The 110890-nt window shown below is 60.0% G+C and carries 119 protein-coding genes and 1 tRNA gene (1 of these 120 cut by a window edge); 70 read left to right on the plus strand and 50 right to left on the minus strand.

Annotated features, from left to right (window positions below; translation table 11 throughout):
• Positions 1-177: 177 nt before the first annotated feature.
• A tRNA-Met gene (locus ACR0LW_RS14250) sits at positions 178-254 on the plus strand.
• Positions 255-607: 353 nt separating this feature from the next.
• On the opposite strand, the gene ACR0LW_RS14255 is transcribed toward ACR0LW_RS14250, so the two are convergent.
• The 12 genes from ACR0LW_RS14255 to ACR0LW_RS14310 form a co-directional block, all read right to left on the minus strand.
• Complete coding sequence (locus ACR0LW_RS14255) at positions 608-2098, minus strand: mannitol dehydrogenase family protein (protein ID WP_480883024.1); 1491 nt, start codon at positions 2096-2098, stop codon at positions 608-610.
• Positions 2098-2871: an L-iditol 2-dehydrogenase gene (locus tag ACR0LW_RS14260; RefSeq protein ID WP_480883025.1), complete on the minus strand. Its 774-nt coding sequence runs from the start codon at positions 2869-2871 to the stop codon at positions 2098-2100. Before ACR0LW_RS14260 ends, ACR0LW_RS14255 begins: the two co-directional genes overlap by 1 nt.
• Entirely contained in the window at positions 2868-3872 is a 1005-nt protein-coding gene (locus tag ACR0LW_RS14265; protein ID WP_480883026.1) for an ABC transporter ATP-binding protein, read from the minus strand. Before ACR0LW_RS14265 ends, ACR0LW_RS14260 begins: the two co-directional genes overlap by 4 nt.
• A 12-nt stretch (positions 3873-3884) precedes the next feature.
• A complete protein-coding gene (locus ACR0LW_RS14270) occupies positions 3885-4715 on the minus strand; it encodes a carbohydrate ABC transporter permease (RefSeq protein WP_170455969.1) in 831 nt (276 codons plus the stop codon).
• A 12-nt stretch (positions 4716-4727) separates the two neighbouring features.
• Complete coding sequence (locus ACR0LW_RS14275) at positions 4728-5594, minus strand: carbohydrate ABC transporter permease (RefSeq protein WP_170455967.1); 867 nt, start codon at positions 5592-5594, stop codon at positions 4728-4730.
• Positions 5595-5701: 107 nt separating this feature from the next.
• Complete coding sequence (locus tag ACR0LW_RS14280; RefSeq protein WP_480883027.1) at positions 5702-7006, minus strand: ABC transporter substrate-binding protein; 1305 nt, start codon at positions 7004-7006, stop codon at positions 5702-5704.
• Between the two features lie 95 nt (positions 7007-7101).
• The gene (locus ACR0LW_RS14285; protein ID WP_480883028.1) at positions 7102-8127 is read right to left on the minus strand and encodes a LacI family DNA-binding transcriptional regulator; all 1026 of its coding nucleotides are present in this window, start codon (positions 8125-8127) and stop codon (positions 7102-7104) included.
• Between the two features lie 97 nt (positions 8128-8224).
• Positions 8225-9235, minus strand: coding sequence for an Ldh family oxidoreductase (locus ACR0LW_RS14290; protein WP_480883029.1), 1011 nt, complete (start codon positions 9233-9235; stop codon positions 8225-8227).
• A gap of 12 nt (positions 9236-9247) precedes the next feature.
• Positions 9248-9811 carry a DUF3726 domain-containing protein gene (locus ACR0LW_RS14295; protein ID WP_480883030.1) on the minus strand — a complete coding sequence of 188 codons (564 nt, stop codon included), beginning with the start codon at positions 9809-9811 and terminating at the stop codon, positions 9248-9250.
• Positions 9808-11469, minus strand: coding sequence for a hypothetical protein (locus ACR0LW_RS14300; protein ID WP_480883031.1), 1662 nt, complete (start codon positions 11467-11469; stop codon positions 9808-9810). Before ACR0LW_RS14300 ends, ACR0LW_RS14295 begins: the two co-directional genes overlap by 4 nt.
• Positions 11462-12460 carry a membrane dipeptidase gene (locus tag ACR0LW_RS14305; RefSeq protein ID WP_480883032.1) on the minus strand — a complete coding sequence of 333 codons (999 nt, stop codon included), beginning with the start codon at positions 12458-12460 and terminating at the stop codon, positions 11462-11464. Before ACR0LW_RS14305 ends, ACR0LW_RS14300 begins: the two co-directional genes overlap by 8 nt.
• The gene (locus tag ACR0LW_RS14310; protein ID WP_480883033.1) at positions 12460-13902 is read right to left on the minus strand and encodes an aldehyde dehydrogenase family protein; all 1443 of its coding nucleotides are present in this window, start codon (positions 13900-13902) and stop codon (positions 12460-12462) included. Before ACR0LW_RS14310 ends, ACR0LW_RS14305 begins: the two co-directional genes overlap by 1 nt.
• 104 nt (positions 13903-14006) lie before the next feature.
• On the opposite strand from ACR0LW_RS14310, the gene ACR0LW_RS14315 reads away from it, so the two are divergent.
• The 11 genes from ACR0LW_RS14315 to amaB all read left to right on the plus strand — a co-directional run bounded on the left by ACR0LW_RS14315 (position 14007) and on the right by amaB (position 24338).
• Positions 14007-14882 carry a LysR family transcriptional regulator gene (locus ACR0LW_RS14315; RefSeq protein WP_480585824.1) on the plus strand — a complete coding sequence of 292 codons (876 nt, stop codon included), beginning with the start codon at positions 14007-14009 and terminating at the stop codon, positions 14880-14882.
• A 119-nt stretch (positions 14883-15001) separates the two neighbouring features.
• Entirely contained in the window at positions 15002-15517 is a 516-nt protein-coding gene (napF, locus tag ACR0LW_RS14320) for a ferredoxin-type protein NapF (protein WP_480883034.1), read from the plus strand.
• The gene (locus ACR0LW_RS14325) at positions 15514-15807 is read left to right on the plus strand and encodes a chaperone NapD (protein ID WP_170634588.1); all 294 of its coding nucleotides are present in this window, start codon (positions 15514-15516) and stop codon (positions 15805-15807) included. The genes napF and ACR0LW_RS14325 overlap by 4 nt, the downstream gene beginning before the upstream one ends.
• Entirely contained in the window at positions 15804-18296 is a 2493-nt protein-coding gene (napA, locus tag ACR0LW_RS14330) for a nitrate reductase catalytic subunit NapA (RefSeq protein WP_480883035.1), read from the plus strand. Before ACR0LW_RS14325 ends, napA begins: the two co-directional genes overlap by 4 nt.
• A 27-nt stretch (positions 18297-18323) precedes the next feature.
• The gene (gene napG, locus ACR0LW_RS14335; protein WP_480585829.1) at positions 18324-19145 is read left to right on the plus strand and encodes a ferredoxin-type protein NapG; all 822 of its coding nucleotides are present in this window, start codon (positions 18324-18326) and stop codon (positions 19143-19145) included.
• On the plus strand, positions 19142-20059 hold the full coding sequence (gene napH, locus ACR0LW_RS14340; protein WP_480585831.1) for a quinol dehydrogenase ferredoxin subunit NapH: 918 nt from the start codon (positions 19142-19144) through the stop codon (positions 20057-20059). The genes napG and napH overlap by 4 nt, the downstream gene beginning before the upstream one ends.
• Before the next feature lie 12 nt (positions 20060-20071).
• A complete protein-coding gene (locus ACR0LW_RS14345; RefSeq protein WP_170455936.1) occupies positions 20072-20509 on the plus strand; it encodes a nitrate reductase cytochrome c-type subunit in 438 nt (145 codons plus the stop codon).
• A gap of 32 nt (positions 20510-20541) precedes the next feature.
• Entirely contained in the window at positions 20542-21237 is a 696-nt protein-coding gene (locus ACR0LW_RS14350) for a NapC/NirT family cytochrome c (protein WP_480585835.1), read from the plus strand.
• Between the two features lie 13 nt (positions 21238-21250).
• Entirely contained in the window at positions 21251-21508 is a 258-nt protein-coding gene (locus ACR0LW_RS14355) for a hypothetical protein (RefSeq protein WP_480585838.1), read from the plus strand.
• Positions 21509-21716: 208 nt separating this feature from the next.
• Positions 21717-22823: a saccharopine dehydrogenase family protein gene (locus ACR0LW_RS14360; RefSeq protein WP_480781905.1), complete on the plus strand. Its 1107-nt coding sequence runs from the start codon at positions 21717-21719 to the stop codon at positions 22821-22823.
• A gap of 18 nt (positions 22824-22841) precedes the next feature.
• The gene (amaB, locus tag ACR0LW_RS14365) at positions 22842-24338 is read left to right on the plus strand and encodes an L-piperidine-6-carboxylate dehydrogenase (RefSeq protein ID WP_480883129.1); all 1497 of its coding nucleotides are present in this window, start codon (positions 22842-22844) and stop codon (positions 24336-24338) included.
• A gap of 36 nt (positions 24339-24374) precedes the next feature.
• Here amaB and ACR0LW_RS14370 read toward each other — a convergent pair whose 3' ends face one another.
• Complete coding sequence (locus ACR0LW_RS14370; protein WP_480883036.1) at positions 24375-25952, minus strand: DUF5928 domain-containing protein; 1578 nt, start codon at positions 25950-25952, stop codon at positions 24375-24377.
• Positions 25953-26093: 141 nt separating this feature from the next.
• Here ACR0LW_RS14370 and ACR0LW_RS14375 point away from each other — a divergent pair, with 141 nt between their 5' ends.
• Entirely contained in the window at positions 26094-26912 is an 819-nt protein-coding gene (locus ACR0LW_RS14375; RefSeq protein WP_480883037.1) for a sulfotransferase family protein, read from the plus strand.
• Between the two features lie 154 nt (positions 26913-27066).
• A complete protein-coding gene (locus tag ACR0LW_RS14380) occupies positions 27067-27471 on the plus strand; it encodes a hypothetical protein (protein ID WP_480883038.1) in 405 nt (134 codons plus the stop codon).
• Between the two features lie 121 nt (positions 27472-27592).
• Here the strand turns inward: ACR0LW_RS14380 and ilvD are convergent, their stop codons facing one another.
• The gene (gene ilvD / locus ACR0LW_RS14385) at positions 27593-29425 is read right to left on the minus strand and encodes a dihydroxy-acid dehydratase (RefSeq protein WP_480883039.1); all 1833 of its coding nucleotides are present in this window, start codon (positions 29423-29425) and stop codon (positions 27593-27595) included.
• A 107-nt stretch (positions 29426-29532) separates the two neighbouring features.
• Between ilvD and ACR0LW_RS14390 the strand changes: the two genes are divergently transcribed.
• From ACR0LW_RS14390 to ACR0LW_RS14405, 4 genes are all read left to right on the plus strand, one after another.
• On the plus strand, positions 29533-30096 hold the full coding sequence (locus tag ACR0LW_RS14390) for a helix-turn-helix domain-containing protein (RefSeq protein ID WP_480883040.1): 564 nt from the start codon (positions 29533-29535) through the stop codon (positions 30094-30096).
• 4 nt (positions 30097-30100) lie between these two features.
• The gene (locus tag ACR0LW_RS14395) at positions 30101-30373 is read left to right on the plus strand and encodes a CBU_0592 family membrane protein (protein ID WP_170524174.1); all 273 of its coding nucleotides are present in this window, start codon (positions 30101-30103) and stop codon (positions 30371-30373) included.
• A gap of 70 nt (positions 30374-30443) precedes the next feature.
• Positions 30444-31298, plus strand: a complete 855-nt coding sequence (gene sseA / locus ACR0LW_RS14400) for a 3-mercaptopyruvate sulfurtransferase (RefSeq protein WP_480883041.1) — start codon at positions 30444-30446, stop codon at positions 31296-31298.
• Positions 31298-32482 (plus strand): amino acid aminotransferase, encoded by a 1185-nt coding sequence (locus tag ACR0LW_RS14405; protein WP_480883042.1) that lies wholly within the window; start codon positions 31298-31300, stop codon positions 32480-32482. The genes sseA and ACR0LW_RS14405 overlap by 1 nt, the downstream gene beginning before the upstream one ends.
• 68 nt (positions 32483-32550) lie before the next feature.
• Here the strand turns inward: ACR0LW_RS14405 and ACR0LW_RS14410 are convergent, their stop codons facing one another.
• Entirely contained in the window at positions 32551-33861 is a 1311-nt protein-coding gene (locus ACR0LW_RS14410; RefSeq protein WP_480883043.1) for an ammonium transporter, read from the minus strand.
• Between the two features lie 34 nt (positions 33862-33895).
• Complete coding sequence (locus tag ACR0LW_RS14415; RefSeq protein ID WP_170434072.1) at positions 33896-34234, minus strand: P-II family nitrogen regulator; 339 nt, start codon at positions 34232-34234, stop codon at positions 33896-33898.
• A 259-nt stretch (positions 34235-34493) separates the two neighbouring features.
• Between ACR0LW_RS14415 and ACR0LW_RS14420 the strand changes: the two genes are divergently transcribed.
• On the plus strand, positions 34494-36680 hold the full coding sequence (locus tag ACR0LW_RS14420) for a PBP1A family penicillin-binding protein (RefSeq protein ID WP_170624790.1): 2187 nt from the start codon (positions 34494-34496) through the stop codon (positions 36678-36680).
• Positions 36681-36736: 56 nt separating this feature from the next.
• Here ACR0LW_RS14420 and leuB read toward each other — a convergent pair whose 3' ends face one another.
• Positions 36737-37840 carry a 3-isopropylmalate dehydrogenase gene (leuB, locus tag ACR0LW_RS14425; protein WP_170738013.1) on the minus strand — a complete coding sequence of 368 codons (1104 nt, stop codon included), beginning with the start codon at positions 37838-37840 and terminating at the stop codon, positions 36737-36739.
• A gap of 91 nt (positions 37841-37931) precedes the next feature.
• Here leuB and ACR0LW_RS14430 point away from each other — a divergent pair, with 91 nt between their 5' ends.
• Positions 37932-38459: a redoxin domain-containing protein gene (locus ACR0LW_RS14430; RefSeq protein ID WP_480883044.1), complete on the plus strand. Its 528-nt coding sequence runs from the start codon at positions 37932-37934 to the stop codon at positions 38457-38459.
• Here the strand turns inward: ACR0LW_RS14430 and ACR0LW_RS14435 are convergent.
• Positions 38456-39349, minus strand: coding sequence for a LysR family transcriptional regulator (locus tag ACR0LW_RS14435; protein WP_170738017.1), 894 nt, complete (start codon positions 39347-39349; stop codon positions 38456-38458). The genes ACR0LW_RS14430 and ACR0LW_RS14435 overlap by 4 nt on opposite strands.
• A gap of 342 nt (positions 39350-39691) precedes the next feature.
• Between ACR0LW_RS14435 and ACR0LW_RS14440 the strand changes: the two genes are divergently transcribed.
• Positions 39692-40336: a Rossmann-fold NAD(P)-binding domain-containing protein gene (locus ACR0LW_RS14440; RefSeq protein ID WP_480883045.1), complete on the plus strand. Its 645-nt coding sequence runs from the start codon at positions 39692-39694 to the stop codon at positions 40334-40336.
• Here the strand turns inward: ACR0LW_RS14440 and ACR0LW_RS14445 are convergent.
• The 6 genes from ACR0LW_RS14445 to ACR0LW_RS14470 form a co-directional block, all read right to left on the minus strand.
• On the minus strand, positions 40300-41328 hold the full coding sequence (locus tag ACR0LW_RS14445) for an endonuclease/exonuclease/phosphatase family protein (protein ID WP_480883046.1): 1029 nt from the start codon (positions 41326-41328) through the stop codon (positions 40300-40302). The genes ACR0LW_RS14440 and ACR0LW_RS14445 overlap by 37 nt on opposite strands.
• Positions 41325-42155, minus strand: coding sequence for a hypothetical protein (locus tag ACR0LW_RS14450; RefSeq protein ID WP_480585875.1), 831 nt, complete (start codon positions 42153-42155; stop codon positions 41325-41327). The genes ACR0LW_RS14445 and ACR0LW_RS14450 overlap by 4 nt, the downstream gene beginning before the upstream one ends.
• A 332-nt stretch (positions 42156-42487) precedes the next feature.
• The gene (gene leuD / locus ACR0LW_RS14455) at positions 42488-43093 is read right to left on the minus strand and encodes a 3-isopropylmalate dehydratase small subunit (protein WP_170455894.1); all 606 of its coding nucleotides are present in this window, start codon (positions 43091-43093) and stop codon (positions 42488-42490) included.
• A 43-nt stretch (positions 43094-43136) separates the two neighbouring features.
• Positions 43137-43679: a DUF308 domain-containing protein gene (locus ACR0LW_RS14460; RefSeq protein ID WP_170634544.1), complete on the minus strand. Its 543-nt coding sequence runs from the start codon at positions 43677-43679 to the stop codon at positions 43137-43139.
• Between the two features lie 37 nt (positions 43680-43716).
• Positions 43717-45120 carry a 3-isopropylmalate dehydratase large subunit gene (gene leuC, locus ACR0LW_RS14465; RefSeq protein ID WP_170634542.1) on the minus strand — a complete coding sequence of 468 codons (1404 nt, stop codon included), beginning with the start codon at positions 45118-45120 and terminating at the stop codon, positions 43717-43719.
• 52 nt (positions 45121-45172) lie between these two features.
• Complete coding sequence (locus tag ACR0LW_RS14470; protein ID WP_170455888.1) at positions 45173-45271, minus strand: isopropylmalate isomerase; 99 nt, start codon at positions 45269-45271, stop codon at positions 45173-45175.
• Between the two features lie 233 nt (positions 45272-45504).
• Between ACR0LW_RS14470 and rsfS the strand changes: the two genes are divergently transcribed.
• Genes rsfS through ACR0LW_RS14485 form a run of 3 tightly spaced genes read left to right on the plus strand, consistent with a single transcriptional unit; the run spans position 45505 to position 46866 of the window.
• Positions 45505-45864 carry a ribosome silencing factor gene (gene rsfS / locus ACR0LW_RS14475; protein WP_058276550.1) on the plus strand — a complete coding sequence of 120 codons (360 nt, stop codon included), beginning with the start codon at positions 45505-45507 and terminating at the stop codon, positions 45862-45864.
• 44 nt (positions 45865-45908) lie between these two features.
• Positions 45909-46379 (plus strand): 23S rRNA (pseudouridine(1915)-N(3))-methyltransferase RlmH, encoded by a 471-nt coding sequence (gene rlmH / locus ACR0LW_RS14480; RefSeq protein WP_480585878.1) that lies wholly within the window; start codon positions 45909-45911, stop codon positions 46377-46379.
• 1 nt (position 46380) lies between these two features.
• Entirely contained in the window at positions 46381-46866 is a 486-nt protein-coding gene (locus ACR0LW_RS14485) for a flavodoxin family protein (protein WP_480585881.1), read from the plus strand.
• A gap of 3 nt (positions 46867-46869) precedes the next feature.
• On the opposite strand, the gene ACR0LW_RS14490 is transcribed toward ACR0LW_RS14485, so the two are convergent.
• Positions 46870-47217 carry a hypothetical protein gene (locus ACR0LW_RS14490; protein ID WP_480585884.1) on the minus strand — a complete coding sequence of 116 codons (348 nt, stop codon included), beginning with the start codon at positions 47215-47217 and terminating at the stop codon, positions 46870-46872.
• A gap of 35 nt (positions 47218-47252) precedes the next feature.
• Positions 47253-47963, minus strand: coding sequence for a DUF599 domain-containing protein (locus ACR0LW_RS14495; protein WP_480883047.1), 711 nt, complete (start codon positions 47961-47963; stop codon positions 47253-47255).
• 82 nt (positions 47964-48045) lie between these two features.
• On the opposite strand from ACR0LW_RS14495, the gene ACR0LW_RS14500 reads away from it, so the two are divergent.
• The 7 genes from ACR0LW_RS14500 (at position 48046) to ACR0LW_RS14530 (ending at position 55041) form a co-directional block, all read left to right on the plus strand.
• Positions 48046-49485, plus strand: a complete 1440-nt coding sequence (locus ACR0LW_RS14500) for an FAD-linked oxidase C-terminal domain-containing protein (RefSeq protein ID WP_480883048.1) — start codon at positions 48046-48048, stop codon at positions 49483-49485.
• A gap of 65 nt (positions 49486-49550) precedes the next feature.
• Positions 49551-50651 (plus strand): FAD-binding protein, encoded by a 1101-nt coding sequence (locus tag ACR0LW_RS14505; RefSeq protein WP_480883049.1) that lies wholly within the window; start codon positions 49551-49553, stop codon positions 50649-50651.
• 4 nt (positions 50652-50655) lie between these two features.
• Positions 50656-51975: a glycolate oxidase subunit GlcF gene (glcF, locus tag ACR0LW_RS14510; protein ID WP_480883050.1), complete on the plus strand. Its 1320-nt coding sequence runs from the start codon at positions 50656-50658 to the stop codon at positions 51973-51975.
• 110 nt (positions 51976-52085) lie between these two features.
• Entirely contained in the window at positions 52086-52877 is a 792-nt protein-coding gene (locus tag ACR0LW_RS14515; RefSeq protein WP_480585895.1) for a trypsin-like serine peptidase, read from the plus strand.
• Entirely contained in the window at positions 52874-53689 is an 816-nt protein-coding gene (locus ACR0LW_RS14520) for a trypsin-like serine peptidase (protein ID WP_480883052.1), read from the plus strand. Before ACR0LW_RS14515 ends, ACR0LW_RS14520 begins: the two co-directional genes overlap by 4 nt.
• A 124-nt stretch (positions 53690-53813) precedes the next feature.
• Positions 53814-54281 (plus strand): Hsp20 family protein, encoded by a 468-nt coding sequence (locus tag ACR0LW_RS14525; RefSeq protein ID WP_480883053.1) that lies wholly within the window; start codon positions 53814-53816, stop codon positions 54279-54281.
• 292 nt (positions 54282-54573) lie between these two features.
• Complete coding sequence (locus ACR0LW_RS14530; RefSeq protein WP_480883054.1) at positions 54574-55041, plus strand: hypothetical protein; 468 nt, start codon at positions 54574-54576, stop codon at positions 55039-55041.
• A 192-nt stretch (positions 55042-55233) separates the two neighbouring features.
• On the opposite strand, the gene ACR0LW_RS14535 is transcribed toward ACR0LW_RS14530, so the two are convergent.
• Both ACR0LW_RS14535 and ACR0LW_RS14540 read right to left on the minus strand, forming a co-directional pair.
• Positions 55234-57417: an esterase-like activity of phytase family protein gene (locus ACR0LW_RS14535; RefSeq protein WP_480883055.1), complete on the minus strand. Its 2184-nt coding sequence runs from the start codon at positions 57415-57417 to the stop codon at positions 55234-55236.
• 133 nt (positions 57418-57550) lie between these two features.
• On the minus strand, positions 57551-59026 hold the full coding sequence (locus ACR0LW_RS14540; RefSeq protein ID WP_170524226.1) for an NAD-dependent succinate-semialdehyde dehydrogenase: 1476 nt from the start codon (positions 59024-59026) through the stop codon (positions 57551-57553).
• A gap of 283 nt (positions 59027-59309) precedes the next feature.
• Between ACR0LW_RS14540 and ACR0LW_RS14545 the strand changes: the two genes are divergently transcribed.
• The 9 genes from ACR0LW_RS14545 to ACR0LW_RS14585 are packed head-to-tail and all read left to right on the plus strand — an operon-like array spanning position 59310 to position 67298.
• Positions 59310-60389, plus strand: a complete 1080-nt coding sequence (locus ACR0LW_RS14545) for a hypothetical protein (protein WP_170738046.1) — start codon at positions 59310-59312, stop codon at positions 60387-60389.
• A 21-nt stretch (positions 60390-60410) separates the two neighbouring features.
• Positions 60411-60782 carry a hypothetical protein gene (locus tag ACR0LW_RS14550; RefSeq protein ID WP_480883056.1) on the plus strand — a complete coding sequence of 124 codons (372 nt, stop codon included), beginning with the start codon at positions 60411-60413 and terminating at the stop codon, positions 60780-60782.
• Positions 60779-61897: a hypothetical protein gene (locus ACR0LW_RS14555; protein WP_480883057.1), complete on the plus strand. Its 1119-nt coding sequence runs from the start codon at positions 60779-60781 to the stop codon at positions 61895-61897. Before ACR0LW_RS14550 ends, ACR0LW_RS14555 begins: the two co-directional genes overlap by 4 nt.
• Before the next feature lie 56 nt (positions 61898-61953).
• Positions 61954-63885 carry an AAA family ATPase gene (locus ACR0LW_RS14560; protein ID WP_480883058.1) on the plus strand — a complete coding sequence of 644 codons (1932 nt, stop codon included), beginning with the start codon at positions 61954-61956 and terminating at the stop codon, positions 63883-63885.
• A 59-nt stretch (positions 63886-63944) separates the two neighbouring features.
• Complete coding sequence (locus tag ACR0LW_RS14565) at positions 63945-64652, plus strand: DUF433 domain-containing protein (protein WP_170624771.1); 708 nt, start codon at positions 63945-63947, stop codon at positions 64650-64652.
• Positions 64640-65038, plus strand: coding sequence for a PIN-like domain-containing protein (locus ACR0LW_RS14570; RefSeq protein WP_480883059.1), 399 nt, complete (start codon positions 64640-64642; stop codon positions 65036-65038). The genes ACR0LW_RS14565 and ACR0LW_RS14570 overlap by 13 nt, the downstream gene beginning before the upstream one ends.
• Positions 65038-66375: a DUF6638 family protein gene (locus ACR0LW_RS14575; RefSeq protein ID WP_480883060.1), complete on the plus strand. Its 1338-nt coding sequence runs from the start codon at positions 65038-65040 to the stop codon at positions 66373-66375. The genes ACR0LW_RS14570 and ACR0LW_RS14575 overlap by 1 nt, the downstream gene beginning before the upstream one ends.
• Position 66376: 1 nt before the next feature.
• The gene (locus tag ACR0LW_RS14580; protein WP_480883061.1) at positions 66377-66643 is read left to right on the plus strand and encodes a hypothetical protein; all 267 of its coding nucleotides are present in this window, start codon (positions 66377-66379) and stop codon (positions 66641-66643) included.
• A 10-nt stretch (positions 66644-66653) separates the two neighbouring features.
• Complete coding sequence (locus ACR0LW_RS14585) at positions 66654-67298, plus strand: DUF1523 family protein (protein WP_170524247.1); 645 nt, start codon at positions 66654-66656, stop codon at positions 67296-67298.
• 6 nt (positions 67299-67304) lie between these two features.
• Here ACR0LW_RS14585 and ACR0LW_RS14590 read toward each other — a convergent pair whose 3' ends face one another.
• From ACR0LW_RS14590 to ACR0LW_RS14615, 6 genes are all read right to left on the minus strand, one after another.
• Positions 67305-68402 (minus strand): flagellar basal body P-ring protein FlgI, encoded by a 1098-nt coding sequence (locus ACR0LW_RS14590; RefSeq protein ID WP_170634505.1) that lies wholly within the window; start codon positions 68400-68402, stop codon positions 67305-67307.
• Complete coding sequence (locus tag ACR0LW_RS14595) at positions 68399-69406, minus strand: flagellin (protein ID WP_480883062.1); 1008 nt, start codon at positions 69404-69406, stop codon at positions 68399-68401. The genes ACR0LW_RS14590 and ACR0LW_RS14595 overlap by 4 nt, the downstream gene beginning before the upstream one ends.
• A 2-nt stretch (positions 69407-69408) precedes the next feature.
• Complete coding sequence (gene flgK / locus ACR0LW_RS14600) at positions 69409-70860, minus strand: flagellar hook-associated protein FlgK (protein ID WP_480883063.1); 1452 nt, start codon at positions 70858-70860, stop codon at positions 69409-69411.
• 33 nt (positions 70861-70893) lie between these two features.
• A complete protein-coding gene (locus ACR0LW_RS14605; protein ID WP_480883064.1) occupies positions 70894-72189 on the minus strand; it encodes a flagellar hook protein FlgE in 1296 nt (431 codons plus the stop codon).
• A gap of 90 nt (positions 72190-72279) precedes the next feature.
• On the minus strand, positions 72280-73119 hold the full coding sequence (locus tag ACR0LW_RS14610; RefSeq protein WP_480585929.1) for a flagellar motor protein MotB: 840 nt from the start codon (positions 73117-73119) through the stop codon (positions 72280-72282).
• Between the two features lie 86 nt (positions 73120-73205).
• Entirely contained in the window at positions 73206-74543 is a 1338-nt protein-coding gene (locus ACR0LW_RS14615; protein ID WP_480585932.1) for a FliI/YscN family ATPase, read from the minus strand.
• A gap of 87 nt (positions 74544-74630) precedes the next feature.
• On the opposite strand from ACR0LW_RS14615, the gene ACR0LW_RS14620 reads away from it, so the two are divergent.
• From ACR0LW_RS14620 to ACR0LW_RS14660, 9 genes are read left to right on the plus strand one after another with little or no spacing between them, the layout of a single operon-like run.
• The gene (locus tag ACR0LW_RS14620; RefSeq protein WP_480883065.1) at positions 74631-75017 is read left to right on the plus strand and encodes a FlgB family protein; all 387 of its coding nucleotides are present in this window, start codon (positions 74631-74633) and stop codon (positions 75015-75017) included.
• Between the two features lie 12 nt (positions 75018-75029).
• Positions 75030-75416: a flagellar basal body rod protein FlgC gene (gene flgC, locus ACR0LW_RS14625; protein ID WP_480883066.1), complete on the plus strand. Its 387-nt coding sequence runs from the start codon at positions 75030-75032 to the stop codon at positions 75414-75416.
• Positions 75417-75428: 12 nt separating this feature from the next.
• Positions 75429-75719 carry a flagellar hook-basal body complex protein FliE gene (gene fliE / locus ACR0LW_RS14630; protein WP_480883067.1) on the plus strand — a complete coding sequence of 97 codons (291 nt, stop codon included), beginning with the start codon at positions 75429-75431 and terminating at the stop codon, positions 75717-75719.
• A gap of 3 nt (positions 75720-75722) precedes the next feature.
• Positions 75723-75995 (plus strand): flagellar biosynthetic protein FliQ, encoded by a 273-nt coding sequence (locus ACR0LW_RS14635; protein WP_170455828.1) that lies wholly within the window; start codon positions 75723-75725, stop codon positions 75993-75995.
• Positions 75995-76705, plus strand: a complete 711-nt coding sequence (locus ACR0LW_RS14640) for a flagellar hook-basal body complex protein (RefSeq protein WP_480883068.1) — start codon at positions 75995-75997, stop codon at positions 76703-76705. Before ACR0LW_RS14635 ends, ACR0LW_RS14640 begins: the two co-directional genes overlap by 1 nt.
• Before the next feature lie 21 nt (positions 76706-76726).
• Positions 76727-77512, plus strand: coding sequence for a flagellar basal-body rod protein FlgG (flgG, locus tag ACR0LW_RS14645; RefSeq protein WP_170455824.1), 786 nt, complete (start codon positions 76727-76729; stop codon positions 77510-77512).
• A complete protein-coding gene (gene flgA / locus ACR0LW_RS14650; RefSeq protein ID WP_480883069.1) occupies positions 77512-77928 on the plus strand; it encodes a flagellar basal body P-ring formation chaperone FlgA in 417 nt (138 codons plus the stop codon). The genes flgG and flgA overlap by 1 nt, the downstream gene beginning before the upstream one ends.
• On the plus strand, positions 77928-78659 hold the full coding sequence (flgH, locus tag ACR0LW_RS14655; RefSeq protein ID WP_480883070.1) for a flagellar basal body L-ring protein FlgH: 732 nt from the start codon (positions 77928-77930) through the stop codon (positions 78657-78659). The genes flgA and flgH overlap by 1 nt, the downstream gene beginning before the upstream one ends.
• A gap of 9 nt (positions 78660-78668) precedes the next feature.
• Positions 78669-79175 (plus strand): flagellar basal body-associated protein FliL, encoded by a 507-nt coding sequence (locus ACR0LW_RS14660; RefSeq protein ID WP_480585948.1) that lies wholly within the window; start codon positions 78669-78671, stop codon positions 79173-79175.
• A 39-nt stretch (positions 79176-79214) separates the two neighbouring features.
• On the opposite strand, the gene ACR0LW_RS14665 is transcribed toward ACR0LW_RS14660, so the two are convergent.
• The 7 genes from ACR0LW_RS14665 to ACR0LW_RS14695 all read right to left on the minus strand — a co-directional run bounded on the left by ACR0LW_RS14665 (position 79215) and on the right by ACR0LW_RS14695 (position 86025).
• The gene (locus ACR0LW_RS14665) at positions 79215-79604 is read right to left on the minus strand and encodes a hypothetical protein (protein WP_480883071.1); all 390 of its coding nucleotides are present in this window, start codon (positions 79602-79604) and stop codon (positions 79215-79217) included.
• The gene (flhB, locus tag ACR0LW_RS14670; RefSeq protein ID WP_480883073.1) at positions 79601-80689 is read right to left on the minus strand and encodes a flagellar type III secretion system protein FlhB; all 1089 of its coding nucleotides are present in this window, start codon (positions 80687-80689) and stop codon (positions 79601-79603) included. The genes ACR0LW_RS14665 and flhB overlap by 4 nt, the downstream gene beginning before the upstream one ends.
• Positions 80686-81459 carry a flagellar biosynthetic protein FliR gene (locus ACR0LW_RS14675; RefSeq protein WP_480883074.1) on the minus strand — a complete coding sequence of 258 codons (774 nt, stop codon included), beginning with the start codon at positions 81457-81459 and terminating at the stop codon, positions 80686-80688. The genes flhB and ACR0LW_RS14675 overlap by 4 nt, the downstream gene beginning before the upstream one ends.
• Positions 81456-83543 (minus strand): flagellar biosynthesis protein FlhA, encoded by a 2088-nt coding sequence (gene flhA, locus ACR0LW_RS14680; RefSeq protein ID WP_170624757.1) that lies wholly within the window; start codon positions 83541-83543, stop codon positions 81456-81458. The genes ACR0LW_RS14675 and flhA overlap by 4 nt, the downstream gene beginning before the upstream one ends.
• Before the next feature lie 9 nt (positions 83544-83552).
• On the minus strand, positions 83553-84251 hold the full coding sequence (locus ACR0LW_RS14685; RefSeq protein WP_480883076.1) for a transglycosylase SLT domain-containing protein: 699 nt from the start codon (positions 84249-84251) through the stop codon (positions 83553-83555).
• A 73-nt stretch (positions 84252-84324) separates the two neighbouring features.
• Complete coding sequence (locus ACR0LW_RS14690; RefSeq protein ID WP_170455808.1) at positions 84325-84753, minus strand: Lrp/AsnC family transcriptional regulator; 429 nt, start codon at positions 84751-84753, stop codon at positions 84325-84327.
• 51 nt (positions 84754-84804) lie between these two features.
• On the minus strand, positions 84805-86025 hold the full coding sequence (locus tag ACR0LW_RS14695; protein WP_480883077.1) for an MFS transporter: 1221 nt from the start codon (positions 86023-86025) through the stop codon (positions 84805-84807).
• Positions 86026-86205: 180 nt separating this feature from the next.
• Here ACR0LW_RS14695 and ACR0LW_RS14700 point away from each other — a divergent pair, with 180 nt between their 5' ends.
• The 7 genes from ACR0LW_RS14700 to ACR0LW_RS14730 all read left to right on the plus strand — a co-directional run bounded on the left by ACR0LW_RS14700 (position 86206) and on the right by ACR0LW_RS14730 (position 90984).
• The gene (locus ACR0LW_RS14700) at positions 86206-86820 is read left to right on the plus strand and encodes a ribonuclease D (protein WP_480883078.1); all 615 of its coding nucleotides are present in this window, start codon (positions 86206-86208) and stop codon (positions 86818-86820) included.
• A complete protein-coding gene (locus ACR0LW_RS14705; RefSeq protein ID WP_170455802.1) occupies positions 86817-87779 on the plus strand; it encodes a KpsF/GutQ family sugar-phosphate isomerase in 963 nt (320 codons plus the stop codon). The genes ACR0LW_RS14700 and ACR0LW_RS14705 overlap by 4 nt, the downstream gene beginning before the upstream one ends.
• A gap of 13 nt (positions 87780-87792) precedes the next feature.
• The gene (locus tag ACR0LW_RS14710) at positions 87793-88392 is read left to right on the plus strand and encodes an LptA/OstA family protein (protein WP_170524304.1); all 600 of its coding nucleotides are present in this window, start codon (positions 87793-87795) and stop codon (positions 88390-88392) included.
• 3 nt (positions 88393-88395) lie between these two features.
• Positions 88396-88887, plus strand: coding sequence for an LptA/OstA family protein (locus ACR0LW_RS14715; protein WP_480883079.1), 492 nt, complete (start codon positions 88396-88398; stop codon positions 88885-88887).
• Positions 88887-89645, plus strand: coding sequence for an LPS export ABC transporter ATP-binding protein (gene lptB / locus ACR0LW_RS14720; protein WP_480627189.1), 759 nt, complete (start codon positions 88887-88889; stop codon positions 89643-89645). Before ACR0LW_RS14715 ends, lptB begins: the two co-directional genes overlap by 1 nt.
• Before the next feature lie 252 nt (positions 89646-89897).
• Positions 89898-90461, plus strand: a complete 564-nt coding sequence (hpf, locus tag ACR0LW_RS14725) for a ribosome hibernation-promoting factor, HPF/YfiA family (protein WP_170455794.1) — start codon at positions 89898-89900, stop codon at positions 90459-90461.
• 58 nt (positions 90462-90519) lie between these two features.
• A complete protein-coding gene (locus tag ACR0LW_RS14730; protein ID WP_170455792.1) occupies positions 90520-90984 on the plus strand; it encodes a PTS sugar transporter subunit IIA in 465 nt (154 codons plus the stop codon).
• Positions 90985-91049: 65 nt separating this feature from the next.
• Here ACR0LW_RS14730 and dalA read toward each other — a convergent pair whose 3' ends face one another.
• Positions 91050-91565: a divisome-associated lipoprotein DalA gene (dalA, locus tag ACR0LW_RS14735; RefSeq protein ID WP_170455790.1), complete on the minus strand. Its 516-nt coding sequence runs from the start codon at positions 91563-91565 to the stop codon at positions 91050-91052.
• A 169-nt stretch (positions 91566-91734) separates the two neighbouring features.
• On the opposite strand from dalA, the gene ACR0LW_RS14740 reads away from it, so the two are divergent.
• Positions 91735-92334, plus strand: coding sequence for a L,D-transpeptidase (locus ACR0LW_RS14740; RefSeq protein ID WP_170455788.1), 600 nt, complete (start codon positions 91735-91737; stop codon positions 92332-92334).
• Between the two features lie 138 nt (positions 92335-92472).
• Positions 92473-92655, plus strand: coding sequence for a hypothetical protein (locus tag ACR0LW_RS14745; protein WP_170455786.1), 183 nt, complete (start codon positions 92473-92475; stop codon positions 92653-92655).
• A 74-nt stretch (positions 92656-92729) separates the two neighbouring features.
• Here the strand turns inward: ACR0LW_RS14745 and hemH are convergent, their stop codons facing one another.
• Positions 92730-93779 (minus strand): ferrochelatase, encoded by a 1050-nt coding sequence (hemH, locus tag ACR0LW_RS14750; protein WP_480883080.1) that lies wholly within the window; start codon positions 93777-93779, stop codon positions 92730-92732.
• Between the two features lie 56 nt (positions 93780-93835).
• On the minus strand, positions 93836-94666 hold the full coding sequence (locus tag ACR0LW_RS14755) for a class I SAM-dependent methyltransferase (RefSeq protein ID WP_480883081.1): 831 nt from the start codon (positions 94664-94666) through the stop codon (positions 93836-93838).
• Between the two features lie 40 nt (positions 94667-94706).
• On the opposite strand from ACR0LW_RS14755, the gene ACR0LW_RS14760 reads away from it, so the two are divergent.
• Genes ACR0LW_RS14760 through ACR0LW_RS14775 form a run of 4 tightly spaced genes read left to right on the plus strand, consistent with a single transcriptional unit; the run spans position 94707 to position 96985 of the window.
• The gene (locus ACR0LW_RS14760; protein ID WP_480883082.1) at positions 94707-95405 is read left to right on the plus strand and encodes a double zinc ribbon domain-containing protein; all 699 of its coding nucleotides are present in this window, start codon (positions 94707-94709) and stop codon (positions 95403-95405) included.
• Between the two features lie 38 nt (positions 95406-95443).
• Positions 95444-95701, plus strand: coding sequence for a glutaredoxin 3 (grxC, locus tag ACR0LW_RS14765; protein ID WP_170524318.1), 258 nt, complete (start codon positions 95444-95446; stop codon positions 95699-95701).
• A complete protein-coding gene (locus ACR0LW_RS14770) occupies positions 95701-96531 on the plus strand; it encodes a carbon-nitrogen hydrolase family protein (protein WP_480883084.1) in 831 nt (276 codons plus the stop codon). Before grxC ends, ACR0LW_RS14770 begins: the two co-directional genes overlap by 1 nt.
• A 13-nt stretch (positions 96532-96544) precedes the next feature.
• Complete coding sequence (locus ACR0LW_RS14775; RefSeq protein ID WP_037313149.1) at positions 96545-96985, plus strand: MarR family winged helix-turn-helix transcriptional regulator; 441 nt, start codon at positions 96545-96547, stop codon at positions 96983-96985.
• Between the two features lie 112 nt (positions 96986-97097).
• On the opposite strand, the gene ubiG is transcribed toward ACR0LW_RS14775, so the two are convergent.
• Positions 97098-97844 carry a bifunctional 2-polyprenyl-6-hydroxyphenol methylase/3-demethylubiquinol 3-O-methyltransferase UbiG gene (gene ubiG / locus ACR0LW_RS14780; protein WP_480585995.1) on the minus strand — a complete coding sequence of 249 codons (747 nt, stop codon included), beginning with the start codon at positions 97842-97844 and terminating at the stop codon, positions 97098-97100.
• 48 nt (positions 97845-97892) lie between these two features.
• Between ubiG and pip the strand changes: the two genes are divergently transcribed.
• The 8 genes from pip (at position 97893) to infB (ending at position 106376) form a co-directional block, all read left to right on the plus strand.
• The gene (gene pip / locus ACR0LW_RS14785; RefSeq protein ID WP_170624750.1) at positions 97893-98870 is read left to right on the plus strand and encodes a prolyl aminopeptidase; all 978 of its coding nucleotides are present in this window, start codon (positions 97893-97895) and stop codon (positions 98868-98870) included.
• On the plus strand, positions 98867-99688 hold the full coding sequence (locus tag ACR0LW_RS14790) for an ABC transporter substrate-binding protein (RefSeq protein WP_170624749.1): 822 nt from the start codon (positions 98867-98869) through the stop codon (positions 99686-99688). The genes pip and ACR0LW_RS14790 overlap by 4 nt, the downstream gene beginning before the upstream one ends.
• A gap of 94 nt (positions 99689-99782) precedes the next feature.
• Complete coding sequence (locus ACR0LW_RS14795; RefSeq protein WP_170455766.1) at positions 99783-100697, plus strand: hypothetical protein; 915 nt, start codon at positions 99783-99785, stop codon at positions 100695-100697.
• Between the two features lie 9 nt (positions 100698-100706).
• Complete coding sequence (locus ACR0LW_RS14800) at positions 100707-100877, plus strand: hypothetical protein (RefSeq protein WP_170455764.1); 171 nt, start codon at positions 100707-100709, stop codon at positions 100875-100877.
• 165 nt (positions 100878-101042) lie between these two features.
• Positions 101043-101633, plus strand: a complete 591-nt coding sequence (rimP, locus tag ACR0LW_RS14805; protein WP_170455762.1) for a ribosome maturation factor RimP — start codon at positions 101043-101045, stop codon at positions 101631-101633.
• Positions 101633-103246, plus strand: coding sequence for a transcription termination factor NusA (gene nusA / locus ACR0LW_RS14810; protein WP_480883085.1), 1614 nt, complete (start codon positions 101633-101635; stop codon positions 103244-103246). The genes rimP and nusA overlap by 1 nt, the downstream gene beginning before the upstream one ends.
• 23 nt (positions 103247-103269) lie before the next feature.
• Positions 103270-103893, plus strand: a complete 624-nt coding sequence (locus ACR0LW_RS14815) for an RNA-binding protein (protein ID WP_480883086.1) — start codon at positions 103270-103272, stop codon at positions 103891-103893.
• Between the two features lie 8 nt (positions 103894-103901).
• Entirely contained in the window at positions 103902-106376 is a 2475-nt protein-coding gene (gene infB, locus ACR0LW_RS14820; RefSeq protein ID WP_480883087.1) for a translation initiation factor IF-2, read from the plus strand.
• Positions 106377-106446: 70 nt separating this feature from the next.
• Here the strand turns inward: infB and ACR0LW_RS14825 are convergent, their stop codons facing one another.
• The 5 genes from ACR0LW_RS14825 to tdh all read right to left on the minus strand — a co-directional run.
• Complete coding sequence (locus tag ACR0LW_RS14825; RefSeq protein WP_480883088.1) at positions 106447-106851, minus strand: GNAT family N-acetyltransferase; 405 nt, start codon at positions 106849-106851, stop codon at positions 106447-106449.
• Positions 106852-107104: 253 nt separating this feature from the next.
• Positions 107105-107881, minus strand: a complete 777-nt coding sequence (locus ACR0LW_RS14830; protein ID WP_170524342.1) for a polysaccharide lyase family protein — start codon at positions 107879-107881, stop codon at positions 107105-107107.
• A gap of 216 nt (positions 107882-108097) precedes the next feature.
• A complete protein-coding gene (locus tag ACR0LW_RS14835; protein ID WP_480883089.1) occupies positions 108098-108925 on the minus strand; it encodes an alpha/beta hydrolase in 828 nt (275 codons plus the stop codon).
• Between the two features lie 3 nt (positions 108926-108928).
• Positions 108929-109807 (minus strand): tryptophan 2,3-dioxygenase, encoded by an 879-nt coding sequence (locus tag ACR0LW_RS14840; RefSeq protein ID WP_480883090.1) that lies wholly within the window; start codon positions 109805-109807, stop codon positions 108929-108931.
• Positions 109808-109870: 63 nt separating this feature from the next.
• A protein-coding gene (gene tdh, locus ACR0LW_RS14845; protein ID WP_480883130.1) for an L-threonine 3-dehydrogenase crosses the window boundary here: on the minus strand, positions 109871-110890 show its 3' portion. Its footprint extends 9 nt past the window's final position; only the last 1020 of its 1029 coding nucleotides appear in the window; its start codon lies off the right edge, out of view; its stop codon occupies positions 109871-109873.

Below are 110890 nucleotides of genomic sequence, written 5' to 3' on the forward strand. Positions count from 1 at the left end.
CTGCCGCGCCAATGGTACTTGGGCTTAAGCCCCGGGAGAGTAGGTCACCGCCAAACCTAGTAAAAGCCCATATCTCTCTTACGATCGAAAAGAACACTACCCGGTCTCAAGTAGCCGAATAGGCGGTAGACCAACGCAGGGCCTCAAGTAGCGTAAGCGATAGGCCACACAAAGTGTCGCGGGATGGAGCAGCCCGGTAGCTCGTCAGGCTCATAACCTGAAGGTCGCAGGTTCAAATCCTGCTCCCGCAACCAGTGTCAGAAAATCTCAGCAAAGCCCGTTCAGACTACAATTGATCCACTGGATCAATTGCTTAACGTCTTCACCTCGTCGTTATCAGGGCTTTCGCGGCCCCACTGCGGCCACGGTCCCTTCAAACCATAACCTGATGGTCAAAGGTGCAATTCCTAAGCCCGAAACCAGCCTAACAAACCCAACCGATCCAGAAAGACAGTCCATCGACCTGTTGGGCTTAAGGTTCACAGTGCCAAACCTTTGGCGGTGGCCCGTGATGGGGATTGGATGCCCAACGCGTTTGAGCGAACGGCAAAATCCGATAGAAGTATTGTGTTTGGCCCAAAGTGTTTTTTTGGGCTTCCAGGCCTTCTCAAAGGTACCTTTTCAATGCGGCCCGTGCTCCGTTCTGCCAAATCTCGGAAAGCCAATCTGAAAATTCCTGAGCGAAACGTTCGTTCAATCCGACCTGACCGTACAAACCGGTTTTAACAATCCACGCTGTTGGGTCGTCCTTGGCGGCAATTGCCGCCCGTTTCAATTCGTCCCACAGGGGGTCGTTGGCTTGAATCTCGGTTCCGTCCTCCCGAATGCCCGCGCACATTCGACACCAGAATGCTTCGGCAAGGGCCAAACCGGAAATAGACGCGCCTTCCCCAAGCGCGTCCAGAAGGGACGGCAACAGGAACTCGGGGTGGCGAGAGGATCCGTCAAAGGCAACGCGGCGCGTTGTGTCCTGGATGGTCGGGTTTGCAAAGCGGCGCCCGATCAGGGTCAGATAATCAGTGGGGGTGAGGCCGGGGACCGGTTTGACATGGGGCACAATGCATTCTGACTGTACTTTCCGGAAAAATCCGGAAAGATCAGGATCTTTCATGCAATCTGCAATTGTCGGAACGCTTAATACCTCTCCGACGTTGGCCAGCAATTGGTGGCCGCCATTCAGGATTCTGAGCTTCATGGCCTCATAGGTATGAACGTCGTTTGTTATGGTAACACCAACCTCTTCCAATGGTGGTCGGCCTGCACAAAATGCGTCCTCAATGACCCATTGGCGAAACCGTTCGTGAGTGACAGGGGCTTTGTCATCGACACCCAGATCGTGACACATTGAAATGACTTCATCCCGGGTGACCGGGACGATGCAATCCACCATCGAATCCGGAAAAGCGCCCTGTTGGTCGATCCAATCGGCAAAATCCGGGTCCGACAATTTGGCCAGCCCAATGACGCAGGACCTGAGTATTGCGCCATTGCCCTTGAGGTTGTCGCAACTCAGTGCGGTGAACGGGCGCGTCCCGGCGTCCCGGCGGTGTTTCAGGGCCGCGACCAGCGCTCCGAACACCGTCCGGGGTTGGTTTGGGTTTTGCGCGTCATGTTGGATATCGTTATGTGTTGTGTCAAAATCCCCTGTATTAGGGTCTTGATAGTAACCGCCTTCCGTCACCGTCAACGACACGATGCGGATCGCCGGATCCGACATATGTCGGATCAGAGCACTGTTCCCCTCTTCAATTGGCAGATAGTCGATCATCGGGGCGATGACCTCGGCCGAGATGCCTGAAGGGTCGAGCTCGATCAGGGTTGTCAGGCAATCCTGGGCCATCAGCTTTTCACGCATCTCGGCGTCATAGGGTCGAACGCCCGCGCCGATGATCGCCCAGTCATTCGCCCGGCCCATTTGCATCAGTTGATGGATGTACCAGGCCTGATGGGCCCGGTGGAAATTGCCCAAACCGATATGCACAATGCCGGGTGTTAGGTCTTCGGGCCTGTACCGAGGTGTTTTGACCTCGACCGGCAAATCCGCCAAGGCAGATCGGCACAGTTTGATTGGCGTATGTGTTTCCGAGCGCGGGTCCATCAGCTCATCCAGTTTCCGCCATCGACGTTATAGGTTTGGGCCACGATGTATTCGGCCTCATCCGAGGCCAGAAAGACGGCCATGCCGGTCAGATCCCGGGCGTGGCCCATGCGGCCATAGGGGACCGCCGCCGCAACCTCGCGCTTTTTCTGGCCGGGCGCTTTGCCTTCGTATCTGGCGAAGAAGGCATCGACACCGTCCCAATGTTCACCGTCCACAACCCCGGGGGCGATGGCGTTTACGTTGATCCCGTGCTGGATCAGGTTCAGCCCTGCGGATTGAGTCAGCGAGATCACCGCAGCCTTGCTGGCGCAATAGACGGCGACCAGAGGTTCCCCGCGCCGTCCGGCTTGCGAGGCCATATTGATGATCCGACCTTTGACGTCGTTTTTGATCATGTGCCGCGCCACCGCCTGCAACGTGAACAGGGTGCCCGCCACGTTGATGTCAAAGACGCGCTGGTAGTCGGCGCGATCAATCTCGGTGATTGGCGCGGCGGTAAAAATGGCTGCATTGTTGATGAGAATGTCGATGGTGCCGAACCGGTCGGCGGTTTGGTCAATTGCGGTCTCAATACTGGCCTGATCAGTGACATCCATTTCCACCGCCAAGGCCGCTGATCCAATCTGTGCGGCCGCATCTTTGGCGCGGGCAATATCGATATCGGCAATGGCAACCTGCGCGCCCTCGGCCACATAGGCCTGGGCAAAGGCCAGCCCGATCCCGCGGGCGGCCCCTGTAATCAGCGCGGTTTTGCCTTTCAGGCGCGTCATTCGATCCGCAGCCCCTGTTGATCAAACCGGTGAATGACGTCGGCGCGTGGGGTCAGGTGGATGCGATCCCCGTGGCGGAACCCGACCTCGCCATCCGCGCGGACGGTGATGGTTTCGGCCAGACCGGTTTCGTGGATGTGGAAGAACGTGTCGGACCCAAGATGTTCCGACACGCCGACAACGCCGGACCATGTGCCTTCGGTATCGGACACTGCGATGTGTTCCGGGCGAATGCCGATGGTCTGCGCGCCGTGTTTTGCGGCCTCGTCCCCTTCGATGAAATTCATCTTGGGTGAGCCGATGAAACCCGCGACGAACAGGTTGCGCGGGGTTCGATAGAGTTCCAGTGGAGAGCCGACCTGCTCGATAACGCCTGCTTGCAGCACGACGATCTTATCCGCCATGGTCATCGCTTCGACCTGATCATGGGTTACGTAGATCATCGTGGTCGCCAAACGTTCGTGCAACTCACTGATCTCAAGCCGCATTCCCACACGCAACGCGGCGTCGAGGTTCGACAGCGGTTCATCGAACAGGAACGCCGCCGGTTCCCTCACAATCGCGCGGCCGATCGCGACCCGCTGACGTTGGCCGCCGGACAACTGCCCGGGGCGGCGGTCCAGATAGTCGGTCAGGTTCAGAACGCCCGCCGCACCTTCGACGCGCTTGTCGATCTCGGCCTGATTCAGCTTGGCCATGCGCAACGGGAACGCGATGTTCTTGCGCACGGTCATATGCGGATACAGAGCATAGGATTGGAAAACCATCGCCAGCCCGCGTTTGGCAGGTGGCACGTCCGTTGCATCCGACCCGTCAATGTCGATCGAACCTGACGTGATATCCTCCAGCCCCGCGATCAAGCGCAACAGGGTGGACTTACCGCAGCCCGAGGGGCCGACGAAGACGGTGAACTCGCCATCCTCGATGGTCAGGTCCAGCGGGGGAATGACCTGAACGTCGCCGAAGCTTTTGGTCACGGACTTGAGTTGAATACGTCCCATACGTCGTCTTCCTTATTTCACAGCGCCGAAAGTCAGGCCGCGGACAAGTTGTTTCTGGCTGAACCAGCCAAGGATCAGGATTGGTGCAATCGCCATGGTCGAGGCCGCGCTGAGCTTGGCAAAGAACAGACCCTCGGGGCTGGAATAGCTGGCGATGAAGGCGGTCAGAGGCGCGGCATCGACGGCGGTCAGGTTGAGGGTCCAGAACGCCTCGTTCCACGCCAGGATAAAGTTCAGCAACACGGTCGAGGCGATGCCGGGAATGGCCATGGGCGTCAGCACATAGAGGATTTCCTCTTTCAACGTCGCCCCGTCCATCCGCGCGGCTTCCAGAATCTCACCCGGAATTTCGCGGAAATAGGTGTACAGCATCCAGACAATGATCGGCAGGTTGATCAGCATTAGCACGACGACCAGCCCTCCGCGCGTGTCCAGCAGGCCCAGCCGGATGAACAGCAGGTAGATCGGATAGAGAACGCCAACCGCAGGCAGCATCTTGGTGGACAGCATCCACAGCAGGATGTCCTTGGTGCGCTTCGAGGGCACAAAGGCCATCGCCCACGCGGCGGGCACCGCAATGATCACGCCCAGAATGGTTGACCCCCCCGCGATGATGACCGAATTCCACAGGAACCGCATATAATCCGAGCGTTCCTGCACGATGGCGTAGTTCTCCAGCGTCCAGTTGAAGTTCAGGAATAAGGGCGGGCTGGCAATCGCCTGCGCCTCGGTCTTGAAGCTGGTCAGGATGGTCCACAGGATCGGGAAGAAGATCAGCAGCCCAACGGCCCAGGCGAGGGCGGTGTTCAGCGTTTTACGACGGGGTGTGACGGCGCGGGCCATGGTCTTACCTCCTCACGCGTCCAGGTTTTTGCCGACGATGCGCATCAGGAAGATGGCAACGATATTGGCAAGGATGATGGCGTAGACACCTCCGGCTGACCCAAGGCCGACATTCTGGCTTTCCAGCACACGCTGGAAGATCAGGTAGGTGAGTGTGCGGGTGCCGAATGCGCCGCCGGTGGTCACGAAAATCTCGGCGAAGATCGACAACAAAAAGATCGTCTGGATCAGGATCACGATGGTGATCGCGCGGCTCAGATGCGGCAGGACGATGTGGTAAAAGCGTTTCAGCACCGGCGCACCGTCCATTTCCGCCGCTTCCAGCTGCTCACTGTCCAGCGACTGGATCGCGGTCAGCAGGATCAGCGTTGCAAAGGGCAGCCATTGCCATGAGACGATCATGATGATCGAGGTCATCGACGCCTCGGACAGCCATGAAATCGGCTCGGCCCCGAAAAAGCGCCACAGATGCGCCAGCAGGCCGTTCACCGGATCCATGAACATGTTCTTCCAGACCAAAGCGGAGACGGTGGGCATCACAAAGAAGGGCGCGATCACCAGAATGCGGACAACGCCTTGCCCCCACATCGGCTGGTCCAACAGCATCGCCAGAAGAACACCCAGAATGACCGTGATCACCAACACGCCGCCGACAATCAAAAGCGTCGCCTGAACCGCAGGCCAGAAGGAACTGGAGGAAACGAACCGGATGTAGTTGTCGAACCCGACCCATCCCAGATCACCACCGCGCAGGGGCAGGTATTTCTTGAAGGAGAAATACAGGGTCATCGTCAGAGGCACGAGCATCCAGCCAAGCAGCAGGACCACTGCGGGTGCCATCATCAGGCGGGCAACGGATCGGGAATGTTGGGTTGCCATGGCGCAAGACCTCTCTGTTCAGGCATAGGGCTAGCCTGCGAGAAAAACACGAGTTGTGAAAGTGGGGAGCGGGGGACAGGCACCTGTCCCCCACTGGGAGGGAGGCCTCAGTACCCTGCGGCTTCCATCTCTTCGGTGGTGAAGGCCTGCGCTTTGGCAAGGGCTTCGTCCACGGTTTGCTGACCAGCATAAACGGCCGAGAATTCCTGGCTGACCTGCGTGGCGATGCCTGCAAACTCAGGAATGGCGACAAACTGGATGCCGGTATAGGGCGTCGGCTGGGCACAGCAGTTCTGCGGATCCGCCGCAAGGATCGACTTCAGCGTCATCTGCGCGAAAGGGATGTCCTTGTAGTTGTCGTTTTCATAAAGCGAGGTCCGCGCACCCGGAGGCACATTGGCCCAGCCTTCGTTCTCGGCCACCAGCTCGATATAGTCCTTCGAGGTCGCCCATTCGATGAACTGCTTCGCGGCGTCTTCCTGCTGGGTCCCAGCCGGAATGGCCAGTGCCCAGGCCCAGAGCCAGTTGGCGCGTTTGTCGACGCCTTCTGAATTCGGTGCCAGCGCAAAGCCGACCTTGTCCGCCACGGTTGAATCGTCGGGGTTGGTCACGAATGACGCGGCAACGGTGGCGTCGATCCACATCCCGCACTTGCCCTGCTGGAACAGCGACAGGTTTTCGTTGAATCCGTTGGTGGCATAACCCGCAGGACCGGATTCATTCATCATATCGACAAAGAATGTCAGTGCTTCTTTCCACTCGGGCTGATCGAACTGGGGCTTCCAGTTTTCATCGAACCAGCGCGCACCGAATGAGTTCCCGGTTACGGTGATAAAGGCACCGCCTTCACCCCAGCCCGCCTTACCGCGCAGGCAGATGCCGTTGATGTCGTTGTCCCGGTCCGTCATCGCCGCCGCAGCTTCGCGGATGAATTGCCAGGTGGGCGCTTCGGGCATGTCCAGACCGGCAGCCTCCATCAGGTCGGTGCGATACATTATCATCGAGCTTTCGCCATAAAACGGCGCGGCATAGAGCGTGCCGTCATTGCTCAGCCCGCCTGCCATGGCGGGCAGCAGGTCGCCCACATCGTAGTCATCGGACATGCCATCCAGCGGTACCAGCCAGCCATTTGCGCCCCAGATGGGCGTTTCGTACATGCCGATTGTCATGATGTCGAACTGTCCACCCTTGGTGGTGATGTCCGTGGTCACGCGCTGACGCAGCACGTTTTCTTCCAGCGTCACCCATTCCACATCAATGCCGGTCGCTTGGGTGAAATTGTCGGTGTAGCCCTGCATCCGGATCATGTCGCCATTGTTGACGGTGGCGATCGTTATGGTTTGCGCATGGGCCGCGGCCGTGGCGACGAAAGTCAGTGCAGTCGCCGCACGAAGTGCGTTCTTAAAATACATCCCTGTCCTCCCTGAGCTTGGATGTCATGCAGGAAGGGTAGTCGGTAAATTATCGCGGCGTCAATAAAAACTTTACGCGCGTTAAAATTTGGCGATCAAGCGGACTCCCGCAATACAAGCCGGGCCGGGAACAGGGTTTCCCTTCGGCTGTCAAATTTCCCACCACTTTCAATGAGTTCGAACAGTGTTTCGACACTGCGCCCCGCGACATTGTCATAGTCATGCGCCGCCGTGGTCAAAGACGGGCAGGTGAATTTTGCAAAGGGATGATCGTCGTTCGAGGCGACCCGCAAGCTGCAATCCGGCTTGCGACCAACCCGAATCCCCTGCTCGTAGCAGGCGGCAAGAAACCCGATTGCCAGGCGGTCATTGCTGCACAGAACCGAGTTTGTTTTCAGCGCGCCGTCGCCCAGCACCTTCAAAGCCCCCCGATGCCCGATCTCTTCAAAGGCCCAGCCTTCACCGTCGATCCTGATCACATGGGGGTCGAACCCCAGACGCTCCATCACCTCAACATACGCCTTGCGCCGCTTGTTGGCGTTGGGGTTTGCGGGTGTCCGCATCTCGAAGAATGACGGCGGCTCGCCGGTGCGGGTCATGTATTCCACGGTTTGCGAAACAAAGCTGAAATTGTCTGATCCGATAAAGGCCGCACCCAGTCCTTCGATATTGCTGTCGAACAGGACCGTCGGCACGTTCCTGCAGAACTTTTCAATCGCCGACCGGTCCGAGTCGCGCCCCAAGGGAGCAAGCAACACGCCCGCCGGTTTCAGCGAGCGCAGGCTGTCCAGAATCTCGACCTCAAGTTTCTGTTCGCCATGCGAGCTGAACAGCGAAGGCCGATAGCCTGCGGCGATGCAGCTTTGTTCCAGATAGCGTGCGATCTCGGCAAAGAACGGGTCGGCAAGGTAGGGGACGACGATGCCGATATTCTTGGTCAGTTTCCGGTTCTGATTGATCGCGAAGATATTGGGGCGGTAGTCGAACCTCTCTAATGCTTCCTCGATGCGGGCGCGGGTGGTTGGGCGGACGCTGTCAGGATCATGGAAGTATTTGGAAACGGTCGGCCGGGATATTCCGCTGAGGGCCGCGAATTCTTCCATATTCCTGATTTTGGTCATTCTACCCTGCCTGCACCCGGAGAGCTGTCTTGATTTGCGCTATCTTTACATAATCTTTGCGCGCGATAACAATCAAGGGTCAGGCATCCGCGTTTGTTCACGCAAGAATGGCTTCGATCCGATCCAATGTCGCCTGATTCACCGCGACGCCCTGCTCGGCAGCGTTGCGGCGTTTCGCATGACGGCCATCGCCGGGCAGATGCGCGCCATCCTGCGCGCGGATGGCGTGGACCAGCGCTTCAATCCGGTTGGCAAACGCCCCACCGGAAGTCGCACCCGGATCAATGGCAAGGAACATCTGGCCGGTGCGCGGCGGACCGCCTGCGGTGCCCGAGAAAGGCGACGCGTCGATCCCCAGGGTCGCGCCGGTCATTGCGGCAGCCAGCACTTCGGTCAGCAGCGAAACTCCGACGCCTTTATACCCGCCTGACGGGGCCATCGAGCCTTTGAGCTCCACATTAGGGTCTGTTGTCGGATTTCCCTCGCTGTCCAGCGCCCAACCTACGGGGATTGGTTTGCCTTCGCGCGCGTGTTTCATCACCTCGGATTTGGCGATTGTGCTGGCGGATTGGTCGATCAGCAAAGCGGGCTGGCCGTCCGGGCCGGGTGCAGCGACAGAGAACGGATTGGTCCCGACTACTGGCTTCGCTCCACCCGACGGCGCAATTGACGCGGGCGCGTTGGTAAAGCCCAGCCCCAGCATCCCGGCCTGTGCCAGCCGGTAGGTGTGATAGCCCAGAACCCCGCAATTATAGCTGTTCTTGATGGCAAGCGCGGCAATCCCGTGTTCCTTGGCCAAAGGGATCAGTTTTTCGAACCCTGCATCGATGGCCGAATGGGCAAAGCCGGTGGCGGCGTCAACTGCGATCACGCCCGGACGTGGCTGGTCCACAACCGGTGTGGCCTGCCCATCCACCTTGCCGCATTGCACATGCTCGCAATAGATCGGGATATAGGCCAGCCCGTGGCTGGCAACGCCATCGGCTTCGGTTGCGGCGGTGGCAACAGCCAGGGGTCGGGCGTTGGCCTCGGACGTGCCAGCGGCCACCAATGCGCGCAGGGCCAGATCTTCGATTTCAGCCAGTGTCAGGGTCTTGGTTTGCATCATCAACTCACTCGGTCAGTCATTGTCAGTTGTCCCGGCACCTGCGCCGCGCGCGCGGCTTTCCTCGGTCGCCGGGGCATAGGTTCGATGGGCCAGCGCGTTCAGTGCCTGCCAATCGCGCGGCTGTGGCGCGGCGCGGGTTGCATGGGTGCGGGCTGTGGTCAAAACGCCGCCGCTTGCGATGGTTACGGTCTCGGACCGGTCAGGAAATCCCTGCGCCAACTCCAGTGACCTGCCATCTGTCACCGCCACCACGCCGCCGCATTTCACAGTGACACACGCTTTGATCAGGCGGGCGGCGTTGGCTGCAAACGGCAGGATCATAAGCGGAGTTCTGACACCCGGTAGGGTAACCGCTTCGGTGGACAGAACGCGCGCTCGATCCGACAGGGACACGCCCTTGATCAGTGTTTGCGCCCCGGTCTCCAGATCAGTGGTCAGGGCACCGACTCCGTCCAGACCCTGAGCGCACAACCAGCGGCAGGCCTTTGCCGCCTCGTCCGCGAGCCCCCAGGGTTGGCCCGCCCCACGGGTCGCCCGCTTGGCGATGGTCTCCACCTCATTCAACGACAGGGTCATGCGAACGGCTCGGGATAGACCCACAAGTCGGCATTATCCGGCGTCAGATCGGGCGGATAAGGGGCCCCGGCATACATGACCACGCGCACCCACCGGTCCGAGCGGGGATCAAACCGGGTTACGCCAAAAAAGGACAGTTTGGCGCGCAGCATATCAATCGGCACCACATCCGCCCCAATCGTGTTCGAGCGGATCTCGCCATAGGGCGCTGAGCGTGTGATCTGGGCGCGCCGAACGCTTTGGCGATGTTCGGGGTGTTGGGCGAGGGTGTCTGCCACCGGGCTGAGCGGGTCCGCTGTTGCAAGCACGGCCAATGCTGCCGTTGCATCACGGGCCGGGGCCAGCGGTTGTTCATAGGCCTCAATCGGTTCCTCGAACCGCTCGCCCAGCCTTGGTTCCAGCTTCTCTTCCGAGATATACCACGCCCTTGCGCAGTTCTCGGGCGCGGTCCAGTCCCGATCCAGCAAGGGGCCGAAATTCCGGCGCAACAGGTTGGACACCTCAGCCACAGGCATGGACCCATCCAGCACAAAGGGCCCGCTTTGATCTGACATTGTGGTCGCCAGATCATCGACCAGATCGCCATGGGGTTCCAGAATCAAGGAGGCGACAAGTTCTTGCCCTTCCGCGCTGAGCGCTTGGTCCGTCCAAATCATGAGATTATTCCAAGGCGTCGCGCCCGACAGCCCTGTATCTTCCAGATAAGACCCAAGCGCGGCCAGATCGTCCGTCAGGTGCTGAAGCTTGACGATCTGGATCGGGTGTTCAGATCGCCATGTCGCCACAAGCTGTTCGCATCTGCCGACCAGATCGCGAAACAGGTCGATCTGTTCAGGCGAGGCGGGCAGGTCGCGCACCCGCGCAACGGCGGTTTCGCGGGCCACAATCCAATTGTTCAGCAAAACGGGGTGGTTGACCAGATAGGGGGCCATGCCCAGCCCGGTCGAATTGCCGATACCGATCTGCCGGGCAAGACCTTCGCCCAAACGCGCGGCCCTGTCGCCGCCGCGCACCTGCGCCATATGCTCGACCAGATCGCGTACGAACCAGCGGGTCAGGTAGACCGACAGCATCTCGGCCTGAAACGGCGACCGCATCTCGGGCCGGTTGGCAATCACCTCGCGGTCGGCGGCCCCCAGCTTGCCCGAGCCATAGACAGCGGTTGTGCGCATCAGATACCCGACCGCCTCCAGCTGGTCCGCATCCGGCTGGCGGCCATTGGACAGGCAATCCACCACATGTTCCCACAACCGAACCGAGCGGTTGGCGCGGCTGACCGAAATCTCACGTTCAGTGACCCGGCCCGCCTCTTGCAGGGGCACGTTTTGCGACAGGCGCTCGATGTCATGGGGTTCGGGCATGCCGTCAAACAGGGTGAATGTCGTGTCCCACGCGGTTGCAATCACCCGGTCCGAACGCATGTGGTCCGGCAAATCATGGGCGAATGCCACCAGCGAATAAGCGCGCTCCGGTCCTTGTGCTGTATAAACGGCGTGGCCGACGCCCTGTGCGTCGATTTCAAAAACCTGGCGCGAGAAGTCCCAGCTTTCCCGAGCCATGCGCCGCGTCAGTTGCCGCATGAAGCTGAGCCGGCATTGATGCAGCGACCCCAGCCGTTCCAGGGTCATGATCTTTTCCGGTGGGCGCAGCTCAGCCATCTGACTGCCCCTGCGGCGTGAAGTTGTCAGCGAAGAAACGGTACCAATTGCCGCCCATAACGGCGGCGACATCCGCGTCATTCATGCCGGTTGCGCGCAGACCGGTTTCGATGTTGCCGAAATCGCGGTTGTCCCGGAACCAGTCCGGCATGGGCGGAAACCCCGGCGCGGCAGCCGAGCCTTCGCCATAGTCGATCTCTTTGCTCCACCGTCCCACGCGCATCCATTCCACAATGCTGTCGGGCTGATCCTGACACAGATCCGTGCCGATCCCCAAATGGTCGATGCCGAACTTGTCCGCCGTGCGCGCGATCATCTCGCAGAACTCCTGCAGAGAGCAGCCAGAGCCGCCCTTCAGGTGATGAGGATAGATCGAAAAGCCGAACATGCCGCCATTTTCTGTCACTGCACGGATGACATCGTCGCGCTTGTTGCGCAAAGCCGGATGCCAGTCGTGGGGGTTGGCATGGGTGATGGCGATGGGGCGTGCGGAATGATCGGCGGCTTCGATGGTCGAGCGGTCGCCGGAATGGCTCATGTCGACCACCAGCCCGACGCGGTTCATCTCGCGCACGACCTGCTTGCCCATGCGGGTGAGGCCGGTGTCTTCGGCCTCGTAACAGCCGGTCGCCAGAAGCGATTGGTTGTTATAGGTCAGCTGCATGAACCGCGCGCCCAGCGTGTGCACGATTTCCACCAGGCCAATATCATCTTCGATGGGTGAGGGGTTCTGGAAGCCGAAGAACACCGCCGTGCGCCCGGTTGCACGGGCGCGGTCGATATCAGCGGCGGTCAGCCCCTTCATGATCAGATCCGGATATTGCTCGAACCAGCGGTTCCAGCGTTCGAAGTTCAGGACGGTTTCGCGAAAACTTTCGTGATAGGCGATGGTGACGTGGATCGCATCGACACCGCCTTCGCCAAGCTGCCGAAAGATCTTTTCGGACCAGTTGGCATATTGCAGCCCGTCTATTCTGAGGGTGGGCCGCATCAGACGGGGCCTGCGCTGATATAGGCTGTTTTGACCGTGGTGTAGAACTCGGCCGCGGCCTTGCCCTGTTCGCGCGGCCCGTAGGAACTGTCGCCGCGCCCGCCGAACGGAACGTGATAGTCGGTGCCCGCTGTGGGCAGGTTCACCGTGACCACACCGGTGCGCGCATTGCGGCGGAAATGCGTGGCGCGGGCCAGCGAGCGGGTCACGATGCCCGAGGTCAGGCCGAAATTGGTGTCATTGACCACGCTCAGCGCCTCGTCATAGCTGCCGACCTTGATGACGCTGGTCAGGGGGGCGAACATCTCTTCACGGTTTATCGCCATGTCATTGGTGGTGTTCAGGAACACGCCGGGGCTCATGTAGAACCCGTCATGCGGCATATCCAGACGTGCGCCGCCACAGGCCAGCTCGGCGCCTTCGGATTTGCCCAGATCGACATAGGCCAGATTTTCGTTCAACTGCTGCTGGCTGACGACGGGCCCCATCTGCACGCCTTCTTCCAGCGCGTGACCAACCTTCATCGCTTGCGCGCCAGCAACCAATTTCTCGACAAAGGCGTCGTGGATGTTTGCGTGGACGACCAGCCGGGATGAGGCAGTGCATTTCTGTCCGGTGCCACCAAAGGCCCCGCCCAGTGCCAGCGTGACGGCCAGATCCAGATCGGCATCGTCCATAACCGCCAGCGCGTTCTTGGACCCCATCTCCATCTGCACTTTGGTCAGGTTCTGGATTGCGGCGGCGGCGATCCCCTTGCCCACGGGAACCGACCCAGTGAAGGAGATCGCGTCGATCAGCGGGCTTTCCACCAGACGCTGACCAATCGTGCCGCCCGAACCCATGATCAGGCTGAACAGACCCTTGGGGATATCCTGCCGCGCGATGATCTCGGTCAGCGCGACCGCCGATGCCGGGGTCACATTCGCCGGTTTCCATACGACCGCATTGCCATAGCACAGCGCAGGCGCGATCTTCCATGAGGCGGTCGCGGTCGGGAAGTTCCACGGGCTGATGATCGCCACAGTGCCCAAGGGCTCGCGACGCACGTCAATCTCGATATCGGGGCGCACGGAATCGGCGTTTTCCCCGATCTGGCGCAGGCATTCGGCGGCGTAATAAGTGAAGAACTGACCGGCGCGATAGACCTCGCCCTTGCCCTCGGCCAGCGGTTTGCCCTCTTCACGGCTCAGCAATGTGCCCAGTTCTTCTGCGCGGGCCATCATTTCGGTGCCGATGGCGTTCAGCACGGCTTGCTTCCGCTCCAGCCCATAGGCCGCCCATTCGGCCTGAGCCGCGCGGGCGCGGGTCAGGGTGGCGTCCAGCTGATCCGATGTCGCCTGAGCGTACAGGCCGATCAGGTCGGTTACATCCGACGGGTTGCGGTTTTCAATCTCGGTATCACCCGCCAGCCATTCGCCAGCGATAAGGTTCTTGTGGGTCACGGAAAGCCTCGGGAAGGGTTTGAGCAAGGTTGCGGGATGATGGACATGGGGCGACACATCAGTCAAACTCAAATTTCTTGAGGAAACTTCAGGAAAATTGAAATATGGCGATCAAGATCGAGATGTTGAGATGCTTCTGCACGGTGGCGGAAACCGGCAATCTTGCGGATGCGGCCGACCGGTTGGGTCGTACGCAATCTGCGGTTTCCATGACGTTGAAACAACTTGAGGCGCATCTGGGCCGCCCCTTGTTTGTCGGAGAGCGCAAAAACCGCCTGACGGACTTGGGGGCCCATGTGCTTCAACTGGGCCAAAGCCAGTTGCGTCAGTTCGATTCGACGCTGGAAACCATCGACATGCTGACCCGCGCGCCGCAAGGCCTGCTGCGGATCGCAGCAGTGCCGTCGATGGCGGCATTGGTCTTTCCACCCCTCGTGCGCCATTTCACAGACCACCATCCGGGGGTGAAGATCGAGCTGCGGGACACCGATACCGAGCAGGTTCTGGACGCCATTTGGCAGGGCTGGGCGGATATCGGGATCGCCTCGTCCCGAAGGCCGGTGAAAGGCACCAAAGTTGCGCCGCTGTTTCAGGACCCGTTCGGGCTGGTGATGTCGGATCATCACCCGCTGGCCTCGGTGTCTGGACCGATCACCATCAGCGACGTGTTTCGCAGCCCGTTTCTGCGCAATGCGCTGTGCGATCAGATACAGTCGCGGCGTATTCAGGACCATCTGGCCAGAATCGATGTCACCGTTCACAACACCCATTCCCTGCTGGCCATGGTCAGCACCGGCAGCTGGGGCACGCTGTTGCCTCAGGCCGCGACTCGGCTTGTCTCATCCGATCTCAAGTTCCGAAAAATCGTTGATCTGCCGGAAACGCGCGAGGTCTTTTTGTACCAGTCCGAAACCACCGCCTGGCCGATGCTGGCGGACGAGGCCGCCGGGGTAATCCGGTCGTCCAGCGCCAAAACATGATTCTTAATGAGATTATTTGTTTTGCCGCGTGAAAATTGACCTGTGTCAAATTCGGTAAGTTTGAAAACTGTTAGCACGGCTGATACGTTTGACATTGTCCAGGACACGGTCGCCAGCACATGAGCCAGATGACCACAAGACGCGCGTTTCTCAGCGCACGCGCACTTCGCGAGGATAAGGACGCGATTCGTCCTCCGGGTGCGGTGGAATCTGGCTTTGTGGATGCCTGTTCCGCATGCGGGGATTGCATAAACGCTTGCCCCGAAGGGATTTTGTCCAAGGACGCCGACGGATACCCGATCCTTGAACTGAATGCCGGTGCCTGCACCTTTTGTGCAGGCTGCGCCGAGGTCTGCGAAACCGATGCGCTGCAGGTTGATCGCGTGCCTGACTGGCCATGGCGCGCCGCCGTACAGGCGACCACGTGCCTGTCGATGAAGGGCATCAGTTGCCGTGTGTGTCAGGACAGTTGCGATGCGCGCGCGATCCGTTTCCAGTTGCAACTGGGCGGGCGTGCGGAACCCGTTCTGGATCAGGACAGTTGCATCGGCTGCGCCGCCTGCGCCTCGGCCTGCCCGGTCGGCGCGGTCGCGCTTGAACGCCCTCAAACACCCAAACCAGAGGTCATCCAATGAACATTTGCGGTTGCCTTGTTCACGTGGCTGCGGATCGAACCGCATCAGCCCGTGCAACCATGACCGAAACCGATGGCGTCGAGGTTCATGCCGAAGCCGAAGACGGCCGTTTCGTCGTTGTCGTCGAGGATACGTCCGACCGATTGGCATCCGAGACGATCATGGATCTGCATCAGATCCCCGGCGTGATTTCACTGACGCTGACATATCACCATTTCGAAGATCTGGCGGAAACCCCGCCCCAACCCAATGCCCCAAGCCAACCGACCAGCAGGAGGCTCGTCCAATGACTGTTTCTGAATCCCGTCGTACATTCCTCAAGGCATCTGCTGCTGCCGCCACCGCTTCGGCCGCCGGTATCCCGATGGCTGCCGGTCAGGCGAATGCACAGGCCGATGCGCCCGACATCCGCTGGGACAAGGCGGCCTGCCGGTTCTGCGGCACCGGCTGCTCGGTTCTGGTGGGCACCAAGGATGGCCGCGTTGTCGCCACCCAGGGCGACCCGGACGCACCGGTCAACCGGGGCCTGAACTGCATCAAGGGCTATTTCCTGTCCAAGATCATGTACGGCCAGGACCGCCTGACCACGCCGCTGCTGCGCAAGACCAATGGCGAATACGACAAGAATGGCGAGTTCGAGCCGGTCAGCTGGGACGAAGCCTTTGACGTGATGGCCGCCAAATGGAAAGAGGCCCTGGCCAAGAAAGGCCCGACCAGCGTGGGCATGTTCGGCTCGGGTCAGTGGACGGTTTGGGAAGGCTATGCCGCTTCGAAACTGATGAAAGCTGGCTTCCGGTCGAACAATATCGACCCCAATGCGCGGCACTGTATGGCCTCGGCCGTGGTGGGTTTCATACGCACCTTCGGAATTGACGAGCCGATGGGCTGCTATGACGACCTCGAACACGCGGATACGTTTGTTCTGTGGGGCTCGAACATGGCGGAAATGCACCCGATCCTGTGGTCGCGCCTGACCGACACGCGCCTGACCAAGCCGGGCTGCGAAGTGCATGTGCTGTCGACCTTCGAGCATCGCTCGTTCGAACTGGCCGACAATGGCATCGTGTTCGAACCGCAGACCGATCTGGCGATCCTGAACTATATCGCCAACTACATCATCCAGACCGGCGCGGTGAACGAAGAGTTCGTCAAGAACCACGTCAACATCACCAAGACCGCGACCGATATCGGTTACGGCCTGCGCGACAACAACCCGCTACAGCAAGAGGCTGAAAACCCGAACTCGGGCAAGCTCGAGCCGATCAGCTTTGAGGAATATGCCAAGGCGGTCGAGCCCTATACGCTGGAATACACCGCCGAACTGTCCGGCGTTCCGGCCGACAAGCTGGAGAAGCTGGCCAAGCAATATGCCGACCCGAACCGAAAGGTCATGAGCCTGTGGACCATGGGCTTTAACCAGCATACCCGCGGGTCCTGGGTGAACTCGCTGATGTATAACGTCCACTTGCTGGTGGGCAAGATTTCCGAACCCGGCAACTCGCCCTTCTCGCTGACAGGTCAGCCCTCGGCATGCGGGACAGCGCGCGAGGTTGGTACCTTTGCCCACCGTCTGCCCGCCGACATGGTGGTGGCCAATGACGAGCACCGGAAAATCTGTGAAACCGCGTGGAATATCCCTGAAGGGACCATTCCGCCCAAGCCCGGCTTCCACGCCGTTCTGCAGCACCGCAAACTCAAGGACGGCGACCTGAACGCCTATTGGGTGCAGTGCAACAACAACATGCAGGCCGCGCCGAATATCAACGAGGAAGGTTATCCAGGCTATCGCAACCCGGAAAACTTCATCACCGTGTCCGATCCCTATCCGACGGTCACTGCCGTATCCGCCGACCTGATCCTGCCCACCGCCATGTGGGTGGAAAAGGAAGGTGCCTATGGCAACGCCGAACGCCGCACCCAGTTCTGGCGGCAGCAGGTGAAAGCGCCGGGTGAGGCGAAATCGGACCTGTGGCAGTTGATGGAATTCTCCAAACGCTTCACCGTCGAAGAGGTCTGGGGCGAGGAACTGCTGGCCAAAATGCCCGAGCATCGCGGCAAGACCATGTTCGACGTGCTTTACGCAAACGGTCAGGTCGACAAGTTCCCGCTGTCCGAAACCGCCGAAGGTTTCGACAATGACGATGCCGAACACTTCGGGTTCTACGTTCAGAAAGGTCTGTTCGAAGAATATGCCGAGTTTGGGCGCGGACATGCGCACGATCTGGCCCCGTTCGAGATGTACCATCAGGCGCGCGGCATGCGCTGGCCGGTCGTGGACGGCAAGGAAACGCTGTATCGCTTCCGCGAAGGCTATGACCCTTATGTGTCCGAAGGTGCGGGCGTCGAATTCTATGGTCACAAGGATGGCAAGGCCAAGATCATCTTTGCGCCGTTCGAACCCGCTGCAGAGGTGCCGGATGAAGAATATGATCTGTGGCTGTCCACCGGTCGGGTTCTGGAGCACTGGCACTCGGGTTCGATGACCCGCCGTGTGCCGGAACTGCACCGCGCCTATCCGAATGCGGTCGTCTACATGCACCCCGAAGACGCGCGGGATCGTGGTCTGCGGCGCGGGCAGGAAATCGTGCTGTCCACTCGCCGTGGCGAGGTCACAAGCCGGGTCGAGACCCGTGGCCGCAACAAGGTGCCGCGTGGTCTGGTCTTCATGCCCTGGTTTGACGAGCATCAGCTGACCAACAAGCTGACGCTGGACGCGACCTGCCCGCTGTCGAAAGAGACCGACTTCAAGAAATGCGCCTGTAAGGTCGAGCGCGCGTAACCGGCAAGGATCGCAAAGGTCGTCCCCATGTATCCCCTTGTCGACACACCCCTTTCGCCGCAGCGGCGCCGGTTCCTGCAGGACTCGGCGCGGGCGGCGGGCGGCTGCGCAGTCGCCGGGCTCGGGCTGGCGTGGCTGGCCCGCGATGCCCGTGCCCTGCCGGCCGAGGCGTTGCGCCCGCCCGGCGCGCTGCCGGAAAAGGAGTTTCTGTCGGCCTGCATTCGCTGTGGGCTCTGCGTGCGGGATTGTCCTTACGATACGCTGAAACTGGCTGAATTAGGGTCTGATGCTGCGGCGACGGGCACGCCCTATTTCACTGCCCGTGATGTGCCTTGTGAAATGTGCGATGACATTCCGTGCGTCGCGGCCTGCCCGACAGGGGCGCTGGATCCGGGTCTGCAAAACATCGACGACGCCGAAATGGGCGTTGCGGTGCTGGTCGATCAGGAGAACTGCCTGAACTTCCTCGGCCTGCGCTGCGATGTCTGCTATCGGGTCTGCCCCGTCATTGACGAGGCGATCACACTGGAAACCGCGCATAACACCCGCTCGGGCCACCATGCGCTGTTCATCCCAACAGTGCACGCTGACCGCTGCACCGGCTGCGGTGTGTGTGAGAAAAGCTGCGTTCTGCCCGAAGCGGCGATCAAGGTCCTGCCCACCCGACTGGCGCGCGGCAGCAGCGCGGATCACTATCGCAAAGGCTGGGAAGAGAAAGAGGCCAGGGGCGCCCCCTTGGTCGAGGGTCTGATCGATCTGCCTGATCGCCTGCCGGGACCGGGGATCGACAATCTGGCCGCTCCCGGCGGGTTCGAGCCCGGATACGCATTACCGGGGGCAGGGCAATGAGCGCGCGTACCCATATGCCTGTCGGGCGCGAGGCCATCGAGGCCAAGGGCTGGATCGGCGCGCATAGGTTCCTGCTGTTGCGCCGTAGCAGCCAGCTGTTCTTTCTGGCGCTGTTCCTTCTGGGGCCATGGTTCGGGATATGGATTATTCAGGGCACGTTGGCCGGGTCGCTGACCCTTGGCGTCTTGCCGCTGACCGACCCGTTTGTTCTAATGCAGAGTCTGATTGCAGGCCATTGGCCCGAACTGACGGCCCTGATCGGCGCGGTGATCGTGCTGGTTGCCTATGCGCTGATCGGAGGCCGGGTTTACTGCTCGTGGGTCTGCCCGATCAACCCGGTGACCGACGCGGCCAACTGGCTGCACCGCAAGCTGGACCTGCCCAAGGGCTGGCAACCCAAACGCGGAACCCGCCTGTGGGTGCTGGCCACCGTCCTGATCGTCTCGGGCCTGGGCGGTGTGATCGCGTGGGAACTGGTGAACCCGATCACCATGCTGCATCGCGGATTGATCTTTGGCATGGGCTTTGTCTGGGCCATGGTTGCGGCCATCTTCGTCTTTGACCTTTTCGTTTCGCGCCATGGCTGGTGTGGGCACCTGTGTCCGGTTGGTGCGTTCTACGGCCTGATCGGCACCAAAAGCCTGCTGCGGGTCAGCGCCCACAACCGCGTTGCCTGTGACGATTGCATGGATTGCTATGCGGTCTGCCCCGAAAATCAGGTGATCTCGCCCGCTCTCAAGGGCAAACCGGGATCCAGCCCGCTGATCCTGTCGCCCGACTGTACCAATTGCGGCCGCTGCATAGATGTCTGCGCGGTCGACGTCTTCAACTTTACTCACCGGTTCGACGACCACGTCACCAAACCCATCCGTCCAGTTGCCGCGCCAGAGACGCGCGCCGCCAGACTTCATTAAGGGAGTGCCAAGATGAAAATATCAATCGTGACAGGTGGAATTGCCCTGATCCCCGTCCTGCTCCTGAGTGGGTTTGCCCTTGCGCAGTCAGCCCAGGTGGAAACGCTGCGGGGTGCGGATGTGGATGAGCTGATCCCGCTTGATCAGATCCACAAGAATGTCGAAGGGCGCATGCAGCGCAACTATCGCCAGCAACCGCCGCTGATCCCGCATTCGATCGAACAGTACCAGATCGACATCCGCACCAATCAGTGCCTGTCCTGCCATGACTGGACCAAAGCGGGTGAGCGTAACGCGCCGACCCTGTCGATGACCCACTATCTGGATCGCGAAGGGCGCGAGTTGGATCAGATCGCGGGCACCCGGTATTTCTGCAACCAGTGCCACGTGCCGCAGGCGGATGCTCCGCCGCTGGTCGAAAACGTGTTTCAGCCGTCCTCGGGCAACTAATCCAACCCACAAGAAAATAAAGGAGCACCAATATGGCAGCATCTCCTGAAAAACGCGGTTGGATCCGCCGCCTCTGGTCCTGGATCTGGACCCCGGCTGTGGCCTTCAGTTCCGGGTTCCTGATTCTGGCGGGTTTTCTGGCCGGTATCCTGTTCTGGGGTGGGTTCCACTGGACACTGGAACTGACCAATACCGAGGAATTCTGCGTCTCGTGCCACACGATGGAAACCAACCTGGGCGAATATCGCGAGACCATCCACTATAACAACCACTCTGGCGTGCGGGCGATCTGTTCCGACTGCCACGTGCCGCACGAGTGGAATCACAAGATCAAGGCCAAGATCATGGCCGTGAAGGACGTGTATCACGAACTGGCCGGGACCATCAGCACGCCTGAGAAATACGAGGCGCATCGCCTCAGCATGGCCTCGGCGGTCTGGAAGAAGATGAAGGCGTCGGACAGCCGCGAATGCCGGAACTGCCACAACTTCGACTATATGGACTTCACCATTCAGGAAACCCGCGCCGCATCCGAGCATCAGCGCGCCATCGACAACAACATGACCTGCATCGACTGCCATCAGGGCATCGCGCACAGCCTGCCGCCCAATTACCTTGAGACCTACGAGGATGTAACGGCCGAACTGGAAGGCAAAGCACCGTTGCAGCAGCACGCAACCGCCGACAGCGACGAAATCCGGTCATTCCTGTCCACGCGGACCGATTGAGAAGGGGCGAGATATGCTTGATATTCTGGGAACCATCGGCGGCAATATCCTAAGCTTGCCGGGTATTCTTGGCCTCGCCCTTGGCATGATGACCCGCCGTCTGTGGCTGGGCGCAACGTTGGGCGGTCTGGTCGGTGTGGCCGAAACCCTGGTATTTGCCGGGTTTCAGTTCGCCCATGTCGAAGCGCTGGAACTGATGATTGCTATCGTGGTTGGCGTTTGTGCAGGCAGCGTCGGCACGATGATCCGGCTGAAAGGCGCGACCGTCTGACGGCGTTCTACCCCGGGTAAACAACAGATTGATGTCAGACGCTCCGGACTGCGGTCCGGGGCGTTTTTCTGTCAGGTCCGTGATTTTCCATAATGACGGAAATCTCGGCATAATGACGAATATGACGTGCTTTTCGTCAAGATACCCCCTGCGAAATGACCATCCTCTGCGCCACTCTTGAAGGAAAACCAGAAAGAGGAGGCACGCAATGTCCTGGACTGTTTGCGTCGTAGGGGCTGGCAAGATCGGGCAGATGATCGCCACGCTTCTGAAAGGATCACCGAATTACAGCGTCACCGTCGCAGATCACGATCTGAAAGCGCTGGGCGAGGTTGCAAAGCTGGGCGTGGCCACCAAGCAGATCGATGCGAAAGACGCTGAGGGGCTGGCCGAGGGGCTGGATGGCTTCGACGCCGTCATCTCAGCAGCCCCGTTCTTTCTGACCCCGACCATTGCCAAAGCGGCCAAACAGGCAGGCGCGCATTACTTTGACCTGACCGAGGATGTCGCGGCCACCAACGCGGTGCGCGAACTGGCCGACGGAAGCCAAACCGCCTTCATGCCGCAATGCGGTCTGGCACCCGGATTTGTCGGTATCGCGGGCGCGTCGCTGGCGGCGGAATTCGACCAGATCGACAGTCTGCACATGCGGGTGGGGGCCTTGCCGCTTTTTCCCACCAACGCGCTGAAATACAATCTGACATGGTCCACGGACGGGTTGATCAACGAATACTGCAACCCCTGCGATGCCATCGTGAATGGTGAACGCGTCAAGACCGCACCGCTGGAAGACTATGAGGTGCTGGGCCATGACGGGGTGGAATACGAATGTTTCAACACCTCCGGCGGTCTGGGGACATTGCCGGAAACGCTGGAGGGCAAGGCGCGGGCGGTCTCCTATCGCTCGATCCGCTATCCGGGCCATTGTGATATCCTGAAACTGCTGCTGCACGATCTGGGGCTGGAACGCCGCCGCGATTTGCTGAAAGAGATCTTCGAGGCCGCCCTGCCGCGCACCGATCAGGATGTGGTGTTGGTTTATTGCACGGCCAAAGGCATGATCGACGGAGCGCTGCGCGAGAAATCCCTTATCAACAAAAGTTTCGCCCGCGAGATCAACGGACAGGTCTGGAGCGCCATTCAGGTCACCACCGCCGCAGGTGTTCTGGGCGTCGTTGATCTGATGCGCACCGGCGTGCTGCCCTCGACCGGATTTGTCCGACAAGAGCAGGTGAACCTGTCCGATTTCCTGAACACCGAATTTGGCCGGCTCTACCGGGCGGGCGATGTAACCCCACAGAACAAGGCGGCCTGAGATATGAAAGACGTTGTGATGACTGCAGAAACCACTCTGGCAAACCTCGACCTGACTGCTGCCGAGTTGACGGGCGGCACGCTGACCGTGCGATCCCCGATTGACGGGCGCGTTCTGGCCGAGTTGCACGAAACCCCGGCCTCTGAGATGGAGACCATCTTTGCCAATGCCAAAACCGCGTTCAAGGCGTGGCGCACCGTGCCAGCCCCGCGCCGGGGTGAGTTGATCCGACTGCTGGGCGAAGAACTGCGCGCCGCCAAGGACGACCTGGGCGCGCTGGTCAGTTGGGAGGCGGGCAAGATTACGTCCGAAGGTCTGGGCGAAGTGCAGGAGATGATCGATATCTGCGACTTTGCCGTTGGCCTCTCGCGGCAGCTGTACGGTCTGACCATCGCGTCCGAACGCCCCGGCCACCGGATGATGGAGACGTGGCATCCGGCGGGGCCGGTTGGCGTGATCTCGGCCTTCAACTTCCCGGTTGCGGTCTGGTCGTGGAACGCGGCACTGGCAATTGTCTGCGGCGATCCGGTGATCTGGAAACCGTCCGAAAAATCGCCGCTGACGGCAATGGCCTGTCAGAAAATATTCGAACGCGCACTGGCCCGGTTTGGTGACGCGCCTGACAACCTGCTGCAAACCCTGATCGGCGGTGCCGCGCTGGGCGAGGCGCTGGTGGCCAGTGAAGACGTGCCGGTGATCTCGGCCACCGGCTCGACCCGCATGGGCCGCGCAGTTGCGCCCATCGTCGCGGCGCGGTTCGGCAAGTGCATTCTGGAACTGGGCGGCAACAACGCGATGATCATTGGCCCCTCGGCGGATCTGGAAATGGCGGTGCGGGCGATTGTGTTCTCGGCTGTCGGAACGGCGGGGCAACGCTGTACGACGCTGCGGCGGTTGATCGTGCATAACTCGATCAAGGATGAACTGGTTGCGCGCCTCAAGAAAGCCTATGCCGGTCTGCCTATTGGCGATCCACTCGCCGAGGGCACGCTGGTTGGGCCTTTGGTGGATGAAGCCTCGGCCGCGGCAATGACCGCCGCGCTGAAAGCCGCCGAGGCCGAAGGCGGCACCGTGTTTGGTGGCAAACGCGTGACCGAAGGGGTGCCGGGCGGTGTCTACATGGAACCCGCAATCGTGGAAATGCCGGGCCAGACGGACGTGGTGAAAACCGAGACCTTTGCGCCGATCCTTTATGTGATGGGCTATGACGATTTCGATGAGGCACTGGATTTGCAGAACGACGTGCCTCAGGGCCTGTCCTCCTGCGTCTTTACACTGAACATGCGCGAGGCCGAGCAATTCCTGACCGCAGCCGGATCGGATTGCGGCATCGCCAATGTCAATATCGGGCCGTCCGGGGCCGAGATTGGCGGTGCGTTCGGGGGCGAGAAGGAAACCGGCGGCGGGCGCGAAAGCGGGTCGGACGCCTGGAAAGCCTATATGCGCCGCCAGACCAATACCGTGAACTATTCGGCTGAACTGCCGCTGGCGCAGGGCGTCAAGTTCGACATCTGATCACGGTTCCGGCGGCACGGATCGTGCCGCCGGGCCTTAGTCTGAAAACAGGTAATCCAGCTTCATGATGGACTGCGCCTTGTCACTTTCCACGCCCAGAAAGCGCGCAATGGCGACCTCATTCTCGGCGCGGCCCGCGCTTTCACGCAGACGCAGATAGCCGTCGATCCCGGCCTCGCGGATTTGCTGGGATTCATAGGCCAGATCGTTGCGCAGGGTGGGCAACAGGCGAGAGACCGTCTCGGCAGGGCTGTTTTCACCCGCCAGCCCGACGCGCCGGGCGTGGCCGATCAGGTAGTCATCGGAATAGTCGCACTCGATCTCCAGCACATGGGTCTTGGCCGCGTCGCCGCAGAAATCCTGAATAACGTCCAGATTGGACGGGTCCAGACACAGCGCCAGTTGGGTTGACTCGAAATGCTGAAATAGCATTTGGACAACCGCCCGGCGATGGCGCGAGCGTTTGTTGAGTGTCGTCTCGATCCCGCCCAGATCGGGCAGGGGCGTGTCCTGTTCGTTGAACAGATACTCGACGCACGGGATGTCGGTTTCCGAGGCGATCTGATCCACCAGCCGTTTGGCCACGTGCCACTTTTTGCAGACGATCAGAAACAGTTCACGCTCGGGACCCAGCGTATTTCCGGCCTCCCAGAACCGCTGCCCGAACCGGCGGCCGACGCGGCCCCGCCCGGTCAGGAAGGCGTACAGGTTGCGCCCCTCATCCGAGATCGGGAAATCAACACCGGTGCTGGCATACAGCGCGCCCAGCCGGTCCTTCAACTCATGCGCCTCGGGGCTGATCTTGCGGGCAAACAGATAGTTCTGCCCCAGCAGCATGTCGAAATGATCGTTGTAGAACGTCACCGGCATTCCGTAATCCGAGAACATCAGGAAGGTCGGCGTGCGGTTTTCGATCTCACCCTTCGGGATCAGATGACGGACAAGCGTCTGAAAGAAGGTTTCATCCGGGATCCAGGTGGTCGAGAAGAACCGGATCACGTCGCGACGCTGTTGCAAGAACTCAAGGATCATTTCGACCGTGCGGCGGCGCAGGCACCACCATTGGCTGCCGATCATGACCTGAATGTCCTCGGGAATCTCGCGCGTCAGCTTGAAACGTTTTTGCAACTCGTAGGCCGCATAGAACCGTTTGGCCTGCGTACGTTCGTTGAAATAGTGGCGATAGATCAGCCGGTCTTCTTTCATCCCGGTCTTGATCCAGTTGCTGGCAAAGAAATCGTGGCTTTCGATGAAATCCCTGTCCTGCTCGTCCAGAAAATTATGCGTGTATTCCGCTGTCTTGATCGCCATGCAATCGCCCGACAGCATGTAGAAATGCGTGGCGCGGGGGAATGTCTCGACAGCCGCTTGCAGCGCATAAAGCGTGGCCTGCACCAAAGACCACTCACCCCAACCGCATTTGATGCGCTTTTCGGCGAAGGTGACATTCGGGTTGCCCTTCAGCGCGGTGCGGATCTTGTCATAATCCGCCTCACGCGCGCGGGCGTCGAAATGGATCGCCATGCAATCGCCGGCAGCCGTCAACTGCTCGGCCTGCGCGATGATCGCGTCAGGGTCTTTGTGGCACAGCAGGATATAAGCAATCTTTGCCATTTGGTGTTGCGATTTCCGTTTTTGCCCGATTGCACCTGTGATACTGAGGATGAGCGATTGAATAAACAGAGTATTTTTGGTTTTTTGATTTCAAAAGCTGGCCTATCAACCTGATACCCGACCAGCATAGGAGGCACGCAGATGGGGTTTCCCGGCACCTGGATGACCGAGAGCGAAAGCATGGTTTACCGTGTGGTGCCGAAATGCGCGTGCTCGACCATTGGTCAGATCATGTATTACTCGGATCATGGCCGGTTCTTTGACGGGGACATCCACGACGCCAAGGACGGGATGCACAAATGGGCCTTTGACCAAAGCCAGGGCATGATCGCGGACAATGTGCGCAATCACGGATCGTATTCCTTTACCTGTGTGCGTAACCCCTACACCCGGATTCTGAGTTCCTTTTTCGACAAGATTTGCGGCATCCAGCGCAACGGCAAACGGTATCGCGGCAATCTGGTGCCGACGCTGGTGTATAATTACGGGATCGAAGTGGGCGGCGATGATGGCAAGGGTGAGTTCGACCAGATCGCCAGCTTCCGCCGGTTCCTGCTGTTTGCCCGCGATACGATCCGCTGGCGGCGCCCGATGGATCCGGATATTCACTGGTCCGCCATGTCGGGGCATGTGTCGACCTTCATCGTGAATGGCGGGCGGTATGATCGGATCTTCTGGACCGAGAAGTTCAACGACGGGATGCAGGGCGTGTTGGACAGTCTTGAGACCCCACACGCCATTGATCTGTCCCAAATCCCCCGATTCAACGAATCCGAAGGCCACGGCCCCAAACGCGCGCACCCGGTCGAGGATTATTTCGACGACCTGTCGATGCATCTGGTCTATGAAATCTACAAACAGGATTTTGAACTGTTCAAATACGATTTCGAAAACCCGGCCAACAAGATGCCTATTGGAGAGATCGACCTGGATGAGGTGCACGCCAAATTGGGGGATTGAGGGGCAATCGGTATCCCCGGCAGAGATGTATCTGCTTAGAACATGATTTGCGGGCGAATGTCTGCTTTGAGCCCTTCGCAACAAATGCTGCGAACGGAACGAATGGCTGGTACTACGATTTGGCTAGGATGCATTATGAGGTTTACCAAACTCAATGCTCGAAAAGGTTCTGTGTCTTTGGGCGTGGGGATCACCTGAAACACCTATGCAGCGATTAGGTGCATTCTTGATGATGTTGGTGTCTGTTTTTGCCGCCGCAATCACTTTGGGTGCTGTTTCTCAGGCTCTCGACAAAACTTGGACCGTCTCAGGAGTAGCCACAAGTGTATTTGGTGTCGGAGTGATGTCACTCTTACTCCCTACCGGGCTGGCTCACGGTCTTGCGGCGGCTTTTCCTCTGATTTTTGATCGTTGGAAGCATAAGCGAAACTTGCAGTTGGGAGACTATGTGATGCTACAGCTGGATGGTCTTAAGTTCTTTTATTCGCTTTTAGGTTGGACTAGCTCAATTGGATTGGTCGTACTTATTTCGTATCAGCTAATGTCCTGGGTCGCATAGCCCGTCGCGTTTCGTCAAACACTGCAGCCATTTGAGGGTTTGTTCCAAACGACCGCAAAGTCCGCACAGCAGGGCAAAACAGCCCACCGGATAGACGGGCCGTTTTTGGGGGGTTCATAACTCAAACCTGACGTACGGCCCCTTTGGCGGCGCTGGTGGTCAGCTTGGCGTAGGCTTTCAGCGCGGTGGATACCTTGCGTTTGCGCGGCTCTGCCGGTTCCCAGCCCTTTTCGTCCTGCTCTGCGCGACGCTGGGCCAGTTCCTCATCCGACACGGCCAGATGGATCGAGCGTTTAGGGATGTCGATCTCGATCCTGTCACCCTGACGGACCAGACCGATCACGCCGCCTTCGGCCGCCTCAGGTGAGACGTGGCCGATGGACAGGCCCGATGTGCCGCCCGAGAAACGGCCATCGGTCAGCAACGCGCAGGCTTTGCCCAGACCTTTGGATTTTAGATACGAGGTCGGATACAGCATCTCCTGCATCCCCGGCCCGCCGCGCGGCCCTTCGTAGCGGATGACGACGACGTCGCCCTCTTTCACCTTGCCGGTCAGGATGTCACTGACCGCCTGATCCTGACTTTCGCAAACATAAGCCGAGCCGGTGAAGGTCAGGCTGCTGGCATCCACACCTGCTGTTTTCACGATGCAACCGTCTCGCGCGATATTGCCGAACAGCACCGCAAGGCCTCCGTCCTGAGAAAACGCGTGTTCCTTGGAGCGGATCACACCGCCTTCGCGGTCGGTATCCAACTCCTTGTACCGGTTCGACTGGCTGAACGCCTGTGTGGTGCGCACGCCGCCGGGCGCTGCTTTGAACAGCTCTTGCGCGGCGGGGTTGTTGGCGATCTTGATGTCCCAATTGGCAATCGCTTCACCCATGGTCGGGGTATGCACCGTGCTGCAATGCTCGTGGAACAACCCGGCGCGGCTCAGCTCGCCAAGGATCGAGAAGATGCCACCGGCGCGGTGGACGTCCTCCATATGCACGTTCTCGGTATTGGGCGCGACCTTGCACAGGCAGGGGACATTGCGGCTTAACCGGTCCATGTCGGACATGGTGAAATCGACGCCGCCTTCGTAGGCGATGGCCAGCAGGTGCAGAACCGTGTTGGTTGACCCGCCCATAGCGATATCCAGGCTCATGGCGTTCTCGAACGCATCGAAGGTTGCGATTTCGCGCGGCAGGAAGCCTTTTTCGTCCAGCTCATAATGCCGCTTGGTGATCTCGACGATGCGGCGACCGGCCTCCAGGAACAGGTTCTTGCGATCCGCATGGGTGGCGAGGGTCGAGCCGTTGCCCGGCAGCGCCAGACCCAGCGCCTCGGCCAGACAGTTCATCGAGTTTGCGGTGAACATGCCCGAGCAGGACCCGCAAGTGGGGCAGGCGTTTTCTTCGATGTGCTGCACCTGTTCATCGGTAAAGCGGTCATCAGCGGCGGCGACCATGGCGTCCACAAGGTCGATCTTTTTGGCGTCTAGATCGGCGATGTCGATCTTGCCCGCCTCCATCGGCCCGCCCGAGACGAAAATGGCCGGGATATTCAGGCGCATCGCGGCCATCAGCATGCCGGGGGTGATCTTATCACAGTTCGAGATGCAGACCATCGCATCGGCGCAATGGGCGTTGACCATATATTCAACGCTGTCGGCGATCACTTCGCGCGAGGGCAGCGAATACAGCATCCCGTCATGGCCCATGGCGATGCCGTCATCCACGGCGATGGTGTTGAACTCTTTGGCAACACCGCCTGCGGCCTCAACCTCGCGCGCGACCATCTGGCCCAGATCCTTCAGGTGGACGTGACCCGGTACGAATTGGGTGAACGAGTTGACGATGGCGATGATCGGCTTGCCGAAATCGTCATCCTGCATGCCCGTGGCGCGCCACAGGCCACGGGCACCGGCCATGTTGCGGCCATGGGTGGAGGTTCTGGATCGGTACATTGGCATGATGCTGTTTCCCTATTGCCTCGGGTTGCATTGCGTCGAGATTGTGCGTTATAGCGCACGTATCACATGTGCGCTATAACGCACAAGAGGATTCGAAAGACAGCGATATGGCACCGGACGACATTACTCTGAAACTGCGGGATGTGCGCGCGGCCTCGGGGCTGAGCCTGTCGAAAGTGGCTGAAATGACCGGTGTCAGCAAAGCCATGCTGGGCCAGATCGAACGGGGCGAATCCAGCCCGACCATTGCGACCCTGTGGAAGATCGCCAAAGGGTTCCAACTTCCGCTCAGCGCGTTGATCGGGTCGTCCGTTCTGCGCGATCCGACCAATGCGGGCGTGTTTCAGACCGTCACCTTCCCCGGCAGTATCGAGGTCAAGATCGTATTTCCTTTCGACCCGGCGCTGGGCGCGGAAACCTTTCACGTCCAGCTTGCCCCCAATCAAAGCCACGAGTCGCCCCCCCATGCCGCTGGCGTCACCGAAGAGGTCTTTGTCCTCAGCGGAGATCTGGAGATTCTGCGCGATGGGGAATGGCTGCCCTTGCAGACCGGGCAGGGCCTGCGCTTTGCCGCCGATCTGCCGCATGGATACAGGGCCGGTGCGCAGGGGGCGGCTTTTCTGAATATGCACCACTATTCGCAACAGCCTGACCATCTGAACGGAACCTGACCGCATGACTGCATTGCTGGAAACCCTGACCATCGTGGACGCCATCGGGTCGTTCGGGGCGCTGATCGTGGTGGCGGCCTATTTTGCAACGCAGATGCGGATGATGAATTCGGACGATCTGGCCTTTCCGGTCGTGAACCTGTTGGGCTCGGTGCTGATCGTCTATTCGCTGGTGCATAATTTCAACCTTGCCTCGATGCTGATCGAAGGGTTCTGGATTCTGATCAGTCTGATCGGGATTATTCAGCATTTTCGCCTGCGCCGGGCGTCAGAATAGGCCTATCCAGCCTTGAACCCCTATCCTGCCGGGTATAGGGAAAATTCAAGCTCGCTGAGGAGAGGCTTTGATGCAGGACGATCCGAAAACCCTGGTATCTACCGAATGGCTGGCCGCACATATCAAGAACCCGGATCTGCGGATTCTGGACGGGTCGTGGTATCTGCCTGCGCAGAACCGTGACGCCAGGGCCGAATATGAGGCGGGCCACATTCCCGGCGCGCGCTTCTTCGACATTGACGAGATTTCCGACCACCGTTCTGATCTGCCGCATATGGCACCGCCGGTGGAAAAGTTCATGTCGCGCCTGCGGGCCATGGGCGTGGGCGACGGCCATCAGGTGGTGATCTATGACGGCGCGGGGCTTTTCTCGGCGGCGCGGGTCTGGTGGCTGTTCCGCCTGATGGGGCAAGAGAACGTCGCCGTGCTGGATGGCGGTCTGCCCAAGTGGCAAGCCGAAGAGCGTGAGATCGAGGATCTGCCCCCCGTTATTCGCGACCGCCACATGACCGTACGGGTGCAGAACCAGATGGTGCGCGATGTTACGCAGGTCTCTGCTGCTGCCAAGCTGGCCGATCACCAGATCATCGATGCCCGTTCCGCCGCCCGTTTCGCCGGAACCGAGGCCGAGCCGCGCGAAGGCTTGCGTTCGGGCCATATTCCGGGATCGCACAACGTGCCCTTTGGCGACCTGCTGAATGGGGACGGCACGATGAAATCGCCCGACGCGTGCCGTGCCGTGTTCGAGGCCGCAGGCGTTGATCTGTCGAAACCTGCGATCACCAGTTGCGGGTCAGGCGTGACCGCCGCAATCCTCAGCCTTGCGCTCGAGCGCATGGGCAAGAAAGACCACTCGCTTTATGACGGCTCCTGGGCGGAATGGGGTGCCTTCCCGACCCTGCCCGTCGCAACCGGAGAGACCTGATGTTCGAGAACCTCAAACCGCAGCCCGCCGACAAGATTCTGGCGCTGATGCAAATGTACCGCGAAGACCCGCGCGATCAGAAGATCGACCTGGGTGTGGGCGTTTACAAGAATGCCGAGGGCGTGACCCCGGTGATGCGTGCGGTCAAAGCCGCTGAACAACGCATCTGGCAAGAGCAGGAGAGCAAGGCCTATACCGGTCTGGCCGGTGATCCGGCCTATTCGGATGCGATGATCGGCCTGATCCTTGGCAATGCAGTTCCGCGCGGCAACATCGCCGCCGTGGCGACCCCCGGCGGCACCGGCGCGTGTCGGCAGGCGTTTGAGATGATCCGTATGGCCAACCCCTCGGCCCGTGTGTTTGTGTCGAACCCGACATGGCCCAACCACCTGTCGATCCTGAATTATCTGGGAATGGAGACGGTCCAGTACCGCTATTTCGACGGCGAAACGCGCGGCGTTGATTTCGATGGCATGATCGAGGACCTGAAAACCGCCACCGCAGGCGATGTGGTTCTGCTGCATGGTTGTTGCCACAACCCGACCGGTGCCAACCTGAACATGGTGCAATGGCAAGAGGTCGTGAACCTGATCAACGAGCGTGGCCTCGTGGCGATGATCGACATTGCCTATCAGGGTTTTGGCGACGGGCTTGAAGAAGACGCACAGGCCACCCGCCTGGTGGCCTCGTCCGTCAAGCGCTGCCTGATCGCGGCGTCCTGTTCGAAGAATTTCGGCGTTTATCGCGAGCGTACCGGCCTGCTGATGGCAATCAGCGACGATCCGGCGCAGACGGCGCTGAACCAAGCCACTTTGGCCTTCCTGAACCGCCAGAACTATTCCTTCCCGCCCGATCACGGTGCGCGCGTTGTGACCACGATCCTGAACGACGACGCCCTGCGCGCCGATTGGGCCGCCGAGTTGGAAGAGGTGCGCCTGTCCATGCTTGGCCTGCGTCAGCAACTGGCCGACGAATTGCAACGCCTGACAGTATCGGACCGCTTTGGCTTTGTCGCCCAGCACCGCGGCATGTTCTCGCGTCTTGGTGCCGCGCCGGAACTGGTCGAGAAACTGCGCGCCGATCACGGCATCTACATGGTCGGCGACAGCCGCCTGAACATCGCCGGTCTGAACGCAACGACAGTGCCGATCCTGGCGCAGGCGATTGTTGACGTTGGGGTTTAGTCCAAAAAACAATCCAAAAAGAAACCCGGGCGCGAGCGCCCGGGTTTTTTTGTTGAGCTGATTGCAGCTTAGCCTTTCGAGAACTCCGGGTAGGCTTCCATACCCAGTTCTGCCATGTCCAGACCGTTGATCTCGTCTTCTTCGCTGACGCGGATGCCGACGGTTGCTTTCAGAACCATCCACAGGATCAGCGCGGCGACGAAGGTGAAGACACCGTAGGCAACGATACCGGACAGCTGGGTGATCAGGTTGGCCTCGCCGTAGAAGATCACGGCGATAGTGCCCCAGATACCTGCGAACAGGTGGACCGGGATGGCACCGACCACGTCGTCGATCTTGAACTTATCCAGCATCGGAACCGCGAAGACCACGATGATACCGCCCACGGCACCGATCCACAGCGCGCCGAACAGGGTCGGGGCCAGCGGTTCAGCAGTGATCGAAACCAGACCGGCCAGCGCGCCGTTCAGCACCATGGTCAGGTCGGGCTTTTTATACAGGACCTGGGTCATGATCAGGGCTGCAACTGCACCTGACGCGGCGGCCATGTTGGTGTTGGCGAAGATGCGCGACACGTCGGAGACGTCACCCACGGTGCCCATCGCCAGCTGCGAGCCGCCGTTGAAACCGAACCAGCCCAGCCACAGGATGAACGTCCCCAAAGTTGCCAGCGCCAGGTTCGAACCGGGCATGGGGTGAACCTTGCCGTCCTTGTACTTGCCGATACGCGGGCCAAGGATCAGACAGCCAGCCAGAGCGGCCCAGCCTCCGACCGAGTGCACGACGGTCGAACCGGCGAAGTCGGAAAAGCCCATGGCGTCCAGCCAGCCGCCGCCCCATTTCCACGACCCCGAAATCGGATACAGGATGCCGGTCAGCACGATGACGAAGATCAGGAAGGGCCACAGCTTGATCCGCTCGGCCACGGCGCCCGACACGATGGACGCGGTCGCAGCCACAAAGACCAGCTGAAAGAAGAAGTCCGAGCCGATCGAGGCATAGTCCAGGGCGGCTTCGGCAGGGTCAACACCCACCGCATCAAGCACCGTCGGACCGCCAAGGGCGAAGAACCCATTGAAGTCGCCCGGATACATCGTGTTGAAGCCGACCAGCCAGTACATGATCGCGGCGCAGGAAAACAGCGCCACGTTCTTGATCATCTGCATGGCCACATTCTTGGACCGCACCAGACCACCTTCCAGCATGGCAAAACCTGCCGCCATGAAGAAGACCAGAAAGCCCGCCATCAGGAACAGCAGGGTGGTAAAGATATACTGGGTGTGCAGCGCGGCCTCGCCTTCTGCGGCTTCTTGCGCCAAACCCATCTGCGGCAGCACGACCAGCGCGGCAGCAGGGATGAGAGATTTCATCAGGTTCATGTGTTTTCCTCGGATTGAGTGTGAGTGTCGGCGCTTACAGCGCCTCTTCGTTGGTTTCCCCGGTCCGCACGCGCAGCGCCTGCTCGACATCGAGGACGAAAATCTTGCCGTCACCGATCTTGCCGGTCTTGGCGGTTGTGGTGATGGTCTCAACGATCTGGTCGGCCATCGTGGCGGGCACCACGATCTCGAGCTTTATCTTGGGCACGAAGTTCACGGCGTATTCGGCGCCGCGATAGATTTCAGTGTGACCGGATTGCGAGCCGAAGCCCTTAATTTCGGTCACCATCATGCCGCGCACGCCAGCCTGGGTCAGTGCCTCGCGCACCTCCTCGAGCTTGAACGGCTTGATTGTCGCAATGATCAGTTTCACGTCTTTCCCCTCTGCTTCTCCGGTCTGACCGGCTTGTTTGCACCTGCAGAAAAAGAGCGTGACCCGAGGCGGTAAGAAACGGTTTTGGGGCGTAATTCGGTTCAAAAATGACGCAAAGTTGCACAATTTTTGCACAAAACCTGCCGTGCGTCTAAATTTTAGGCGGATATGGGAGGGGAAATTCCGGTAAATCGGACCTCAACATAGGCAGGCCACCGGGGTATGGTGGGCCAAAAGTATAACCGGGCAGAGTTTGAGCATGACTGAGTCCAAGCGCCGCAAACCGACATTGGTCGCGGATAATCGGTACCCGTCGAAGGGGCGCAAACCTTCGGCGACCAAGCGGGCTGCGAAACCGGCGGGCAAGAAATCGACCGCCCGCAAGACAACCACGCGCAAGACCGCCCGCAAGAAGACACGCAAACGCTCGGGCGGCAATGGCGGTGGGATTTTTCGCCGTCTTTTCCGTTGGATCTGGCGTCTGATCTGGGGTGTGACCTGGCGCGTCGGGGCCGTGGTGGCGATGCTGATCGCGCTGGCGGTGGGGGTCGTTTACACCTCGCTGCCCGATGTGGATGCCTTGCTGGACGGGCGCGCGCGGGGGTCTGTGACGCTGTTGGATCGCGACGGCAAGGTCTTTGCCTGGCGCGGCGATCAGTTTGGCGGGGTGATTACGGCGGACACCGTCTCACCCCATTTGAAGAACGCGGTGATCGCCACCGAGGATAAGCGATTCTATCGCCATTTCGGCGTCAGTCCGCGCGGCGTTGCCAGCGCCGTGCGTATCAACCTGAGTGAGGGGCGCGGACCATTGTCTGGCCATGGCGGTTCCACCATCACCCAGCAGACCGCCAAGCTGCTGTGTCTTGGTGTTCCCTACGATCCCAGTGAGTGGGAGTCGGAGGCCGCATATGAGTCGGATTGCCGTCAGGGCTCGCTGTGGCGCAAGGGGAAAGAAGCCATTTATGCGATGGCGATGGAGGTCAAATACTCTAAGGACGAAATCCTTACGATCTATCTGAACCGGGCCTTCCTGGGTGCAGGTGCGCGCGGGTTCGAGGCTGCAAGCCAGCGCTATTTCGGCAAATCCGCGGCCGAAGTCTCGCCGGCCGAGGCGGCGATGCTGGCGGGTCTTCTGGTTGCCCCGACACGCTATGCGCCCACCAACAGCCTGCAACGATCGCAGGATCGCGCGCGGCTTGTGGTCGGGTTGATGGAGGATCAGGGTTATCTGTCCGGCGCGCAGGCCAGCGAAGCGCGCAGCCGTCCGGCGGAACTGTCCGAGGCCGCAGCAGCAAGGGCTGGTGGCTATTTCGCCGATTGGGTCATGGCCAGCGGGCCCGAGTTCTTCACCCGCAACACCACCGAAGATGTGGTGATCCGTACGACTCTGGACCAGCGTATTCAGAGATCGGCAGAAGAAGCGCTGCAATTCATCTTTCAGGAAAAGGTTCGCGAAGGGTCCAAGGCACAGGCGGCGATTGTGGTGATGTCGGCAGATGGGGCCGTGCGCGCGATGGTCGGCGGGCGCAAGACCCGCGTGTCGGGCGCGTTCAATCGCGCGACGCAGGCGCTGCGCCAAACCGGATCTTCCTTCAAGCCATTCGTCTATGCCACGGCATTGGAGCTGGGCTATTCGCCCTATGACATTGTGGTCGATGAACCCTATTGCGTCGACATTCCGGGATCGGGCAACTGGTGCCCCAAGAACTATACGAACAAGTTCTATGGCCGCGTGACGCTGGCCGATGCCCTGAAGAACTCGCTGAACATTCCCGCCGTGAAAGTGGCCGAAGTGGCTGGGCTGGACAATGTGCGCACCGTGGCCAGCGGATTCGGGATTGCCAGCGATCTGGCGCAGGGACCGGCGCTGGCGCTGGGCGCATCCGAAAGCACGCTGATCGAGATGACCGGGGCCTATGCGGGCATCCTGAACGGCGGATCATCGGTTGAACCATATGGTCTGACCGAGTTGAAGCTGCTGGGTGATGACACGCCGGTCATGGTGACGACCACCGGGATCGGTGAGCGGGTGATCAATGACAACGCGGCCAAACAACTGACCTGGATGATGGAGCGTGTGGTCTCCGAAGGCACCGGTGGCCGGGCGCAATTGCCCGGATGGCAGGTGGCGGGCAAGACCGGGACGACTCAGGCCGCGCGGGATGCATGGTTCATTGGCTTCACGGCGGATTACGTGGCGGGGGTTTGGATGGGCTATGACGACAACACGCCCCTATCAGGTGTCACCGGCGGCGGCTTGCCTGCCGAGATCTGGAAAGAAACCATGCTGCGCGTGACCGAGGGGATGACGCCAACACCCTTGCCCATGATCGTGCCGGAACCACCGGTTCAGGTCGCACAACCGCAACCCCGACGCCGCCAAGGTGGCGGCTTTGAACGGGCCATCAACAACCTGATCCGGGATATCTTCGGCGGGAATTGATACAAAAAAAAGGCGGCGCACCGGGCACCGCCTTTTTTCAATTCTATCGGGCTAGCTTACAGACTGGCATCCAGCGCTGCGATGATCGCCGCACCCATTTCCGTGGTCGAAACCGGGGTCACGCCCTCATCCGCCAGCAGGTCGCCGGTGCGAACGCCATCGGCCAGAACTTTTTCGATCGCCGTTTCCAGACGGGTGGCTTCATCGCCCTGATCAAAGCTGTAGCGCAGCGCCATGGCGAAGCTGAGGATACAGGCAATCGGGTTGGCCTTGCCTTCACCTGCGATATCAGGGGCCGAACCATGCACGGGCTCGTACATCGCCTTGGGGCGGCCATTGGCCATCGGTGCGCCCAAGCTGGCCGAGGGCAGCATCCCCAGCGAGCCGGTCAGCATCGCGGCACAATCCGACAGGATGTCGCCGAACAGGTTGTCGGTCAGGATCACGTCGAACTGCTTGGGCGCGCGCACCAGCTGCATCGCGCCATTGTCGGCATACATATGGGACAGCTCGACCTCGGGGTAATCGGCGGCGACGCGGGTCACAACCTCACGCCACAGGATGCCCGATTCCATCACGTTGGCCTTCTCCATCGAGCACAGCTTTTTGTTCCGGCGCATCGCCAGTTCAAAAGCCGAGCGCGCGGCGCGTTCGATCTCGGATTCGGTGTAGCGCTGGGTGTTGATGCCGACGCGTTCGTTGCCTTCCTCGAAGATACCGCGCGGTTCGCCGAAATAGACGCCCGAGGTCAGTTCGCGCACGATCATGATGTCTAGGCCAGCGACGATGTCTTTCTTCAGCGACGAGAAATCGGCCAGCGCGTCAAAGCACTGGGCCGGGCGCAGGTTCGAATACAGGTCCATTTCCTTGCGCAGGCGCAGCAAGCCGCGTTCAGGCTTCAGGCTGAAATCCAGATCGTCGTATTTCGGACCACCGACCGCGCCCAGCAGAACGGCGTCGACCTCTTGCGCCTTGGCCATGGTCTCATCCGACAGGGGCTTGCCGTGGGCGTCATAGGCCGCGCCACCGACCAGATCCTCGCTCACGTCAAAGTGAAGGCCGCGATTGGTGCCGAACCAGTCGATGATTTTGCGCACTTCGGCCATAACTTCCGGGCCAATTCCGTCTCCGGGAAGGATGAGGAGCGAGGGGTTGGACATCGATAGTCTCCTTGCGTTTTGTCGCATTGGCCCTAGCGTCTGCGCCGCAGCGGGTCAATGAGACGATCCGGCAGAATCACGAGGAAAACACATGTTGATACCGGGAAATCCCGTCCCAGGCCTGAAAATCGAAACCGTGGGCCATGGAACCTTCGATCTGGATGCCGACAAGGGCGAAAACGGCACGCTGGTGATTCAGTATCGCGGCCTGCATTGCCCGATCTGCATCCGCCAGATGTCCGAGGTCGAAGCCGCGCTGGACGATTTCGCCGCACTGGGGCTTGAGGTCATCATGCTGAGCACCGACACCGCTGAACGCGCTGCGGAAACCGTGGCAAAAGCGGGCACAACCCGGCTGCGCGTCGGGCACAGCCTGCCGCTGGCCGCTGCGCGGGAAGACTGGGGCTTGTATCTATCCAAAGGTCGCGAAGGCACCGCCGAGGCCGCGTTCTTTGCAGAACCGGGGCATTTCTACATCGCCCCCGACCGGACGCTATATTTCGCCTGGCAGCAATCGACCCCGTTTGGCCGCCCCTCGGTCGCTGACATGCAGGGTGGTATCAAATACGCGCTGGACAATGGCTATCCGCCGCGCGGCACCTATACCGGCCCGCTTTAAAGGCTGGCTTTCAGCCCTTCGGCCAGCAAGTCCCAGACCCTGCGAATGCGCGGGGTCTGGCGCATCGCTTGCGGCGCGGCAAGCCAGACCGGCAGGATCGGAATCTCGACATCCAGCGGCAGAACCTCGACCAGTGGATCTTCTTCGGCGACCTGAACCTGACTGAAGCCGATACCGCACCCGGCGCGGATCAGCTCCCAATAGGCGCTTTGCAGATCGCAACGGGTGGCAAAGCTGTCCTTGCTGGCGGGCCATCCCTTTTCCTGCATCTTTCGGATGATGTCTTCGTTTGCATCGAACCCGACCAGATCGTGATGGAACAGATCCTCGGGCGTCTTGGGTCGTCCGACGCGGTTCAGGTAAGATGTGGCCGCGCAGAAACAAAGCGGGACATCACCAAGGTAGCGCGACACGATATCCATCTGTTCGGGACGATACATGCGCACGGCGATATCGGCCTCGCGATAGAGCAGGTTTTCAGTTGCGTCCGTTGCGACCAGTTCCAGTTGAATGGCCGGTTCCTGCTGTCGGATATGCGCCAATATGGGCGGCAACAGGTGGTGAGAGGCAAAGACGGACGCGGTGATCCGCACCGTGCCTTCCAGCTCTTGCGACTGGCCTGCCGCCGTCATGCTGAACGCGTTCATCGCCTGATGCATCTGCTGCGCCATGGGCAGCAGCTGGTTGCCCACATCGCTGAGTTTCAGCCCCCGCGCGTGCCGGTCAAACAGCGACACGCCAAGTTCCTCCTCCAGCGCATGAATCTGCCGGCCCAGTGTCGGCTGGCTGCGGTCCAGTTGCCGCGCGGCGGCGGACAGAGACCCGGTTTCGGCCACCGCCAGAAAGCTTTGGATCAGCGACCAATCGGCATGGGTAAGCGCTTTGTCCATTCAGATATGAATACATGATCTGCGTTTGCCGGCAATTCCCTGAATCATGTGCATGGTTAAGTTGGTCCCGACAGGAGGGCACCATGCAACACACCGTACTGATACTCGGCGCCAGTGGCCGGTTTGGCCGTAATGCCGAACTTGCGTTTCGCAAAGCCGGTTGGACCGTGCGGATATTCAATCGCGAGGCAGACAAGCTGGAGCAGACGGCGCGTGGCGCGGACGTGATCGTCAACGCCTGGAACCCGACTTACACCCAATGGGCCCGTCTGGTGCCGGGCCTGCACCGGCGGGTGATTGACGTGGCTGAACGCACTGGCGCAACGGTCATCGTGCCGGGCAATGTTTATGTATTCGGGGCGGATACTCCCGGCCCGTGGTCTACAGACAGTCCGCATCTGGCCCGGAAGTATCCGAATCGATATGGAGGACGCCTATCGCCGTTCAAGCGCGCGGGTGATCATCCTGCGGGCTGGGGATTTCATCGACACCTGCGCCTCGGGCAATTGGTTCGATCAGGTGATGATCAAGAGCCTGTCGAAAGGGCGGCTGGTCTATCCGGGCAATCCCGATATTCCCCACGCATGGGCGTATCTGCCTGACCTTGCAGCGACGGCCGTCATGTTGGCCGAGATGCGGCAAGACCTGCCTCGATTCTGCGATCTGCCGTTTGCCGGATATACGCTGACCGGGCGCGAGATTGCACAGTCTCTGTCGCGGGTGACGGGGGGTGATGTGGCGCTCAAACGGATGCAGTGGTGGCCCTTGCAGCTTGCCCGTCCTTTCTGGCGCATGGCCCCGCATCTGCTTGAGATGCGATATTTGTGGGATGTGCCGCACCGGCTGGACGATGCGCCCCTGGCCGCGTTGATCGGCCCCGTGCCGCATACCGATCTGGATCAGGCGATGCGTACAGCGATACCATCAGAGCAGACCGCGACTGCGGTGCCTCATGGCATCGAGACATCCACCCAGACCAGCCGGTGACGGCTGGCGCGTTCGGCGCTGTCCCTTTTCACTTCACCCGGCGCGGGCCAGAAGACACCGGCATCAACAACCTTCAGATCGGCTGAGGGCAGAACGTAATCCACCCGCAACTCCCCAACTGCCTTCCAATCAACCGTGGCGCTGTCACCCGCGGAGGATTTGGGCTGCGGATCCTGCAGGCGCGGGTCCGAGAGAAGGTTGGCGATGGTCTCTCTACGCCCGTCGCTGTGATTGGGGTCCAGATTGGCATCCCCGGCAATCACAAACGGATCGGTCGGGGCTGGGCCAAGGCCACCATCCATCAGCACCGACCACAGCCGGATCTCATCCCGGTTGCGCAGGCCGTTGCGATCCTCGGGGCCGTCGAACACGGGCGGGGTTGCGTGAAAGGTCATCAGGTTCAGACGGCCCGAGGGGGTGTTGATCGGCACGACCCAATGGCCGGTCGACGACAGACGCTGCGCCGCTTGTGCCTGCTCGGACGGGTACGGTGCACCCTCGGCCACGGGCAACTCGGCACCCGGCAGATCGCGCCACAGAAGGTCCGAGAAATTCCGCACCTCGGACAACGCAATCTCATAACGCGACAACACCGCCAGCCCGCCATGACCGGTAAACAATCCCCATCCCTGCGAGTCGCCCGGCCCTTGCGCGCGGCCATCCCCATCCAGATCAAGCCCGCTGTCCAGCCCGGTATTTGGCTGCGCGGTAAACTGATAGGGGTAATCCAGCCCGGCCTCTCTGAGGCTTTCTGCCAGAGCTGTCAGGGCCATCGCGTTCATGTCCCAGTCGATGCTTTGCAGCGCCACGATGTCGGGCCCCGTGGCCACAAGCACATCGACGACCGCCCGCACCTGCGCCTCGTCGCGCTGAATGTCGCGCAACAGCAGGCCGGGGCCTTTCCGGCTGAGCTCGGTGTTGAAGCTGGCAATGCGCACCACATCTGCCTGCGCCGCGATGGGCAGCAAAAGCAGGATCAGTGCGCGGATCATGCGGCCTGAGTTGTCTCGGATGTTGAGTAAGCGCGGCGCTTTTCCACGATCAGCCCGGCGATACGCAGGGTCGCCATGCCACGCATGATCATGCTGGCGGGCAGGAAGGCCCAGGCGCTCATGGTCCAGATCAGGGTCTGCGGGTTGTTCAGCGAAATCGGCGTCACGAAATTGGTCAGCAGCTTGATCACGGCCGGGATCAGGAACGGCAGCAGGATACCGATGCAGATGTTCAGACGACCGTCACGCTGCAGGCGGCTGACCACGTCACCGCCTTTGGTGGGGTCAAACAACGGCAGGTTGGTCCAGACATTGAAGGCCCCGTTGCCAGTGGGCCATCCGCGCAGCTTCACCGCATAGGCAAAGCTGGCGATCGTGACCAGAGCGGCGACATAAGCGACGCTTGCCGTGATACGCACCAGTTCCACCAGCGGCGCGCTGGCATCTGCAGGCAACATCAGAACGATCAGCCGGACGGGTGAGTACGGGAAGTCCACCACATTGGCGACGGCCAGACCCACGGAATACGAGAATGTGGTCAGATCGGTCGGTGCATAGCCATTCTTGCAGACCAAAGTCAGGAAGGTGACCATCGACATCAGGCCGACAAAACGCAGCCGGTTCACCGGCGGGGCGTCGCGGAATTCGATAAAGCTGGGAAAGGCAGAGTTGTATTCGGCAAAGGTCAGGATGAACGCGAGGATCGCGAGGAAGACCACTATCTCGGTCCCGTTCGTCGATGATACAGGCAGGTACAACGCGGGTGTCAGCACCAGAAGTGCAACCAATATTCCACGTATCGCCGCCCCAGTTGTGCGCGCAATCACTATCCGAACCCTTTTTCAAACTGGATCAGCCGATCTTTGCCGACTTGATTTCCAACTTGTGCCCGCCCGTTTCTTAATTCTGACGGATGCCTCTTTCCGTCACCATGGACGATAAGCGACATTTCGCTCAAGTCAGGGTGCAGATAACATGTGATTTCGGGCAAAATGATGGCGCAACTGGTGCGGGATTGCATCATTTTGGACGCAAATCCGACGTGTATCTCAATTTGATACCTAGATGTTGTGGTTTGGGAAAAATCAACCCCAAGAATGCGAACGGGGCCGCGTGCGCGACCCCGTTAGGTTGAGTGTCAACAGATTCGTCCCCAGAATCACACCCAGGGGCGCGCCTGACCTGCATGTTCTTCGAATTTGTCGATGTGGTGGTCTTTCTCCATCGTCAGGCCGATATCGTCCAAACCGTTCAGCAGGCAGTGCTTGCGGTGCGGGTCGATGTCAAACTCGATGACAACACCGTCCGAGGTGGTGATCTGCTGATCTTCCAGATGCACGGTCATGCGGGCGTTCTCGCCCTTGTGCGCGTCTTCCATCAGAATCGCGTGGTGTTCTTCTTCGACCACGATGGGCAGGATGCCGTTCTTGAAGCAGTTGTTGAAGAAGATGTCGGCAAAGCTGGTCGAGATCACGACCTTGATGCCGAAATCCTTGATCGCCCAGGGCGCGTGTTCGCGGGACGAGCCGCAGCCGAAATTGTCACCCGCGACCAGAATCTCGGTCTGGCGATAGGCGGGTTTGTTCAGAACGAAATCCTCGTTCTCGCCGCCATGGTCGTGATAGCGCATCTCGTCAAACAGCACGACGCCCAGGCCGGACCGTTTGATGGTTTTCAGGTGCACCTTCGGAATGATCATATCGGTATCGATATTGATCAAAGGCATTGGGGCGGCCACCCCGTGGACTTTTTCAAACTTTTCCATGTTCACACTCCGTGCGGGAGAGGGCCGCGCCCATGTCCCGCGGTTAAGCTTGTTTCGTTTCGTTGGGTGCGTTTTTGACAAAGAACGCCATGAAGACCAATCCGAACCCGTTGAACAGCATCTCGATGCCCAGCAGGATGCCCAGCAAGCTCAGCAGAGCTGCGGGTTCCGATGCCGCGTAAGACCAGATGATACCGGCCAGCACGATGGACAAGATGCCCGAGATCAGCGTGGGCCAGAAGAACTGCGTTCCGCGCATCTGGAACGACAGGATGACCCGCGCGATGCCGCCTGCCATGAACAGGATCAGCATCACGGTCGCCAGCGTCAGCGTGCCTTGCAGCGGGTGATCCAGAAAGGACCAACCCAGAAACAGCATCACCGCACCCATGATGAGCGACAGGATCTTGTTGCCGGTACCTTCAACCGTGAAGCCGCCGACGATTTGTAGCCCGCCTGCAATCAGCAGCAACACGCCGGTCACGACCGTTACGGCAACAGACGCCACCACCGGCGCACCCAGCACAAAGATGCCGAACGCGATGGACAGCAGTCCAAGCAAGAGCCATTTGATCCAGTCACTCATGTCTTCAATCCCTCAAATATCTAGATATGAGGACACCTTACATCAGTTCACGGACGTCTGTCAGCCGTCCTGTGATTGCCGCTGCGGCAGCCATCGCCGGGCTCAGAAGATGGGTGCGTCCACCACGGCCCTGACGGCCTTCGAAGTTGCGGTTCGAGGTCGCGGCACAGCGCTCGCCCGGTTGCAACTGATCGGGGTTCATCGCCAGACACATCGAACATCCCGCCAGACGCCATTCGAACCCGGCCTCTTTGAAGATGTCGGCCAGACCTTCTTCCTCGGCCTGTGCACGGACCAGACCGGAACCGGGCACGACCATGGCGCGCATTCCATCCTTGATCTTTTTGCCCTTCAGAATCTCAGCCGCGGCGCGCAGGTCTTCGATGCGGCCATTGGTGCAGGACCCGATAAAGACGGTGTCGATTTCGACGTCGCTCAGCTTCTGACCGGCTTCCAGACCCATGTATTCGATGGACCGGCGGGCCGCGTCGACCTTGCCGCCTTCGAAATCTTCGGGGTGCGGTACGGATGCGGTGATCGGCAGCACATCCTCGGGGCTGGTGCCCCAGGTGACGACCGGCGCGATGTCTTCGCCGCGCAGGGTGATGACCTTGTCGAAATGCGCGCCTTCGTCGGTATAGAGCGTTTTCCACCAGTCCATCGCGGCTTCCCACTGGGCACCCTTGGGTGCGTGCGGGCGGCCTTTGACATATTCGAACGTGGTTTCGTCCGGCGCGATCAAACCCGCGCGGGCTCCGCCTTCGATCGCCATGTTGCAGACGGTCATGCGGCCTTCCATCGACAGATCACGGATCGCTTCGCCGCAATATTCGATGACATAGCCGGTGCCGCCAGCGGTGCCGGTTTCGCCGATCACGGCCAGAGTGATATCCTTGGCGGTCACGCCCGGCTGCAATTTGCCGGTGATTTCCACCTTCATGTTCTTGGATTTCTTCTGGATCAGGGTCTGCGTGGCCAGCACATGCTCGACCTCGGAGGTGCCGATGCCGTGGGCCAGCGCACCAAACGCGCCGTGGGTGGCGGTGTGGCTGTCGCCGCAGACAACGGTCATGCCGGGCAGGGTCCAGCCCTGTTCCGGGCCGACAATGTGGACGATGCCCTGACGGACGTCATTCACCGGGTAATAGTGAATGCCGAAATCCTTGGCGTTCTTGTCCAGTGCTTCGACCTGAATACGCGATTCGGGGTTTTCGATCCCGTTCACGCGGTCCGGCGTGGTCGGTACGTTGTGATCCGGCACGGCGATGGTTTTTTCCGGTGCGCGTACCTTGCGGCCTGCCATGCGCAGGCCCTCGAACGCCTGTGGGCTGGTGACTTCGTGCACCAGATGGCGGTCGATATACAGCAAACAGGTGCCATCATCGGCTTCATGCGCGACATGGGCATCCCAGATCTTGTCATAGAGTGTTTTGGGGGACATCGGTCCTCTCCCGTATTTAGATGAGAATAGCTGGCGAGTGGCTGGTCGCCGCCTATAGGCGGGCCAGAACCGTGCGGGCAGCCCCAAAGAACCGTTCACGCAGGCGCGCGCGGTCTTGCAGGTCGATATTCGGGGCCGTATGAGGTCTCATAAGCGGTCAGATATAGATACTGGCCGAGTCTATCAAGGTCCCTTACGACCCCGCAGATGCCGTCAGGGCACAATGCTGTGTGGGTTCCGGGGGCCTTCATTGAAATGTCACGGGGTGCTTGTTACCTTATAAGTATCCCTGCGCCGGGGATCTGACGGCGCGCAGCAAAGGAGGACTATGTCCTGTCTCTACATACTCAGGCGGGTTTGCCTGCCGAAGATGGGGCCAGCGTGATGGCCCACTCTCAGTCAATCAGCGACAAGCTGCTTGAACGTATCCTTTCCTCACTTTCCGATGACAAGGCCGAAGACGTTGTGCAGATCAACCTGCAGGGCAAGTCTTCTGTTGCGGATCATATGGTGATTGCCTCGGGTCGTTCGACCCGGCAGGTTTCGGCCATGGCGGAAAAGCTGACGGATCGCATCAAGCAGGAATTCGGTTTCACCTCGAAGGTCGAAGGCAAGGATGCCGGCGACTGGGTGCTGATCGATACGGGCGACGTGATCGTCCATATCTTCCGCCCCGAAGTGCGCGAATTCTACCAGCTGGAAAAGATGTGGCTGCCTCAGGGCGGCAGCGCCTCGGCGAACTGAGGCGCCATCCCGGCCCGTATTAAGGGGCCGGAGGCGAGAGAGATATGCGTATCAGCATAGTTGCGGTCGGGCGATTGCGCGCCGGGCCCGAGAAGTCCCTGCTTGACGATTACCTGACCCGATTTGATAGGACCGGTCGCGCGCTGGGCCTTGGTCCTGCGCGGGTGATCGAGGTTGAAGACAAAAAAAACGCAGGCATGGGGGCTGAGGCTGCCCTGCTGCGCAAGGCGCTGCCCAAGGGCGCGGTGATCTGTACGCTGGATGAGCGGGGGCGGGTCATGTCCTCGCCCGATTTTGCCAAGAAACTGGGCAGCTGGCGTGATGCCGGACGACAGGATCTGGCACTGATCATCGGCGGGGCGGACGGAATAGACCCTAATCTGCGGGCTGAGGCCGATTTTTCCATCTCATTCGGGTCGATGGTCTGGCCCCATATGCTGGTCCGTGTGATGCTGGCCGAGCAACTGTATCGGGCTGCAACCATCCTGTCGGGCGGCCCTTATCACCGGGTCTGACATGGCGCAGCTTCTGATCGTTTACCATTCGCGCACCGGCGGAGCCCGGCAGATGGCCGAAGCAGCGGCTGCGGCGGGGCGTGACGAGGCAGACGTAGTTCTGAAATTCGCCGATCAGGCGGGACCTGAGGATTTGCTCTCCGCCGATGGCTATATCTTCTGCGCGCCCGAGAATCTGGCGGCGATTTCGGGTCTGATGAAGGAATTCTTCGACCGAAGCTACTATCCGGTTCTGGGGCGGATCGAAGGCCGCCCCTATGCCCAGATGATCTGCGCCGGGTCAGACGGAGAGAACGCCGCCCGTCAAACTGCCCGCATCGCTACCGGCTGGCGGTTGAAAGAGGTTCAGCCGCCGCTGATCATCTGCACCCATGCGCAGACGCCCGAGGCAATTCTGGCCGAGAAGACGATCCCCGACGAACAGCTTGAGCACTGTCGTGAGATCGGTGCTGCGATGGCCGCTGGGCTAAGCCTTGGGGTGTTCTGAGCGTCAGTTCAGGTCGATGACCGTAGTGTCTTCGGCCCAGCCCCCGACATTGTCGCGCGCCTGTATCTGCACCTGCGCGGTGCCTTCGGGAATGGCGACGCCGCCAAGTGACCGGGTAAAGGGCTGCTCATCCACATGCGGATGATGCAGCACGCGCATCCCCAGCTCATTCCCGTCCATGTCCAGCACACGCCAGCCATCTGCGTAATCGTCCCAGCCGGTATCGGGGTGCCGGATCGTCACGTCAAACCGCCATGTATCGCCGCTTTGGCGGGCCGAGACCTCTTCGATTGTCGGAGGATCGGCCAGGACTGGGGTGGCAAACAGAGCGGCAAGAATCAGATAACGCATGGGCAGACCATAATTTGTTAAGCGCAGTATTGCGATCACGTCTTGGTGTCAGGCGGCAAGGTCAAAAGAACCGAGCGGGAGTGCGAGGCGAACTCACGCCGGTACAGAACGCCAACCGTGATGGCCGTGCCAATGATCAGCGTGATGGGCCCCAGGAACCAGGCCAAAGAGGCGAGAGCGAAATAGGTGGCCCGCAGCGCGCGGTTGAAGCTGCGGGCGGCGGTCACGCAAATCTCGGCCGACTGGGCCGCGCGAGGGTAGGCCTGTGCGTCCTCGGGGTCGTTCGGAACAGCGGCCATCAGCACGGCGCAATAGCCAAACAGACGGTGCGCCCAAACATATTTCAGAAAGGCATTGGCCAGAAACAGGATGACGACCAGTATCTTGATCTCCCACACCAGCGCGGGCGCGCTGCCGATGGCCAGATCGCTGGCGACACCGGCCAGTTGTTCGGTATTGCCCAGCAGGGCCAGCCCGCCGCCAATGGCGATCATCGTGGTCGAGGCGAAGAACGTACTGCCCTGCCGCATCGCTGCCACGACCTGCGCGTCGAACATGCGCGGTTGCCGGGTGACCATCTCGCGCATCCAGTCCCGGCGGAAGTCGTCCATCATCATGGAAACGGATCGCCTGTTGGGTGAGGGATGCTCGATCTTCCAGCCGATCCCCTGCCAGGCCCCGATCAGCAACAGGATGGCGACATAGTCCATCGTCGAAAACAGAAGCGCGCGATCAATCCAGGTCATGGGCGCGACAGTAGGCACAGATCATTGAACTTGCCAGATCGATAAATTGGTAATATTATTTTACCAAATTGGAGGATCAACAATGGACATGCCCCAGCCAAATCCCGATGTGCTTGCACGCAAGCAAAGCGTTCTGGCGCGTTTGCTGCAGGTTTTGCCCGGGGATGCGGTGATTCACGACCCGGCGGAAACGCGCGCTTATGAATGTGACGCGCTGACCGCCTATCGCTGCCCGCCGATGCTGGCGGTGTTGCCATCGACCACGCAGGAAGTCTCGGACGTTCTGCGCATCTGCCATGAAGAGGGTGTTCCAGTGGTGCCGCGCGGCTCGGGCACGTCGCTGGCGGGGGGCGCTTTGCCAACGGCGGATTGCGTTATTCTGGGGATTGCCCGGATGAATGAGGTTCTGGAGACCGACTATGACAACCGCTTCATCCGCGTTCAGACCGGCCGCACCAATCTGAGCGTGACCGGCGCGGTCGAGGAAGGGGATTTCTTCTATGCGCCCGATCCGTCCTCGCAACTGGCCTGCGCGATTGCGGGGAACATCGCGATGAACTCGGGCGGGGCGCATTGTCTGAAATACGGTGTGACCACCAATAACCTGTTAGGCGTCAAGATGGTGATGATGGATGGCAGCGTTGTCGAGATCGGCGGCGCGCATCTGGATTCCGGTGGGCTGGACCTGTTGGGTGTGATCTGCGGCTCTGAAGGGCAGTTGGGCGTCGTGACCGAGGCAACGCTGCGCATTCTGCGCAAGCCCGAAGGCGCGCGGCCTGTGCTGATGGGGTTCGATGACAATGAGGTGGCCGGGCAATGCGTTTCGGACATTATCAAGTCCGGCATCCTGCCGGTGGCGATCGAGTTCATGGATACGCTGTGCATCAAGGCCTGCGAGAACTTCGCCCATGCGGGTTATCCCGATTGCACGGCTTTGCTGATAGTCGAAGTCGAGGGGTCCGAGGCCGAGATCGACTATCAGCTTTCGAAGATCATCGAGATTGCCAAGCGTCACAACCCGGTCGAATTGCGCGAGAGCCAGTCGGCGGAAGAAAGCGCCAAGATTTGGCTGGGGCGGAAGTCGGCCTTTGGGGCGATGGGGCAGATGAATGACTATATGTGCCTGGACGGGACGATCCCCGTGTCGTCCTTACCCGAGGTGTTGCGCCGGATCGGTGAGTTGAGCGAGGAATATGGCCTGCCCGTAGGCAATGTCTTCCATGCGGGCGATGGCAACATGCACCCCTTGATCCTGTTCGATGCCAACAAGCCCGGTGATCTTGAGAAATGCGAGGCGTTTGGCGCGGATATCCTGAAGCTGTGCGTCGATGTCGGCGGGTGCCTGACCGGAGAGCATGGGGTGGGAATCGAAAAGCGGGATCTGATGTCGCATCAATACACGCCCGCCGATCTTGAGGCGCAGATGGCGGTAAAGGATGTGTTCGACCCACGGTGGCTGCTGAATCCGGCCAAGGTGTTTCCATTGGATGCGTCGCAAGGGCGGCGGATGGCAGCGGAATAGGGGGCTCTGCCCCCGTCGCGCTTTGCGCGCCTCCCCCGGAGTATTTTCAAAAAAGATGAAGTGTCATGAAACCTGAGACAGAGACGGAACTGGCCGAGATCGTGGCCGGGATGAATGGACCAGTACGCATTGTGGGTGGCGGGACGCGTGGCGTGCATGGCCCAGAGCCGGTTTTGAGCACAGCCGGACTGAGCGGTATAACGCTGTATGAGCCGGGTGCGCTGACTTTGGTGGCCCGGGCGGGAACTCCGTTGTCTGAGGTCGAGGCAGCGTTGGCAGCAGAAGGGCAGCAACTGGCGTTTGAGCCTGCGGATTATCGGGTACTGCTTGGACATTCAGGAGAGCCGACGATTGGCGGAGTCGTAGCCGCCAATATCTCGGGCCCGCGCCGGGTGCAGGCCGGGGCGTGTCGGGACTTTCTGCTGGGGGTGCGCTTTGTCGATGGGCGCGGGCAGGTGGTCAAGAATGGCGGGCGGGTGATGAAGAATGTCACCGGCTATGATCTGGTCAAGCTGATGGCGGGGTCCTGGGGAACGTTGGGGGTATTGACCGAGGTATCGCTGAAGGTGCTGCCCATGCCCAAGGCGACGGCGACTCTGGGCGTTTCGGCCCCCCATGTCGCGGGTGCAATTGAAGTTCTGTCTGCGGCGTTGAAATCCCCCTTCGAGGTCAGCGGTGCCGCGTATGATCCAGCGATGGGGCTGACCCTGTTGCGGGTTGAGGGGTTTGAGGATTCGGTTTCCTATCGCGCTGGGCGGATGCAGACGGTTTTATCCGGGTTTGGCGAGGTGTCGCGCATGGAAAACCCTGAAGATATTTGGTGCGCGATCCGGGATGCCCGCGCTTTTGCGGGCAAGGATGGCGATGTCTGGCGTATCTCGGTCAAGCCGAGCGACGCACCTGAGATTTCTGCGCGGCTTGAGGCCAACAAGCTGTTGCTGGATTGGGGTGGCGGATTGATCTGGGCGCTGGTGGATGAAGGGTCGGACGTTCGGGCGCGATTGGGGGATTTTTCAGGCCATGCAACGCTGGTGCGGGCGGCCCCGGAGACGGTGAATGCTCTGGGCCGGTTTCAGCCTGAACCCGCACAGGTTGCAGCCTTGACCCGTGGGTTGTGGCAGCGGTTCGACCCGCATGGCCGTTTCAATCCGGGCCTGATGGGGTAGACAGATGCAGACGACATTTACCGAAAAGCAACTGCAGGACCCGGCGATCCGGCGTTCGAACGACATCCTGCGCAGTTGCGTGCATTGCGGGTTCTGCACGGCCACGTGTCCGACCTATCAGGTGCTGGGCGATGAGCTCGACAGCCCCCGGGGTCGCATCTACCTGATCAAGGACATGCTTGAGAATGACCGTGTGCCGGATGAGAAAACGGTCAAGCATATCGATCGTTGTCTGTCTTGCCTCGCTTGTATGACCACCTGCCCATCCGGAGTGCACTATATGCACTTGGTCGATCACGCGCGGGAATATATCGAGAACAATTACAAGCGCCCTCTGTCGGATCGGGTGTTGCGCTGGGTGCTGGCGCAAATTCTGCCCTATCCGATGCGGTTTCGCTGGGCCCTGATCGGGGCCAAGCTGGGCCGTCCGTTTCGGTTCCTGATGCCGGATGCGCGGTTGCGGGCGATGCTGGACATGGCACCGAAACACATCCCTCCGGTCAGTCGCAATGACGATCCGCAGAGCTTTGCGCCCATCGGCCCGCGCAGAAAACGCGTTGCGCTGATGACGGGCTGCGCACAGAAGGCTCTGAACACCGATATCAACGACGCCACGATCCGGTTGCTGACCCGTTTGGGCTGTGAGGTTGCGGTGGCCGAAGGGGCCGGGTGTTGCGGGGCGCTGACCCATCACATGGGCAAAAGTCGTGACAGTCACGTTGCGGCGGCGGCCAACATACGGGCCTGGGCCCGCGAAATGGATCGAGACGGGCTGGATGCCATCGTCATCAACACCTCGGGCTGCGGCACAACGGTCAAGGATTACGGGCATATGTTCCGCAATGATATCCTGGCCGATGATGCTGCGCGTGTCTCGGGTATTGCGATGGATATCAGCGAGGTACTGATGCAGTTGGACCTGCCTGAACAAAGGGATCAGGGCCTGACCGTTGCCTATCACGCGGCCTGTTCGCTTCAGCATGGGCAGAAGATCAAGACCTACCCGAAAGACCTGCTGAAGCGGGCCGGGTTCAAGGTGGTGGAACCCGCAGACAGCCATTTGTGCTGCGGCAGTGCCGGTACCTATAACCTGATGCAGCCCGAAATCTCGGGCCAGTTGAAGCAGCGCAAGGTCAAAACGCTTGAGGCGAAAAGACCCGATATTATCGCTGCGGGGAATATCGGCTGCATGATGCAGATCGGCTCGGCCACCGAGGTTCCGATTGTGCATACGGTCGAGCTGTTGGACTGGGCAACCGGCGGGCCGAAGCCCCGGGCACTGACCACCAGCCGGGCAAATCAAGACGTGCCAATCCTGCGCTGAAACCGCGTGATGCCCGGTGGCATCATATCGGTCACAAAACCCAATCCGCCCTATTTTCGCCGCACGCGCCCCATAAGACAGTGGGCCGGAGGAAACGGGCGGAGTACCGCGTGCGCAAATGGATCAAAGCGATGGCGCTGTGCGTGTTGCCTTTCACGGCAGCGGCACAGGACACCGGGCTAAAAAGCCTGGAAACCTCTGATTCCGGTCGGGATTGGATGGCTGTCGGTCGGTTGAACATCAAGGGCGTGGGGTTTTGCACAGGAACGCTGGTTGCGCCGAATCTGGTCCTGACCGCCGCGCATTGTCTTTTCAACAAAGGCACCGGCCAGATCATCGATCTGGCGGATATCGAGTTTCTAGCAGGCTGGCGTCTGGGGCGGGCCTTGGCCTATCGCGATGCACGGCAGGCGGTGATTCATCCGGGCTATAGCTTTGGTGCCGACGCGTCGCCTGACCGTGTCAGCACGGATATTGCCTTGATCGAGCTTTGGCAGCCAATTCGAAACACCTCCGTGACCCCGTTTGACACCGGCGCGCAGCCGAAACGCGGCGAAGAGGTCGGCGTGGTGTCCTACGCGGCGGATCGGGCCGAGGCCCCGTCACTGCAAGAGGTCTGTTCGGTCATGAATCGGCAGGCGGGCATTCTGGTCATGTCCTGCGATGTGGATTTCGGGGCTTCCGGCGCGCCAGTCTTTTCCTTCTCGGGGCCCGAGCCGCGCATCGTCTCGGTCGTGGCCGCCAAGGCCAGCATGGACGGGCAAAGCGTGGCCATTGGCACCGCAGTCGAACACGCGCTTGAGCTGTTGCAGGCCGAGCTTGCGGCAGGGCGCGGGTTCACATCCTCGGCGTCAGGAAACGGTGGGGGCAAAAACGTAGGGGCGAGGTTCGTCAAGCCATGATCAGGGTCATTCTTTGTGTACTTCTCGGTCTTTCCGTCATTGCAACCACCACGCAGGCCCAAACCAACAAGCGCAAACTCACAGATCGAGAGGATCTGTACGGGTGGGAAGCGATTGGCCGGCTGGACGTCGGCACACGCTCTTTTTGTACCGGAACGCTGATCGCGCAGGATCTGGTTTTGACCGCCGCACATTGCGCTTTGGACAAACGGACCGGCAAACCTTATGTGCCGGGCGAGGTTACGTTTCGCGCGGGCCTCAGCAACGGTACCGCATTGGCTGAACGCAAGGTGGTGCAGATCGCCGCCCATCCCGGTTATGTGGCAAATTCGCCCCTGTCCGTTCAGAGCATTCAGGACGATGTCGCCCTGATGCGGCTGGAAGAACCGATACCCTATGACATTGCCGACCCGTTTGCCCTGCATAACGGGCGGGTGGCGAACGGCGAGATCAGCATCGCCTCATACGGGCGCGGACGGGCCGAGGCGATTACGCGCGAACGCTCGTGCCGTATTCTGCAACGGCGGCAGGGGCTTATCACCTTTGATTGCGACATCACCTTCGGCTCGTCCGGGTCAGCCATTCTGGCCAAGAACGGCTCGCGCTGGCAGATTTTGTCCGTGGTTTCGGCCGTCAGTGTGCAGGGTGGCCGAAAGACCGGATTTGGGATGGAGCTTGAGGGCGTGGTCTCGGACCTCAAGGCAATCATGCGCCGCGACGCGCCCCAGCCCAAAGCGTCGATCCGCCGGTTGCAGGTTGGAACCGGCAAGTCCAGTTCCGGCGCGAAATTCATCAGCTCGGGCGGGGGTTGAACTTGGTCAAAATGCTACCCATGTGAACTGTACCGGGTCGCCACAAACGGGGCCTGGCAGTTGAAATCGCCCGTCCGTTCGGAGGGCATAAATCGTAAATCGCTCAAGGATGAGGATACGACACATGCGTACTTTTGATTTTGCACCGCTGCACCGCGCCACCATTGGCTTTGACCAGATCGCCGACATGATGGACCGCGTTCTGAACAATGACGTGGCTCAGCCCAGCTATCCCCCATACAACATCGAGAAAACCGATGCCGACACCTACCGGATTTCGGTCGCTGTCGCTGGTTTTTCCGAAGCAGACCTGTCCGTCGAAGTGAAGGAAAACTCGCTTGTCGTGGCCGGTAAGAAAGCCGCCGAGGATCAGGAGCGCAGCTACCTGCACCGTGGCATCGCCACCCGCGCATTCGAGCGTCGTTTCGCGCTGGCCGACCACGTCCGCGTCACCGGCGCGAGCCACGAAAACGGCATGCTGAACATCGACCTGAAGCGCGAAGTGCCCGAAGCCCTGAAACCGCGCCGGATCGAGATTTCTTCGGCCAAATCCATCGAAAAGGACGTGGTTGACGCGAAAGCGGTCAACTAAAGCCTGAAAGTCCTGCGACAGTCGCCTCCTCCCAGACTGTCGCAACCCACGCCCCGCGTTCCTCCAGACGCGGGGCGTTGTTTTTTTGTAGTGCCAGGATGTTCGCTGAGCGGACAAAGCGGACGCTCGGAAACAAACTGCCTAGTGCCTCGTCGCGTGCCTTGAGACGCCGTGGATCACCAACAGTATGGTGCAAATGCCGGTTGCCGCCTCATCAGAGCCCAATTGGCGTCATAGTATTTGCGCAGAAGAATCCTGTCGTTGCCGGTCTGGAAAAGAGCTCGTGCCAGCCATGAAAATCATCGAGAACACTAGCGACCGTTTGGTGATTGCTCGAAGTAGTGTAGTTGACCGACTTTTTTTCTCCGCCACGATTGCCGTTGGCTTTGCAATCCTCTTCTTTGGAGACGACTTGGACGCGCCCTTCTGGGTTCGCCTGTGTTTCTTCGCCTTGTTTGTTTCGGGTGGAATCTTTTTCTGGTTGATGAGCGCCAAAGTAACAGTGGCGCTCGATGGCCGAATAGGAGAAGCGCGCGTTCACTGGGCACGTATGATAGGCGAGAGAACACGTTCGGCGCGCTTGGAGGAGATCGTCGAACTGCGCGCCCAGATGGGGGAAGACGCGGGCCGGCTCAGGTTTCATCTGGAAGACGGTTCGACCATACCGCTTACCCCATACAGCTACAGTGGCGGGGGGCACCCGGAGGTCACGGAAAGCGTTAACGCCTGGCTTGCCAAGTGGACCCGAGGAAAGACTTGAAGCATATCGATCTGTCCAGCTCGCACCAGTTTGGGATAATGTTCGCTTTTGTTGCTGCGGTGCTGCAAGGGTCACGGACTACAAGCTTGTTGCATCGGCTGGGACACTTCCGGAATGGGCTCAGCGCTGAAGTTAGAAGTAAAATGACCCCGCACAATTTCGTGCGGGGTTTCTAAAGTTGTGCAAATGGGTTCAATTCCCCGCCGTCACCGACCCGATCGACCAGAACATCGTCTCGCCCGAGGCATCGTCGACGCCGTCATTGTCGGTCATAACAAATGCCTCGCCCGAGGGCAGGATGGCCAGACCTTCGATCTTGTCCAGAACGTAACCGCCGGTCGAGGTCAGGTCGGGCAGCAGGTCGCGGACCTCTTCCTTGCTGACCACCGGCAGGTCGCCGCCCAGCGGGGCCGGGGTCATGTCTGACAGCGGGATGCGGTAGATCTTTTTGGTCACGGCGCGGTGGTCGTGCTGGTTGTCGCGTTCGATGACATAGACATGGTCACCGAAGGCCGCGATTTCCGACAGGCCAACCCAGCCTGTTTCCGGATCCGCCTTGGGATAATGCACGGCACCCCATTCCTGGGTCTCCAGATTGTAGGCGACCAGTTTCACGTGGTTTTCCGGGTCGTCTTTCCATTCGCGCTGAACGGCCATCCACAGGGTGTCGCCGACCTTGGTGATGCCCTCAAAACCAAAACGCTTTTCGACGGCCATCAACTCCGGCGGCAGGCCGATCTCGCCCTTGCGGTCTTTGATCAGGCCGTCGGCCGAGACATGGTAGATCGCGTGCGGGATCACCCGGTCGGTGCGACCTTCCGAAGCGACGTAGAAGCCGCCCTTGCCGTCCAGCGTGATGCCTTCCAGGTCCAGCTTCTGCGCCGGGTTGCCGTCTTGACGGTGAATGCGGATCACGTCCACGACACGGGCAGGTTGCTGGCTGGGGTCGATCTTGAAGATCGACGGCTGGAAACCGTAAAAGCTGTCATTGACCGCATAGATCATGCCGTCCTCATCCGCGACCAGACCGGACAGCGCGCCCCATCCGATCAGTTCATCCGCGCCTTCCGAAGTCAGGTGCGGATAGCTGGCAGGCGCGTCCTGATACTCGAAGATCGAAACATGCGCACGCGGACCGCCATCTTCGATCAGGTCCTTTTCATTGGCCGAGATCAGCAGGTTGCGCTCGGGGATCGCCACGTACCCTTCCGGGCCAACGCCCGAGGGCAGCAGTTGTTTCAACACCGGATTAGCCGGGTCGGTGGCGTCATAAACGCCGACGACCGAGGCACGCTCGGCCCCGACAAAGATCATCGGCGTGCCGCCAAAGGTGGCTGCGGTCACGCTTTCAGGCTCTACGCCTTTGCTGTCCGAGCGTTTATCCGGGTAGTGGCCGATCTGGATGATCGCCTTCTCGAACTCGGTGCCGTTTTCATAAACAACGGTGCCGTCCTTGTGGAAGGTGGTCCAGCCGCGTGATCCGCCCTGGTAATCGCCTTCGTTGGCGGTGGCGAAGTGGCTGTCGTCGATCCATTTCACCGCATCCGGTTCGCGCAGGCGACCCGGCTGGCTTTCGGTGAAGATCAGCGCGCCGCGTTCGTCGGTGGCATCGATGCCTTCCAGATCCACGTTGCCTGCCGAGAAATGACTGACCACATTGCCGTCCTTGTCGACAACCGCGATGTGGTTGTTTTCCTGCAAGGTAACGACGGTTTCGCCGAGGGCGTTGATGTCAACAAACTCGGGCTCGGGGTCGGTGGGCGCAACTTCGGCCAAACCGGTCAGCGAGGCCATTTTCACGCCCGTGCACTCCAGTGCGCCGTCTTTCAGTGGCACCAGTGCCAGCGATCCGGCGGGCAGTTGCGGGATGATGCCGTCGTTCAGGTCTTCGTCCCGCTCATTCTCGATCGCCACGGCGACAAAGCTGCCATCGGGCGCAATCGCGACGCTGTCGGGCTGACCGCCCAGATCACAAGCACCGGTTTCGGCCTTACCCGCGATATCGACCGAGATCAGCTTGCCCGAAGGCGCAGTGTAGCTTTCCGACGTGTTCACGCCGACAAAAGCCGTGTCGCCAACGATCCCAACCGAGGTCGGTTCACCCCCCACTTCCATCGCACCCAATGGCGCAGGGTTTGCGGGGTCGCTGATGTCGATCATGCCGATCACGCCCAATGGGCTGTCGGTATAGACCAGCGTCATACCATCCGCGGTGGCCGCGATGATCTCGGGTGAGGTTTCGCGAGTGGTATCGGCCCCTTCGGCCATGTTCTTGACGACGGGGAAAGACGCAATTCGGTTGAAATTCATCTCTGCCATGGCCTGACCGGCAGTCAGGGCAAGGGCAGATGTCAGGCAGACATGGCGCAATGACATCGGTTGGGATCCTCTCTGGGTTGGTCGCCAGAGGGATGACCCCGGTTCATTGCGGTATTGTGACGGTTTCGATTCAGTTTGATGACAAGCGCATCCGGGGCGGCCACCGCCCGAAGGCGATGGCCGGATTGGATCAGACCGACAGGCAGACGTATTTCATTTCAAGATAGTCTTCCATGCCGTGATGGCTGCCTTCGCGGCCCAGACCGGATTGTTTGACGCCGCCGAACGGGCCAAGCTCGGTCGAGATGATGCCAGTGTTCACGCCCACGATGCCGTATTCCAGCGCCTCGGCCACTTTGTAGACGCGGCTCAGGTCCTTGGCGTAGAAATACGAGGCCAGACCAAAAATCGTATCATTGGCCATTGCGATCACGTCGTCCTCGTCTTCGAACTTGAACAATGGGGCCAGCGGGCCAAAGGTTTCGTCCTGCGCCACCATCATGTCCTGCGTCACGCCGGTCACGATGGTCGGCTGGAAGAAGGTGCCGCCCAGATCATGGGGCAGACCGCCGGTCAGCACCGCACCGCCTTTGGATGTGACGTCCTCGATATGCTCTTTGACCTTCTCGACAGCTTCGGCGTTGATCAGCGGGCCGGTTGTGGTGCCCTCGGTCAGGCCATCGCCAATCTTCAGCGCTTCGACTGCGGCCTTCAGCTTGGCTGCGAATGCGTCGTAAACACCGGCCTGAACGTAGATACGGTTGGCACAAACGCAGGTCTGACCGTTGTTGCGGAACTTGCACAGCATCGCGCCTTCGACAGCCGCATCCAGATCCGCGTCGTCGAACACGATGAACGGCGCGTTGCCGCCCAGCTCCATCGAGCATTTCATCACCTGATCGGCGGCCTGTTTCAGCAGGATGCGCCCCACCTCGGTCGAGCCGGTAAAGGTCAGCTTGCGCACACCGGGGTTTTCGCAGAACTCCTTGCCAATCTCACTGGCGCGCGACGATGGCACCACGTTGAACACGCCCGCCGGGATCCCCGCCTGTTCCGCCAGAACCGCCAGAACGATCGCGGACAGAGGCGTTTCTTTGGCTGGGCGCGCCACGAAGGCACAACCCGCAGCCAGCGCAGGCCCGGCCTTGCGGGTGATCATCGCGTTCGGGAAGTTCCACGGGGTGATCGAGGCTGCCACGCCAATGGGCTGCTTCATCACCATGATCCGCTTGTCGCGCTGGTGGCCCGGGATCGTCTCGCCATAAATACGCTTGGCTTCTTCCCCGAAGAACTCGATGAAAGACGCGCCATAGCCAATCTCACCCACGGCCTCGGCCAGCGGTTTGCCCTGTTCGGCGGTCAGGATCTTGCCCAGATCCTCGGCGTTTTCCATCATCAGATCGTACCAGCGCCGCAGGATTGCCGCGCGTTCTTTGCCGGTCAGCTTGGCCCATTCCTTTTGTGCCGCCTCGGCCTGCGCAATTGCACCCGCCACCTGCGCGCGGCTGACATCGGCCACCTCGGCGACCACATCGCCCCGCGCAGGGTTGGTCACAGTGAAGGTGCCATTGTCGCCATCCACCCACTGACCGCCGATATAGGCCTTGGTCGCCAGAAGATCGGGGTTCTTGAGCAGGGATTTCAGATCGGTTGTTGCGTCCAGCATAGGTTAGCCTCCGGCAGATGTGGTTTGCGCGCACCCAAACAGGTGTTGCGGGCTTTGTCTATGGCCACTGTGGCGGGCGGATCATCCCAGTTGGCGTTCCTTTCTGTCGGGGATAGCGTTGCAGCTGCGCCGCAGTGCCGGGTTCACCGTCTGGTTGCGCCTGCTTGCCTTTCAATTCGGGTGCGAGTTTGCCAAAGTTTCCGGGATTTTGGACGTCAAGGGGATGTAAATGACCGTAACATTCCCTATCTTATTGGGTATATAAGGAAAAAGGGATAGCAAGATGTCGAACCAGCAGTTTGAGGCGTTGATTCAGGAAACTCAGACCAAGGTGCGCGAGTCGCAATCGCAGATCGAAGGCCTGACCTCGCGCATTGAAGCCGCCCGTGCCAAGATTGGCACCGCCGAGGCGGATATCGACATCGAAAACGCCACGCTTGAAGATGTGCACGCTCATACAGAAGTGATGAACGCCAATATCGCCGAGCTGATCATGGGTCTGGACGACGTGACCAGCGCGTTTTCCAAGGATTTCGACGAGATGCGCTCGAAAACCGGGTGGGAGTCGTTTGTCGGCGTCTTTTCCAAAGGCAAATCCGAGTCGATGCGGCAGGAACGGATGCGCACCGCTAATATCGACGACAAGCTGCAGGATCTGATCGCCAAATCGGATGTGATCGTGAAGCTGCTGGAAGGGCAGTTGGCCGTGCTTGAGGAACAGCGCGTAAAGGTCGAAGAGAACCTGACCGTCACACTGGATGATCGCGAAGCGACCGTGGCCGAGTTGGAGGCGTTGCGCACCGAGATTCAGGGCATGGACCCCACGATCATCACTTTGGAAAACAAGATCAGCGTCGAACAGGACGCCGCCGCGCGGACCCAGTTGGAAACCGAACTGGCCGAGTTGAACAAGCAATACAACGCAAAGGTTCAGGAAGAACAGGTCAAGCTGGCCAAAAGCCAGACGCTGGAACGCTACATCGAAAAGGGCAAAACCTGGGTCGATTCCTTACAGAACCAGGCGGCGACGCAGATGGTGCTGATCAACAAGCTGCAAACAGACACGCAACAGCGCGTGGTGCTGTATGACGCCCTGACCAAATCACTTAAAACCGCGCAGCAGCAGGACGTGGCCCACCGCATCAATGAGATCGGCGTGCAGACGGATCAAGAGGCGCAAACCGCCATGGCCGCCATCGGCACCGCGACCAACCAGAAAATGGCTGACATGCTAGAGGCGCATGAGGACCACATGGTCTTTGCCCGCGACGTGCTGGAGAAAAAGGCCAAGGCGGATGAACGCTTTGCCCGTCGGTTCGCCTCGATTGTCGAGAAGCATGATAAGAATTTGTATGGGGGCTGAGGCGAAGGGTCTGAAATCGATATGAAAACAACGACTCTTTTGCTCACCACGGTCTTGTTACTGACCGGACTAACCTGCTTGATCATTGGTTTCGCGACCTACCAATCTGCGGGAATAGTCAATTGGCAACTTATTCGAATCGTATCGGTCATCGGGCTAGGAATGCCAGTTTTGGCATGGCTTTGGGTTTGGATGTTCGATGTGTTCTTGCCGCTGTGTTTGTGGGCTTTCTGGAAATATCTCAGTCTGTTCGAGTGGATGTTAGGGATCAAACTCGGAACTTGGTTCGGAAAACAAATCCTTGGCGATCCAATGGCTAGGCACAGCGAAAGAGGCAAGTGGCCTTTTTTACATCGTGAAGTAGCGCAAGCTTTGGGCCGCGAAAGCTTATGACTAACCCCACCCAAGACCATGTCGGCCTGACCGACACCTTCGCCTCGCGCCGGTATTTCCGCAAATTCGAGGTGATCACCGTGCACCTCCTACGCGTGGCGGCGACGATGGAGGCGGAGGGCGCGATCAGCAAGCAAGAGGTGCGGATCGTGTCGCGCTACCTCTCGGGGCTGCTCTACACCTTCCGCGCGCTATCCATGAAATACCTGCTGGTCGGGCGCGATACGGGGCGGTTCTTTGGCAGCCTCGCCATGGACAAGCGCGACAGCGGGTTTCCGGTGGCGGCCGAGTTGCTGACCATGGCCAATGACGCGCAGCAGGCGCAGGTGCATCTGGCGAATATGCCCTCGGAAGATGACCTGAAAACCGTCATGGTGCGCACGATTATTGGCGACCGCGAAATTCCCACCAAGCTGCAATTTGCGCTGTCGCAAAGGCTCTATTACGAGGAATTGCTGAAAGGTCAGCTGTTCTGGGCCCGCAACGATCCCGAATGCCACTGGATCGGAAACGAAGGCGAGCGGCGCAAATTCATGATCCACTGGGCGGTCTATGACAGCCAGATCAACCTGCCGGTCATTTACCTGATGCAGTTGGAGGACAGCGGCAAGACGGCCCTGCCCAAGGATCAGCGCCGCTGGCCCGAGGTGCAGGCGCATCTGATGGCGCAATCCTTAGGCGGGCTGAAACTGGTGACCATCGCCAAGGGCTTTGATCAGGATTTCGACGACCTGCACCCCAAACACATGCGCCGCATTCATGTGGGGCCGATGTATTCCTCGGCCTATACCGAGCAATCCGGCCCGCTGCGGCAGGTGCTGGAGGACGCGCAATCTCCGCAGGGGCAGGATTGGGCGCTGGCCTGGACCATGGAAGAGTTGGAGAGCGAGGACGTGATCGAGGAGCGCGCCGGTTGGTTTTCCACCGTCGAGCGCGAGGTCTTTGCGCTGGACCCGTTCGGCGGTCAGGGGGCCGAGACCGGGGCGACGCGCACGCAGCGCTCGATTATCCTGCCCCAGCGCCCGTTTCAGGTACTGGCCGAGCGAAATCCGCCGGGCTTTGCGGATGTGCGCAAGTTCGTGGTCAGCAAGTCGGGGCAGGTGTTGCGGTATTAGAATTTTTGCCTCCGGCGGGAGTATTTTTGAAAAGATGAAGCAAGGGCTGTTTTGAAATGAGTTTGACGTCAGATCAGATGGAATTACGCGAGGCGGATATTCGCAAGCACTATCCGGCAGCGACTGCCTTGCTGAACGGGTTCGAACATGCGCCGCGGATTGCCAAGGCGGTTGAGGCCGCCGTTGAGCGGTCTCCGGGCGTGTCAACGGGGCGGCGGTTTCGCTCCACGACGCCGGGACTGGTGACGCGGCGCACCGTGCGGGCCGATGGCGTGCATCTGGTCGAACGGATTGAGGCCTCGGATGATGGCGATACGCTGGTCTCTCCGCCGCAGGCAACCACGCAGCAGGCGATCCGGCGGGCGATTGCCATCGCTTTGGCCGTGGCCGAGGCCTATGCGGACCAGACCCCGCTGGCCGACCTGAAACGCGCGAACCTCGCCGGGGACTTGCCCGCCGCCCGCAAGACCGAGTTCTCGGAGCTGCTGACAGCCGAGGCTCTGATTACGTCGCACGTGTTCGGCAATGCGCTGGCTTATCTGATGTCCTCGCATCTGGGCGAAATCACCGTTGATATCGGTGAGATCGAAGAGGTTCTGACCGACAATGGCCAGCTCGCCCTGCATGGCGCGTTGTGGGAGCTGGATCAGGTGCTGGCCAAGCACGCCCCCGACGATGCCCACCTGATCGCCGCAACCAGCGCCTATGCCGAGCAGTTGATGGATAAGGCCGCCCTGCGCGCCCAATCCGCAGGCCAACTGGCCCCGTTCCAGAACGCCGCCTGGCATATCGAGGCGGATGATCTGACCATCCGGGGGTTTGAGCCGGCCTCCAAGGCGAAGTCCACCACCCTGACCATGACGTTCAAGAAACCGAACGAGGTGGTGGGCAACCATATCGCCAAGTATCAGGCGATGAAGCTGGCCAAAATGCTGATGGCCTATGACTTCGACCGTCGCCTGAACCCGTTCGCGGAACTCGGCGGGTTCATCTTTACCTTCATGGGCGACGGCAAACCGGGCACCGGCAAGACCACCCTGATCCAGATGATGGCCGGGCTGATCAACGACTATTGCCAGAACGCAGGCTATCCGTTCCGCTACCAGAACCTGAGCACCGACAATATTGACAGCTATCAGGGCAAGTCCGGCCAGAACGCCAAGGCCTTTATCAACACGGTTCAAGACCCCTCGGTCATCGGTTTCGGCACCATCGACGATATCGACCAGTTAGCGGGCAAACGCGGCGACCGGCAGTCGTCAGCCGGGCAACTGGAAATCACCGCCGTGCTGATGGAAAGCTTTGCGGGTGCCAACACCGTCGTGCGCGGCAACTGCACCTTTGGCATGTTCTCGAACTACCCCGAGAATGTGGACGACGCCCTGCGCCAGCGGGCAGGCGCGCGGTTCCTGGTGGACGGGCCGCAAACACGCGAGGACTACATCGACATCCTGCACCTGCTGATGGGCCGCAACCATGACATACCCTTGGGCCAACACGACGCCTATGCCGCGCAGGAGATCAAAAAGGCCGTCGCCGCCAGTTTCGAAAGCCACTCCCGCCCGCATGAGGACGCGCTGTTGCAGGTCTATGACCGGGTCTCCGGTCAGATCGGCCAGATGGACACCATCGCCAAGCTGGGCACCTACCTTAAGGCGATTCAGGCCGCGGATGAGCGCTTTACCGGTCGCGCGATCAAGAACATCACCGACGCGGTCAAGGTCCGCGCGATGGATTTCGAACTGCCCGACGAGTGGATGGAAAACCCCGACCTGTTCCTGTTCCGGGACTACGACACCAAGAAGGCCATGATCGAGGACCTGCGCCAGCCGATCACGGTGGACATGGTGATGCAAGAGATCAACCGCTACGCCGACAGCGAATTCCGCTATGCCGACAAGAGCGACGAGGTCGCCATCGAAAACGCCGTGCGTGAGATGGGCCGGATGGACGAGGCCAAGAGAAGGTACTTGGAGGGGAAGGGGTGATGATTCCTTGCAATGTTGGGGTTACTACTACTACCTAAGCCATGAAAGGCATTTGATTAATGGGAATTGGTACACATCAGATGTGGAAAGATAGGCTCATCATTCCGTCATACCGGATTGGTGAAGCCGCATCTTATGCCAAGATCTCCCCTCAAACTGTGGCTGCGTGGCACAAGAAAAAGGGTGCAAAGTCCTCGTCTGTATTGAGTTCGAGAAAGGCAAAGGAAGGTTTATCGTTCCTACAACTAATTGAAGTTGCCGTGGTGGCCGAGATGCGAAAACTGGGTGTGAAACTCCCGGAAATAGAGCGAGCACGGAAGTATTTCAAAGAGACCACAGGACTGGACTATCCATTTGCGCAACTTCGCTTCAAGACTGACGGTGCAGACGTCTTGAGTGATATAGAAGGCGCTGTTGGCCGAGTCCTCACAGACAAAGTCCTCGCAGCAAATCATCAAGGCCAATACATCTGGACCGAAATGCTGTCTTCTCGTTTCAAAGAATTCAACTACGACGACGAAGGCGCTGTCATCGCTTGGAAGGTCGCTGGTGAGGACAAGCAAATTGAGATTGATCCAAGGCTTGCATTCGGTGCCCCTCAGATTCGCGGTGTCAAAACTAGCATCATTAAATCACGCTGGGCTTCTGGAGAAGAAGTAGACGAGATTGCAGAAGATTTTTCACTGTCGGAACTTCAAGTGGTTGACGCTTTGCTGTTCGAAGGCATGGAAGGAAGTGACCCTAGAATTGCACGATGGCTGAATTAACTCTTTATTTTGATAGAAATTTTGGCAAGCGGTTACCTAATGCGCTTTCTAAGCTTAGGCCGCCGGTTGGCATTCGTTGGCATCAAGGCGAGGGTTTTCGCCACGATATGCCAGATGATGAATGGATGGAAATTGTCGGGCAGAAAAACTGGGTTGTTTTAACGCAAGATGTCAAGTTCCACCTGATCGAACATGAAATGGCTGCTGTGAGACAACATGGTGTTCGATGTTTCTATTTCCCTGATGCGAACTCCGGCCTTTGGCGAACCCTCTGCTCCTTCATAAAGGTTCACGAGAGGGTAATAGAGGTGACTAACCGCAGCGAAGCACCATTTATTTTCAAAGTGGCAAAGAATGGTTCGATTAAGCCAGTTGGGATAGACTAATGATCCGCCTCATCGAAAAAGGCCTGATGTTCGGCAACCTTGTCCACATCTCCAGCCCGGCCTTAGTCGAGCGGTATAACCGCGCGCTGCAGCATCTGGCGGGCAAGACCACGGCGCTGACGGATTTCCATGTCGATATCTCGGGCTATTCGCCGGAGGTGGGGATTGAGCTGGAGGATGAGCTTTATCTCAACCCCAATGGGGTCAACCGGCAGTTCATCCTGCTGACGACCGAGCAGAAACGTGCGCCGCTGCTGAACGTCAAATTCTCGACCTCGCGCGATATCCTGCGCGAGTTTATCGAGATGAACGAGGCGCAGTTGTTCGCCCTGACCGCCACCGATGCGGTGGCCGGAGAACTGGTGAACTCGGTCATCAAACTCACCACGCCCCGCGATCTGCTGAACCTGCGCAAGATCGAGATTGAGGCTGACACCGCCGGCGGCACCTTGCGCAAGGCACAGCAACTGGCGGGGATGGTCGAACGGTTCAAGACCGAAGAGGATGCGTGGTTCGACGACGTATTGATCGCAAAAATGATCGAAACGGCCAAGGAAACCGGCGACGTCACTCGCAACCCGGTCCACCTGCGCCATACTGCGTTCGAGCAACGCAACTTCTGGACGGCGCATTTCGGTGGGCTCTATCTGTTCCCCGATCTGGACCACCCGGCGGCGATTTGCATGGGCGAAAAACCAGACGACCTGCCGATCAAATATGTCTTTGGCCCTTCGCAACGAAACCAGATTGCCAAGTTCCTGGACTATAACGATCTGGTTGAACCCATCGTCAAGGCGCGCAGTGTAGATGCCGCCGCGATCCTGCAACAGAAGATGGATTTCCTGACCATCGCCGCCGCCGCCGATGCCGATGTCGATCTGACCGGGCTGGATCGCAGCGACATGCGACGTCTGGCGCGCAATCATTCGGATCGCCTGCCCGAGGCGTATCACGGTCTGGCGCAACTGCTGCGCTGGGCGACGGATGGCGGGCCATGGCCGCGCATCACCTCGGACCATCCGGCCTATTTCTACACACTGCGGGCCGCCGATACGCCAAACCGGGACCTTGTGAATATGCTATTGTCGGAACTGGCCCCACTGGACCCGCGCCAGATGTTCATCTGCCATAAAGAGCTGTTCTACAGCACGTATAAGACGTGGCCCGAGGCCAAGAAAGCCTATGTTGCCGACTTCCTCGCGCGCGAGTATCAGGTGGACAAGGCCGGGGCCCGCGCGGCCCTGTTCGGGCATGAGCCGGATATGTCCGGCGAAGATCGGATCAGCGAGGCAGTGATCGCGCGGGTCGGGCCCTGGGGATCGGTGAGGAAGGGCTGAGATGTTCGGAGCGATGCGCCTGTTTCTGATCCTGCTGGTGATCCAGACGGTTGCCTATGTTGCGCTGTCGCTCTATTCGCGCAACGCACGCCGCCGCAAGCTGGAAAGCTGGTGGGACGAAAAGGGCAAGCGCGGCAACAAACAGGCCTTTGTGGAACGCGGCCTGCACGTCTACGATAATTCGTTCCGGCGCAAACTGATCCTGGGCGTTTATGTCGTGCCTTGGGTGGCAATCGGCGCGCTGATCTATATTGTGAATTATATGTGAGGGTTAGGGCATGGCCTATTTGAAATGGGCATTGATCATCATCTTCTGGGGCACGATTGCGGTGGTCCTGCAATACTCTCTGCCGCAGCGCGATATCGTGCGGATTGTGAACACATACGAAGAGCGGCAGGACCTGAACGACTGGACCCGTATCTTCTGGTCCGAACCGGATGATCAATCGACCAGCCTGTCGAACCGCGATGTGCAGTTCATTCAGGCCGTGCGCGCCAATGGCAAGCCGATTGTCTACCGGAACGAGGATACCAGCTGGGGCTGGCCGCCCTATTTCAAGTTCGACACGGCAAACCTGTATACCGAGGCGAATGACGCGATATCTGATAAAGCGGACCCGGATTGGGTGGCGGTCACGCATTACGGTTGGCGGAACGAGTTCATGTCGATCTTTCCCAATGCGGTCTCCATCAAGCATGTGGACGGGCCGGATGTGCGCCTGATCCCATGGTTCAACATCATTTTCCTGACCGTCTTCTTCGCCCTCCTCTGGGCGATCTGGGTACGCTGGCGCAGGTTCCGCCAGCGTCGCATCGACCCGATGATGGAAAATGTCGAGGACAGCCTCTATGCCGCTGGTGATGCGATCGAGGAAAGGCGCAACGGCTTCCGCCGCTGGCTGGACAGCTGGAAATCGAAATAGGCCACCTCAGCGTACTATGAATTCGGCATGAAGCGCCCCGGCGGCCTTGATCGTTTTCAGAATGTCGATCATGTCGCGGGGCGAGACGCCAAGGGCGTTCAGCCCGGCCACGACCTCGGACAATGTGGTGGCTTCGGGTATCTCGGCCAGACCGGTGCCCTCTTCTTCTTCGATGCCAGCAACGGTACGCGGGACCACGACAGTTTCACCTCGGGCGAAGGGGTTGGGTTGCACGGCAATCGGTGCCTCTTCGACCGTCAGGGTCAGGTTACCCTGCGACACCGCCACGCGCGAAATGCGAACCTCCTGCCCCATGACAATCGTGCCGGACCGTTGATCGACAACAACCCGCGCCTTGGTTTCCGGTTCGACAAGGATGTTTTCGATCCGACCAAGGGCATGCGCGGTTGAGACAGATTGCGTCGCCGCAATGTTCAACTCGACCGTCCCCGAGTCGCGCATGATTGCCACGGCGCGATTGAATTCCGTGTTGATGGCGGCCTCGATCCGTCCGGCGGTGGTGAAATCCGGCTCACGCAGGGCAAGGCGCATCTGGGTCAGGGTTGAAAGGTCAAAGTCAATCTCACGCTCGACCCGTGCGCCCGATGGGATCACGCCGGAGGTTGGAACCCCTTGCACGACAGATGCCGCATCGCCTTCCGCCACGGCGCCGCCTGCCAGCACCGTGCCCTGTGCCACGGCGTAAATCTGACCATCCGCCGCGTTCAGAGGGGTCATGATCAGGGTGCCGCCCAAAAGACTGTTGGAATCGCCAATCGCGGAAACGGTGACATCAATCTGCCCCCCGACGCGGGCAAAGGGCGGTAGGCTGGCGGTCACCAGCACAGCGGCCACATTCTTGGGCCGAAAATCCTCACCCGTGACATTCACGCCCAGCCGTTCAAGGATGTTCGACATGATCTCTTCGGTGAAGGGCGAGTTTCGCAGGCCGTCCCCGGTGCCATTCAGACCAACAACCAGACCGTAGCCAACCAGATCGTTGCCGCGCACACCGTCGAAATCCACCAGGTCCTTCAGGCGGATTGCCCCGGCAGAGGCGAAGCCCGGCAGAAGCAGGATCAGAAGGAAAACAAGAACTCTCATCTCAGGAAGTTCACCAGTGACAGGTTGGCGTTGCGCACAGTAACCGAATAGAGGCTTTCCAGTTGGAACTGCACGGTTTGCAACTGTGCTGCCGTTTCATACGGGTCTGCCTCGATCAGTGCGTTGCGGCTGTATTCCAGACTGACGCGCGCCGAGGCGTTGCGCGTGGCCGCTTGCTCCACCCGCGCCTCTGCCGCGCCCACTTCGGCCCGGAGTTTGACCGTTTCGTCCTTGGCATTGGCCAGATCGACTCCCAGCTGCGTGAACATGCTGGTGCGCAGGGTCGGCGACCAGGCCAGCGCATCCTCGGACGCCAGGGCGGCCAGGGCCGTATCCCGCAGCGCAGATTTGAACGTTGGATCGGTGGCGGTGATCGGGAGGGTGATCCGCTCATTCTCGGAGATCTGCATTGGGGCGAGGGGCGTGCCCGACCCTTGGTAGATCACGGCATCGAACCCTGCGGGGTCGTTGAACCAATCCTCGGCTGCGGTGCGGATATCGGTCATGGTGGTGAGCCCTGAAAGCTCGGTTTCCAGCGCGGCCAGCAAGGTTTCAGCGGACGCCAAAGGTGAGACGTCGGTTGCATTGCCCGCATACAGGCTGCGCCCGGCAACCCGTGTGTTCAAGGCCGACATCATCGTGTCCAGCTCATTCCGGGCCTGAACCGAGGCCTGTTCGTGCGTGACCGTCTGATTGGCCGTACCAAAGGCCAGCAGCGTGGCGGATACCTCGGCCAAGGACGTATTAAACGTGTTCAGACTTTGCTGCATGACATCGGTGAACAGCCCGGCCTCGGTCGTGGCGATCTTGAAGGCGTCCAGCCGGGCCAGGCTGCGATCCAGATCCAGAAGGTGGGAATAATCGCCCCCCAGATGCCCCGAGGTATCCTGCACCTTGCCGGTCGACATCTCGTAAGACAGGGTTTCGATCTGGGTTTTGATCTCGGTGGCGCGGGTGCGCAGGGTCATGCCGCGCGCCAGATCGCCGATAGCGGTCAAGTTCATTTTCACAACCTCAGCAGTGTTTCCATAAGCTCATCAACGACGGTGATGACCCGGGCATTTGCGGAATAGATCTGTTCGATCTGCATCAGGCGTTGCAGTTCCTGATCGGTATCAACACCTTGTTCAGCCTCGATCTGCGCCATCTGTTGCTGCGCGCCATTGGCGAAAGCGCGGCGCTGATCGGCGCGATGGGCGTTTGCGCCAGCTTCGGACAGCAGTGCTTGGGTCACTTCGGCGGCGCGCATATTGCCGGTTCCGAACAACGCGCCGGGAACAGGCCGGGCATCATTCAGCACGGTGCCAAAGGCCTGCAATTGCGATGAATCGCCCGGATTACCCGGTGTTGCCGCCCCCAGACCCGCGCGCAGCCTCCAACTGTCGCCGCCTGCATCCGGGTCCACGATTGCGTTCAATGATATGCGAGAGGCCAGCCCTGTCACCATCGTTGCATCGAACCGGTTTCCATCGTCGGTGAACAGGCCCGGATCGGTTGCGGCTGCGGTTGGGTCCAGCCCCGGCGTTTCATACCGTTCGATCAGGTCGCGCGCGACGGTGTCCAGCTGTAGCTGCGCCTCAACGGCCAGATCATCCCGAATGGCAAACTGTGCCGCCAGGGCCCCGCCCCGTATCTGCGCCGCGTCACCGCCTGTGCGCACCGGGTTGCCGTTCATTTCCAGCCCCGAGAGCAGCCCGTTTGCCACGGTCATATGCGGTTTTGTCTCGCCCGTGGTGGTAAAGGCGAACTCTGCCGCCTTGCCTTCCAGCAGGATCAGCCCGCCATCGGAATAGAGCGAGACCTGATCGTTGTCGCGCGGGATCACGTTCACCGGGATCAGATCGTTGACCTGATCAATCAGCACCTGTCGCTGGTCCAGCAACGCGCCAATGTCGCCACCCGAATAGCGAATGGCGGGGATCTTGGCGTTCAGCTCTTCGATGTCCTGCAGCGTCTGGTTCAGGCTGTCGATCTGAGCGCCAATCCTGCGATCCGCATCCGATCGCGCCTGACGCACCCCTTCCGAGGCCCTATTGAGCTCGCGCGCCAGATCATCCCCGGCACGGGCGGCCTGATCCAGACGCTGCGCCGAGTCCGGCAGGCTGGCCGCCGTTATCAGGCTGCTGTCAAAGGCAGACAAACGGGTGGCCAGCGATGTTGCCTCATCCGGTGTTCCCACAAGGCGTTCGAACTGAGTATGGAACGCCGCAAGCGCCGTTTGCTGCGACAGATCGGCGTCCGTGGCGCGTCGGTTAGCGGTCAGAACGGGGTTCTCGTGACGGATCACACCGGCGGCGCGCACGCCATGGCCCGAGATCGGACTGGTGGTCAGTTCCAGAGACCGGCGTGCATAGCCGGGCGTCAGCGCATTGGCGATATTGCCGGACACAACGGCAGCCCCTCGACTGGCTGCGGTCAGCCCGCCCAAGGCATTGTTCAAAGCTGTCGACATATTCATGAGGCCATACCTTTCCCGTCACCGAAACCCGGATTACCGTTTGATATTCGTGGTTTCCTGCAACATCTCATCCACCGTCTGGATCACGGTCGCGCCCGAGGAATAGGCGCGCTGCGTCTGGATCAGCGATGTCAGTTCGGTTGCGACGTCGGTGGTGGATTCCTCGCGCGCGAAGGAAATCAGGTTGCCGGTCGGGCCTTCGCCCGCGTTCCAAAGGAAGAACGTGCCGCTGTCGCGCGATGGGGCATAGGTTTGGCTGTCCAGCGCGGTCAGGCCATTGGGATTTGGAACGTCCGCCAGCGGGATCTGGAACATCCGGCGGCTGACACCCGTATCGTAGAACGCAAAGACATAACCGTTCTCATCCACCTCGACACTGGTCATCGTGCCCACGGCCGAGCCATCGCGTGTGATCGAAACAGGCGCGAAGGTATCAGACAGCTGCGTAATACCATCAGCGTCGCCGATCTGGCCGATATTCACCTCCATCGGGCCACCTGCGACATTGACCACGACGCTGCCCGTAGTCGGATCATAGGCCCCGCCCGAAACGGTCGTCACGCTGGCGAGGGTTCCCCCGGCGGTGCGGCTGTCGGTGAAGGTCAGCGTGTACTCTCCGATCACCGCGCCACCCGAGGCCGAATCGCGCAGGACCATCGTCCATTCACTGCTGGACCCGGTGGCCGGTACCGTCGGCACCAGCTCAATATCGACACTTTCGGATTTGCCCAGATTGTCGAAATATTCGACCGACAAGGGCTGCACGTCACCGGGCGCGCCCGCATCGGTCGCTGTTGCAGGCAGGTTCATGCGTAGGTTCATCTGCGTTGTGGGTGCGCCGGACAGCTGATTGACGCTCAGCTGCACGGGCTCCAGCGCGGCGGGGGTGTCGCGCGGCACGGCTGGAATCGACCCATCGGGATTCGCGCGCCAGCCCAGCAGCACCAGGCCGCTTTCGGTCACAAGATATCCTTCGTCATTGGTGCGGAACGACCCGGTTGTGGTCAGCAGCATCTCGTTCGATCCGCCCGCGATCTGCGAACTTGGGTGCACAGGGATCATTCCCCGCCCCCGTACCGCCAGATCGGTCGAATTGTTGGTCGTCACCAGCGAGCCGCGCTGATCGATCAGCCGTTGGCTGGTGGTCCTGACGCCACCGGCGGAATAGCTGCCGCCCTGACCGGACGTAACCATCGAATGAAAATCCGTCTCGACCCGTTTGTAGCCGAAGGTCGAAGAGTTCGCGATATTGTCGGATATGGTGGCCAGCCTGTTGGCATTGGCCCTCAGCGCCGCCACACCGGCATTCAGCGAAGAGGAAATTGTCATCGGCACGCCCTTCTGTTGCGTCAATCGTTGATGCAACAGCTAACGCACTGCCCCTTAACAGCGCGCTAACAGGTAAAATGCGCCCTACCTTTAGGGGGCGCGCAGAAAGATCACCTCGATCCGGTTGTTGCGCGGGGCCATCGGGTTGTCACTGTGCAGCTTGCGATCGGCATGTCCCGTGACCCGATCAAGTCGCTGTGCCACAACGCCTTTGTCCTGCAGCATCTGACGCACCGCCTGCGCGCGCGAGGTCGACAGATCCCAGGCAGGATTACGCGCCAGCACGACGGGCGAAGCGCCGACATGACCCTCCACGGCAACGGAATTCGTAACCAGATCCGAGGCGCGTGCGATGAGCAAACTCAAAGCCCGCAGGATCGGCGTCGGTGTATCCGAGCCCGATTCGAACAGCGGCTGATCCTCGGTATCGAACAACTCGACAATCAGGCCTTCGTCGGTGACGCGGGTGACAATGTGCTTGAGCAGCTTGTCCGACACCGCGCTTTCTCCGGTACGCCCCAGCAACTGCGCCTCGAGCGTCGAGAAATCCTGCTGCGCCCCTTTGCCGCCGCCATCCGCGTCCAGGCCGGTGGTCCCGCGCGCCTTGTGCGCTTCGGTCGGAAAGCGGTTGGTCGCACCCTTGCCGTCCGAGACCAGAGTGTTTTCCGAAAACATGCTGTCGCCGCCAAAGGCCCCGTCACCGCCGCCGGAATCGGGGCTGATCGGGATCGTCGGCGAGAAGTAATCCGCCAGCCCCTTGCGTTGCGTTTCGGTCGTTGCGTTCAGCAGCCACATCAACATGAAGAAGGCCATCATGGCCGTGACAAAGTCCGCATACGCGACCTTCCACGCGCCACCGTGATGGCCATCGCCACCTGACACACGCTTCTTCTTGATGATGATTGGCGCCGCATTGGTCTGCGCACCCATCTCCACCACCTTTTTATCACCCAAGCTCAGGGGTAGCAGCGCAGGTCTTAAGGTGGGCTTAACACTTAAAACTGTTCAGAGTTCACTTACCGCGGCAGTCCAGCAGACGCGCGGCGCAGGATCAGGGACAGGCGGTTGAAGCTGTTTTCAATCCCGTCCGGATCGGTTTTGCCAAAGAAACCATCCAGATCGTCATGCACCCGGACCGCCTGATCCAGCAGGGGATCAGAGCCTTCTGTATAAAGCCCGGCTTTGATCATCACCTCGGATTGCTCATAGCTGCCGACCAGTTTCCGGGCCTCGGCGATCATCTGATTCTCGGCCTCGGTCGCCGCCGCCGGCAGACTGCGCGAGACCGACCGGCTGAGATCAATCGCGGGAAAGCGGCCGCGTTCGGCGATCTCGCGGCTCAGCACGATATGGCCGTCCAGCACGCCGCGCAGGATGTCGGCAATGGGTTCGTCCATATCCGATCCGGCGACCAGAACGCTGAACACCGCAGTAATGTCGCCCTGTTCATGCGTGCCCGGTCCGGCGCGTTCGCACAGCTTTGAAATCAGCGGCGTGACCGATGGTGGGAAGCCGCGCAGCGAGGGGGCCTCACCCATCGCAACGGCAATTTCCCGATGCGCCTCGGCAAAGCGGGTGACGGAATCGGCCAGAAACAGGACGTTCAGACCCTGATCGCGCATGTATTCGGCCACGGCCATGGCCGACCAAGCGCAACGCCGTCGCGCCAAGGCGGATTGGTCCGAAGTGGCCGCCACAACGACGGCGCGTTTCATGGCCTCGGACCCTAGGGCATGGGTGACAAACTCATTCACTTCGCGCCCGCGCTCACCCACCAGTGCCACGACGACCACGTCAGCCTGCATCGACCGCGCCAGCGTGGCCAGCAGGGTGGATTTCCCGACGCCAGAGCCTGCGAACAGCCCAACCCGCTGCCCACGCACAATCGGCAGCATGGTGTTGAGCGCCGCCAGACCGGTCGCCATCCGCGCCCCCAGCGGCTTGCGATTTACGGCCGGGGGCGGGGCTTGCACGATGTCCCTCTCCTGCGTTCCGCCCAGCAGCGGTTTGCCATCCAGCGGGGCACCAAACGGGTCGATCACCCGCCCCAGCCAATGCATCCCCGGCGCAAATCCGGGTGAGGGGTTCAGAATCACTCGGTCCCCAAGGCTGACCCCATCCGGCGCGCCGCCGGGCATCATGTGAATATGATCGGCGCCCACATGCAGCACCTCACCCGTCAGATCGGGGCCCGAGCGGCGTTTCAGCGTCAGCAGATCCCCGATTCGCGCCTGCTGGGTCAAACCGTTGATTTCTATGACGCCTTGCGCGACGCCGGACGCCAGCCCGACATGTCGGGTCGCGGCCATCCGGTCGAATTCGCATTTCAGAAGCATCGGGTCGAGATCTGACATCGTGGGTTCTCCAACTGAGTTCTGAAAACTGTTTCTAAAGGAATCGGGGTTAAGCCTTGATTGAAATTGATCGAGGGAGAAGCCCCGATGTTCTATGACCTGAACGTCTTTAAGACAGCGTACGCAATGGCAACCCATGCCGGGCAACGGCAGGCCGTCATCGCGCGCAACATGGCCAACGCAGATACGCCGGGCTATCAGCCGCGCGATATCGAAGCCTTTCAAACAGCATTCGAAAACACCGGGCCCAGGGCCGAAATGACGGCCACTCGGCAGGGCCATCTGAACGGCGGCATGTCCGGGCAAAACTGGGCCGAATACACTGCCGAGCCGAAAGGTGATCCCAACGGCAACGGTGTGTCGCTGGAAGAGGAAATGCTGAAAGCAGTTGACGTCAAACGGCAACATGACCGGGCGCTGACGATCTACAAATCCTCGATGGGCATTCTGCGCACCAGTCTGGGTCGCGGATAAGCGGAGGGTGATATGAGCGATTTTTCCCACTCCCTTAGCGCGTCGGCCAGTGCCCTGCGCGCGCAGGCGGCCCGGCTGCGTCATGTGTCCGAGAATATCTCGAACGCGGACACGCCCGGCTACCGGCGCAAGACCGTTCCGTTCGAAACGGTGCAGAGGGACGGCAAGGCAATGGTGCAGGCCGGGCGCGTGCAACTGGATCGCCGCGATCTGCAGCGCGTTCACGACCCCAGCCATCCGATGGCGGATGAAAGCGGTCATTATCTGGGCTCGAATGTCGATCTGATGATCGAGATCGCCGACGCGCGCGAGGCGCAGCGCAGTTACGAGGCCAATCTCAAGATGTTCGACCAGACGCGCAAAATGTCGTCGTCGCTGATGGAACTACTCCGGAAATAAAGGAACGCCAGAATGGATATCCGATCACTTACCGCCGCACAGAACTATGCCGGCGCGCGCCCCGCAACGCAGGCCGACCCGGATCATGCCGGCATGGCGCAGGGAATGCGCGCGACGTTTCAGGACTTTGCGGCAACGCTGAAACACAGCGAGCAGATGTCTCAGGCTGAGATGACCGGACAGGCCGATCCGCATGCCTTGGTGCAGGCTCTGGCGCAGACCGAACTGGCCGTCGAAACCGCCGTTATCGTGCGCAACAAGGTGGTCGAAGCCTATCAGGAAATCCTGCGGATGCCGGTCTGAACGATGCTGAGCGAAGGTCTGTTCTACGACATCGTGCGTCAGGCGCTGTGGGTCGCGGTGATCACCTCGGTCCCGATTCTGGCCGTGGCGCTGGTGTCCGGTCTGATCGTCGGCCTGTTCCAGGCACTGACCTCGGTGCAGGAGATGACGCTGACCTTCGTTCCCAAACTGATCGCCATTGTCGTCGTGTTCTGGATTTCCATGGGCTTCATGACCCAGACGCTTGTCACGTTTTTCACGGGAACTCTGGTTCCGCTGATCGCAGGAGGTCGCTGATGGATACCGCCTATGTCACCCTGTCCCGTCAATCCGGGCTGATGAACGAAATGCGGCTGGTGGCGAACAACATCGCCAATGCCAACACCACCGGCTACCGCGCACAAGGGTTGGTGTTCTCGGAATTCGTGCGCGACATGCCGGGCAATCCGTCCCTGTCGATGAGCCGGGCCGAGGCGCGCAATACGTCCCTGCATCAGGGCGTTCTGACCGAGACTGGCGGGCAGTTCGATTTCGCCATCGAAGGCGAGGGGTTCTTCATGGTCGAAACCCCCGAGGGCAATCGTCTGACGCGGGCGGGCAGTTTTACGCCAAACGCGCAGGGTGATCTGGTGGCGATGGACGGCGCGCGTGTTCTGGACAGCAACGGCTCACCCGTTTTCATCCCGCCCGATGCGGCCTCGATCGACGTCGGTGCTGATGGCACGCTGAGTGTCGAGGGGCGGCTTCTGGGCCAGATCGGTGTCTATCAGGTGGACGACCCCGAGACTCTGGTCCGCGAAGGCAACACGTGGTTCCGTGCCGATGGTGGGATCGACGCCGTCGATGAACCCGTGGTCGTGCATCGGTTCCTCGAGGGCTCGAACGTCAATGCAATCCAGCAGGTCGCGCGTCTGGTCGAAATCCAGCGCGCCTATGAGCTGGGACAAAGCTTTCTGGAAACCGAGGATGAGCGCGTACGCGGGGCCGTCGACGCGCTGATGCGCTGATCTAACCAAGGAGATTTTGAAATGCGTGCTTTGAAAATCGCAGCCACTGGCATGACCGCACAGCAGATGCGGGTTGAGACGATCTCGAACAACCTCGCGAACATGAACACCACCGGTTACAACGCCCGCCGTGCGGAGTTTGCCGATCTGCACTACCAACAGATGGCCCGCGCGGGCGCGGTCAACGCATCGGACGGAACTGTATTGCCGACCGGTATCCAACTGGGCCTTGGCGTCCGACCTGCCGCCGTCACGGTGCAACTGGCACAGGGTGCGCTGTCGGCCACGGGCAGTGATCTGGACGTGGCCATCGAAGGCCGTGGTTATCTGGAGGTGGCGCTGCCCAACGGTCAGTCCGCCTATACGCGGGATGGCAGCCTGAAACGCTCGGCTGAGGGTCTGATCGTGACCTCGGACGGCTTTGCCGTGGCCCCAGAGATCACGATCCCGGATGATGCCCGGTCAATCTCGATCAACGCCTCGGGCGAGGTTTATGCCTATTTTGACGACACGCCCGAAGGGCAATTGCTGGGTGAATTCTCACTGGCCAGTTTCTCGAATGCCAAGGGGCTTGAGGCCATTGGCAGCAATCTGTTCCGCGAAACCGAAGCCTCGGGCGCGCCGATCCTGGGCCTGCCCGGTGAGGACGGGTTGGGTACGCTGCGACAAGGCTATCTGGAAGACAGCTCGGTCGATGCCGTGCGCGAAGTGACCGAGTTGATCGAGGCGCAGCGTGGCTATGAGATGAATGCCAAGGTTATCACCGCCGTCGATCAGATGATGGGCGCGACAACGCAGGTGCGGTGATGCGGTTGGTGATTCTGATCTGCCTGATGGGCGCACCCCTGGCTGCATTGGCGGATATCGTGGTCCCGACCCGCACGATTCGCGCGAAAGAGGTGATCTCGGCTGCGGACCTTGAACTGAAAGCGACGGATTTGCCCGGCGCCATCAGTGATCCGGGCGCGTTGATCGGGCTAGAGGCACGCGTCGCCCTTTATCCCGGTCGCCCCGTACGCGCGGTGGATGTCGGCCCGCCTGCCATTGTGGATCGCAATGATCTGGTTGTTCTGGTGTTCAACCGCCAACCCCTGTCGATCTCCACCGAAGGCCGGGCGCTGGGGCGCGGCGCGGTGGGTGAGCGTATCCGCGTCATGAACCTGTCCTCCCGCACAACGGTCACCGGCCTGATCCGGCCCGACGGACAAATCGAGGTAAAATAATGACTGGCCTGTCAAATTCCCTTCTGCTGACGATCTTTGCGCTTTCCGCCTGCGGTCGATTGGACCATCTGGGCAAACCGCCAAGCTTCACCCCGAATGAGGAGTCGCCGGAACAGGTGGCGATGCTTTGGCCGGGCCTGCCCCTGCACACGCAGACGCAACGGGTGGTCGACAGATCCTCGCTATGGAGCGGTGGGCAGCAATCCCTGCTGGGCGATCAGCGGGCGATCAAGAAAGGCGATATTCTGACCGTTGTGATCGAACTGGACGAAGAGGCCGAGTTTTCCAACAACACCAGCCGGTCCCGCTCCGGTTCGGAAAGCCTTGAGATCCCCAACCTGTTCGGGCTGCCGCAACGGGCCGAAGAACATCTGCCCGAAGGGGCGACCCTGGACGATGCAGTCGGGATCGAGTCGGATTCCTCAAGCTCGGGCCGGGGGTCGGTGCGGCGTAATGAAAAGCTGACTTTGCGGGTTGCGGCCACGGTGCTGGACGTGTTGCCAAACGGGGTTCTTTCGATCTCGGGTTCACAAGAACTGCGCGTGAACTTCGAATTGCGAGAGCTTTTGGTTGCCGGCTACGTCCGCCCGCAGGATATCTCGCGCAAGAATGAGATCACATATGACAAGATCGCCTCGGCGCGGGTGTCTTACGGTGGGCGCGGGCAAATCACCGACGTCCAGCAGCCGCGCCTTGGCCAGCAGATCCTCGACTCGATTCTTCCGTATTGAGGTGCGCACATGATGAAGTTGTTGCTGCCTGTCGTTTTCCTGTTGGTAGGTCTGGGTGCCGGTATTGGTGCTGCGAAATTCCTGACCCCTGAAAAACCGCCATCAGTTGCGTCTGACGCGAAGGACGAAAAGAAGACAGAGGCCAAAGAACAAAAGGCCGACAAGAAATCCGACAAAGGGGACAAGGCGGGTGGCTTTGAGTATCTGAAACTGACCAAGCAATTTGTCGTGCCGGTGGTGAAGGATGATCAGATCTCGGCCATGGTGACGATGTCGCTAAGCCTTGAGGCGAACCCTGCTATCACCGAAACCTTCTATGCCATCGAGCCGAAGCTGAGGGACGGGTTTTTGCAGGTGCTGTTCGATCACGCCAATACTGGTGGTTTTGACGGCATCTTTACGGAATCGGACACCCTGACCGTCCTGCGTAAAGCGCTGCTGGAGGTGGCGCAAAAGGACCTTGGTGCGGATGTATCCCAAGTTCTGATCATGAGCGTCAACCGGCAGGATACCTGAACCCAAGAACCTCCGGCCCGATCCGTTTGGGCCTGGGGGCTACTGTTGATTTGACAGTTTCCTGGCCTGAGCCACCCGATGTTCCTGTCGATACTGGTCGGAGATCGAACGGATCGCCTGTTGACGTCCGAACGCTGCCCGGAGTTGTTCGATCGCGGCTAGTTTCTGCGCCCGCAGACGAGCGAGGTCGGTGTTCAACTGGCGACGGGTTGCGGATTCCCACCCGTTCCACAGAATATCCGTCCCGGTGACCTGATACCCTTCGGCCGAGGCACTGTCGCGCCGCACCTCTGCAACCTGTGAGTTCAGCGACGCAAGCTGCTGCTGCACGCGGGCTTCGGCCTCGATCACAGGGCGCAGGGTCTGATAGTTTTTCTGAAACACGGCATCAGTGGCGCGTTGCAGGTCGGACAGTTTTTTCCGGTTCATCTGATCTGACCTTTTGCACGTTTGCGCATCGCCTCGGCAAATCGAATTGCGGCGGCGACCGGGCGGTAGTGTTCCTCGGCGATTTCCTGACCGATCTCGACGGTCGCGTGCAGCGCGCGGGCAGTTGGCGGATCCGAGTGGATCGGGACCCCGGCCTCGCTGGCGGCGGATCGGATGGCCGCCGCCACCTCATCCACGCCTTTGGCAACGCAGACAGGGGCTGCGCCTGCGGCGCGGGACCATTTCAGCGCGACCGCGAAATGGGTAGGGTTGACGATCACCACATCCGCCTTGGGCACATCGGACATCATCTGGTTGGTTGCAATGTCCTGCGCGCGCTGGCGGCGCTGTTGTTTGACATGCGGATCGCCCTCGGCATCTTTGGTCTCATCCTGGATTTCCTTGCGCGACATGCGGTTCTTGCGCATGTGCTCGGCATATTGCCAAAGGTAATCGATCACACCGATGGCCAGCGCAATGACGATCACGATGAACAGGAAGCGAAACAGCAGGTTCATCATCAACAGGATCGACGATTTTGCAGGTGCTGCGCTGGCCGAGATGATCTCGGTCAGATTGGCCTTCAGGAACAAGGCCAGGCAGGTGCCATAGATCAGCAGCTTGGCAAAACTCTTGGCAAATTCGAACAGGCCGCCGCGTCCGAATTTGTTTTTTGCATTCGACACAAGCGAGATGCGCGAGAGCTTGGGTTTCAGCTTGGTAGGTGCAAAGATCAGCGCGCGCTGGGCAATCAGGCTGAGCAAGACCACCGCGGCGGGCAGTGCAAAAAGCATCGAGACCGGCACCAGTGAGCCCAGAAGCAACCCGGCAACCGGCGCGGAGGCAGGCCCGGTCGCGACCAGTTGAGAAAACGCATCAGACTGGTCAACCAGCACAACAAACAGCGTGCCCAGATGTTGGGCTGCGTACTGCCCCGCCGCCAGCAGCGCGATGACCAGACCGGTATATCCCGCGACAACGGACAGATCGCTGGACTTAGCCACCTCTCCCTTTTCGCGCGCTTTTTGCAGCTTTTGCGGGGTGGGTTCAAAGGATTTGTCGCTGTCGTCGTCGGGTCCGCTCATGGCCTTCCCCCGGTCGGGTTGAGAAGGAAGGCGTTCAGGGCGTCTGACCACGCCGACAGGATCAGCGGTGCCCCGGCAAACAGCAGGAACAGCCCGGCAAAGGTGATGGCAGGGGCGCCGACAAAGGCCACCATCAGCTGCGGCATGGCACGGTTGATCACGCCAAGGGCCAGATTGTAGATCAGCGAGGCGATCACAAACGGGGTGGCCAGCGCAAAAGCCAGGCTGAAGCTGTGCGCGATCTGTTGCACCCCCCAGTGGGACAGATCCGATGGTGCCGGAAGCATCCCCATCGGGAACATCGCGTAGCTGTGGATCAGAAATTGCGCGGCCCGGATGTGCAGTCCCATGATCACGGCCAGCGTCAGACCGGCCAGCATCAGAAAGTACCCCATCGCCGGCATCGGATCGATTACGGCCCCGCCCAGAAGCTGCGACAGCGAGGTCGATTGTGCTGCAATGGACCCAGCGGTTTGCAGGGCCAGCACAAACAATCGCAACCCAATGCCGAGGGCCATCCCGATCAGCACCTCTGTCCCCACCAGCCGGACCATCTGCGGGAAACCGGCGGCCAGCTCAGGTGCGTCAATTGCGGGCGCGATGATCAGGGTAAAGGCCATCGAAAGACCCAGTTTGACGCGCACCGGGATGCTGCGTTCGCCGAACGCGGGCAGCAGCGAGACAAAGGCCGAAACCCGCAGAAACACCGCAAACAGATGCCACAGGCTGACGCCGATCTGGTTCAGCAATTCCGGGGGTAGGGCGATCACGCCGGAACCGTTCCGACCAGAGACGGCCGAGCCTCAAGCCCGATTTCCTCGAACGACAGGACCGGGTTGGCCACGCCCCGCGCCTGCATGATCGTGCGCAGCAACCGGCGGCGGCGGGTCGAAGTGACGATGGCCGGGAACAGCCCGCTATCTGCCGATTTCGCCACGCTGGTCACGACGCCATCTGCCAGTTTGTTGAACAGGTTGGGCGGCAGCGCGACATCCAGCCCGGCATTGGGGGCATCGATCTGGTAGGTGGCGAAGGTATCCTCCCATTCCGGGGCCAGTTGGATCAGCGGGATCGATCCGTCCTCTCGCTTCATCTCGGCGACCAGTTGGAAGCCAAGCCTCTGGCGAACGATCTCGCAAATCCCTTCGGGCTGTGTGGTGGTCATCCGTGCCTCGGCCACGGTTTCCAGGATCAGGGCCATGTTTCTGATCGAGACGCGTTCGTCCAGCAGCAGGCGCAGGACGGCGTGCAGCGTGTCGATCGGGACCTTATCGGGGATCAATTCGTCCAGCAGTTTGCGATTGGCCTCCGCCCGGACCGGATCGCTGAGGCGGGTCATCTCGGACAGCAGACGGCGCAGGGATTTCAGCGTCAGCAGGCGCGGGAAGTTCTGTTTTATGATCTCCAGCAGATGGGTCGCCAGAATCTCGGGCGGCGAGACGATGGTGGCCCCGCTCAGCGCTGCATCCTCCTGATCTTTGGGCAGAATCCAGCGGGCAGGCGCGCCGTAGACAGGCTCGGTCACGTCGTTGCCGTCGGGCAGCAGGTCAAAGCCGTCCTGCACCAGCGCCAGAACCAGATCGGGGTTCAGGACCCCGCGCGCCTGTTCTACCCCCTGAACCTTGATCACATATGTGCCGGTTGGCAGGTCGGCGCGGTCGGTCAGGCGAATCTCGGGCAGGATCAGACCAAAGGTCGAGGCGACATAGGTCCGCATATTGGCAATCCGCGCATCCAGCCCGGTGCCCTGGTTCAACACCATGCTGACCAGATCGGGCGCAAACTCCAGATGTACGTCGTCCAGATCCAGGATGTCTCCGATGGCCTGAGACACGGGTGCATCCACCTCGGACGATGGGGTTTCGGGTTCCAGCGCGGCGGCTTTTTGGGTGCGGTGGACGTGATAGGCGGCATAGCCCAGAACGCCGGCCCCCAGAATGAAAGGCAAAAACGGCAGGCCCGGCACCAGCGCAAACAGGACCATCAGAACGGCCACGGTTGCCAGCGCGGCGGGGTGTTTACCCAGTTGCGAGAAGATGGCGTTGTCGGTTGCCCCCTGCGTGCCGCCCCGCGCCAATAGCAACGCCGAGGCAATCGAAATGATCACGGCTGGAATCTGTGAGACCAGTCCATCGCCGACAGTCAGGATGGCATAGGTCTCAAACGCCGAGGCAACCGGCATGCCGTGCACGATCACGCCCATCACCAGACCCATGACAAGGTTCAAAAGCGTGATCAGCAGCCCGGCAATCGCGTCGCCCTTGACGAATTTGGACGCGCCATCGAGCGAGCCGAAAAAGGTGGTTTCCTGCTGTTCCCGCTCGCGCCGTTCCTTGGCCTGCTGGTGGTCGATGGCCCCGGCGGACATGTCGCTGTCGATGGCCAGCTGTTTGCCGGGCATCCCGTCCAGCGCAAAACGCGCGCCCACCTCGGCCATGCGGGCAGCGCCTTTGGTGATGACCATGAAGTTCACGATCAGCAGTACGCCGAACACCACCAGCCCCAGAAAGATACTGCCGCCCATGACGAAATTGGCGAACCCTTCGATCACATCCCCGGCGGCATTGGGGCCGGTATGGCCCTGCCCGATGATCAGCTTCGTCGAGGACACGTTCAGCGACAGGCGCAACATCAGCGACGCAAGCAGGATCGTCGGGAAGGACGAGAAATCCAGCGGACGCTCGATAAACAGGGTCAGGGTAAAGATCAGAATGGCCAGCGCAAAAGACGCGGCCAGCCCCACATCCAGCACCCAGGCGGGCATTGGCAGGATCATCATCACGATGATGGTCATCAGTGCCAGCGCCAGCAATACGGTAGGCGAGAACAGGGATCGGACGTCGATCTTGGGCACGAAACGCTCCTAATTGAAGGCGATAAAGGCGGTGGCGGACCCGCCGGTAGGCACCAGAGAGCCCAGCGCCCCCCGAGGGGTCTGGGTCGGTTGCAGCGGGATCAGCGGGGCGGCGGAACCGGTGAACGGATCACGCGACACAAAGGCTGTTTGTGTTTCAGGCGCGGCACCCAACTGCGCCAGCACCGTCTGGAACCGGCCTTGATAGGCGTTTGCCAGCTCGGGCGTGCGGGAATGATAGGCCCCGGCAGCGGCAGACCATGAGCCGAGCTCGGCGTGCAAATCCTTCAGGAACCGGGCCGCATAGGTGGCGTTTTCATCCGGATCGAACATGGCGTCGATGGATCGGAACGCCTTGCCGTGCCAGCGGTAGTTGATCTGGAAACATCCGACATCAAAGCTGCGCTTGCCCGCTTTGAAAATGTCGAACACGTAAGATTTGGCCTCGATTTCCGAGTTGAACCAGAACCCGTGCCCTTCGACATTGATGGTCCACGGCCAGGGAATGAAATGCCCGCCCTGCGTGCGGCCGGTTTCGACGCGCGTTATGGCGCGCAATACGTCCAGTGGCACATCTTCGGACTGCGCGGCGCGGCGGGCGGCCTGATCGCAGACATCGCCGGTGCGCGCGTCCGACATGGCAAACGCCGCCTGTGCCAACCACACTTGCGTCAGGGAAATGAAAAACGCGACTATACGAAAGGGCATTCTGCCGGTCCGGGATTCTGATCTGTCCCGGTCACGCTAGCCGCGCATTGGTTTACAGCGCGTTATCGCCTGTTCATTTTCGGTCGATCCGCCGACCGAACACGACGCTGGTATTGGTGCGCAGCACGCCGGGGATTTTGGCCAGATCATCGACCAGAATATCCAGATCCTCGATCCTTGGGGCCTCGGCTGACAGCAGCAGGTCGAACTCGCCATTGATTGACAGGCAGCGTTTGACCTCGGGGTAGGTTTCCAGCCGTTTGATAATGCGGGTGGTTTCCTTCTGCTGCACCTCAAGCAGCACAACAACCTGTACACGAGGCGCATCCTCGGGCGCGTTCAGAATGACCGAATAGCCCGCGATCACGCCGCGGTCTTCCATGCGTTTGATCCGCTCGTGTACAGTGGTGCGCGCCACGCCCAGCTTGGCGGCGATATTCGTGGTCGACTCACGCGCGTTGTGTTGCAGGGCGGCGATGATATGGCGATCAAGCTGATCCATAGGGTCTCCGGCAGGCGGTCGCTCAGGTGTAGAGCAAATCGATGGCGGCGCTCAAGGATTATGCGTCGCGGGCGCGGTGCCGGACCGGGGCCAGATCATCAGTGCAGTCGTCAGGCCCAGCACGGCAGCGCAAGTCATGCCCGTCAATGCGGTGGTCGCGCCGTACCGGGTCATCAGCCAGCCCGTCAGCGGGTACAGTACCAGCCAGCACGCGTGCGACAGGGTGAATTGTGCGGCAAAGAGGGCGGGTCGATCCTCGGGGTCGGCAGACCGAGTCAATAAGCGGCCCGAGGGGGTCAGGGTCATCGAATATCCAAAGCCCGCGATGGCCCAGAGCGTGGTCAGGGCAGGCAAAGACAAAAGGTCCGACATCGAAACAAAGGCTGCCGCTGCCATGGTCGATGTTGCGATGGTCGAGCCGCTTAGCATGACGCGGCGATCCGGAAACCGGTCCAACAGCGGGGGCAAGGCAAACGCGGCCAGCATGGACCCGCCGCCAAAGCCAGCCAGCGCAATGGCCACTGCGCTCTCGGACAGTCCCAGATCGGACCGCACCAGCACCACCGTGTTCACAATAACCATCGAACTGAGCGCGGCAGCGCACCAGCTGAGCGCCAGTAGGCCGCGCAAGCGTGTTGTGGACAGGTACAGACGAATGCCCCGCGTGGTCCGGTCGTAGATGCCGGTGCGCCCGGACGGTTTGGGCGAAGGCAATATGACTGACACCACCAGAAGGGCCGAGGCGACAAACCCAAGGCCGGTGCCCAGAAACAGGGTGTCAAAGCTGACGAACAGCAGCAGAAGGGCCGCCAGCATCGGGCTGAGCAGGCTTTCCAGATCGTAAGCCAGCCGCGACAGCGACAAAGCGCGGGTATAGTCCCGCTCATCCGTCAGAACATCCGGGATCGTGGCCTGAAACGTGGGTGTGAACCCGGCAGAGGCCGATTGCAGGACGAAAATCAAAACATAGACCTGCCAGATCTCGGAGACGAAGGGCAGGCACAGGGCAACGGCGGCGCGGATCAGGTCCAGAACCACCAGCATTCTGCGTCGGTCTATCTGTTCGGCGATGGCGGCGGCCAACGGGGCCACGACGACATAAGCCACCATCTTGATGGTCAGGGCGGTACCCAGAACCAGCCCGGCGGCGTCTCCGGCCAGATCATAAGCCAGCAACCCCAACGCAATCGTCGCCAGCCCGGTTCCCGTCAGCGCAACAACTTGCGCCGCCAGAAGGTGGCGATAGGTGCGGTTTTGCAGGATACTGAACATGGATCAGAGACGGTTCGTGGTGGCCCTGGAACACAGCCACTTTGTTTGGTTTGCCATAAGGGCAGACTATCCAGCAATTCAGGCGGATAACAAGACGTGCAGACCCGGGAAAACGGACGGCGTTGAGTTTGTGGGCCAAACCGCCTATCTCGGGGTCGAGACCGCACAAAGGACATTTCCGTGGCGAACCACCTGTATAAGAACGACCTGCCGGACGGGCTGGATCTGGGGCCTATTGTGGCCATTGATTGTGAAACCATGGGGCTGAACCCGCACCGGGATCGCCTATGCGTGATTCAGATGTCCGGCGGGGATGGCAACAGCCATATCGTTCAGGTCGACAAAGGCCAGACCGAGGCCCCGAACCTGTGCGCCATGTTGGAAAATCCGGATGTGCTAAAGCTGTTTCATTTCGGGCGTTTCGACATTGCTGCGATGTATCATGCGTTCGGCGCTTTGGCCGCGCCGGTCTATTGCACCAAGATCGCCAGCCGCCTTGTGCGCACCTATACCGACCGGCATGGGCTGAAAAACCTGTGTCAGGAGTTGATCGGCGTCGATATCTCGAAGCAACAGCAGATGAGCGACTGGGGGGCGGAAATGCTGACCGACGCTCAGTTGGACTATGCTGCATCCGATGTTCTGTATCTGCACCAGTTGCGCGAGGCGCTGGATGGGCGTCTTGCCCGCGAAGGCCGCACCGAGATGGCGCAGGCCTGTTTTGATTTTCTGCCGATGCGTGCGAAGCTTGACCTCGCTGGCTGGCCCGAAACGGATATTTTTGCACACTCATGACTGATACTGAATCTTTTCTGAAAACCGCCCGTCAGGTTGTCACCGATGAAGCCCGCGCGCTGGACGTGCTGGCCGACAGTTTTGATGAACATTTCGCCGAAGCCGTACAGATGATCCTGCAGGCCACGGGCCGTCTGATCGTCAGCGGAATCGGGAAATCCGGCCATATCGGGCACAAGATCGCGGCAACTCTGGCCAGCACTGGCACGCCCGCCCATTTCGTCCATCCTGCCGAGGCGAGCCATGGCGATCTGGGCATGGTCTCGAAGGGGGATGTGGTTCTGGCGATCTCGAACTCGGGCGAGGCGCCTGAGCTGGCGAACTTGCTTGTTTACACGCGTCGGTTCGGCATCCCTCTGATCGGCCTGTCCAGCAAGCCCCAGAGCACGCTGATGAAACAGGCCGATGTGCATCTGCTGATCCCGTCGCTGGGCGAGGCCTGCGGGTTTGGCATGGTGCCCTCGATCTCGACCACGCTGACACTGGCGATGGGCGATGCGCTGGCGATTGCGCTGATGAAATATCGCGATTTCAAACCCGAGAACTTCCGTGATTTCCATCCGGGCGGCAAACTGGGTGCGCAACTCAGCAAGGTGCGCGACCTTATGCACACGGATATGCCGGTGGTCTCAGTCGGGACACCGATGGGCGAGGCATTGCTGGTCATGAGCCAGAAAAGCTTTGGTGTCGTTGGTGTCACGGATGACGCGGGCCGCTTGCTGGGCATCGTCACGGATGGTGACTTGCGTCGTAACATGGACGGCTTGCTGGACAAGACCACCGAAGAGGTCATGACCGCAGACCCGATGACCATCGCGCCGGGCTCTCTGGCGGAAGAAGCCGTGGCGATCATGAATGACCGCAAGATCACCTCGCTTTTTGTGGCAGATCCGGACGCAGGTGGTCAGGCGCAAGGCCTGTTGCACATCCACGACTGTCTGCGCGTCGGGCTTGGGTAAGGGAGAGGCTGAGGTGGACCGCTATTCCCGCATGGTGCAGTTCCTGAAGGTTCTGTTGCCGCTTGCGGCCATTATCATGCTGTCCACCGTCTTCCTTTTGTCCCGCAGTATCGAAACCACTGTCTCAGGCCCGTTCAGCCAGCAGGATATCGATGCACGCCTGGCCGATCAGGTGGTGACCCAACCGGACTATCGCGGCACCACAACCAAGGGCGAGGACGTGCAGATCATCGCCACCAAAGCGACGCAGGGCACCGAAGGCGCGGTTCCAACTGCGACGGAATTCAGCGGTCGCTATGAGTTGTTAAGCGGGCGGGTCATCACGTTGGACTCCAATTCAGGCCTGATCCGACCGGACAAGGGCACGGCCACCTTTGTCGGCGATGTGCTGATCACCACCGCGGACGGGATCGAAGTCACGACCGATCTGCTCAATACATCACTTGATGAAATCCGGGGCGACAGCCCCGGGCAGGTCAACGGAACCGGCCCCATCGGCGATTTTTCGGCAGGTGGTATGACTTTTGGGACTGAAAAAACGGACGGCCCGGTCCATATTCTTTTTACAGATGGCGTGAAGCTGGTGTATGAGCCTCAAAAAGCAGAAAGATAACCTGTGTTCGATTTTCGTTTTGTCCTTTTGAGTTTTGCTCTGGTAACAGGTGCCGTTTCTGCAACCGCGCAAGAAGCGCAGGTGGCCTTTGGCGCGACGCGCGCGGACCCGTCCCTGCCGGTCGAGGTAACCTCGGAAACGCTGAACGTGAATCAAGAGGATGGCTCGGCCGAGTTCATCGGCAACGTGATCGTCATTCAGGGCGAAATGCGCCTTACGGCTGAACGGGTTCTGGTCATCTACAATGACGAACGCTCGGCGATTGAGCGGATGGAGGCGACCGAGAATGTGGTTCTGGTCAGCCCGCCGGACGCAGCCGAAGGGGATTGGGCCGAGTACACGATCGACAGCGGTGTGATCGTGATGCGTGGCAATGTGCTGCTGACCCAAGGCCCCAGCGTGATCAGCGGCGATCAGATGAACGCGAACCTGACGACCGGCACGGCGACGATGACGGGCCGGGTCAAGACGATCCTGCAGCAGGGGAACAACTGATGGCGCGTCCCCACTTGTCTGTGGCCGAGGGCAGTTTGGGCCTGCGGATCGAAAAACTGCGCAAGTCTTACCGGAAAAAGACGGTTATCCGCGACGTCTCGATGACGCTGGACCGGTCCGAGGTTGTGGCGTTGCTGGGTCCGAACGGGTCGGGCAAGACGACGACGTTCTATTCCGTGGCCGGTCTGGTCTTTCCCGAAGCCGGAATGGTGACGATTGACGGGCAGAATGTGACCACCCTGCCGATGTATCGCCGTGCCCGGATGGGGATCGGCTATCTGCCGCAGGAAATGTCGATCTTCCGCGGCATGAGCGTCGAGGACAACATCGCTTCGGTCCTGGACATTACAGTCAAACATGCCCACCGCCGCAAAGAGCGGCTGGAAGAGCTGTTGTCGGATTTCTCGATCGAACACCTGCGCCGCGCGCCCGCGCTGGCCCTGTCGGGCGGTGAGCGCCGCCGGGTCGAGATCGCGCGCTGTCTGGCGGCGGATCCGAAATATCTGTTGCTGGATGAACCCTTTGCGGGCGTTGACCCGATCAGCGTGGGGGATATTCGGCATCTGGTGGCGGATCTGAAAAAGCGCGGAATCGGGGTTCTGATCACTGATCACAACGTCCGCGAAACGCTGGAGATTGTCGATCGCGCCTATATCCTGCACGACGGTCAGGTTCTGATGTCCGGCACGCCCGACGAGGTTGTCGAAAACGAAAACGTCCGCAGGGTTTATCTGGGAGAAAACTTCAAAATTTCATAGGGTTGCGCGGTTTTGCGCCGGTTGCATGGCGGAAATCGCGTATATACACATCTGTTTTGATTGACTCTTCCCTCGGCTCTTGTCTCAATTGGGGCATGGCATTTATTCGGTTCCAGGCTGGATCTCGATGTCCCTTCAGTGAAGGGCCGGGTCAGCGGCAACCGATCAGAATGTCGATATCCCCCACCCGATAAAAACAAGCATGTTGCGCGACGCAGCGTCAGAATGGGTGTGAATTGTGAAGGAGATCACATGCGTTACCAAATCAGCGGAAAACAGATCGACATCGGCGCGGCCCTGCAGACCCATGTGCAGACCGAGCTGGGCGAGGTCGTTGGCAAATATGCCCAGCGCCCGACAGACGCCAACGTCGTCTTTTCCCGTTCAGCGCATGAATATGTATGCGAAACCACTGTGCATCTTTCGACGGGCCTGACCGCCCAGGCCAGGGCCCACGCCACTGAAATCTACGCAGCGTTCGAGGCATGCTGCGACAAGATGGAAACCCAACTGCGCCGCTACAAGCGCCGCCTGAAGGACCATCACAAGGATCGTGCCGAACCTGTTGAACTCTTCGGGGCGTCCTCTTATATCCTCGCCTCTGACGAATCGGGGACGGCAGATGAACCCGAATCGCTGCAGCCCATGATTGTGGCTGAGATGGAAACAAAGATCCCATCGCTCAGCGTCGGTGAAGCCGTCATGCAAATGGAACTTGCTGGTGCTCCGGTGCTGGTGTTCAGGAACGAAAACAAGGATGGATTGAATGTCGTTTATCGTCGGGATGACGGTAATATCGGCTGGATCGATCCTTAACAGGCAAGATTAGAAAGGCGGGCCTTGGCGCAGGTCAGGGCCGCCGTGGAGCATGATCATGGAGCTTTCGAGCATTCTGAAGCCCGAAGCAGTACGTGTACTTTCCGCCGCCTCAAGCAAGAAGCGGCTGTTTCAGGAAATCGGCGACGTCGCGGCCGCGACGCTGGACCTTGAGGCCCAGTCGATTGTCGATTGTCTTCTGGAACGCGAAAGCCTTGGCCCAACTGGCGTGGGCCATGGTGTTGCTTTGCCACATGCGCGCCTGCCCGACATTGCCGAGGTTTCGGGGGTGTTTGTCATGCTGGAAAAGCCGATTGATTTCGGCTCGGTGGACCGTCAGCCGGTCGATATCGCCTTTTCTCTGTTTGCCCCGGAAGAAGCCGGTGTCGAACACCTGAAAGCGCTGGCGCTTGTGTCCCGGACGCTGCGCGACAGCTCGGTCTGCGCCAAGCTGCGGGCCAATCCGGATCCGGTCAAGCTCTATGCCATTTTGACCGAAGCGCAGTCGATGCAAGCTGCGTAAGGCGTTGTAATCACAAAAAAGCCCCCGACAATCGGGGGCTTTTTTTGTTTGAAGATCCCGGCAAATTAGCCGCCGGTTCCCATTTCCAGCGTCCACCAGATCTTGCCGCCGCTTTCCTGATGCCAGTTAAAGCCCATCTGCGTCGCTTTGGGGTCCATGATGACCGATCTTGGGCCGGATTCCTGCATCCAGGCCGCAAGGGTTTCGGTTTCGGTCTCGTAGGTCTCGGAAATCGCTTCGCCCAGGAATGTGCCGAAATACCCGACCCGTGCGGCCCGATCGATGGGCGAGGATCCGTCAGAGCCGAAATGCCACGGGCGGTTCTGCCGGGCCATATCCTTGGAATGGGTGGCGGCGGCAGCGTTCAGTTGTGCGTTCAGTTGCACGGGCTGCAAGCCTTGTGCCTGCCGCAGGGCATTGACTGAATCCAGCATCCGGAATTGTAGCTTTTCCGGGTTGCCACGGATTTTGTAGACCGTGGGCAAGGGGCGGCCATCCGCACCAAAGCTGGTGGGCTGGGTGCTTGTACATGCCGCCAGCGCGACAAGGCACATCAACAGTAAAGAAACGATACGCGTCATGATCGACCTGATTATTGTGTCGATAACGGGCATAACCTGCCAGACGGTGCGGGGCAAACGCACAATAGTCTCACCCCGCGTGATTTTGCCGGTTTGATTTGCGACTGAAGCATTCTGGCAATAGAATACACCGGATTTCAGAACCCGCCCACGCAAAGGACCGTTTGTCATGGTCAAAAAACGTATTCCCTCGTCGACCCGCCGAGGATTTCTTGTCGGTGCGACCGCCACGCTGGCCAGCCCGGCGCTTGCGCAATACATTCCGGGCGACCCGCTGCGCCCCGCGCCCGAACCCGAAGCGCCTGTTCGCCGAAATGTTTCAGGCTTTCGGGCGCAGGACTGGCAGCCTTATTTCTCGAACACGCGGAATGGCGCCATTCTTGTCGATACGGTTTCACGAGCGCTGCATTATTGGTCAGATGATCAATCTGTATACAAACTCTACCCGTCATCGGTGCCTCTGACCGAAGAAATGACGCGCCGCGGACGGACCAGCGTCATTCGCAAGGTCGAAGGCCCAAGCTGGGCGCCGACCCCATCGATGAAAAAGCGCAACCCCGAATGGCCGGATTACATTCCGCCCGGACCGGATAACCCATTGGGAACACACGCTTTGTACCTTGGGTGGAAGTATTACCGCATCCACGGCACCCATGACACGCGCAAAATCGGGCGCAAATCGTCCAATGGCTGCATCGGATTGTTCAACGAAGACATCGCCGAGCTGTTTTCAATGGCGAAGGTCGGCACGCAAGTGTTGCTAATTTGACGACATTTTCGCGCACGAAGCCGCTTAACGCTCAAGTTGCAATTGCATTCCAACCGCATTGCTGATTAGAAAAAACCACGAGGTAAGTCTTAGGTGTGCGGTTCCTGGACAGGAATCGCGCAAATTCTGGAGGTTAATATGAAAAAACTCGTTCTCGCCGCTGCACTGACCGCTGCTGCTTCGACCGCATATGCTGGCAACCTGGAAGAGCCGGTTGTTGAAGCACCTGTTGTTGTTGAAGAAACTCAGGGTTCTTCGCAGGGCATCCTGCTGCCGCTGATCCTGCTGGTCGTTGTTGCCGCAGCTGTCGCAGCCGGCTAAGCCGACGAGCGTTATCCAGAGAAAAGGCGGTGGATTTTCCACCGCCTTTTTTCATGTCTGGCTGTCAGGGTCGGTTAGTCTAGCCACCCGCTCAGATTATCCTCGATGATCTTGCCCAGCGCGGCGATATGCGAATCATCGTCGTTGAGGCAGGGGATATAGGTGAACTGTTCTCCGCCCGCGTCCTCGAAACTCTCTTTGATCTCTTCGTTGATCTCTTCCAGCGTCTCGATGCAATCGGCCGAGAAGGCGGGCGCGATGACAGCGATGTTCTTTTTGCCCTGCCGCGCCAGATCGGCGACGTGATCCACGGTGTAGGGCTTCAGCCATTCTTCGGGGCCAAAGCGCGACTGGAAGGTCGACACGATCTGGTCGTCTGACCAGCCAAGCCGCTCTTTCAGCAGTCGGGACGTTTTCACACATTGGCAGTGATAGGGATCGCCCTGCTGCAAATACCGCTCGGGCATACCGTGGTACGAGCAGACCAGAATATCGGGTTTGGTGTCCATCGCCGCATAGGCGCGTTCGATGGACTGGGCCAGGGCCTCGATATAGGTCGGTTCGTCGTAATAGGCGGGCACCGTGCGGCTGGCCGGTTGCCATGGCTCCTCCATCAGGGCGCGGAAGAACTGGTCATTCGCCGTGGCGGTCGTTGCCCCGGCATAGTGCGGATAAAGCGGGAAAAACAGGATACGGTCGCAACCTTCGGCAACCATCTGCCGGACTTTGGATTTGGTCGAAGGGTTGCCATAGCGCATACAGAAATCGACCAGAACCTGATCGCCAAAGCGAGCCTGCATGCTGTCGCGCAGCTTGGCGGTTTGGTCCTTGGTGATCGTCATCAGCGGGCTTTCGCCTTTGTAGTGATTCCAGATCGACTTATAAGCCTCGCCCGAACTGAACGGGCGTTTGGTCAGGATGATCGCCTGAAGAATCGGCTGCCATTTCCACGCCGGATAGTCGATCACGCGGCGGTCCGACAGAAACTCGTTCAGATAGCGCCGCATCGGCCAGTAGGTATAGTGATCCGGCGTGCCCAGATTGGCCAGCAGGATGCCCACGCGCCCCATCTTTACCTTTGGGTGATCGGCAGGTGCGTGCGCGGGTCGGGTTGCGTCAAACATTTGGGTCTTCCTGAGTTTACCGGTTCTGGCCTGAGATAAAGGGAAATGCCGGGTCGTCAATCGGGCAGTTTGCCCTCGTCAGTGCCCAAAGCGTCTGCAAGGCGCATCTTGGCTGACCCCGGGCGCAGGGGTTGGGGTTGGCTGGCATCCGGCGACCAGCCGGTCAGGCAGATCAGATCGAAAGTTGCGGGCAGGCGACCCTCGGGCGTGGCAAAGTGATCGGCATAGATCTGTTGCGCGCGGACAAAGACCTGCCGACGCGTGGGGGTTTTCAGCCGGTCGGTCAGAACATTGGTCTCGCCCATGGCGCGCAGGTCCTGCATCAAATGGGTCAGATCGCGATACTCCGCCGTCAGCGGGACCGCATCCGCCACCGGCAGGGCCAGCCCGGCGCGTTGCAGCAGGGCACCCAGATCCCGTAACTCTGCCATCGGGGCGATGCGGGGGCTGAGGCCGCCGGTCACCTCAATCTCTGCCTGTCCGAGGGCGGCGCGCAGCTGGTGCAGCGTTTCGCCGCCCAGACAGACGGCCAATAGCAGTCCATCGGGGCGCAGGGCACGGTGGCATTGGATCAACTGCCCCACCGGATCATTGGCCCAGTGCAACGCCATGGCGTGGATGACCAGATCATGCGCGCCGGGGGTCAGGGTCAGCGTTTCCTCGTCTGCCACGATGCGCGCGTCGGGCAGGATCCCCTGCCAGATCCGAGAGAAAGGGGTCACAATCGCAGGGGCCGTAAAGCTTCTGTTAACCATGCTCAGCCGATGCTGCACTTCGTCCACAGCGGCGTGGTGCAGGAACAGGGCGTCCTCCTGCACCCGCGCGCGGCGGCGCATCAGAGTCTGGCGGTCAAACAGCGAGGGCGCATTGGAAGCTGGCAATTTCATACCCCGCACGTATCGCATTTGGCCGCGAGTTCAAACCGCGTTGCACCTGATCTATCCACCCAGATGCCTTAGCTGCGGGGATCTGACCGAGTCGGACTTTGGCCTGTGCGGCACCTGCTGGCGCGAGACGCCCTTTATCGGCGGAACCGTTTGCGACAGTTGCGGGATGCCGGTGCCGGGGGATGGTGACGGGCACCGGATCGAATGTGATGACTGCCTGAAAACCCCGCGCCCCTGGCAGGACGGGCGGGCAGCGCTGCTGTATAAAGGGCGGGCGCGGGCATTGGTGCTGGCGCTGAAGCATGGGGATCGGTCCGAACTGGCGCGGCCTGCTGCGCGCTGGATGGCGCAGGCGGGGCGGGAATTGTTCAAACCGGATATGTTGATCGCGCCGGTTCCCTTGCATTGGTCCCGACTGATCAAGCGGCGGTATAACCAGTCCGCCTTGCTGGCGCAGCATCTGGCGCGCGAGACGGGGCTTGAGGTCTGCCCGGACCTGCTGCTGCGAACTGCGCGCACGCCGGTGTTGGACGGTAAAACCGCCGCCCAAAGGGCCGAGACGCTGGACGATGTGATCGCCCCACATCCAAAGCGGCAGATGAAAGGCCGCGACGTCCTTCTGGTCGATGATGTGATGACATCGGGGGCGACCTTGGCGGCCTGTACGCGGGCCTGTCGCGAAGCGGGGGCAAATCATATTTTCGTGTTGGTTCTGGCACGCGTTGCCAAGGATGCCTAATTCGCTCAAGATCGTGCGAAACCCGAAGGGACGGAATTATGAAACCAGTTGAGATTTACACCTCTCCGCTATGCGGCTTCTGCCACGCGGCCAAACGCCTGCTGAAACAGAAAGGTGTCGAGTTCAAGGAAATCGACGTGCTGCTGCACCCCAAGCGCAAGCCCGAAATGATCAAGCGCGCGGGCGGCAAGCGCACCGTGCCGCAGATCTTCATTGGCACCGACCATGTGGGCGGCTGTGACGACCTGTACGAGCTGGACCGTCAGGGCAAGCTGGACCGTTTGCTGGCGGCGTGATGAAAACCGCGCTGCTGCAAATCACCTCGTCGGACGACCCGGCTGCGAACCTGGAGATGGTTCGCGCCATGATGGCCGAGGCCGCAGCGCAGGGCGCGCAGTTCATCCTGACCCCTGAGGTCACGAATTGCGTGTCCAACAGCACCACCTGGCAGCATGAGGTGTTGCAGCATGAGGAAGACGACATCACGCTGGCCGGTCTGCGGGCGCAGGCCGCCGCGCGGGGTGTCTGGCTGCTGATCGGGTCGCTGGGGATCAAGACCCACGATCCGGATGGTCGCTTTGCCAACCGCAGTTTCATGATCGACCCTCAGGGGCAGATCGTGGCGCGATATGACAAGATCCACATGTTCGACGTGCAGGTCACGGAAACCGAGACCTTTCGCGAATCGAAAAACTATCGCCCCGGAAAACAGGCGGTCATTGCCGAGACCAATTTCGGCAAGGTTGGCCTGACCATCTGCTATGACATCCGCTTTCCTTACCTGCACGCCGCGTTGGCGCAGGCCGGGGCGCATATCCTGACCGTCCCGGCGGCGTTTTCACCCGTCACCGGCGCAGCGCATTGGGAATCGCTGCTGCGCGCGCGGGCGATCGAAACCGGATGTTGGGTCCTTGCCCCCGCCCAGACCGGCGCGCATCCAAAAACCCGAGGCAAAACGCGCCACACCCATGGCCACAGCATGGTTGTCGCCCCGTGGGGAGAGGTGCTGATCGACGCAGGCACCGATCCGGGCATTCACTTTTTCGATTTGGATGATAGTTCTGTGACAGAGGCGCGCCGCCGCGTGCCCTCATTGACTCACGTGCGGCCCTTCGAGGGGCCCTGAACCAGATCGGACCATGACGGACGAACACAATGCCCTTGCGGTCACGCTGTTCAGTGAAATTCTGACGGCAGACCAACTGTTGCGCAACCGGCTGAGCCGGGTGCTGCCCAAGGGCATGGAAATCTCGCATTTCTCGGTGCTGAACCATCTGGTGTTTGTGGGCGACGAGCGCAGCCCGGCGCAGCTGGCCAACACGTTCCACGTCACCCGAGGGGCGATGACCAACACTTTGGCCAAGCTGGAATGGGCCGGATACATCCACATCCGCCCCGACTGGGACGACGCCCGCCGCAAAATGGTCGCCATCAGCCCCGCCGGACGTCGCGCGCGCGATCAGGCGATTTCGTCGATTGCCCCGCTGATCAACCGCGTGGTCGGAGAACTGGGGCTGGAGCGGGTGCGCAGTACGCTGCCGGTGCTTCGGGATTTGCGGTTGCAGTTGGAGGGGGAGTAGGCCTCTCTGGTTTCAGGTCAGCCTTCGCATATGTCACACTGAATAAGCGTAGGATGGGTGCTTGCACCCATCGCGTGTCTTGTCGTCTGGATGATGGGTGTGAACACCCATCCTACTCCGGTTTCACACTCGCCGTCACATAATTCACGCTCAGATCCCGGTCCGAGATCGACCAATTCCACAGAAGCGGGTTGAACACGAAGCCCTTGCGGTCCACCGGGCCCATTCCGGCTTGGTGCAGCAGGTCGAACAGTTCGTCAGGCGTGATGAACTTGTTCCACTCATGCGTGCCGCGCGGCAGCCAGCGTATGACGACTTCGGCACCGAAAATGGCCATGGCATAGGATTTCGGGTTGCGGTTGATGGTCGAGCAGATCAGTAAGCCACCCGGTTTCAAAAGTTGTTGCGATGCGGTCAGGAAACCCAACGGATCGGCCACGTGTTCGACCACCTCCATATTCAGCACCACGTCGAATTGCTCGCCTGCCGCCGCCATATCCTCGGCGGTGGTGTGGCGATAGTCGATGTCCAGCCCCGATTGCTCGGCATGGATGCGGGCGACGGGCAGGTTGCCCTCGGCGGCATCAGCCCCCACGACCTCGGCCCCCAGACGGGCCATCGGCTCGCTCAGCAGCCCGCCGCCGCAACCGATATCCAGCAGGCGCAGGCCCTGAAACGGGTGAGGAGACTTCAAATCTCTGTCAAATTCCCCGGCGATTTGTTGGGTGATATAATCCAGCCGGCAGGGGTTCAGCATATGCAACGGCTTGAATTTTCCGTTCGGATCCCACCATTCCGCCGCCATCGCCTCGAATTTTGCGATCTCGGATGGGTCTACCGTGTTCGGATGCGCTTGCATTCCTGTCTCCGTGTGCTCTTTTACGCTTAAGGACTATATAGGGCCGTAATGGATAAGTACCCGGACCAAAAGCGCGCAGTGCAATATCTTTACCCGCCGATCGACCCATTCGATCAGCGGTTGGTCAGCGTGGGCGACGGGCATCAGATTTATATGGAGCAAAGCGGCAATCCAAACGGGCTGCCGGTGGTAGTGCTGCATGGCGGGCCGGGCGGTGGCTGTAGCCCGGCGATGCGGCGCTATTTCGATCCGCGTGTGTACCGGGTGATTCTGTTCGATCAGCGGGGATGCGGGAAGTCGCGGCCCCATGCCTCGGTCGAGAACAATACGACCTGGCATCTGGTGGCGGATATTGAACGGCTGCGGTCATTGCTGGATATCGATGAATGGACGGTGTTTGGCGGCAGCTGGGGGGCCACGTTGGCCTTGGTCTATGCGCAGACGCATCCGGATCGGGTGAGCCGTCTTGTTCTGCGCGGGGTGTTTCTGGCCACGCAGGCCGAGCTGGATTGGTTCTATGGCGGCGGCGCGGGCAAGTTCTGGCCCGAGCCATGGGCCAAGTTCACCTCATTGCTGGCCGAAGATGAGCTGTCGGACGCGATCCGGGCCTATAACAAGCGCCTGTTCTCGGGCGACCGCGCGACCGAGATTCTGTATGCGCGGGCGTGGTCGGCGTGGGAGAACGCGCTGGCATCCATTCATTCCAACGGATCAACCGGGGAAAGCCCCGGTGAATATGCGCGCGCGTTTGCGCGGCTTGAGAATCACTATTTCATCAACCACGCCTTTCTGGAGAAGGACGGGCAGATTCTGGATCAGATGGACAGGATCGCCCACATTCCGGGCCATATCGTGCAGGGCCGCTATGACATGATCTGTCCGCCTGAATCGGCCTGGAAGCTGTCGCAACGCTGGCCCAATGCCGAGCTGAAGATGGTGCGCCATGCGGGCCATGCCTTGTCCGAGCCCGGAATCAGCGCCGAGCTGGTGCGCATCATGGATCGCGTGGCGGAGGGTGTGGCATGACCCGGATGGACCGCCGCGCTCTGTTCGCCTCGGGTGCCGCTGCCGCGTTGTTGGCGGCGACGGGGGCGTCGCTGGCGGATACGCCGAAAGCGGGCGGGACATTGCGACTGGCAGTGCCGCGGGATGACAGTCTGGAACAGGTTGCACGCGGTGCCGTGTTCGATACCCTGACCGAGATCGCGCCGGACGGGACCCTGCGCGCCGAACTGGCAACCGGTTGGCAGACGGATGCAAAGGCGCAGGTCTGGACCTTTGATCTGCGTGAGGGCGTAACTTTTCATGACGGAACCGCACTGGATATTGCGGATATAATGCCGGTGCTGGCCGAGTTCGGGCAAACCGAAGCTTTGACGCCAACCGTTGTGCGTCTGGAACTTGCCGCCCCTAATGCCGGATTGCCGTTCTTGCTGGCCGACAACCGGTTCGTGATCACCCGCAATGGCGCAGGAGTGACGCCCCTGAAACAGGCCAACGGCACAGGTTGCTACCGGGTTGACCGGGCCGAGGATGACAGGAACTTCCTTGGGCGCAAAGTAGCGGATCACTACAAGTCGGGCTCGGCCGGTTGGGCTGACAAGGTCGAGGTCATCGTGATCCCGGATCCTGCCGTGCGCGCCGAAGCTTTGCGCGATGGCTATGTCGATATCGCAGCCATCCCCGCGCGCGATCACCTGCGCGAAAAGCGGGGCCTGCGGTTCTTCCCCAGTGAAACCGACATGTCGCTGGCCGTTGCGGCCCATGTCGGAATGCCGCGCCAGATCGGGCAACGGACGGGAATGGATGACGGGCGAATCGCCGAAAGGTGGTGGATGGCCTAGCCCGGCTACACCTCTTGCATTTTGAATTTGTGCTTAACTGTGCTATAACCTGCACATATTTTATTTTGTTATTTGTTAAGTTGGGAGTTTTCCCATGACCAAAGAGAGTCAGAAAACGATTACCATAATAGCGTTGGCATTGATCCTGGCGGGGGTCGTTGCCTATGCGATTGTGAACGGAAACAACGTCAATGTCCTGATCAGCAAAGACGGGAAGATGGAGTTCACAGCAAATCGCGGTCAGTCCTTGATCGAGCTTTTGCATGAAGGTCTGGATCAGGTTGAACCTGCCGAGGGCGATACCGACGAAGAATTGAACCGAAAAGCATCGGAAAAGATGAAGCTGGCGGGCGCGCTCAGAACGCGGGGGTACTATAATATCCATGACCGGTCCCTTGGTGACGCAATCCGCGACCTGAACAAGGAAGACCCTTTATCAGAAGAGCTTCGCAGCGTGCTGTATAACCTCGAAGGTCCGTTTGCCTTGCCGGGAACGCTGCGCGGGGCTGATTCCCGGATGTGGCTGGCGATCTCGGATTTGTATGACGGGCTGACGGCTGAACCCAGCAATGACAGCCAGTTGTTTGCGACGCTCTATACCAACTTTATCCAGCAAGAGACGATTTTCAGCCCGTTCAAACATGTGGTGGCGGCCACGGCCGAGATGCGCGGCGAGGACGAGACCGGCGTTCCCCAGGTCTATTCCTGCCCGGACAGTTTCCTGACGCCGGGCACAATTGTTCTGGTCCGACCGCTGGGCAATACATCCAACATCATGGAACAATTCACCGTCAGAAAAGACCCGCTCCGCCATCCTTGCACGGCAACGTCGCCGTTCGAGGTTCTGTCCGGCTCGAAATTGAAGCTTGGCTTCAACAAGGCGGCCTTTGATCAGCTGTTTCCGCCGCCCTTGGCGCAGCCCGAACAGTTTCTGGGTGGTGGCAATCTGTCGGTGGTGATCTATCCCCGCAATACACAGCCGACACGGTTTGTCGGGGTAACGCAGTAGGAGATGGGAATGAACAGTTTCTTGCGTGTACTTGCGGTTTTCGCCGCCCTTCAGGCGATGGCCGTGACCAATGCGGTCGGCCAGACAACTCAGTGCATCTTTGATGGCGTTGTGCATGAAGAAGGGGATCGCGTTGGACCCTATACCTGTACCAATGGCAACTGGATTCTTTCAGACTAGGCATGGGCGGTGGATAAGAGGGTGCACCGGGGTTGCATTCTCTTATCTTGGCAGCTATATCGCACTCAACAGCGGCGTGTCGGGCTAGGGTCCGGGGCTCCACCGGAAAAGATCGACGGGCCGCGCGCCCGTTTTTTTGTGCCCGATTGAAGGGTAGAGAACCTGATGACAAACGACCTGATAGCCAAAGCTGCCATCGACCGGCGACTGGCCGAGATCATCACCCCCGTGATCGAGGATCTGGGGTACGAACTCGTCCGTATCCGCCTGATGAGCGGCAAGACCACCACGATGCAGATCATGGCCGACAAGCCTGAGGGCGGCATCGAAGTGGACGACTGCGCCGAGATTTCGAACGCTGTCAGCGCCACGCTGGATGTCGAGGACCCGATCCTGGACGCCTATACGCTTGAGGTGTCCAGCCCCGGCATCGATCGCCCACTGACCCGCCTCAAGGATTTCGAGACGTTCGAGGGGTACGAGGCCAAGATCGAAACCGCCGAACTGATCGACGGCCGCCGCCGGTTCAAGGGCGAATTGGCCGGGATCGAAGGGGATGAGGTTCTGATCAACATCCCCGAGGGGGATGAGACCATCACCATCGGTCTGCAATTCGACTGGCTGAGCGATGCCAAGCTGGTCCTGACCGATGATCTGATCAAGGAAATGCTGCGCCAGCGCAAGGACGCCGGTGCCCTGAACGAAAACGCTTTCGACGAGATTGAGACCGAAGGGTCCGAAGAGGAGACGAACTGATGGCAATCACCTCAGCCAACCAGCTGGAGCTGCTGCAGACCGCCGAGGCCGTGGCCCGCGAAAAGATGATCGACCCCGGTCTGGTTGTCGAAGCGATGGAGGAATCGCTCGCTCGCGCCGCCAAGAGCCGTTACGGCGCCGAGATGGACATCCGCGTCAGCATCGACCGCAAGACCGGCAAGGCAACCTTTACCCGCGTCCGCACCGTGGTCGAGGATGAAGAGCTTGAGAACTATCAGGCCGAGATGACCGTCGAGCAGGCGCGCCAGTATATGGAAGCGCCCGAAGTTGGTGACGTTTTCGTCGAAGAAGTTCCGCCGGTTGAAATGGGCCGTATCGCTGCCCAGTCCGCCAAGCAGGTGATTCTGCAGAAGGTCCGCGAAGCGGAACGCGACCGTCAGTACGAAGAATTCAAGGATCGCGCGGGTACCATCATCAACGGTGCCGTCAAGCGCGAAGAGTTTGGCAATGTCATCGTCGATCTGGGCGGTGCCGAGGCCGTTCTGCGCCGCAATGACAAGATCGGCCGCGAAAGCTATCGCCCGAATGACCGCGTGCGCGCCTATATCAAGGAAGTCCGCCGCGAGGTGCGTGGCCACCAGATCTTCCTGTCGCGCACCGCGCCGGAATTCATGGCCGAGCTGTTCAAGATGGAAGTGCCCGAAATCTATGACGGTATCATCGAGGTCAAGGCCGTGGCCCGCGACCCCGGTTCGCGCGCCAAGATCGCCGTGATTTCGTATGACGGTTCGATTGACCCTGTCGGTGCTTGCGTCGGTATGCGCGGCAGCCGCGTGCAGGCTGTTGTGAACGAGCTGCAGGGCGAAAAGATCGACATCATCCCGTGGAACGAAGATCAACCGACATTCCTGGTGAACGCGCTGCAGCCTGCCGAGGTCTCCAAGGTGGTTCTGGATGAAGAAGCCGGCAAGATCGAAGTTGTTGTCCCCGAGGAACAGCTGTCCCTCGCCATTGGTCGCCGCGGTCAGAACGTGCGTCTGGCCAGCCAGCTGACAAATCTGGACATCGACATCATGACCGAGGCCGAGGAATCGGCGCGTCGTCAGAAAGAGTTCGAAGCCCGCACCCAACTGTTCATGGAAAGCCTGGATCTGGACGAATTCTTCGCGCAACTGTTGGTCTCGGAAGGGTTCACCAACCTTGAAGAGGTTGCCTATGTCGAGATCGACGAGCTGCTGGTGATCGACGGTGTCGACGAAGGCACCGCGCAGGAACTGCAAGCCCGCGCGCGTGACTTCCTTGAGGCGCAGGCCAAGGCCGCTCTGGACGCCGCGCGTGCGCTGGGTGCCGAGGACAGCCTTATTGAATTCGAAGGCCTGACACCCCAGATGGTAGAGGCGCTTGCCAAGGATGATGTGAAGACGCTGGAAGACTTTGCAACCTGCGCCGACTGGGAACTGGCCGGTGGCTGGACCACAGTCGATGGTGAGCGCATCAAGGATGATGGCGTGCTGGAGTCTTTCGGTGTGACACTGGAAGAGGCTCAGGATCTGGTCATGACAGCGCGCATCATGCTGGGCTGGGTTGATCCGGCTGAACTGGAACAGGCCGAAGAAGATGGCGACGTTGCAGAAGAGGAGGCCGAGGCCTGATCTCAGGGCCTCGGGTGGCTGACATGGGTCGCGCTGGCGTCCATAAGGATCGGTCCGAAGGGCCTGAGCGCAAGTGCATCGCCACGGGCGAGGTGCAGCCGAAATTCGGGCTGATCCGCTTTGTCACTGGCCCGGACGGTCAGGTCTACCCGGATGTCGCGGCGAAACTGCCGGGACGCGGGGTCTATGTGGCGGCGGATCGTGCCGCTTTGGACAAGGCCGTTGGCAAGAAACTGTTTTCCCGCGGGTTCAAGGCGCAGGTCGCTGTGCCCGCCGACCTGACCGCCGAGGTGGAAAAGCAGGTTGCGCGCCGGGTGATCGAGCTGTTGAGTCTGGCCCGCAAATCCGGTGATGCGGTTGCGGGCTATGAAAAGGTCAAGACGTGGCTGGACCGGGAAGAGGCCCAGGTGCTGATTCAGGCCTCTGATGGATCGGGGCGCGGCAAGTCGAAACTCAGCACGCCGCACTTTGGAAAATACATCGGTTGGCTGACTGCGGATGAATTAGGGCAGGCATTTGGGCGCCAAACCGTGATTCATGCGGCCTTGGCCTCTGGCGGACTCGCCAAACGTGTTGTAGAGGAAGCGCAGCGCCTGCGTGGCTTGCGCGAAACGGATGACGGCGGCAGGGGCCGCACGGAAGGGTAAGAAGCTTTATGAGCGATAATGACGGCAAAAAGACATTGGGTCTTCGTGGCGGGGCACGCCCCGGAAATGTGAAACAGAGTTTCAGCCACGGACGCACCAAGAATGTCGTGGTGGAAACCAAACGCAAACGCGTGGTGGTCCCCAAGCCGGGTGCCAGCAAGCCGAGTGGCGGTGCAACGCCTTCGGGTGATCCGTCGCGTCGTCCGGCAGGGATCTCGGATGCCGAAATGGCGCGCCGGATGAAGGCATTGCAGGCCGCAAAGGCGCGTGAGGTCGAAGAGGCTGCCGCCCGCGAGGCTGCTGAGAAGGCGCGGGAAGAAGAACGCGCCCGCCGCCGTGCCGAGCAAGAGGCCAAGGAACGCGAACAGCGCGAGGCCGAAGAACGCGCCCGCGCCAAGGCCGAGGAAGAAGACCGCAAGCGCAAAGAGGCCGAAGAGGCCGCCAAACGCGCGGCGGCTGCCCCGGCACCGGAAGAACCCAAAGCGGCCCGGGCTCCGGCCAGCAAACCGGCCCCCGCAGCGACCCCGCGCAAGCAGGATCGCGAGCGTGAACAGCGCGGTCGCGGCAAGGGCCGTGACGACAACCGCCGTTCGGGCAAGCTGACTCTGGGTCAGGCCACAGGTGGTGAAGGCAACCGCCAGCGTTCGATGGCGGCGATGAAGCGCAAGCAGGAGCGTGCGCGTCAGAAAGCCATGGGTGGCACGGTCGAGCGCGAAAAGGTTATCCGCGACGTGCAGCTGCCCGAGGCGATCATGGTCTCGGAACTGGCCAACCGTATGGCTGAACGTGTGGCTGACGTTGTCAAATCGCTGATGCAGATGGGCATGATGGTCACGCAGAACCAGACCATCGACGCCGACACCGCAGAACTGATCATCGAAGAGTTTGGTCACAAGGTCACTCGCGTCTCGGATTCGGACGTTGAAGACGTCATCAAAGAGGTCGAAGACAGCGACGATGATCTGAAACCGCGTCCGCCGGTCATCACCATCATGGGTCACGTCGACCACGGCAAAACCTCGTTGCTGGATGCAATCCGCGATGCGCGGGTTGTGGCAGGCGAAGCCGGGGGCATCACCCAGCATATCGGCGCTTATCAGGTTAAGACGGATGGCGGCACCACGCTGACCTTCCTGGATACACCGGGCCACGCGGCCTTTACCTCGATGCGCTCGCGCGGGGCTCAGGTCACGGATATCGTGGTTCTGGTTGTTGCTGCCGACGACGCGGTGATGCCGCAGACCATCGAGGCGATCAACCACGCCAAGGCGGCCGAAGTGCCGATGATCGTGGCGATCAACAAGGTCGACAAGCCGGACGCCAACCCGGACAAAGTGCGCACCGATCTGCTGCAGCACGAAGTCATCGTCGAGAAAATGTCGGGTGAGGTTCAGGACGTCGAGGTTTCCGCCATCACCGGTCAGGGTCTGGACGAGTTGCTGGAAGCCATCGCGCTGCAGGCCGAGATTCTGGAACTGAAAGCCAACCCCGACCGCGCCGCCCAAGGTGCCGTGATCGAGGCGCAGCTGGATGTGGGCCGCGGCCCCGTTGCCACCGTTCTGGTTCAGAACGGCACGCTGCGTCAGGGCGATATCTTCGTTGTGGGTGAGCAATACGGTAAGGTCCGTGCGCTGATCAACGACAAGGGCGACCGCGTCAAAGAAGCTGGCCCCTCGGTTCCGGTCGAGGTTCTGGGTCTGAACGGTACACCCGAAGCGGGCGACGTTCTGAACGTGACCGAGACCGAAGCGCAGGCGCGTGAGATTGCCGCCTATCGTGAGCAAGCCGCCAAGGACAAACGCGCCGCCGCCGGTGCCGCGACCACCCTTGAGCAGCTGATGCAGAAGGCCAAGGAAGACGAAAACGTCACCGAGCTGCCGATTCTGATGAAAGCGGACGTGCAGGGTTCTGCCGAAGCTATCGTTCAGGCGATGGAGAAGATTGGCAACGACGAGGTGCGCGTGCGCGTGCTGCACTCGGGCGTTGGTGCGATCACCGAAACGGATGTCGGCCTTGCCGAAGCCTCGGGCGCTCCGATCTTTGGCTTCAACGTGCGTGCCAATGCTTCGGCCCGGAACACCGCAAACCAGAAGGGTGTCGAGATCCGTTACTACTCGGTGATCTATGACCTCGTGGACGACGTCAAAGCCGCCGCATCGGGCCTGCTGAGCGCCGAGATCCGCGAGAAGTTCATCGGTTACGCCGAGATCCGCGAAGTCTTCAAGGTCACAGGCGTCGGCAAAGTTGCCGGCTGTCTGGTCACCGAAGGCGTTGCCCGCCGCTCCGCAGGCGTCCGCCTGCTGCGCGACAACGTGGTGATCCACGAAGGCACGCTGAAGACGCTCAAGCGCTTCAAGGACGAAGTGGCCGAGGTTCAGTCGGGTCAGGAATGCGGTATGGCGTTCGAGAACTACGACGACATCCGCGCAGGCGACGTGATCGAGATCTTCGAACGCGAAGAGGTCACCCGCACGCTGGATTGATCCGGTCCTGCCTTAAAACCAAAAACAGCGGCCCTTTTGGGCCGCTTTTTTTGTGGATCGCTGAGAGCTTTTAGCGTTGATCGTGTGTCAGGTGCTTGGTCATTGAGACGGTGTTGGTGCTTCGGGACACCTCAACCCATCCCAGATGCTCGTACAGCCCAACGTTTTCGGGCATATCGACATGGGTGTTCAAACGCATCTCATCAAACCCCTGCCGTCTGGCCTCGGCTTCCGCAAGTTCGATCAGCTTCCGTCCCAATCCCTGCCCACCATGGTCGGGATGGACCGCCAGATTTGCCAGCTTGATGAAGCTGTCACTGGCAACAAGAACGATGCCGGCGATGACCTCATCGCCTTGCTCGGCGACCCAGACCTGATTATCCGTAATGTCCTCGGCGCAGCCCTCGGAAACTTTGGGTAAATCGGAGATCCTGTCGGCGTATTTGGCATAGGCCGCGTCAATGCAGGCTGCCAATCCAAGGGCATCCTTCGCTTGTGCGGGCCGTATGGTGGGGGGGTGAAGTTTCAATTCGTTGCGTTGGAGTTGTTTCAGTTGTCTGATGTCATAGCCTGAAAAGCGGGGATTTTGAAGCTGACCGTAGTTGTATCAAAAGATGTTGGAATGGGCTTTCCGCAGAGGATCCGCATTCGCCAATAAGAAACACACGCCAGCTTTGCGAACAAAGCTGCCGATCACAATTTAAATGTCCCAACGCCTTCGAACTGTCTCACTTCTTGGGGCGACCATAGTACAGATTACGTACTTTCATTGTCAGACCATCCTTTGGCCAGGGTCGAAAAGGCGACTTTTTTCCGCTCTGCTTATAGGCAGTCCCGTAACCATTCAGCTTTGGACCCACTTGCCACTGTATCGGAGGACGCAAGTCCATTTTGTCTAAATGGCATTGTTGTTTCGCTTTGGTTCCACAGGCGGGAGGAATTGCATTCTGACCGTTCAGTGCAAAGATGCGTTTCCCTTCACAAAACACTTCCATGAAGCCGTCATTATTTTTTGACCATTTGACACGCATTTTAAATGACACCCATCGTCCGAAGCGGGACGGTGGAAAACACGTTCTGTCTTCGAATTTAGCGCCACCCGAGGAGTCAAGATGCAAGACGTAGATGTGGTTTTTTATCGTGTTAATCCGCTGCCATTCCATCAGCGTAAGTTTGCTTCTGGGAACGTTGCCTTTGCTATATCGAAATCCCGGCTCTATCCAAAAATCTAAACTGTATTCCACCGTTTGGCCGAGTTTTGCATACTTTTTTGCGTTAATTTGCGATCGGATGTTTCCATTTTTGCAATCGCTTTCTCCTCGACCATCGCCGTAGTTCTTTGAGCTACATTGACCTGGCAAAAGCGTGAAAATAACTTCGTTACCATTCAGTTTTGGGCTGCTTCCTTGAAACGTTGCTTCCTTAAATCCCTTTGGCGTGTCAGCTGACACTGGAACCGTGAAATACAGAGGTAGTAACACCAACATGGTCAGCAATTTTTGCATTTGATACTCCCCTTCAACTCACTAAACCCGATCAATGTAGCGACGAGAACAAATACAGGCAACGGACTACCGCCTGTCACTCGTTCTTGAAACTACAGAGCGAGCCCTTTGTGTTCGAACCGGGAATACCCAGTTTCACAAGTCATGTGGGGTTCAAAGTGGTTGCTTTGGCCTGTGGCGCAAGGACCAAATCCGTCTGCCGTCCAACACCTGTGACTATCGAGACACGGGCAAAAACGTCCCCGGATGCATGATGATATCGAAATGCTGCATCCCCTTCTTCAAATCAAAGCCAATCGAATGCTCGGCCTTGCGCAGTAACTCGGCGTAATCGCGGCTTTGGCGGATGAACTCGGGCGTATCGCGTTCGGCCACGGTCACGTGGTAGCGCGGGCCGGGGCGGGGCAGGTGGCGGATGGGGGAGAGGTCGTTGACCTCGACAGGGGTCAGTTGCAGCGGGTCGTTCACCGGGGTCAGGCTGATCGGTTCCAGATCGTAGACCCCGCTGATCAGGATCACATCGCGAACCCGTAGCCCGGCGCGGGCCAGATCGTTGGCGGAACCCGCCATGACCATGCTGACCAACTGCGCCCCGGCGCTGTGGCCTGACAAGGTGATCCGCGAGGGGTCGAAGCCAAGCGTTCCGGCTTGCGCGGCCAGCCACAGCAGCGCGTCTCGGCATTCTTCGACCATCTCGCCGATCCGGGCATCGGGGGCGAGCGTGTAGTTCAACGTCGCAAAGGAGTGTTCGGCCTCGATCAGCGCCGGGGCCATCATCGCCGACTCGCGCTGGCTGAGCGCTTGCCAATAGCCGCCGTGAATGAACACATGCAGCGGTGCCCCGGCCCCCTTTGCAGGAAAGAAATCCAGAACCTGCGTGGGGCTGTCGCCATAGGCGAGGTTTTCCCGCACCTCCATCTGCGCCCGGTGCTGCGCGCTGAGCGCGGCGTAGCTGTCCAGATAGGGCGTCAGGTCTCCGCCGATCATCGACCGGGGGGAATATTCCTGATCCAACTCGGCCTGAGTGAAACCCCGGTACAGCATCGCTTACTCCTGATCCGTATACATCAATTCGGTGCGCACATCGTAGAGATCATGGAAAAAGCGTAAATCCAAGGCCTTGCGCAGGAAAGACACGCCGCTGGACCCTCCGGTGCCGGGTTGGTTGCCGATGACACGCTCGACCGCTGTGACGTGATCGAAGCGCCAGCGCTGAAACAGGGATTCCACATCCATCAGCTTTTCGGCCAGCGCATAGAGGTCCCAATACCGGTCCGTGTCGCGAAACACCTGCACCCAGATTTTCACCACGCGGCTGTCGCCCGAATAGGGCTGCGCAAAGTCGCGGTCCAGCAGGTCTTGCGGCACGTCGAACCCCTGACGGGACAGCATGAACAGGACCTCATCATAAAGCGACGGTTTGGTCAGGGCGGCATACAGCACCTCCATGACCTCGGCGTCATGGGAGTGAACCTTCAGGGTCGAGGCATCCTTGTTGCCCAGAATGAACTCGATCTGGCGATAGCCATAGCTTTGAAAGCCTGACGAACTGCCAAGCGCCTGCCGAAAGGTCATGTAGTCGGCAGGCGTCATGGTCAGCAGCGTCTCCCACGCCGTGATCAGCTGCCGTTGGATCGCCTTGACGCGGTCGAGGTTCTTCATCGCCGGACCAAACGCGTCCTGTTGTAGAAAGCCGCGCACCTCGACCAGTTGGTGATGCATCAGTTTCAGCCACAGCTCGCTGACCTGATGGATGATGATGAACAGCATCTCATCCGGCTGCGCGGGGTCCTGAAAAGTCTTTTGCAGGTTCAGCAGGGTCTTGAGCTGCAGGAAATCTCCGTAACTCTTGCGGTGGGTCTGCGCGAAATCGGTGACCAGAGTCTCTTCGATTCCGCGTTCCAGATACCTGTCCTTGTCGCCCATATGCGCCTCCCAACACCTGCGTTTCCCCATGTTTAGGGTCTGAATTGGCTTGAGGCCAGAGTGTCAGGTCCAGTCCAGCACCACCTTGCCCGATTGGCCGGATTTCATTGCGGCAAAGCCTTCCGCAAAATCATCGACCTTCATCTGGTGCGTGATGACGCGACTGACATCCAGACCGTTCTGCAACATGGCGATCATCTTGTACCAGGTCTCGAACATCTCGCGCCCGTAGACGCCCTTGATGGTGATGGCCTTGAACACGATGCGGGACCAGTCCACGGGGGATTTGCCGGGCGGGATGCCCAGCAGGGCGATCTTGCCGCCCATCACCAGCGCCTCGACCATCTGGTCCAGCGCGGCTTGCGAGCCGGACATTTCAAGGCCCACGTCAAATCCCTGCGCCATGCCAAGCTCCGTGATGACGTCTTCGAGATCTTCCATCGAGACGTCCACGGCGCGTACGGTTGGCACCACATGCTCGGCCAGTTTCAGGCGATCGGGGTTGATATCGGTGATCACCACGTGCCGCGCGCCCGCATGACGGGCAACGGCGGCGGCCATGATGCCGATGGGGCCTGCGCCGGTGATCAGCACATCCTCGCCCAGCAGATCGAAGCTCAGCGCCGTATGCACGGCGTTGCCGAGCGGGTCGAGGATGGCCCCGATCTCGTCCGGTACATCATCGGGCAGGGGGACAACGTTGAAGGCGGGCAGTTTCAGGTACTGCGCAAAGGCCCCCTGTTCGTTCACCCCAATGCCCCGCGTGCCGGGGTCGAGGTGGAACTTGCCCGCGCGGCTTTGGCGGCTGTCGGTGGTGATCAGGTGCCCTTCGCCCGAGCAGCGCTGACCGATCTCAAGCCCGGTCACGTTGCCGCCCATCTCGACGATCTCACCGGCAAATTCGTGGCCTGTGATCATCGGGATCGGCACCGTGGCGGCGGCCCAGTCGTCCCAGTTCCAGATATGGATATCGGTGCCGCAGATGCCGGTCTTGTTGACGCGGATCAGAACCTCGTCGGGGCCAATCTCGGGCACCGGGGCCTGTACCATCCACAACCCTTCCCCGGGTTTGGACTTTTCCAG

Source organism: Ruegeria sp. N4, from assembly GCF_056531425.1.

Excerpts from the sequence above, each read along its gene's own strand:
- ACR0LW_RS14255 (WP_480883024.1), bottom strand. The coding sequence starts at position 2,098 with ATGGACCCGCGCTCGGAAACACATACGCCAATCAAACTGTGCCGATCT.
- ACR0LW_RS14260 (WP_480883025.1), bottom strand. The coding sequence starts at position 2,871 with ATGACGCGCCTGAAAGGCAAAACCGCGCTGATTACAGGGGCCGCCCGC.
- ACR0LW_RS14265 (WP_480883026.1), bottom strand. The coding sequence starts at position 3,872 with ATGGGACGTATTCAACTCAAGTCCGTGACCAAAAGCTTCGGCGACGTT.
- ACR0LW_RS14270 (WP_170455969.1), bottom strand. The coding sequence starts at position 4,715 with ATGGCCCGCGCCGTCACACCCCGTCGTAAAACGCTGAACACCGCCCTC.
- ACR0LW_RS14275 (WP_170455967.1), bottom strand. The coding sequence starts at position 5,594 with ATGGCAACCCAACATTCCCGATCCGTTGCCCGCCTGATGATGGCACCC.
- ACR0LW_RS14280 (WP_480883027.1), bottom strand. The coding sequence starts at position 7,006 with ATGTATTTTAAGAACGCACTTCGTGCGGCGACTGCACTGACTTTCGTC.
- ACR0LW_RS14285 (WP_480883028.1), bottom strand. The coding sequence starts at position 8,127 with ATGACCAAAATCAGGAATATGGAAGAATTCGCGGCCCTCAGCGGAATA.
- ACR0LW_RS14290 (WP_480883029.1), bottom strand. The coding sequence starts at position 9,235 with ATGATGCAAACCAAGACCCTGACACTGGCTGAAATCGAAGATCTGGCC.
- ACR0LW_RS14295 (WP_480883030.1), bottom strand. The coding sequence starts at position 9,811 with ATGACCCTGTCGTTGAATGAGGTGGAGACCATCGCCAAGCGGGCGACC.
- ACR0LW_RS14300 (WP_480883031.1), bottom strand. The coding sequence starts at position 11,469 with ATGGCTGAGCTGCGCCCACCGGAAAAGATCATGACCCTGGAACGGCTG.
- ACR0LW_RS14305 (WP_480883032.1), bottom strand. The coding sequence starts at position 12,460 with ATGCGGCCCACCCTCAGAATAGACGGGCTGCAATATGCCAACTGGTCC.
- ACR0LW_RS14315 (WP_480585824.1), top strand. The coding sequence starts at position 14,007 with ATGGCGATCAAGATCGAGATGTTGAGATGCTTCTGCACGGTGGCGGAA.
- napF (WP_480883034.1), top strand. The coding sequence starts at position 15,002 with ATGAGCCAGATGACCACAAGACGCGCGTTTCTCAGCGCACGCGCACTT.
- ACR0LW_RS14325 (WP_170634588.1), top strand. The coding sequence starts at position 15,514 with ATGAACATTTGCGGTTGCCTTGTTCACGTGGCTGCGGATCGAACCGCA.
- napA (WP_480883035.1), top strand. The coding sequence starts at position 15,804 with ATGACTGTTTCTGAATCCCGTCGTACATTCCTCAAGGCATCTGCTGCT.
- napG (WP_480585829.1), top strand. The coding sequence starts at position 18,324 with ATGTATCCCCTTGTCGACACACCCCTTTCGCCGCAGCGGCGCCGGTTC.
- napH (WP_480585831.1), top strand. The coding sequence starts at position 19,142 with ATGAGCGCGCGTACCCATATGCCTGTCGGGCGCGAGGCCATCGAGGCC.
- ACR0LW_RS14345 (WP_170455936.1), top strand. The coding sequence starts at position 20,072 with ATGAAAATATCAATCGTGACAGGTGGAATTGCCCTGATCCCCGTCCTG.
- ACR0LW_RS14350 (WP_480585835.1), top strand. The coding sequence starts at position 20,542 with ATGGCAGCATCTCCTGAAAAACGCGGTTGGATCCGCCGCCTCTGGTCC.
- ACR0LW_RS14355 (WP_480585838.1), top strand. The coding sequence starts at position 21,251 with ATGCTTGATATTCTGGGAACCATCGGCGGCAATATCCTAAGCTTGCCG.
- ACR0LW_RS14360 (WP_480781905.1), top strand. The coding sequence starts at position 21,717 with ATGTCCTGGACTGTTTGCGTCGTAGGGGCTGGCAAGATCGGGCAGATG.
- amaB (WP_480883129.1), top strand. The coding sequence starts at position 22,842 with ATGACTGCAGAAACCACTCTGGCAAACCTCGACCTGACTGCTGCCGAG.
- ACR0LW_RS14370 (WP_480883036.1), bottom strand. The coding sequence starts at position 25,952 with ATGGCAAAGATTGCTTATATCCTGCTGTGCCACAAAGACCCTGACGCG.
- ACR0LW_RS14375 (WP_480883037.1), top strand. The coding sequence starts at position 26,094 with ATGGGGTTTCCCGGCACCTGGATGACCGAGAGCGAAAGCATGGTTTAC.
- ACR0LW_RS14380 (WP_480883038.1), top strand. The coding sequence starts at position 27,067 with ATGCTCGAAAAGGTTCTGTGTCTTTGGGCGTGGGGATCACCTGAAACA.
- ilvD (WP_480883039.1), bottom strand. The coding sequence starts at position 29,425 with ATGCCAATGTACCGATCCAGAACCTCCACCCATGGCCGCAACATGGCC.
- ACR0LW_RS14390 (WP_480883040.1), top strand. The coding sequence starts at position 29,533 with ATGGCACCGGACGACATTACTCTGAAACTGCGGGATGTGCGCGCGGCC.
- ACR0LW_RS14395 (WP_170524174.1), top strand. The coding sequence starts at position 30,101 with ATGACTGCATTGCTGGAAACCCTGACCATCGTGGACGCCATCGGGTCG.
- sseA (WP_480883041.1), top strand. The coding sequence starts at position 30,444 with ATGCAGGACGATCCGAAAACCCTGGTATCTACCGAATGGCTGGCCGCA.
- ACR0LW_RS14405 (WP_480883042.1), top strand. The coding sequence starts at position 31,298 with ATGTTCGAGAACCTCAAACCGCAGCCCGCCGACAAGATTCTGGCGCTG.
- ACR0LW_RS14410 (WP_480883043.1), bottom strand. The coding sequence starts at position 33,861 with ATGAACCTGATGAAATCTCTCATCCCTGCTGCCGCGCTGGTCGTGCTG.
- ACR0LW_RS14420 (WP_170624790.1), top strand. The coding sequence starts at position 34,494 with ATGACTGAGTCCAAGCGCCGCAAACCGACATTGGTCGCGGATAATCGG.
- leuB (WP_170738013.1), bottom strand. The coding sequence starts at position 37,840 with ATGTCCAACCCCTCGCTCCTCATCCTTCCCGGAGACGGAATTGGCCCG.
- ACR0LW_RS14430 (WP_480883044.1), top strand. The coding sequence starts at position 37,932 with ATGTTGATACCGGGAAATCCCGTCCCAGGCCTGAAAATCGAAACCGTG.
- ACR0LW_RS14435 (WP_170738017.1), bottom strand. The coding sequence starts at position 39,349 with ATGGACAAAGCGCTTACCCATGCCGATTGGTCGCTGATCCAAAGCTTT.
- ACR0LW_RS14440 (WP_480883045.1), top strand. The coding sequence starts at position 39,692 with ATGTTTATGTATTCGGGGCGGATACTCCCGGCCCGTGGTCTACAGACA.
- ACR0LW_RS14445 (WP_480883046.1), bottom strand. The coding sequence starts at position 41,328 with ATGATCCGCGCACTGATCCTGCTTTTGCTGCCCATCGCGGCGCAGGCA.
- leuD (WP_170455894.1), bottom strand. The coding sequence starts at position 43,093 with ATGGAAAAGTTTGAAAAAGTCCACGGGGTGGCCGCCCCAATGCCTTTG.
- ACR0LW_RS14460 (WP_170634544.1), bottom strand. The coding sequence starts at position 43,679 with ATGAGTGACTGGATCAAATGGCTCTTGCTTGGACTGCTGTCCATCGCG.
- leuC (WP_170634542.1), bottom strand. The coding sequence starts at position 45,120 with ATGTCCCCCAAAACACTCTATGACAAGATCTGGGATGCCCATGTCGCG.
- ACR0LW_RS14470 (WP_170455888.1), bottom strand. The coding sequence starts at position 45,271 with ATGAGACCTCATACGGCCCCGAATATCGACCTGCAAGACCGCGCGCGC.
- rsfS (WP_058276550.1), top strand. The coding sequence starts at position 45,505 with ATGGCCCACTCTCAGTCAATCAGCGACAAGCTGCTTGAACGTATCCTT.
- rlmH (WP_480585878.1), top strand. The coding sequence starts at position 45,909 with ATGCGTATCAGCATAGTTGCGGTCGGGCGATTGCGCGCCGGGCCCGAG.
- ACR0LW_RS14485 (WP_480585881.1), top strand. The coding sequence starts at position 46,381 with ATGGCGCAGCTTCTGATCGTTTACCATTCGCGCACCGGCGGAGCCCGG.
- ACR0LW_RS14490 (WP_480585884.1), bottom strand. The coding sequence starts at position 47,217 with ATGCGTTATCTGATTCTTGCCGCTCTGTTTGCCACCCCAGTCCTGGCC.
- ACR0LW_RS14495 (WP_480883047.1), bottom strand. The coding sequence starts at position 47,963 with ATGACCTGGATTGATCGCGCGCTTCTGTTTTCGACGATGGACTATGTC.
- ACR0LW_RS14500 (WP_480883048.1), top strand. The coding sequence starts at position 48,046 with ATGGACATGCCCCAGCCAAATCCCGATGTGCTTGCACGCAAGCAAAGC.
- ACR0LW_RS14505 (WP_480883049.1), top strand. The coding sequence starts at position 49,551 with ATGAAACCTGAGACAGAGACGGAACTGGCCGAGATCGTGGCCGGGATG.
- glcF (WP_480883050.1), top strand. The coding sequence starts at position 50,656 with ATGCAGACGACATTTACCGAAAAGCAACTGCAGGACCCGGCGATCCGG.
- ACR0LW_RS14520 (WP_480883052.1), top strand. The coding sequence starts at position 52,874 with ATGATCAGGGTCATTCTTTGTGTACTTCTCGGTCTTTCCGTCATTGCA.
- ACR0LW_RS14525 (WP_480883053.1), top strand. The coding sequence starts at position 53,814 with ATGCGTACTTTTGATTTTGCACCGCTGCACCGCGCCACCATTGGCTTT.
- ACR0LW_RS14530 (WP_480883054.1), top strand. The coding sequence starts at position 54,574 with ATGAAAATCATCGAGAACACTAGCGACCGTTTGGTGATTGCTCGAAGT.
- ACR0LW_RS14535 (WP_480883055.1), bottom strand. The coding sequence starts at position 57,417 with ATGTCATTGCGCCATGTCTGCCTGACATCTGCCCTTGCCCTGACTGCC.
- ACR0LW_RS14540 (WP_170524226.1), bottom strand. The coding sequence starts at position 59,026 with ATGCTGGACGCAACAACCGATCTGAAATCCCTGCTCAAGAACCCCGAT.
- ACR0LW_RS14545 (WP_170738046.1), top strand. The coding sequence starts at position 59,310 with ATGTCGAACCAGCAGTTTGAGGCGTTGATTCAGGAAACTCAGACCAAG.
- ACR0LW_RS14550 (WP_480883056.1), top strand. The coding sequence starts at position 60,411 with ATGAAAACAACGACTCTTTTGCTCACCACGGTCTTGTTACTGACCGGA.
- ACR0LW_RS14555 (WP_480883057.1), top strand. The coding sequence starts at position 60,779 with ATGACTAACCCCACCCAAGACCATGTCGGCCTGACCGACACCTTCGCC.
- ACR0LW_RS14560 (WP_480883058.1), top strand. The coding sequence starts at position 61,954 with ATGAGTTTGACGTCAGATCAGATGGAATTACGCGAGGCGGATATTCGC.
- ACR0LW_RS14565 (WP_170624771.1), top strand. The coding sequence starts at position 63,945 with ATGGGAATTGGTACACATCAGATGTGGAAAGATAGGCTCATCATTCCG.
- ACR0LW_RS14570 (WP_480883059.1), top strand. The coding sequence starts at position 64,640 with ATGGCTGAATTAACTCTTTATTTTGATAGAAATTTTGGCAAGCGGTTA.
- ACR0LW_RS14575 (WP_480883060.1), top strand. The coding sequence starts at position 65,038 with ATGATCCGCCTCATCGAAAAAGGCCTGATGTTCGGCAACCTTGTCCAC.
- ACR0LW_RS14580 (WP_480883061.1), top strand. The coding sequence starts at position 66,377 with ATGTTCGGAGCGATGCGCCTGTTTCTGATCCTGCTGGTGATCCAGACG.
- ACR0LW_RS14585 (WP_170524247.1), top strand. The coding sequence starts at position 66,654 with ATGGCCTATTTGAAATGGGCATTGATCATCATCTTCTGGGGCACGATT.
- ACR0LW_RS14590 (WP_170634505.1), bottom strand. The coding sequence starts at position 68,402 with ATGAGAGTTCTTGTTTTCCTTCTGATCCTGCTTCTGCCGGGCTTCGCC.
- ACR0LW_RS14595 (WP_480883062.1), bottom strand. The coding sequence starts at position 69,406 with ATGAACTTGACCGCTATCGGCGATCTGGCGCGCGGCATGACCCTGCGC.
- flgK (WP_480883063.1), bottom strand. The coding sequence starts at position 70,860 with ATGAATATGTCGACAGCTTTGAACAATGCCTTGGGCGGGCTGACCGCA.
- ACR0LW_RS14605 (WP_480883064.1), bottom strand. The coding sequence starts at position 72,189 with ATGACAATTTCCTCTTCGCTGAATGCCGGTGTGGCGGCGCTGAGGGCC.
- ACR0LW_RS14610 (WP_480585929.1), bottom strand. The coding sequence starts at position 73,119 with ATGGGTGCGCAGACCAATGCGGCGCCAATCATCATCAAGAAGAAGCGT.
- ACR0LW_RS14615 (WP_480585932.1), bottom strand. The coding sequence starts at position 74,543 with ATGTCAGATCTCGACCCGATGCTTCTGAAATGCGAATTCGACCGGATG.
- ACR0LW_RS14620 (WP_480883065.1), top strand. The coding sequence starts at position 74,631 with ATGTTCTATGACCTGAACGTCTTTAAGACAGCGTACGCAATGGCAACC.
- flgC (WP_480883066.1), top strand. The coding sequence starts at position 75,030 with ATGAGCGATTTTTCCCACTCCCTTAGCGCGTCGGCCAGTGCCCTGCGC.
- fliE (WP_480883067.1), top strand. The coding sequence starts at position 75,429 with ATGGATATCCGATCACTTACCGCCGCACAGAACTATGCCGGCGCGCGC.
- ACR0LW_RS14635 (WP_170455828.1), top strand. The coding sequence starts at position 75,723 with ATGCTGAGCGAAGGTCTGTTCTACGACATCGTGCGTCAGGCGCTGTGG.
- ACR0LW_RS14640 (WP_480883068.1), top strand. The coding sequence starts at position 75,995 with ATGGATACCGCCTATGTCACCCTGTCCCGTCAATCCGGGCTGATGAAC.
- flgG (WP_170455824.1), top strand. The coding sequence starts at position 76,727 with ATGCGTGCTTTGAAAATCGCAGCCACTGGCATGACCGCACAGCAGATG.
- flgA (WP_480883069.1), top strand. The coding sequence starts at position 77,512 with ATGCGGTTGGTGATTCTGATCTGCCTGATGGGCGCACCCCTGGCTGCA.
- flgH (WP_480883070.1), top strand. The coding sequence starts at position 77,928 with ATGACTGGCCTGTCAAATTCCCTTCTGCTGACGATCTTTGCGCTTTCC.
- ACR0LW_RS14660 (WP_480585948.1), top strand. The coding sequence starts at position 78,669 with ATGATGAAGTTGTTGCTGCCTGTCGTTTTCCTGTTGGTAGGTCTGGGT.
- ACR0LW_RS14665 (WP_480883071.1), bottom strand. The coding sequence starts at position 79,604 with ATGAACCGGAAAAAACTGTCCGACCTGCAACGCGCCACTGATGCCGTG.
- flhB (WP_480883073.1), bottom strand. The coding sequence starts at position 80,689 with ATGAGCGGACCCGACGACGACAGCGACAAATCCTTTGAACCCACCCCG.
- ACR0LW_RS14685 (WP_480883076.1), bottom strand. The coding sequence starts at position 84,251 with ATGCCCTTTCGTATAGTCGCGTTTTTCATTTCCCTGACGCAAGTGTGG.
- ACR0LW_RS14690 (WP_170455808.1), bottom strand. The coding sequence starts at position 84,753 with ATGGATCAGCTTGATCGCCATATCATCGCCGCCCTGCAACACAACGCG.
- ACR0LW_RS14695 (WP_480883077.1), bottom strand. The coding sequence starts at position 86,025 with ATGTTCAGTATCCTGCAAAACCGCACCTATCGCCACCTTCTGGCGGCG.
- ACR0LW_RS14705 (WP_170455802.1), top strand. The coding sequence starts at position 86,817 with ATGACTGATACTGAATCTTTTCTGAAAACCGCCCGTCAGGTTGTCACC.
- lptB (WP_480627189.1), top strand. The coding sequence starts at position 88,887 with ATGGCGCGTCCCCACTTGTCTGTGGCCGAGGGCAGTTTGGGCCTGCGG.
- hpf (WP_170455794.1), top strand. The coding sequence starts at position 89,898 with ATGCGTTACCAAATCAGCGGAAAACAGATCGACATCGGCGCGGCCCTG.
- ACR0LW_RS14730 (WP_170455792.1), top strand. The coding sequence starts at position 90,520 with ATGGAGCTTTCGAGCATTCTGAAGCCCGAAGCAGTACGTGTACTTTCC.
- dalA (WP_170455790.1), bottom strand. The coding sequence starts at position 91,565 with ATGACGCGTATCGTTTCTTTACTGTTGATGTGCCTTGTCGCGCTGGCG.
- ACR0LW_RS14740 (WP_170455788.1), top strand. The coding sequence starts at position 91,735 with ATGGTCAAAAAACGTATTCCCTCGTCGACCCGCCGAGGATTTCTTGTC.
- ACR0LW_RS14745 (WP_170455786.1), top strand. The coding sequence starts at position 92,473 with ATGAAAAAACTCGTTCTCGCCGCTGCACTGACCGCTGCTGCTTCGACC.
- hemH (WP_480883080.1), bottom strand. The coding sequence starts at position 93,779 with ATGTTTGACGCAACCCGACCCGCGCACGCACCTGCCGATCACCCAAAG.
- ACR0LW_RS14755 (WP_480883081.1), bottom strand. The coding sequence starts at position 94,666 with ATGAAATTGCCAGCTTCCAATGCGCCCTCGCTGTTTGACCGCCAGACT.
- grxC (WP_170524318.1), top strand. The coding sequence starts at position 95,444 with ATGAAACCAGTTGAGATTTACACCTCTCCGCTATGCGGCTTCTGCCAC.
- ACR0LW_RS14770 (WP_480883084.1), top strand. The coding sequence starts at position 95,701 with ATGAAAACCGCGCTGCTGCAAATCACCTCGTCGGACGACCCGGCTGCG.
- ACR0LW_RS14775 (WP_037313149.1), top strand. The coding sequence starts at position 96,545 with ATGACGGACGAACACAATGCCCTTGCGGTCACGCTGTTCAGTGAAATT.
- ubiG (WP_480585995.1), bottom strand. The coding sequence starts at position 97,844 with ATGCAAGCGCATCCGAACACGGTAGACCCATCCGAGATCGCAAAATTC.
- pip (WP_170624750.1), top strand. The coding sequence starts at position 97,893 with ATGGATAAGTACCCGGACCAAAAGCGCGCAGTGCAATATCTTTACCCG.
- ACR0LW_RS14790 (WP_170624749.1), top strand. The coding sequence starts at position 98,867 with ATGACCCGGATGGACCGCCGCGCTCTGTTCGCCTCGGGTGCCGCTGCC.
- ACR0LW_RS14795 (WP_170455766.1), top strand. The coding sequence starts at position 99,783 with ATGACCAAAGAGAGTCAGAAAACGATTACCATAATAGCGTTGGCATTG.
- ACR0LW_RS14800 (WP_170455764.1), top strand. The coding sequence starts at position 100,707 with ATGAACAGTTTCTTGCGTGTACTTGCGGTTTTCGCCGCCCTTCAGGCG.
- rimP (WP_170455762.1), top strand. The coding sequence starts at position 101,043 with ATGACAAACGACCTGATAGCCAAAGCTGCCATCGACCGGCGACTGGCC.
- nusA (WP_480883085.1), top strand. The coding sequence starts at position 101,633 with ATGGCAATCACCTCAGCCAACCAGCTGGAGCTGCTGCAGACCGCCGAG.
- ACR0LW_RS14815 (WP_480883086.1), top strand. The coding sequence starts at position 103,270 with ATGGGTCGCGCTGGCGTCCATAAGGATCGGTCCGAAGGGCCTGAGCGC.
- infB (WP_480883087.1), top strand. The coding sequence starts at position 103,902 with ATGAGCGATAATGACGGCAAAAAGACATTGGGTCTTCGTGGCGGGGCA.
- ACR0LW_RS14830 (WP_170524342.1), bottom strand. The coding sequence starts at position 107,881 with ATGCAAAAATTGCTGACCATGTTGGTGTTACTACCTCTGTATTTCACG.
- ACR0LW_RS14835 (WP_480883089.1), bottom strand. The coding sequence starts at position 108,925 with ATGCTGTACCGGGGTTTCACTCAGGCCGAGTTGGATCAGGAATATTCC.
- ACR0LW_RS14840 (WP_480883090.1), bottom strand. The coding sequence starts at position 109,807 with ATGGGCGACAAGGACAGGTATCTGGAACGCGGAATCGAAGAGACTCTG.